At 35.5% G+C, this 115,343-nt stretch carries 106 protein-coding genes, 1 tRNA gene and 2 pseudogenes (1 of these 109 running past the window's edge); 72 read left to right on the forward strand and 37 right to left on the reverse strand.

Features of this window, described 5'->3' with window-relative positions; translation table 11 throughout:
• The first annotated feature begins 291 nt into the window (after positions 1-291).
• Positions 292-1,788 carry a C69 family dipeptidase gene (locus M997_RS07865; protein WP_064719560.1) on the forward strand — a complete coding sequence of 499 codons (1,497 nt, stop codon included), beginning with the start codon at positions 292-294 and terminating at the stop codon, positions 1,786-1,788.
• Positions 1,789-1,882: 94 nt separating this feature from the next.
• On the opposite strand, the gene M997_RS07870 is transcribed toward M997_RS07865, so the two are convergent.
• On the reverse strand, positions 1,883-2,779 hold the full coding sequence (locus M997_RS07870; RefSeq protein ID WP_064719561.1) for an AraC family transcriptional regulator: 897 nt from the start codon (positions 2,777-2,779) through the stop codon (positions 1,883-1,885).
• 361 nt (positions 2,780-3,140) lie between these two features.
• Between M997_RS07870 and M997_RS07875 the strand changes: the two genes are divergently transcribed.
• The 4 genes from M997_RS07875 to lpxL all read left to right on the forward strand — a co-directional run bounded on the left by M997_RS07875 (position 3,141) and on the right by lpxL (position 6,864).
• Complete coding sequence (locus M997_RS07875) at positions 3,141-3,473, forward strand: MliC family protein (protein ID WP_064719562.1); 333 nt, start codon at positions 3,141-3,143, stop codon at positions 3,471-3,473.
• 432 nt (positions 3,474-3,905) lie between these two features.
• Positions 3,906-4,766 carry an alpha/beta fold hydrolase gene (locus tag M997_RS07880; protein ID WP_064719563.1) on the forward strand — a complete coding sequence of 287 codons (861 nt, stop codon included), beginning with the start codon at positions 3,906-3,908 and terminating at the stop codon, positions 4,764-4,766.
• A gap of 453 nt (positions 4,767-5,219) precedes the next feature.
• Positions 5,220-5,432 carry a transcription antiterminator/RNA stability regulator CspE gene (gene cspE / locus M997_RS07885; RefSeq protein WP_064719564.1) on the forward strand — a complete coding sequence of 71 codons (213 nt, stop codon included), beginning with the start codon at positions 5,220-5,222 and terminating at the stop codon, positions 5,430-5,432.
• A gap of 502 nt (positions 5,433-5,934) precedes the next feature.
• Positions 5,935-6,864, forward strand: a complete 930-nt coding sequence (lpxL, locus tag M997_RS07890) for an LpxL/LpxP family Kdo(2)-lipid IV(A) lauroyl/palmitoleoyl acyltransferase (protein ID WP_064719565.1) — start codon at positions 5,935-5,937, stop codon at positions 6,862-6,864.
• Positions 6,865-7,052: 188 nt separating this feature from the next.
• Here the strand turns inward: lpxL and M997_RS07895 are convergent, their stop codons facing one another.
• A complete protein-coding gene (locus M997_RS07895) occupies positions 7,053-7,574 on the reverse strand; it encodes a ClbS/DfsB family four-helix bundle protein (protein ID WP_064719566.1) in 522 nt (173 codons plus the stop codon).
• A gap of 258 nt (positions 7,575-7,832) precedes the next feature.
• On the opposite strand from M997_RS07895, the gene M997_RS07900 reads away from it, so the two are divergent.
• Entirely contained in the window at positions 7,833-8,588 is a 756-nt protein-coding gene (locus M997_RS07900) for a methyltransferase domain-containing protein (RefSeq protein ID WP_064719567.1), read from the forward strand.
• 480 nt (positions 8,589-9,068) lie between these two features.
• Here M997_RS07900 and M997_RS07905 read toward each other — a convergent pair whose 3' ends face one another.
• Together M997_RS07905 and M997_RS07910 are read right to left on the reverse strand one after the other, a co-directional pair.
• Complete coding sequence (locus tag M997_RS07905) at positions 9,069-9,791, reverse strand: hypothetical protein (RefSeq protein WP_064719568.1); 723 nt, start codon at positions 9,789-9,791, stop codon at positions 9,069-9,071.
• A gap of 60 nt (positions 9,792-9,851) precedes the next feature.
• Entirely contained in the window at positions 9,852-10,490 is a 639-nt protein-coding gene (locus M997_RS07910; RefSeq protein ID WP_064719569.1) for an SMI1/KNR4 family protein, read from the reverse strand.
• 670 nt (positions 10,491-11,160) lie between these two features.
• On the opposite strand from M997_RS07910, the gene M997_RS07915 reads away from it, so the two are divergent.
• Positions 11,161-11,481 carry a hypothetical protein gene (locus M997_RS07915; protein WP_064719570.1) on the forward strand — a complete coding sequence of 107 codons (321 nt, stop codon included), beginning with the start codon at positions 11,161-11,163 and terminating at the stop codon, positions 11,479-11,481.
• Between the two features lie 1,387 nt (positions 11,482-12,868).
• Here the strand turns inward: M997_RS07915 and M997_RS07925 are convergent.
• The 3 genes from M997_RS07925 to M997_RS07935 form a co-directional block, all read right to left on the reverse strand.
• Positions 12,869-12,945, reverse strand: a tRNA-Pro gene (locus tag M997_RS07925).
• Between the two features lie 114 nt (positions 12,946-13,059).
• Positions 13,060-14,796 (reverse strand): LPS biosynthesis-modulating metalloenzyme YejM, encoded by a 1,737-nt coding sequence (gene yejM / locus M997_RS07930; protein WP_064719572.1) that lies wholly within the window; start codon positions 14,794-14,796, stop codon positions 13,060-13,062.
• A gap of 26 nt (positions 14,797-14,822) precedes the next feature.
• Positions 14,823-15,050 carry a YejL family protein gene (locus tag M997_RS07935; protein WP_064719573.1) on the reverse strand — a complete coding sequence of 76 codons (228 nt, stop codon included), beginning with the start codon at positions 15,048-15,050 and terminating at the stop codon, positions 14,823-14,825.
• 165 nt (positions 15,051-15,215) lie between these two features.
• On the opposite strand from M997_RS07935, the gene yejK reads away from it, so the two are divergent.
• Positions 15,216-16,220, forward strand: coding sequence for a nucleoid-associated protein YejK (yejK, locus tag M997_RS07940; RefSeq protein WP_064719574.1), 1,005 nt, complete (start codon positions 15,216-15,218; stop codon positions 16,218-16,220).
• Positions 16,221-16,312: 92 nt separating this feature from the next.
• Here yejK and rplY read toward each other — a convergent pair whose 3' ends face one another.
• Entirely contained in the window at positions 16,313-16,597 is a 285-nt protein-coding gene (rplY, locus tag M997_RS07945; protein WP_006537318.1) for a 50S ribosomal protein L25, read from the reverse strand.
• A gap of 142 nt (positions 16,598-16,739) precedes the next feature.
• Positions 16,740-18,497 (reverse strand): DNA repair helicase RadD, encoded by a 1,758-nt coding sequence (gene radD / locus M997_RS07950; protein ID WP_064719575.1) that lies wholly within the window; start codon positions 18,495-18,497, stop codon positions 16,740-16,742.
• A 195-nt stretch (positions 18,498-18,692) separates the two neighbouring features.
• Here radD and rsuA point away from each other — a divergent pair, with 195 nt between their 5' ends.
• From rsuA to M997_RS07965, 3 genes are all read left to right on the forward strand, one after another.
• The gene (rsuA, locus tag M997_RS07955) at positions 18,693-19,397 is read left to right on the forward strand and encodes a 16S rRNA pseudouridine(516) synthase RsuA (RefSeq protein WP_064719576.1); all 705 of its coding nucleotides are present in this window, start codon (positions 18,693-18,695) and stop codon (positions 19,395-19,397) included.
• A 36-nt stretch (positions 19,398-19,433) separates the two neighbouring features.
• Complete coding sequence (locus tag M997_RS07960; protein ID WP_064719577.1) at positions 19,434-20,618, forward strand: Bcr/CflA family multidrug efflux MFS transporter; 1,185 nt, start codon at positions 19,434-19,436, stop codon at positions 20,616-20,618.
• 521 nt (positions 20,619-21,139) lie between these two features.
• A complete protein-coding gene (locus tag M997_RS07965; protein WP_064719578.1) occupies positions 21,140-21,487 on the forward strand; it encodes a YejG family protein in 348 nt (115 codons plus the stop codon).
• Between the two features lie 218 nt (positions 21,488-21,705).
• Here M997_RS07965 and mepS read toward each other — a convergent pair whose 3' ends face one another.
• Entirely contained in the window at positions 21,706-22,314 is a 609-nt protein-coding gene (gene mepS, locus M997_RS07970) for a bifunctional murein DD-endopeptidase/murein LD-carboxypeptidase (protein WP_064719579.1), read from the reverse strand.
• A gap of 360 nt (positions 22,315-22,674) precedes the next feature.
• Positions 22,675-23,397 (reverse strand): phosphatase PAP2 family protein, encoded by a 723-nt coding sequence (locus M997_RS07975; RefSeq protein WP_064719580.1) that lies wholly within the window; start codon positions 23,395-23,397, stop codon positions 22,675-22,677.
• 348 nt (positions 23,398-23,745) lie between these two features.
• Between M997_RS07975 and M997_RS17710 the strand changes: the two genes are divergently transcribed.
• Both M997_RS17710 and M997_RS07985 read left to right on the forward strand, forming a co-directional pair.
• Positions 23,746-23,946, forward strand: a complete 201-nt coding sequence (locus tag M997_RS17710) for a hypothetical protein (protein ID WP_248846336.1) — start codon at positions 23,746-23,748, stop codon at positions 23,944-23,946.
• A 383-nt stretch (positions 23,947-24,329) separates the two neighbouring features.
• Positions 24,330-24,656: a hypothetical protein gene (locus M997_RS07985; RefSeq protein ID WP_064719581.1), complete on the forward strand. Its 327-nt coding sequence runs from the start codon at positions 24,330-24,332 to the stop codon at positions 24,654-24,656.
• A gap of 201 nt (positions 24,657-24,857) precedes the next feature.
• On the opposite strand, the gene yeiP is transcribed toward M997_RS07985, so the two are convergent.
• The 5 genes from yeiP to M997_RS08010 form a co-directional block, all read right to left on the reverse strand.
• A complete protein-coding gene (gene yeiP, locus M997_RS07990) occupies positions 24,858-25,430 on the reverse strand; it encodes an elongation factor P-like protein YeiP (protein WP_064719582.1) in 573 nt (190 codons plus the stop codon).
• Positions 25,431-25,573: 143 nt separating this feature from the next.
• Positions 25,574-26,815, reverse strand: coding sequence for a tryptophan permease (mtr, locus tag M997_RS07995; RefSeq protein ID WP_064719583.1), 1,242 nt, complete (start codon positions 26,813-26,815; stop codon positions 25,574-25,576).
• Between the two features lie 293 nt (positions 26,816-27,108).
• Positions 27,109-27,546 (reverse strand): nucleotide triphosphate diphosphatase NUDT15, encoded by a 438-nt coding sequence (locus M997_RS08000; RefSeq protein WP_064719584.1) that lies wholly within the window; start codon positions 27,544-27,546, stop codon positions 27,109-27,111.
• A 194-nt stretch (positions 27,547-27,740) separates the two neighbouring features.
• Positions 27,741-28,586, reverse strand: coding sequence for a deoxyribonuclease IV (nfo, locus tag M997_RS08005; RefSeq protein ID WP_064719585.1), 846 nt, complete (start codon positions 28,584-28,586; stop codon positions 27,741-27,743).
• A gap of 188 nt (positions 28,587-28,774) precedes the next feature.
• On the reverse strand, positions 28,775-29,863 hold the full coding sequence (locus M997_RS08010) for a YeiH family protein (RefSeq protein ID WP_064719586.1): 1,089 nt from the start codon (positions 29,861-29,863) through the stop codon (positions 28,775-28,777).
• Between the two features lie 184 nt (positions 29,864-30,047).
• On the opposite strand from M997_RS08010, the gene yieE reads away from it, so the two are divergent.
• From yieE to M997_RS08050, 7 genes are all read left to right on the forward strand, one after another.
• On the forward strand, positions 30,048-30,941 hold the full coding sequence (gene yieE / locus M997_RS08015) for a DNA-binding transcriptional regulator YeiE (RefSeq protein ID WP_064719587.1): 894 nt from the start codon (positions 30,048-30,050) through the stop codon (positions 30,939-30,941).
• Positions 30,942-31,059: 118 nt separating this feature from the next.
• The gene (locus M997_RS08020) at positions 31,060-32,547 is read left to right on the forward strand and encodes an amino acid permease (protein ID WP_064719588.1); all 1,488 of its coding nucleotides are present in this window, start codon (positions 31,060-31,062) and stop codon (positions 32,545-32,547) included.
• A gap of 658 nt (positions 32,548-33,205) precedes the next feature.
• Entirely contained in the window at positions 33,206-34,213 is a 1,008-nt protein-coding gene (locus M997_RS08030) for a FecCD family ABC transporter permease (RefSeq protein ID WP_420874840.1), read from the forward strand.
• Positions 34,213-35,001: an ABC transporter ATP-binding protein gene (locus M997_RS08035; protein ID WP_064719591.1), complete on the forward strand. Its 789-nt coding sequence runs from the start codon at positions 34,213-34,215 to the stop codon at positions 34,999-35,001. Before M997_RS08030 ends, M997_RS08035 begins: the two co-directional genes overlap by 1 nt.
• Before the next feature lie 155 nt (positions 35,002-35,156).
• The gene (locus M997_RS08040) at positions 35,157-37,136 is read left to right on the forward strand and encodes a ligand-gated channel protein (RefSeq protein ID WP_064719592.1); all 1,980 of its coding nucleotides are present in this window, start codon (positions 35,157-35,159) and stop codon (positions 37,134-37,136) included.
• A gap of 789 nt (positions 37,137-37,925) precedes the next feature.
• Positions 37,926-38,135: a hypothetical protein gene (locus M997_RS17715; RefSeq protein WP_064719594.1), complete on the forward strand. Its 210-nt coding sequence runs from the start codon at positions 37,926-37,928 to the stop codon at positions 38,133-38,135.
• Positions 38,125-39,504, forward strand: a complete 1,380-nt coding sequence (locus M997_RS08050) for an APC family permease (RefSeq protein ID WP_064719596.1) — start codon at positions 38,125-38,127, stop codon at positions 39,502-39,504. Before M997_RS17715 ends, M997_RS08050 begins: the two co-directional genes overlap by 11 nt.
• Positions 39,505-40,460: 956 nt before the next feature.
• Here the strand turns inward: M997_RS08050 and M997_RS08060 are convergent.
• Positions 40,461-42,110: an alpha-keto acid decarboxylase family protein gene (locus M997_RS08060; protein WP_064719600.1), complete on the reverse strand. Its 1,650-nt coding sequence runs from the start codon at positions 42,108-42,110 to the stop codon at positions 40,461-40,463.
• Positions 42,111-42,257: 147 nt separating this feature from the next.
• Here M997_RS08060 and M997_RS08065 point away from each other — a divergent pair, with 147 nt between their 5' ends.
• Positions 42,258-43,142, forward strand: a complete 885-nt coding sequence (locus M997_RS08065) for a LysR family transcriptional regulator (RefSeq protein ID WP_064719804.1) — start codon at positions 42,258-42,260, stop codon at positions 43,140-43,142.
• 267 nt (positions 43,143-43,409) lie between these two features.
• Positions 43,410-45,164 (forward strand): D-lactate dehydrogenase, encoded by a 1,755-nt coding sequence (gene dld / locus M997_RS08070; protein ID WP_064719601.1) that lies wholly within the window; start codon positions 43,410-43,412, stop codon positions 45,162-45,164.
• Positions 45,165-45,234: 70 nt separating this feature from the next.
• Here dld and sbcB read toward each other — a convergent pair whose 3' ends face one another.
• Positions 45,235-46,665, reverse strand: coding sequence for an exodeoxyribonuclease I (sbcB, locus tag M997_RS08075; RefSeq protein ID WP_064719603.1), 1,431 nt, complete (start codon positions 46,663-46,665; stop codon positions 45,235-45,237).
• 451 nt (positions 46,666-47,116) lie between these two features.
• Between sbcB and M997_RS08080 the strand changes: the two genes are divergently transcribed.
• Both M997_RS08080 and tmaR read left to right on the forward strand, forming a co-directional pair.
• The gene (locus M997_RS08080; RefSeq protein ID WP_064719605.1) at positions 47,117-48,379 is read left to right on the forward strand and encodes an MFS transporter; all 1,263 of its coding nucleotides are present in this window, start codon (positions 47,117-47,119) and stop codon (positions 48,377-48,379) included.
• Between the two features lie 583 nt (positions 48,380-48,962).
• Positions 48,963-49,301 (forward strand): PTS system regulator TmaR, encoded by a 339-nt coding sequence (tmaR, locus tag M997_RS08085; protein ID WP_064719606.1) that lies wholly within the window; start codon positions 48,963-48,965, stop codon positions 49,299-49,301.
• Between the two features lie 181 nt (positions 49,302-49,482).
• Here the strand turns inward: tmaR and rne are convergent, their stop codons facing one another.
• Positions 49,483-53,037: a ribonuclease E gene (gene rne / locus M997_RS08090; RefSeq protein WP_064719607.1), complete on the reverse strand. Its 3,555-nt coding sequence runs from the start codon at positions 53,035-53,037 to the stop codon at positions 49,483-49,485.
• Positions 53,038-53,569: 532 nt separating this feature from the next.
• Between rne and rluC the strand changes: the two genes are divergently transcribed.
• Positions 53,570-54,523, forward strand: a complete 954-nt coding sequence (rluC, locus tag M997_RS08095; RefSeq protein ID WP_064719608.1) for a 23S rRNA pseudouridine(955/2504/2580) synthase RluC — start codon at positions 53,570-53,572, stop codon at positions 54,521-54,523.
• Between the two features lie 89 nt (positions 54,524-54,612).
• Here the strand turns inward: rluC and M997_RS08100 are convergent, their stop codons facing one another.
• Both M997_RS08100 and M997_RS08105 read right to left on the reverse strand, forming a co-directional pair.
• On the reverse strand, positions 54,613-54,936 hold the full coding sequence (locus tag M997_RS08100; protein WP_064719609.1) for a lipoprotein: 324 nt from the start codon (positions 54,934-54,936) through the stop codon (positions 54,613-54,615).
• Positions 54,937-54,983: 47 nt separating this feature from the next.
• On the reverse strand, positions 54,984-55,583 hold the full coding sequence (locus M997_RS08105) for a Maf family protein (RefSeq protein ID WP_064719610.1): 600 nt from the start codon (positions 55,581-55,583) through the stop codon (positions 54,984-54,986).
• Positions 55,584-55,724: 141 nt separating this feature from the next.
• On the opposite strand from M997_RS08105, the gene yceD reads away from it, so the two are divergent.
• The 21 genes from yceD to umoD all read left to right on the forward strand — a co-directional run bounded on the left by yceD (position 55,725) and on the right by umoD (position 73,413).
• A complete protein-coding gene (yceD, locus tag M997_RS08110; protein ID WP_064719611.1) occupies positions 55,725-56,258 on the forward strand; it encodes a 23S rRNA accumulation protein YceD in 534 nt (177 codons plus the stop codon).
• A 5-nt stretch (positions 56,259-56,263) separates the two neighbouring features.
• The gene (gene rpmF / locus M997_RS08115; protein ID WP_064719612.1) at positions 56,264-56,434 is read left to right on the forward strand and encodes a 50S ribosomal protein L32; all 171 of its coding nucleotides are present in this window, start codon (positions 56,264-56,266) and stop codon (positions 56,432-56,434) included.
• A 24-nt stretch (positions 56,435-56,458) separates the two neighbouring features.
• Entirely contained in the window at positions 56,459-57,496 is a 1,038-nt protein-coding gene (plsX, locus tag M997_RS08120; protein ID WP_074379344.1) for a phosphate acyltransferase PlsX, read from the forward strand.
• Positions 57,497-57,500: 4 nt separating this feature from the next.
• Positions 57,501-58,454, forward strand: a complete 954-nt coding sequence (locus M997_RS08125) for a beta-ketoacyl-ACP synthase III (protein WP_064719614.1) — start codon at positions 57,501-57,503, stop codon at positions 58,452-58,454.
• A 19-nt stretch (positions 58,455-58,473) separates the two neighbouring features.
• On the forward strand, positions 58,474-59,406 hold the full coding sequence (gene fabD / locus M997_RS08130) for an ACP S-malonyltransferase (protein ID WP_064719615.1): 933 nt from the start codon (positions 58,474-58,476) through the stop codon (positions 59,404-59,406).
• Between the two features lie 8 nt (positions 59,407-59,414).
• Positions 59,415-60,149, forward strand: a complete 735-nt coding sequence (gene fabG / locus M997_RS08135; protein WP_064719616.1) for a 3-oxoacyl-ACP reductase FabG — start codon at positions 59,415-59,417, stop codon at positions 60,147-60,149.
• Positions 60,150-60,307: 158 nt separating this feature from the next.
• Complete coding sequence (gene acpP / locus M997_RS08140; RefSeq protein ID WP_004247087.1) at positions 60,308-60,544, forward strand: acyl carrier protein; 237 nt, start codon at positions 60,308-60,310, stop codon at positions 60,542-60,544.
• Between the two features lie 74 nt (positions 60,545-60,618).
• On the forward strand, positions 60,619-61,860 hold the full coding sequence (gene fabF / locus M997_RS08145; protein WP_064719617.1) for a beta-ketoacyl-ACP synthase II: 1,242 nt from the start codon (positions 60,619-60,621) through the stop codon (positions 61,858-61,860).
• A 129-nt stretch (positions 61,861-61,989) separates the two neighbouring features.
• Positions 61,990-62,820, forward strand: coding sequence for an aminodeoxychorismate lyase (gene pabC, locus M997_RS08150; protein WP_064719618.1), 831 nt, complete (start codon positions 61,990-61,992; stop codon positions 62,818-62,820).
• 17 nt (positions 62,821-62,837) lie between these two features.
• Complete coding sequence (gene mltG / locus M997_RS08155) at positions 62,838-63,860, forward strand: endolytic transglycosylase MltG (RefSeq protein WP_064719619.1); 1,023 nt, start codon at positions 62,838-62,840, stop codon at positions 63,858-63,860.
• A gap of 2 nt (positions 63,861-63,862) precedes the next feature.
• On the forward strand, positions 63,863-64,510 hold the full coding sequence (gene tmk, locus M997_RS08160) for a dTMP kinase (protein ID WP_064719620.1): 648 nt from the start codon (positions 63,863-63,865) through the stop codon (positions 64,508-64,510).
• Positions 64,507-65,490: a DNA polymerase III subunit delta' gene (holB, locus tag M997_RS08165; RefSeq protein ID WP_064719621.1), complete on the forward strand. Its 984-nt coding sequence runs from the start codon at positions 64,507-64,509 to the stop codon at positions 65,488-65,490. Before tmk ends, holB begins: the two co-directional genes overlap by 4 nt.
• Before the next feature lie 65 nt (positions 65,491-65,555).
• Complete coding sequence (locus tag M997_RS08170; RefSeq protein WP_064719622.1) at positions 65,556-66,341, forward strand: metal-dependent hydrolase; 786 nt, start codon at positions 65,556-65,558, stop codon at positions 66,339-66,341.
• A gap of 42 nt (positions 66,342-66,383) precedes the next feature.
• A complete protein-coding gene (gene hinT / locus M997_RS08175; RefSeq protein ID WP_064719623.1) occupies positions 66,384-66,734 on the forward strand; it encodes a purine nucleoside phosphoramidase in 351 nt (116 codons plus the stop codon).
• 64 nt (positions 66,735-66,798) lie between these two features.
• Entirely contained in the window at positions 66,799-67,200 is a 402-nt protein-coding gene (locus M997_RS08180; RefSeq protein WP_064719624.1) for a YcfL family putative periplasmic lipoprotein, read from the forward strand.
• 17 nt (positions 67,201-67,217) lie between these two features.
• Entirely contained in the window at positions 67,218-67,799 is a 582-nt protein-coding gene (locus tag M997_RS08185; protein WP_064719625.1) for a penicillin-binding protein activator LpoB, read from the forward strand.
• A 95-nt stretch (positions 67,800-67,894) separates the two neighbouring features.
• The gene (locus M997_RS08190; RefSeq protein WP_239994664.1) at positions 67,895-68,677 is read left to right on the forward strand and encodes a phosphotransferase; all 783 of its coding nucleotides are present in this window, start codon (positions 67,895-67,897) and stop codon (positions 68,675-68,677) included.
• Between the two features lie 38 nt (positions 68,678-68,715).
• On the forward strand, positions 68,716-69,735 hold the full coding sequence (nagZ, locus tag M997_RS08195; protein WP_064719626.1) for a beta-N-acetylhexosaminidase: 1,020 nt from the start codon (positions 68,716-68,718) through the stop codon (positions 69,733-69,735).
• The gene (ycfP, locus tag M997_RS08200) at positions 69,732-70,268 is read left to right on the forward strand and encodes an alpha/beta hydrolase YcfP (protein ID WP_064719627.1); all 537 of its coding nucleotides are present in this window, start codon (positions 69,732-69,734) and stop codon (positions 70,266-70,268) included. The genes nagZ and ycfP overlap by 4 nt, the downstream gene beginning before the upstream one ends.
• 454 nt (positions 70,269-70,722) lie before the next feature.
• A complete protein-coding gene (locus M997_RS08205; RefSeq protein ID WP_064719628.1) occupies positions 70,723-72,030 on the forward strand; it encodes an NAD(P)/FAD-dependent oxidoreductase in 1,308 nt (435 codons plus the stop codon).
• An 882-nt stretch (positions 72,031-72,912) separates the two neighbouring features.
• Positions 72,913-73,413, forward strand: a complete 501-nt coding sequence (gene umoD / locus M997_RS08210) for a flagellar biogenesis regulator UmoD (protein WP_064719629.1) — start codon at positions 72,913-72,915, stop codon at positions 73,411-73,413.
• Between the two features lie 193 nt (positions 73,414-73,606).
• Here the strand turns inward: umoD and mfd are convergent, their stop codons facing one another.
• On the reverse strand, positions 73,607-77,050 hold the full coding sequence (gene mfd, locus M997_RS08215; protein ID WP_064719630.1) for a transcription-repair coupling factor: 3,444 nt from the start codon (positions 77,048-77,050) through the stop codon (positions 73,607-73,609).
• Between the two features lie 194 nt (positions 77,051-77,244).
• Here mfd and lolC point away from each other — a divergent pair, with 194 nt between their 5' ends.
• The 6 genes from lolC to M997_RS08245 all read left to right on the forward strand — a co-directional run bounded on the left by lolC (position 77,245) and on the right by M997_RS08245 (position 83,207).
• A complete protein-coding gene (gene lolC / locus M997_RS08220; protein WP_064719631.1) occupies positions 77,245-78,447 on the forward strand; it encodes a lipoprotein-releasing ABC transporter permease subunit LolC in 1,203 nt (400 codons plus the stop codon).
• A gap of 43 nt (positions 78,448-78,490) precedes the next feature.
• Positions 78,491-79,195 (forward strand): lipoprotein-releasing ABC transporter ATP-binding protein LolD, encoded by a 705-nt coding sequence (gene lolD, locus M997_RS08225; RefSeq protein WP_064719805.1) that lies wholly within the window; start codon positions 78,491-78,493, stop codon positions 79,193-79,195.
• A complete protein-coding gene (gene lolE / locus M997_RS08230) occupies positions 79,195-80,442 on the forward strand; it encodes a lipoprotein-releasing ABC transporter permease subunit LolE (RefSeq protein ID WP_064719632.1) in 1,248 nt (415 codons plus the stop codon). Before lolD ends, lolE begins: the two co-directional genes overlap by 1 nt.
• Positions 80,443-80,530: 88 nt before the next feature.
• Positions 80,531-81,379: a Sir2 family NAD+-dependent deacetylase gene (gene cobB / locus M997_RS08235; protein WP_074379345.1), complete on the forward strand. Its 849-nt coding sequence runs from the start codon at positions 80,531-80,533 to the stop codon at positions 81,377-81,379.
• 51 nt (positions 81,380-81,430) lie between these two features.
• On the forward strand, positions 81,431-82,675 hold the full coding sequence (gene pepT, locus M997_RS08240; RefSeq protein WP_064719634.1) for a peptidase T: 1,245 nt from the start codon (positions 81,431-81,433) through the stop codon (positions 82,673-82,675).
• A 223-nt stretch (positions 82,676-82,898) separates the two neighbouring features.
• Positions 82,899-83,207, forward strand: a complete 309-nt coding sequence (locus M997_RS08245; RefSeq protein ID WP_064719635.1) for a hypothetical protein — start codon at positions 82,899-82,901, stop codon at positions 83,205-83,207.
• A gap of 281 nt (positions 83,208-83,488) precedes the next feature.
• Here M997_RS08245 and M997_RS08250 read toward each other — a convergent pair whose 3' ends face one another.
• The 8 genes from M997_RS08250 to rluE all read right to left on the reverse strand — a co-directional run bounded on the left by M997_RS08250 (position 83,489) and on the right by rluE (position 91,456).
• Positions 83,489-84,610: a ribosomal protein uL16 3-hydroxylase gene (locus tag M997_RS08250; RefSeq protein ID WP_064719636.1), complete on the reverse strand. Its 1,122-nt coding sequence runs from the start codon at positions 84,608-84,610 to the stop codon at positions 83,489-83,491.
• 201 nt (positions 84,611-84,811) lie between these two features.
• Positions 84,812-86,275, reverse strand: a complete 1,464-nt coding sequence (phoQ, locus tag M997_RS08255; RefSeq protein ID WP_064719637.1) for a two-component system sensor histidine kinase PhoQ — start codon at positions 86,273-86,275, stop codon at positions 84,812-84,814.
• Position 86,276: 1 nt separating this feature from the next.
• Complete coding sequence (gene phoP / locus M997_RS08260) at positions 86,277-86,951, reverse strand: two-component system response regulator PhoP (protein WP_064719638.1); 675 nt, start codon at positions 86,949-86,951, stop codon at positions 86,277-86,279.
• A 201-nt stretch (positions 86,952-87,152) separates the two neighbouring features.
• Complete coding sequence (gene purB, locus M997_RS08265; protein ID WP_064719639.1) at positions 87,153-88,523, reverse strand: adenylosuccinate lyase; 1,371 nt, start codon at positions 88,521-88,523, stop codon at positions 87,153-87,155.
• A gap of 32 nt (positions 88,524-88,555) precedes the next feature.
• The gene (gene hflD, locus M997_RS08270; RefSeq protein WP_064719640.1) at positions 88,556-89,185 is read right to left on the reverse strand and encodes a high frequency lysogenization protein HflD; all 630 of its coding nucleotides are present in this window, start codon (positions 89,183-89,185) and stop codon (positions 88,556-88,558) included.
• 2 nt (positions 89,186-89,187) lie between these two features.
• Positions 89,188-90,291, reverse strand: coding sequence for a tRNA 2-thiouridine(34) synthase MnmA (gene mnmA / locus M997_RS08275; RefSeq protein ID WP_064719641.1), 1,104 nt, complete (start codon positions 90,289-90,291; stop codon positions 89,188-89,190).
• A 90-nt stretch (positions 90,292-90,381) separates the two neighbouring features.
• Positions 90,382-90,834: an NUDIX hydrolase gene (locus M997_RS08280; RefSeq protein WP_064719642.1), complete on the reverse strand. Its 453-nt coding sequence runs from the start codon at positions 90,832-90,834 to the stop codon at positions 90,382-90,384.
• The gene (gene rluE, locus M997_RS08285) at positions 90,827-91,456 is read right to left on the reverse strand and encodes a 23S rRNA pseudouridine(2457) synthase RluE (RefSeq protein WP_064719643.1); all 630 of its coding nucleotides are present in this window, start codon (positions 91,454-91,456) and stop codon (positions 90,827-90,829) included. Before rluE ends, M997_RS08280 begins: the two co-directional genes overlap by 8 nt.
• A gap of 138 nt (positions 91,457-91,594) precedes the next feature.
• Here rluE and icd point away from each other — a divergent pair, with 138 nt between their 5' ends.
• On the forward strand, positions 91,595-92,848 hold the full coding sequence (gene icd / locus M997_RS08290; protein WP_064719644.1) for an NADP-dependent isocitrate dehydrogenase: 1,254 nt from the start codon (positions 91,595-91,597) through the stop codon (positions 92,846-92,848).
• A gap of 98 nt (positions 92,849-92,946) precedes the next feature.
• Here the strand turns inward: icd and M997_RS08295 are convergent, their stop codons facing one another.
• The 3 genes and pseudogenes from M997_RS08295 to M997_RS08305 all read right to left on the reverse strand — a co-directional run bounded on the left by M997_RS08295 (position 92,947) and on the right by M997_RS08305 (position 94,868).
• Complete coding sequence (locus M997_RS08295; protein ID WP_064719645.1) at positions 92,947-94,080, reverse strand: site-specific integrase; 1,134 nt, start codon at positions 94,078-94,080, stop codon at positions 92,947-92,949.
• Positions 94,055-94,306 carry an excisionase gene (locus M997_RS08300; RefSeq protein WP_017628380.1) on the reverse strand — a complete coding sequence of 84 codons (252 nt, stop codon included), beginning with the start codon at positions 94,304-94,306 and terminating at the stop codon, positions 94,055-94,057. Before M997_RS08300 ends, M997_RS08295 begins: the two co-directional genes overlap by 26 nt.
• A gap of 85 nt (positions 94,307-94,391) precedes the next feature.
• Positions 94,392-94,868: pseudogene (locus tag M997_RS08305) on the reverse strand (HD family hydrolase).
• Between the two features lie 646 nt (positions 94,869-95,514).
• Between M997_RS08305 and M997_RS08310 the strand changes: the two are divergent.
• The 4 genes from M997_RS08310 to M997_RS08320 all read left to right on the forward strand — a co-directional run bounded on the left by M997_RS08310 (position 95,515) and on the right by M997_RS08320 (position 97,810).
• Positions 95,515-96,201 carry an outer membrane protein gene (locus M997_RS08310; RefSeq protein ID WP_064719646.1) on the forward strand — a complete coding sequence of 229 codons (687 nt, stop codon included), beginning with the start codon at positions 95,515-95,517 and terminating at the stop codon, positions 96,199-96,201.
• Positions 96,202-96,808: 607 nt separating this feature from the next.
• A complete protein-coding gene (gene cspE, locus M997_RS08315) occupies positions 96,809-97,021 on the forward strand; it encodes a transcription antiterminator/RNA stability regulator CspE (RefSeq protein ID WP_064719647.1) in 213 nt (70 codons plus the stop codon).
• Positions 97,005-97,169 (forward strand): cold shock small protein YmcF, encoded by a 165-nt coding sequence (ymcF, locus tag M997_RS17720; RefSeq protein ID WP_109406108.1) that lies wholly within the window; start codon positions 97,005-97,007, stop codon positions 97,167-97,169. The genes cspE (M997_RS08315) and ymcF (M997_RS17720) overlap by 17 nt, the downstream gene beginning before the upstream one ends.
• Before the next feature lie 182 nt (positions 97,170-97,351).
• Positions 97,352-97,810: an Hsp20 family protein gene (locus tag M997_RS08320; RefSeq protein ID WP_064719648.1), complete on the forward strand. Its 459-nt coding sequence runs from the start codon at positions 97,352-97,354 to the stop codon at positions 97,808-97,810.
• A gap of 117 nt (positions 97,811-97,927) precedes the next feature.
• Here the strand turns inward: M997_RS08320 and M997_RS08325 are convergent, their stop codons facing one another.
• Positions 97,928-98,410 carry a glutathione peroxidase gene (locus M997_RS08325; protein ID WP_064719649.1) on the reverse strand — a complete coding sequence of 161 codons (483 nt, stop codon included), beginning with the start codon at positions 98,408-98,410 and terminating at the stop codon, positions 97,928-97,930.
• A 1,449-nt stretch (positions 98,411-99,859) separates the two neighbouring features.
• Between M997_RS08325 and M997_RS08330 the strand changes: the two genes are divergently transcribed.
• On the forward strand, positions 99,860-100,195 hold the full coding sequence (locus tag M997_RS08330) for a c-type lysozyme inhibitor (protein WP_064719650.1): 336 nt from the start codon (positions 99,860-99,862) through the stop codon (positions 100,193-100,195).
• Positions 100,196-100,885: 690 nt separating this feature from the next.
• Here the strand turns inward: M997_RS08330 and hiuH are convergent.
• Positions 100,886-101,299 carry a hydroxyisourate hydrolase gene (gene hiuH / locus M997_RS08335; protein WP_064719651.1) on the reverse strand — a complete coding sequence of 138 codons (414 nt, stop codon included), beginning with the start codon at positions 101,297-101,299 and terminating at the stop codon, positions 100,886-100,888.
• Positions 101,300-101,829: 530 nt separating this feature from the next.
• Positions 101,830-102,828, reverse strand: a complete 999-nt coding sequence (locus M997_RS08340) for a hypothetical protein (protein ID WP_064719652.1) — start codon at positions 102,826-102,828, stop codon at positions 101,830-101,832.
• Between the two features lie 491 nt (positions 102,829-103,319).
• On the opposite strand from M997_RS08340, the pseudogene M997_RS17895 reads away from it, so the two are divergent.
• The 9 genes and pseudogenes from M997_RS17895 to M997_RS08380 all read left to right on the forward strand — a co-directional run.
• A pseudogene (locus M997_RS17895) lies at positions 103,320-103,439 on the forward strand (phage holin, lambda family); the annotation flags it as partial.
• Positions 103,432-103,836 carry a hypothetical protein gene (locus tag M997_RS08345; RefSeq protein ID WP_064719653.1) on the forward strand — a complete coding sequence of 135 codons (405 nt, stop codon included), beginning with the start codon at positions 103,432-103,434 and terminating at the stop codon, positions 103,834-103,836. The pseudogene M997_RS17895 and the gene M997_RS08345, both read left to right, overlap by 8 nt.
• A gap of 414 nt (positions 103,837-104,250) precedes the next feature.
• Positions 104,251-104,772, forward strand: coding sequence for a YagU family protein (locus M997_RS08350; protein WP_064719654.1), 522 nt, complete (start codon positions 104,251-104,253; stop codon positions 104,770-104,772).
• A gap of 277 nt (positions 104,773-105,049) precedes the next feature.
• A complete protein-coding gene (locus M997_RS08355) occupies positions 105,050-106,045 on the forward strand; it encodes a YbgA family protein (RefSeq protein ID WP_064719655.1) in 996 nt (331 codons plus the stop codon).
• A gap of 1,268 nt (positions 106,046-107,313) precedes the next feature.
• A complete protein-coding gene (gene cspE, locus M997_RS08365) occupies positions 107,314-107,526 on the forward strand; it encodes a transcription antiterminator/RNA stability regulator CspE (RefSeq protein ID WP_064719657.1) in 213 nt (70 codons plus the stop codon).
• Positions 107,527-107,533: 7 nt separating this feature from the next.
• Positions 107,534-107,674, forward strand: coding sequence for a cold shock small protein YmcF (gene ymcF / locus M997_RS17725; RefSeq protein WP_239994673.1), 141 nt, complete (start codon positions 107,534-107,536; stop codon positions 107,672-107,674).
• A 1,213-nt stretch (positions 107,675-108,887) separates the two neighbouring features.
• Positions 108,888-109,232, forward strand: coding sequence for an immunity protein Imm33 domain-containing protein (locus tag M997_RS08370; RefSeq protein WP_064719658.1), 345 nt, complete (start codon positions 108,888-108,890; stop codon positions 109,230-109,232).
• A 156-nt stretch (positions 109,233-109,388) separates the two neighbouring features.
• Positions 109,389-109,610 (forward strand): HP1242/YdcH family protein, encoded by a 222-nt coding sequence (locus M997_RS08375; protein ID WP_064719659.1) that lies wholly within the window; start codon positions 109,389-109,391, stop codon positions 109,608-109,610.
• Between the two features lie 357 nt (positions 109,611-109,967).
• Entirely contained in the window at positions 109,968-110,504 is a 537-nt protein-coding gene (locus M997_RS08380; RefSeq protein ID WP_064719660.1) for a dihydrofolate reductase family protein, read from the forward strand.
• A gap of 1,074 nt (positions 110,505-111,578) precedes the next feature.
• Here the strand turns inward: M997_RS08380 and M997_RS08385 are convergent.
• A complete protein-coding gene (locus M997_RS08385; protein WP_064719661.1) occupies positions 111,579-112,334 on the reverse strand; it encodes a hypothetical protein in 756 nt (251 codons plus the stop codon).
• Positions 112,335-112,620: 286 nt separating this feature from the next.
• Between M997_RS08385 and M997_RS08390 the strand changes: the two genes are divergently transcribed.
• The 5 genes from M997_RS08390 to M997_RS08410 all read left to right on the forward strand — a co-directional run.
• Positions 112,621-113,241, forward strand: coding sequence for a class I SAM-dependent methyltransferase (locus tag M997_RS08390; RefSeq protein WP_109406107.1), 621 nt, complete (start codon positions 112,621-112,623; stop codon positions 113,239-113,241).
• 71 nt (positions 113,242-113,312) lie between these two features.
• Positions 113,313-113,831, forward strand: a complete 519-nt coding sequence (locus tag M997_RS08395; protein WP_064719662.1) for a GNAT family N-acetyltransferase — start codon at positions 113,313-113,315, stop codon at positions 113,829-113,831.
• Positions 113,832-114,015: 184 nt separating this feature from the next.
• Positions 114,016-114,213, forward strand: coding sequence for a ParD-like family protein (locus M997_RS08400; RefSeq protein ID WP_064719663.1), 198 nt, complete (start codon positions 114,016-114,018; stop codon positions 114,211-114,213).
• A gap of 12 nt (positions 114,214-114,225) precedes the next feature.
• On the forward strand, positions 114,226-115,002 hold the full coding sequence (map, locus tag M997_RS08405) for a type I methionyl aminopeptidase (RefSeq protein WP_064719664.1): 777 nt from the start codon (positions 114,226-114,228) through the stop codon (positions 115,000-115,002).
• A gap of 325 nt (positions 115,003-115,327) precedes the next feature.
• Positions 115,328-115,343: the beginning of an antiterminator Q family protein gene (locus M997_RS08410; protein WP_064719665.1), read on the forward strand. Its footprint extends 326 nt past the window's final position; the window shows 16 of its 342 coding nt (coding positions 1-16); its start codon is at positions 115,328-115,330; the stop codon falls past the right edge of the window.

Raw genomic sequence — 115,343 nt, forward strand, 5'->3', positions numbered from 1 at the left:
TTTATCATTTATCATTTATCATTTATCATTTATTAATTTAATTTAATTTAATTTAAATAATAATCAATGTATTTATATTTTATATGATTATTGCAATTAAATTTACCTGAAAAATACAGTCCAGTAAATTAGTCATTTCTTTGTTTTAATACCTAGTCATTGAGATGTTAATCACGGAAAAAGAACATTAATCATTGCTAATATCCTATGTTCTTTTAATTATCTAGTTTTTTATTTTTAGGATAATTAATTGGTGCATAAATTATAAATAACAAGCAAATGAGGCATGATATGTATTTATTTAAGAAATGTGTTATCGCATTGTCAATTAATATAGCATTAATATCTTCAGGTTTTGCCTGTACAACACTTCTTGCAGGCAGCGAAGCAACAAATGATGGTTCATTAATTATTGCTCGTAGTGCGGATAGTGATGCATTAAAAGCGCAACATTTTATTATTCATCCAGCTAAAGATAATCAAACGGGTATTTACAGCACTAGAGAACATAAGGGTGCAAATGATTTTTCCTATCCATTACCTAAAAGCTCATTACGTTATACCACTGTACCAAACTGGAAAACACAATTACATGGAGCAACGGGTTTTAATGAATTAGGTGTAGGAGTAAGTGGTACTGAATCTATTTTTGCTTCACCTAAAGCGCTGACTTTTGACCCATATGTTGAGGACACTGGGATTACTGAAGATGATATTCCAGATGTTTTACTTTCAAGAGCAAAAACAGCCCGTGAAGCTATTGAATTATTAGGTAATATAATTGAAACCCAAGGTGCAGGTGAAGGTTTTGGTGTTGCTGTTGTTGATAAAAATGAACTTTGGTATTTAGAAACAGGAACGGGGCATCATTGGATAGCGCAACGATTACCAAAAGATCAATATTTTGCTACAGGTAATCAAGGGCGCTTACAATTTTACGATGTAAAAAGTGAAGATATATTAGGCTCTAAAAATTTAGTGGAATTTGCAGTAGATAACGGGCTTTATAATCCAGCAAAAGATAGCGCTTTTAATTTTTCTAAAGCCTATACACGAGATGATGAACGAGATCGTACATATAATGATCCGCGAGTATGGATTATTCAGCAACAATTTAATCCATCTTTAAAACAAGCTGTTGATGATGGAAGAAATTTTGCACCTTTCTTAATACCAGAGAAAAAAATATCTGTTGAAGAGGCTAAGGCTATGCTTCGTAATCATTTTGAAGGGACTAAACATGATCCTTATACAAATGGATTAAATGGAAATGAAACTTGGCGGCCTATTAGTGTATTTAGAACTTATGAAGCTCATGTAATGCAAGTTCGTCCTGAATTTCCTCAAGAAATTGGCGAAGTGACTTATGTTGGTTTGGGTATGGCAGATTTAACTGCATTTGTTCCTTACTATAGTGGATTAAAAGAATATCCGGCTCATTATAGTATTGGAACAGATAAAGCAGATAGTGATTCAGTTTATTGGAAATATCGTAAATTACAAACTTTGGTTATGACTGATTATCCAACACTTGCACCTATAGTTAAAAAAGCTTATCAAGAATGGGAAGAAAAAACAGCGTTAGAACAAAAAGAGATGGAAAATAAATATTTAGCAATGATAAAAACAGATAAAGTTGGTGCAGATAAGATGCTTAATGAATTTAATTTACGAGTGATGTCTGATGCTGAAAAGCTGACAGAAAATCTGACTAATGAATTATTTACTATTCGCACTAAAGATATTCAAAGCGATATATTTTTTGCTAATAAGTCTAAAAAAGACTAATTAAAATGAGTTTATTGAATTAGAAAATAAGAATAAAAAGATCTCAATTGATGATATTGAGATCTTTTTAAGAATGAAAATATTTAATTAATCATTAAATTACAGGTATATAGTAGTTTATTTCTTGTAAATGTTTTTCACTTTGTTCAACTAATTTATCGTAACTCACTGCTTGTTTCAGCATATAGCGTTCAATATCTGGCCCTGGTCTACGTAGTAAATTCATTTTAGGAAGAACTTTGGTATATGCAGTATATATAATATCGTCATAGCCTTTCATTGAACCTAAAATTTCGGCCATTGTAAATGTAATGACTAAATAATTACCCCCAGGTAATTCCATTTTGGTCATAGAGGGGAGATTTATTGAGGGAGGTAGTTGTGCTTGATTTATCGCCGTAGTGTAAATATAAGCTGTATCATCAAGTGAACCCGCAGATGCTCTATGTATTGCATATATTTCTGATGGCACAATTTTAGTTTCACTTAAGAATTTTTCCCAGAATTCTTTTCTAAATTTCTTTTTATCTGAGTTCCATGCAGAAATATTTTTATTATAGTAATGGTTTGTACCAACTAAATTAATAGGGGATAGTGTCATTACTTCGTATTTTGCGGCTAACTCGACGCTTTCTAATGCTGGAAAAAATAGTTCACTAATATTCCAACCGGTTTTTTTTCTATATTCTGATGGTGTAATATTGAATTGTTTTTTAAAAGCACGACAAAAAGTCTGTTGTGAGTCAAACTGATATTTTAATGAAATATCTAACAGACTACTTTTGGTGATACGAAGGGCATAAGCCCCACAAGACAGACGTCGAGCAAGAATATATTTTCCTAAAGATATTCCTGTATATGCTTTAAATAAACGTTGAAAATGCCATTTTGTATAGCCTGACTTATCAGCAATGACATCTAACGATAAACGTGAGTCTAAATTTTGTTCTATCCAAATAATGATATCTTTAACAACATTTTCTTGAAGCATGAGTGTTCCTATCATTTCACTCTATCGATAAATTTCAATAAAATCGAAAAATTTATTAAGCTGCAATGAGTTTATTAGTTAGAGAAAGTAAATGATAACATATCAAATAGCGGCTGTTACTCAATATTAGGTAAAACTGCACCAAAGTAATGTAAAGTTATGTATGAAATTTGAATTAAATAAAAAATAGACTAAGGCTATTTTTATACATGAAATGTAAATGTTAAAAAATATTCCTCATATGTAATAAGATTTATTATATTTGTTTTAATAAAATACGGAGATATCTTATATTTTAATTTAAAATTAAAGTCTAACTTGAATATATAAATGAATTAACCTGTTATATTAGGAGCTGTAAATGCGTAAATTATTTTCTATCTCTGCAATTGTTTTGGTTTCATCATTATTAGCAGCACCAGCGATGGCAGCAAAAACAGATACCTATAATTGTGATGGTCAGAAAATTAAAGTTTCTTTTCCTGATGATCAAATTGCTGTGATGTATTATGGCGATGAACTAATTGTACTGAAAGAGGCTATTTCAGCTAGCGGTGCCCGTTATGTAGGTGAAAATTTTCAAATATGGACTAAAGGAAAAGATGATTTGAATTTAGCGACTATTTCAGAAGATGACGCTGTAAATGGCCGAGTAGCTGAAGATAATGGCCGCACTTGTCAATTAGTAAAATAAGTTCAATAAGTTATTATTCTAATTTCTTATAAGGCGAGCTAATCTCGCCTTTATTTTTATTTAAGAAAAATAAAGTATTATTATTTAAGAAAGTCGATGTTTTTTATAGAAATAAAGTAAATATATGTACCGACAACGTACCGACAATATAGTGTGAGAATATTTTTAGTAAATAAGCTTCAATGCTATACTTAACATTAAAGCTTATTTAGTGTATAAAAAATATAATTACTGAATATTAGATTGATTTTTTAATATACTTGGCATTCTATTTCTAAAAAATAAAATAACGTTTATTACGGTTTAATATGAAATCTTATCCTTAGCTAGTCTAATTAATTTATATTCGGCTCTTATTTGCCGATAAAAATATTGCCATATTAATACTCAATGAGTATTAATTTTTATATGAAAAAATTTTAGGCTATTACGATGACTTTTAAAAACTCAAGAAAACACAATATAACATTACCAAATAATCGAGTACTGAATTGGTATGAATCAGGGCCTGAAAAAGGAATTCCTGTACTATTTTGTACGGGAGCAGGGATGAGCGGTCTACTTGGTGTTGATGTTAATATTTTAAATGAGTTAAACATTCGATTGATTACACCAAGCCGAGCCGGTTTGGGTGACTCAACTTTTGACCCGAATAAAACATTAAAATCTTTTTCTGAAGATATTCTATTTTTGCTAAATCATCATCTTAATATTAATAAATTTAATGTTATTGGCTTTTCTCAAGGTGCAGTTTATGCAATGGCACTTTGTCAGTATGGCAATGTTAATAAGCTTGCTATTGTTGCAGGGCAAGATCAATTTGATTATCCAGCAACAAATAAACAATTGGTACCAGATGTTATTAACATGCAAAAACAAGCTATAGATTGCCCTGATCAGCTTGTTTATTGGATTAAGCAAAATATAACAGAAAGCTGGTTAATGAATTTTATTTTAAATTACAGTGCCGAAATTGATTTAGCTATTTATCAATCACCTGATTTTTTCTCTGCTTATCAGCAATGTATGAAAGAAGCATTTAAGCAGGGAAATGATGGCTATACACAAGATTTATTAAATACATTACAACCTTGGGGATTTACTCCAGAAGAAATAAAGACGTCAACAATATTGTGGTATGGCATGAAAGATACCAGTACAGTACATTCTCCAGACTTTGGTAGAACGCTATGTGAACGCTTTCCTAATGTACAACGGCATGTATACCTTGATGAAGGTGGCTCATTATTATGGACAAAAACTAAGGATATTTTAGCTCAATTTGCTGATTAAAATGTAAAGTCATAATTATTTAAATAAACAGATATCAGCATATTATAATAATAATTTTTATTGTAGGGTGCTGGTATCTATTTTTTATATTAGTAAAATTAAAATAGTATTCAGCTGATCGGTTCTAAAAGTAAAATGTGTATTTATGCTGAATATTTAGACAGTTAAGGTCAAAATGACATTGTTTTTCTTAACAAAGATCGGTAGATAAAAATAAAATAGAAAATCGTTTGCTATAAAACGAATTCTATGACTTAATAGCGACATTGGTTTGGAAGTACAGACCTATTTATGTTAGTCCAGTTTTAAGTAGTTCACCGTTTAGTGTTATCCATGTATATGATACCTCTTCGTTGCGAATTCCTTCTAATTAGTTCTAGTACCCATAAGTAAAAATCGAAATCAAACCGCAAACAAGCCCTATGGCAAACTAAATTAATTAAAGGAAATCCTATGTCTAATACAATGACTGGTACAGTAAAATGGTTTAACGATGATAAAGGTTTTGGTTTTATCACTCCTAAAGACGGCAGCAAAGATGTATTCGTTCACTTCTCTGCAATCCAGAGCGATAGCTTCAAATCACTGAAAGAAGGTCAAGAAGTTTCATTTTCTATCGAAAATGGCGCTAAAGGTCCTGCTGCAGCGAATGTAATCGTTCTGTAAGACGAAGATAATAAAACAGCTTTTTTGTTATCTCTTTATGTCTAGCTTAATAGCTAAATTCATAATTAATGTCATTAACAAAACTGTTTTAAGAACCTCACTCTGGTGAGGTTTTTTTATATCTGCTAATCCTATAATTTCCATATGCCACATATCCATTAGAAACTCTTATTAAAAATAATATAATTAAAGTTATGTAAAACTTTTAAGCTAAATAATAATTATAGGTTTATTATTTAGCTTAAAAACCATCACTGAAATTTAAGGAATATTTAAAAAATAATAAAAATCTCACAATAGGGAAATTAAGTAGGGTGAGAAGAGGCTTTTCAGTGAAAAGAAAGAAAAAAATTACTTTAAAATATAAAAACATCAGATAAATGATAAAAGTATAATTTAAAGAAAAAATAAATTTATTATTAATGATTTATCTTGGATAACTGCTGTCTAATTTAAATACAGCTTAAAGGAAGGTCTTTTAAGCTTCTAAGGGACAAAACCTGTGTACGCTAAAAATTTTTTTTCATTGCATTTACTACACCCGAAATATTTTTTAACTTGGCTTGGCGTCTTTATTCTTTTTTTATTAGTTCAATTACCTTATACATGGCTATTATTTTTAGGAAAACACTTAGGTCAATTATCTCGTTTTTTTGTAAAAAGAAGAGTTTCAATCATTAGAAGAAATTTAGAGTTATGTTTTCCTAATAAAGATAAAACAGAAATTGATAAATTGGTAATGGATAACTTATCTTCTTTGGGGATCGCATTATTTGAAACCGGTATGGCTTGGTTTTGGAGTGATCGCCGCTTAAAGAGTTTATACGATGTAAGTGGAATATCTAATTTTATTGATGCAAACGATAAAAACTTAGGTATTTTATTAATTGGTATACATTCTATGTCATTAGAGCTCGGTGGCCGTATTATGGGGCTTTGTTTCCCTGTTAATGCAATGTATCGACCTCATAATAATAAAGCGATGGAGTTTATTCAAACGAAAGCGAGATGCCGCTCTAATAAAGGAATGATTGACCGACGTAATTTGAAATTTATGGTTATGGAATTAAAAAAAGGCAAAGCGATTTGGTTTGCTCCTGACCAAGATTTTGGCTTAAAAGGTACGACGTTTTCACCATTTTTTTCTGTTGCTAAAGCTTCAACATCAAAAGGTGTTGCGATATTAGCTAAATTATCTGGTGCTCCTTCTTTAACCGTAACGCTTGTCAGAAATCAAGGGAATAATCCTAAACACTACAGCTTGATTATTGGTGCTGAAATTACGAATTACCCTTCGGAAAATATTCAGGATGATACCGATAGAATGAATCGATTGATTGAAGTTGAAATAATGAGAGCTCCCGAACAGTATTTATGGGCACATAGACGATTTAAAACCAGACCCGTAGGCGAAGCAAGTTTTTATAAATAATATAATTTAGAAAAAGTGAAAAAAAAGACCAACATAATTAAATGTTGGTCACAGTAAATACTGGAAGCAATGTGAGCAATGTCGTTGTGATAAAGTTTAGTAAAATACTCAACTATTCACAAGTTAAAGATAATCATTATCATTCGTGTTGTCAACCCTAGGATTATTATGGCTATTAATAGAGATGTCTATTTTGCCAGTTGAATATTCTTTTCTTTTACCCAGTTTCTTAGTCGACTATAGGCATTGGCATAAGGTGAAGATGTATTTAATGAAATCATTCGGCCCATAGTCCACTTACCGTACCATGCATCACCATAAAGAATATCGTTATTTTTTGATGCGATGAGTAATGTGATATTTTTCTTTGCCAGTTCTAATTTTTCAATTAATGAATTTAAATCCTCATCTTGGTAATCCTGGTAAAATTTTTGAGCAAGTAAACCAAGTTGATTCCATTTGTAACCTGTTTCAGGAAAATCAATTGGCTCACCTTTTAAATCATGCTCTAACCACTTAATCACCAATGTATTCCAGCCAATTAAATATGCAACTAAATTACATATGCTTATTTGAGTATCTTTTGTATGGCCTGGCATCGTTTTATCAACTGTTAATTCAAGTGGAATTGAATTGAGATATTTTATTAGCTTCAAGAAACTCTTATCAATAGCGAATAGAAGCGTTTCTTTTGAATTTGGTACAGCCATATTTTAATCTCCAATAAATAGACTATTTAAATAATATAATTATTTGTTGAGGTTAATAATACTTTTTACATCACAAAGAATAAAGAATATATTTAAATAATTATAGATAGTGGATATCAATACTATATTTTTCAATATATTCTTATAATAAAAAATATTATATATAGCTATATTTAAATGATTAAAGCTTGTACTTTCGTATTATTTTCAATAAGCTATAGTCAATTAAATAATAATCTCAGTAAGCTAAGGACTATTATGCAGAGTTATCACTCTTTATCTGCTCAAGTGTATCAAATAGATAAGCCGATAGGATGTAGCTTTGGTGATGTCGAATATTATCAAGAACGCCTTAAAGGAGTAGATGGGCGAATTTTAGAGCCCGCAGTCGGTACAGGACGGATCCTTATTCCTTTATTACTATCTGGTTTTGATGTTGAAGGATTTGATCTTTCCGATGATATGCTGCATTTTTGTACCGAAAATCTAGTTAGGTATGGATTTACCAAAGATCGCGTTAAAAAAGGTGATTTAACTTGTTTTGAAGTTAAATCACTTGTCGACGCTATTATTATTCCTACAGGTACATTTTTATTATTGGATAGTGAAGAAAAAGCGCGTCAGTCACTAGCTCAGTGCTTTAATGCACTCCAGTCAAATGGACGTTTACTTATTGATATCAGTCTTTCTCATCAATTTGTTCAAGGTAAATGCGATAGTCGGCAATTTAAAACGGCTGAAAATGATTTGATTACATTACAGATAATAAATGCAGAGATAGATTATATCAATCAGCTTACAATTTCTCATCATCGTTATGATAAGTGGCGCAATGGAAGTATTATTGACAGTGAATGGGAGGAATTTAAGTTGAAGTGGTTTGGAGTATCTGAATTTAAGCAATTACTTATTTCTGCGGGCTTTAGTGATATAACTATTTCTGCTGATTATCAATATCTACAAAAACCTATTAATAGCACTGAAATAATGACTTTTGAAGCATATAAAAAATAGTGATTATTCTAAAATTAATAAGATTATATTTTCATTTTATTGGTTTTTAGTATCAAATAATTACGTGCTTTCACTTAGGTTTATAAAAGTAGTAAATTAAATTAAAATTATTTTGAATAAAAAAATCCTCGCGTAAAGCGGGGGGAATGATAATATATATCAATGATTAAATACTAAACAAATAATAATATAAAAAACGTATCCATCTGTAACAAATATCGATAAAAAATAATTTAGTAAATAAAATATAGTTATTAATGAATAATGTTAACTTAAAAAACATAACATATTGTTTATATTGAGATTAAATTATAAAAATAACATCAGTTTTTATGTTGAGTGAATTAATATTTTTATAAATACTTTTGGAGTGTGGTATCAAAAAATATTCATTAGTAACCTATTTAATCATGCTATCAATAGGTGATTTTACATAATCACCTATTAATGAAAGGCTCTCACATAGTCAATAACTAATTTTCACCATTGAGTTATATCAATTTTTTTATTTGTTCCTGTTTTATTAATATAAGAATTAATATTATTACGAATGTAAGGATCTTTTTCGATAGGATACATTTCCCATGCTTTTTTTAAATAAGGCAGTAAGTTATCATTTATTTGATTAATTTTTGTTGCCGACTGAATAGCAATTAAGCTAATTCTTTGATTTGTAGAAATAATAGCATCAAAGAAAAATTCAATTTTATCTTTTAAATTAATATCATGTGATGCAGAGTAAATTGCACTTATCGCTAATTCTTGATTTTGATGAATAAAAAAGGGTTGAAAGTCTTCAACTCGGACAGCATTTAAACTTTTAAGAATATAGCCAATATGACTTAATGTATTATTATCATTGGTCTTTTTAAGGAACTGTATAAGATCATCCTTAAATAGTTTAAAATTCTCTTTTTGTGTAAGGTAAATAATAGGGATCACTATTTTTGTTTTTTCACTATAAGGAATTTTTAACTCTTTTTGAATATAAGGAATTGCTTGTTCACACGAATATTCGCTAAATACATTTAATGCTGCTTTGTACAACATTATTTCAGTTGTATTTAATTGTTTTTTTAAAAAATCCAGTGCATTTTTTGAAAGAACAGGAAGTTTTGTGAGTGAGGTTATTGCATCTATTTTTTTGTTAATATTATCTGTATTTTTAGCAATGTTAATTAACGTTTTTTCATCCCCACCCATTTTATGTCCAAACCAGCTGGTATTATAACCCAAAATAACTTCATCTAACCAACGCTCATACTATTCGATAAATGAAGTTTCATAAGAAAATGTGTAAGGTGTATTTGAATTAACCCAATGGGAAGTATATAGAATATGACCTTGATAAGGACCATTTATGACCAATAATAAATCGTATTCACAGCCACAAGTCCCTAAATAAAGGGTGCCTTGATGCACTCTATCACAAATAATATCAAATTCGTCATCACTACAATCTTCAGGTACTTCACATAATGCTGCCCATTCTGCGATATCCATATCAGGATGAAGTAAGCAAGGTTGTGCACAATTTCTTATACCATTTCTATCTATTTCTTCATCAAAAGCAGCAATGCCATAATAAGGGCCAGCACCACCATAAGTACCTGAGCCGCCATTACCAATTTGAGTAATAAAATCAATATAATCTTGAGGAAAACTACAACCTGACTGAGTTTGCAGTTGTTTCACTTTTTCAAAAGAGAGTGGAGGGTTAAGTTTATACTGATGATTATCAGCGCCAAACTCTTTAAACTCATGATCTACTTTAGCAACAAGAACTAATTTTTCACGTACGCGTTCAATAGCATTATTGGGGTGACGATTATTTATTTTTTTCAATAGCTGTTGCGGCGAATTATCCTGATTCATTTTAAAATCAGATGAAATAAAGTCCATATTTTCAAATCCTTATTGATTATGGTGTTATGTTGATAATAGAAAAGAATTACTTTTTTCTGAATTTTACGCAGCTTAGTTTTTAATATTAATTTATCTAGATTTATATCTGTTATTAAAAAATAGCTAAAAAAAGACCAACGCTAGGAGAGTTGGTCAATAAATACTAGAAGCAATGTGAGCAATGTCATTGTGAATAACCAAGTAAAACACTCAGATATTCACGAGTTAAAAAATAATCATTATCATTTATTTTGTCAACCCTGCTATAAATGTGGTTGTTTTTTTATTCATATTTATTGACAAAATAATGTTAATTTTATTGACCCTAATGTAGGTAATTTATCAATAATAACAATAAGATAATTTTGTTTTGTATTCAATTTTAGTGATTTTTCTATTGCATTCATTTTTTATTTTATAATTCCTTAAAATGTGAGAGAGTAGAGAAATTGTTTTCTTAACCATTGTTTGCTCTAGTGAATTTAGATGAAGCTAATATTGATGTTAATAGCTTTACCTCAAGGAGATTAGAGTCGCTACTATCCAGCATTAATAAGCGAGCAGTTCTCATTGTTAACAGAAGAAATAAGAGCGCATGTATTGTATGAAGTTGGTTATTAGCCATTTACAAGCGACAGTATGAGATTAATTCTCTGGCGTAAAGCCAGTGCGTATTAGCGTTTCTGAAAACAAAGCAAATAAAAATAAACAAGTAGTCATCAACTCTAAGCCTAATGCTGGATACTATATTCCTTCATCTAAATTAAAGACCCATCATGCAATTGTTGATTTTGGCGGTAAGCATGAAGCTCTTTATGTCTTTATTATTGACGTTATTGATGTCAATAATGAAGAGAAGATAGTTGAAAAAGAATGTGCAGAATGGTCGAAGTTACACCCTTTAGAAGCCGCATTATTAGAGATTGAAGAAGCAAAGAAAAGATTAGCTAATATTATAAACACTTTCAGGCTCAAGTCGCTGTATTAATAAACTCAAAGCTACACTAGAAGGGTTAGCACTGGCTGACCCTGTTAAAAATTCTCTTGTTTATAAACAGGCCAGTAAATAATTAAAACTAACGAAACAAGAAGTTAAATTTAATGACAAAGAGTTATTAAAAGCAATTTTAAGTAAACCTAATGACTATGCCAACATTGTTATTCAAAAATTAGTTAAAGAGTCTATCAAAGGTCCACTATTATTTGCTGTTACAGCTCTTCTAAGTGCTTTATGCGATTCTATTTTAAAAACTCATACTCAAAGAAGATGCTAAGAAAAAACTGCCCCCTATTCTCGAACCATGCAAAAAAGCGGGAAAAAACTGTTGAGAATAAAGTCGAAGATATAGAGAAAAAATTAGGTATTTATGGTGAGGTAAATGTCAAAGAAAAATCCAGTGGTCGTGAGTTAAAAATAATGCGGGTGGATCAATTGAATATTTAGACTAGAAAGATGCAAAAATTGACCGTGAATAAGTAGATAAAGTCAAACTATATACTGGACGATTTACTAAGTCTGATTCAAATAAGGAAATGATTGACCGGTTGGAAAAATTCTGAAAAAGGAAATTTTAGCCACAGATACTGACAAGCGGTTCTATATTCATGAAATTAGGGAGCTGGAACGTTATTGAGTATTAGGTGTACTAGACGGAGCTGAAGATAAATCAGTTTGGAATAATGCGCATATCGCAACTTTGGAAAACTATAAAATAAATGAAAGAACACAACCTCTGTATACGCCAGAAGCAATTAAAGCCTATGAAGAACAAGAATGGATAGAAAACCAATGATTGATTTAAAAAAAATGATAGAGAATGAAAGTATTAAAGATGTTTTATTGTATTTAGCTCCACTTAAGTCCTTTCCTATATTGATAATATGTTTGTTCGATATAAATTTGAAGTTATTGAAAAAGGAAAGCTATACCCAGCATATGCTAATTTATTAAAAGGGAAAATGTTTATTGAGGATGAAAAAGGACATACACATAAAGGCCCTAACTGGAAAGAACCCCAATTTATTACTCAAAAAAAATACGGTATTAAATAAAAGGATACTTATAAAGTATGTTATATACTTTGCAAGTTACCTAATTGTGCCGGCACACTGGCCTGATTAGGTGTTCTTTATATGCGATACACTCGCAGATAGATCAACGTTAATCTTGTCTTTTTCTTCCTGCGTTAGTTCAGCGAGATTATTCATTTGATAAGCTCTGTTAATGCATTTGAGGTGAATTATAGCATAGAAGTAGGACGAGAATTGAGCTTTAACTAAGGTAAATATGATGGGGGTTTTACACCAGTTTTACACCAAGCAAATTTCAGGCATAAAAAAACCAACCTTAAGTGGTTGGTTTTTCTAAGGAATTTTGGTCGGCATGATAGGATTTGAACCTACGACCCCCGACACCCCATGACGGTGCGCTACCAGGCTGCGCTACATGCCGTTTGAGCTCGTATATTACTGTTTTTCGCTGCTAAAGCAACCCTTTGAGGGTTAAGTGATGTATTTTTGTACACTCATGTCGAATGCTATATTTGATATGAGTACACGAATAATACTATCTCTCAATAAAACGTTTTTGCTCAGCTAGCACTTGTAACAGTAATCCTAAATCTGGTTTTTCCGATGCTATTTCTTTACCTGATTTATCGAATAGGGCGTATCTGCCGTTTTTATCTATTAATAAAGTGTTGTCTTGTAAGAAAACGACAAACGTTTCATCATCACCGGTGAAAATCCAAGGGTGATGACGGCTACTTGCAAACAGATCTTCACCTTGTGAGTAATTCTCTGCGGGGCTAATAACGTGCAGCACATGTTTCATCAAGGTTGTCATAATATCTTGATGACTGGTCATTTTATCAATCTGCTGAGGTGTCATATCAGGCCAATGAACAATCAGTGGTACTTGTGATTGCGCTAAATTAAAAGTGTCTTTATTACTAAGCCATTGGTTGTGTTGTTTTTTATCATCATCTTGATGATAATTTGATGTAACCACCACAACCGTATTATCTAAAACATTATTTTCTTGTAATGTTGTAAATATGCTCTCTAGCTGGCTATTTAATTGCGCTTGCTGAGTTGTCTTGTTGGTGTAGCCATTAATCTGCAAAAACGAGAACCAAGGTGAGGTCTTATTCTCTTTTATTAACCAATTACGCCAATTACTAATGGTTGCGTCGTTATTATCACTAGGTGTTGAAGGAATAGAAAAGTCAGATAATACCGCTTGTTTAAATAGAGGCGTTTGGAATCCATTGGTAGAAAATAGTGCTAATTGATAGTTGCGATAATTCAATGCATCAAACAGTGCAGAGTTTTTTCGGCTACTTAAAACACTGTCTAAATAAGACGGTGATATGCCATAAAATAGACCAAATAATGCTGTATCGTTATCAATACCAGATGAATAATGGCGAGAGAACGAAAGATTATTATTAGCAAATTGTTGCAAACTCGGTAATTGAGCGGCTTCTTCATTCCCTAAGCCATCAATCACAACAATCAGTAAATTATAAGAATAGGCATCTTTATAGTAAACCAATGGTGCCAGTGGGTAAGTAATGCTTTGAGCCGTCGGATTACCTTCACTGATTAAGCGTTGCTCATACTCAGATTGATTGATAAAACCGTGGCGCTCAAGAAATTTTCGGGCTGTCATCGGATATGACAATGGTAAATTAGCGCGTTGCATGGTGATAGGGCGATAGAAATTAGCATCAGCCCAAATAGACATCGAGTGCGATAAAATAAAGCAGGAGATAAATACACCCGCTAAAGGCTTGCCCCATCGTTGTCGATTTAAACTGCGTAGTTTTTGCCAGCTCCAAGTAGCAAATAGCATCTCAACAAGAAAAATAATAGGGATCGCAATAAAGATAAGCTGCCATTCACGCGCCATTTCGCCTTCATTTGGATTGATCACTAAATCCCAGACGAGTTGAGTAAGATGAAGCTGAAATTGTTGGTAAACAGCAATATCAAAGAGAAGAATAGTCAATCCTGCACTGGCTAAAGCACAAGAGACAACTCTAAGAAGCCGTTGTGATACCACCACAAAAGTCAGTGGAAAAAGAATAAGGATATAGATGGCAAAGACGATAAAACTAAAATGCCCCATCCAACTTATAATGGCATAAAGGCGACCTGCAAATGTACCTGGCCAGTCTGAAATAAACAGGTAACGGCTCCCAAGCAATAAGCTTAGAATAATATTGAATAGCGCAAACCAGTGTCCCCAACTAATCATTTGGGATACTTTTTCACGATAGGACTGATGTCTCGTTACCATGTCTATAAATAGTTTTTCTATGTTTATTAGTGAATTTTGCCTTCATCAATTGAAGCACGCAAAGCGTGAACAAAAGAATCTGCAATTAACATTCGTTGAGCAGGGGCAATACTTGTATTGATTAAGTTTGTCACCATGTTCCCCAGCACCATCAAAGAAAGATCTGTAGGAGTATGATGTTTTTCAAGAACGCTGACAAGTTCTGCTAATAATTGCTCGACTTGCTCATCACTATAACGGGATTGTTGTGGCATAAAATCTGAATTCCTACTAAATGAATAAAACGCTATATGTTACCGCAAGGACAGCAATTTTTCTGCTATTTAAAAAAATTAATTTTCTATCGGTTTTTCCTTGCCTGTAATAGATGGGAATGTTTGAATACGCGCACGAAAGGTTTGGGATAAAGGAGGGCGTCCATGAGTCTAGATATTAATCAATTAGTCTTACATCAGCTAATAAAGCGAGACGAGCAGACATTAGAAGTTGTGCTACGTGATTCACTATTAGAAATTCAACCTGTTGTTCAGGAAATGATAGAAGAGTTACATCGCGTTTATAGTGCTAAAACAAAAGCTTATGGCTTATTTAATGAAGAGAGTGAACTTGCTGAAGCTTTACGGTTGCAACGTAAAGGCGAAGAAGACTTTTTAGGCTTTTCACGAGCGGCAACAGTACGATTAAAAGACGAACTTGCTAAATACCCTTTTGCAGAGGGCGGAACCGTTCTATTTTGCCACTATCGCTATTTAGCGGTCGATTACTTATTAATCGCGGTACTTAATAGCTGTAATAGTATGTGGGTGAACGATAGCCTTGATGTTTCATCTACTCGCTATCTTGATATTCCTCATGCAGACATTATTGCTCGTATCGATTTAACTGAATGGGAAACAGCGCCTGACTCATTGCGTTACTTAACTTTCTTAAAAGGTCGAGTAGGACGTAAAGTCTCAGATTTCTTTATGGATTTCTTAGGTGCTCAAGAAGGCTTAAACGCAAAAACTCAAAATAAAGGCTTATTACAAGCCGTTGATGATTTTTGTGAAGCGTCTGAAATGAATAAGCAAGAGCGACAAACTTGCCGCGAACAAGTATACAGCTATTGTAATGAACAATTACAATCAGGTGAAGAAATTGCATTAAATGAATTAGCTCAAGAACTGCCAGCCATTGGCGATCAAAACTTCGCTCAGTTTACTGAAGATAAAGGCTATGAACTCGCAGAAACATTTCCCGCTGATCGCAGTACATTACGCCAGTTAATGAAATATGCAGGTAGCGGCGGTGGAATGACAATTAATTTTGATGCGAAATTATTAGGTGAACGAATTTTTTGGGATCCCGCAACAGATACGTTAACGATTAAAGGCACTCCGCCTAATTTACGTGATCAGTTACAGCGCAGAGCATCAGAAAAGTAATCGAAAAAATCATTGAAAGCTAGAAACAAATAACGCCACAAAAGTGGCGTTATATGCTCGGCGTCCCGAAATAAAGCTCGAAGGGTGGCTAATTAAGCGCGCAGGAAGTCAATATGAGTAATTTTTGGCTTATACTCATGACGTTGCACTGCTTTAACTTTAACTTTAGTTTCTTTGCCATCGATAACCAGGTTAACGAAATCACTGTAGAACTCAGATTTGTGTTCTTGGTTGATAACTTCGTTGTGATCTAAATCGATAGCGATTGGCTCTTCATTTCCGCCATAAACGATAGCAGGAAAACGGTTAGCCACACGCAGGCGGCGGCTCGCACCCTTTCCCTGCTCTTTACGTACAGTTGCATTAATAGTTAACATCTTTTTTCTCTTTAAAAAAGAAATAAAGTACATACTTGTTACAGGCGACCCAGCAACAAGCTCGATATTTGGTTTATCTAAAAATAGATAAAGCGGGCGCATTTTAACGAAAAAGCGGCCTGACAGCAAATATAAATCCATATTAATACAAGGTATCTGCTTTTCGGTAGCGCCCAACGTAGTCAAATATTTTGTTTCGTATCTGCCAAAACTCACCTTTTTTATGAGCAACAATAAAATCAGGGTGACGTAACAAGCTAAATTGTTTGATGATATCGTCAGCATTGTGCCAAATAAAAGGTACCGCAGGGGCGCGTTGATGTTGGCGAAGAAATTTTAATTCAAATACTTTTCGTTGTGCTGGGGTTGTTAAGCGAAAGCGCTCAGAAACGGAGGTGCCATCTTCATCATAGTAATTAATTTTTAACCATTCGCCTTTATTATCGTTTCCATGAGTAAATTGCATCCCACCACAACGCAGCACTAGCGCTCCTTTAAGTTTTAGTGCAGCTTTAAGCATATCATCAGGGTCAACTAAAATTTCATCACAGTGAACACAACGCCGTGCTGCAATGTCATTTTCTTCATTACAGTGTGGGCAGAGTTTAAAACGAAAGCGAAACTGGCATTGTTGTTTTTGGCCATTGTTATCGAACTCCCAACCTTGGCAGCGTCGTCCATAGTGTTCGATAATATCGCCATCACTATCCACTATTCCCCAAAAGGTATTGGCAAACTGACAAATAGGGCAAAATACTTGTACTGGTTTACTATTGGAATTGGGCTTTTTGCTACCAACTTCAGGAAAATAAAGATCATGAGGATTACCCGCATAATCTAAAATAAGACATTCAGTTTTTCCTGCAAATAATCTTAATCCACGGCCTACTATTTGTTGATAAAGACTAACAGATTCGGTAGGGCGTAATATCGCAATTAAATCTACATGTGGTGCATCAAATCCGGTAGTTAATACCGCGACATTGACCATATAACGTAATTGTTGCTGTTTAAAATGTAAAATAAGCGCATCACGTTCTTGAGATGGTGTCTGCGCACTGACTAAAGCAGCTTCATTTTTAGGCAGTAATGAAAGAATTTCTTTTGCATGTTCAACGGTGGCTGCAAAGATCATTACTCCACGGCATTTTTTGCTGTATTCAATAATTTGATCGACAATATGAGGTGTGATCCGTTTTTGTTTTTTTATTTCGCGGTTAAGATCTTTCTCATTAAATATACCATTTTGACTGGTTCTTACTTTGCTAAAATCATATTGCAAAATAGGCATATCTAAACGAACAGGGGGAACTAAAAAGTGATTACTAATCATATAACGTAAAGGTAATTCATAAATGCAATCACGGAAAAAGCAATTTTCATCGCCTCTAATCATGCCATGATAATGATATTGATAAATCCAACCACTAGGTAAACGATAAGGTGTTGCAGTAAGTCCTAATATACGTAATTGAGGATTAACAGATTGCAATTGTTTAATAACTTGCTGATATTGACTATCTTCAGAAAGGCTAATGCGATGACATTCATCAATAATCAATAACGAAAACTTTTCACTAAATCGAGCGAGATTACGCGCGACTGATTGCACACTGCCAAATACAACTTTTCCGCTACTCTCTTTTTGTTGTAATCCAGCAGCATAAATATCTGCCGATAGACCGTAAGCTTCATATTTGCTATGGTTCTGTTCTACTAATTCTTTTACGTGTGCCAAAACTAATACGCGTCCACGGGCTTTTTTTGCCAGTTCAGCAATGACCAAACTTTTTCCTGCCCCAGTTGGTAATACAATCAGAGCGGGTGTTTGGTGTTGACGAAAATAAGAGATTGTCGCGTTAACTGCGTCGAGTTGATAAGGTCTGAGTGTAAAAGCCATAACCGTGTATAAAGAAGTAAAACAGGCATTTAGCCTAGCATTTTTTTATGGCAAGTGCGAATGAATACGCTGTATTTAAACACAGTAATTTTGTGGGTAGTTCATTGGTAAATTAATTAGTTGTTTTATTGTTAATATTCATTTTTAATAGATACCTCATATCAGATGGTATTCTTCCATTTTTCAGAGAAATTCATGCGATTAGATAAATTTTTAGCCCAGCAATTGGGAATTAGCCGTAATTTGGTTGCTCGTGAACTTAGATCAGGGCTAGTAACAATTGATGGTGATGTAGTTAAGTCTGGTTCAACTAAAATTACACCAGAGCAAAACGTAGCCTATAACGGTAAAGCACTGACACAAATTTTAGGCCCACGCTACTTTATGTTGAATAAGCCGGTGGGTTATGTGTGCTCTACGGATGATCCAGTTAATCCAACAATTCTTTATTTTATCGATGAACCACTGGCGCATAAGTTACATGCAGCGGGGCGTTTAGATATTGATACCACAGGGCTTGTTTTATTAACGGATAACGGGCAATGGTCACATCGTATTACTGCACCAAAACATCATTGTGAAAAAACCTATCTTGTTACTCTTGAAGAACCTATTGGGGATAATGTTGCTGAACAATTCCAAAAAGGTGTGCAATTAAATGGTGAAAAAGAGCTGACAAGACCCGCAACACTAGAAATCATTACGCCAACTGAAGTGAAGTTGACGATTAGTGAAGGCAAGTACCATCAAGTCAAACGCATGTTTGCGGCTGTTGGTAATCATGTCTGTGGTTTACATCGCGAGCGTATAGGGGATATCACATTAGACGAAACTTTGGCTGAAGGTGAGTACCGCCTATTAACTGAAGAAGAAATCAGTAGCATCCATATACCTCAGTAATAATTGTTATCCTGCCGTTTTTGGGAGTTTATCTGCGTGCAACAGCAACGTTCGTCATACCTTAGTCTCATTTTAATTCTGGGACTAATTTCCATGCTTACGCCATTGGCTATAGATATGTATCTACCTAGCTTACCGACTATCGCCCAAGATTTTGGTGTGCCTGGTGGTAAAGTTCAGATGACACTCAGTATCTATATTTTTGGTTTTGCGATTGGGCAATTAGTTTATGGCCCAATGGCAGATAGTCTGGGGCGTAAACCGGTTATTTTGGGTGGTGTTATTGTTTTTGCTTTTGCATCAGGTGCTTGTGCATTATCTGAATCTATAGATATGCTGATATGGATGCGTTTTTTACATGGTTTTGCTGCGGCTGCCGCCAGTGTTGTGATTAATGCATTAATGAGAGATATGTTTTCTCGAGATGATTTCTCTAGAAGTATGTCTTTTGTTGCCTTAGTGATGACCATTGCGCCATTACTTGCACCTTTATTGGGCGCTGGAGTAATGAGATGGTTTTCTTGGCATGCTATTTTTTGGAGTATTTCAATTGCGGCAATTATTGCAGCTGTACTGATAACGGTATTTATTCCAGAAACCTTGCCGAAAGAGCGTCGCCAGCGCTTTAGCTTAAGAGTGACATTTAGCCAATTTATTAGTTTATTTAGAGCGCGCCGTGTTTTTTGTTATATTTTGGCATCCGGCTTCTCTTTTGCTGGAATGTTCTCATTTTTAAGTGCTGGGCCTTTTGTTTATATCGAATTACATGGCATCCCCTTCGACCAATTTGGCTTCTATTTTGGTTTTAATATCATCTTTTTAATTATCATGACGGGTATTAATGGGCGATATGTTCGTCGATTTGGCGCTTTAAATATGCTGCGCTTTGGATTAACCATTCAATGTTTGATGGGCGTATTTTTAATGCTGGTAGTTGCGTTGAATTTACATTTCAATTTCTTAGTTGTGGGTGTTGCAATGTATGTTGGAGGAATAGCGATGATAACCTCTAATGCAATGGCTGTTATTCTTGATGATTATCCTCATATGGCTGGTACAGTTTCCTCTTTAGCGGGTACTGTGCGTTTTGGGGTTGGGGCTTTAGTTGGTACCGCAATTGCAATGTTACCGGCTAAAACAGAATGGCCAATGGTCAGTTCAATGGCTTTTTGTGTTCTGTGCGCAATGGGTTTTATTCTGTTAGCTCGCCGTTACAAATAAGAATATCACGCTATAAATTTATATTATTTATAGCGTGAACTCTCCTTTTTAGTGCTGCTCTGCACGAAAAATTACTATTTCCTTCAGATATCCCCTGTGAATCGTTTCAATTTAGTGGCATTTCTTGATTTCAATCAATACTTGATGTTGTGTGTTTGTTAAATTAAGTGAAATTTATTTTAATGACCATCTGTCATTGTTTTGTTGTTATGAATCATAGTGATTAAAATTGATAAATTGTTTTACATGAATACGTAATATTTTATACAATTTTTTTATATAGTTGATAAAATGTTAAATAAATGAAAGAATAATTGAAGGATACATTCTTCAAGGGAATGAGTGTATGAAAACATTAGAACTATAAAATGCGTAATAAGGGATCTTCACTTTTTTTGTAAAATAATTGTAATAATTATGTTTTATAGTTAACAAGGTTTTAATATGAAGTGTGGGCAAGTCAGTTCAAGCTCGTATTGATGATGCATTAAACTAACGTGTTGATGAAACAGGATTGATTTGTGGATAATGTACAACTTTCGGTAGTTCACAAGCTGCCGCTGAGTTATCGGTGGCTAGCTGGTTTTACAGGTACAAGAGTAGAGATACTGCCTGAAAATGATGCGGGAAAGCAAAATACGCTAATTGGTTTAAAATTGTTAAGCCATGATGGTATGACACTGGATGAAGCAATACAGCATTTGCGTCAGTATCTGAATAATCTCCATATTGAAAGCGTTATTATTGAGTGGGATGGCGTACCTTGCCTTTTTCTGGGAAGCGATGATGAATGTGCAGCACTGTGTTGTTTAAAAAATGCAGGTGTTGCGATAGCTGAGCCATTTCCTACTGCATACTCTTATTTATAACGTTTACTCATAGCACGAAGTAAGCTTTTATCGTAACTCTAAGATAATATTATTAATATTATATCAACCGTGCTGGTGAGCTGTTGTTTTGTAATCAAGATACAACTTATTAAGTAACACAAATATCCTCAGCAGTCATAGCGATAAATTACAAACACAAAAAAAGGCTCATTTATTAATGAGCCTTTTTTATTCGATATAAGATATAAGGGAAATAATTATCTTAACGTATTCAATGAGAGGTTCTCAGCTATAGCCGCTTCTTTCTCAATAACTCTTCGCGCTGCATAAAAACGGTTATTCCAGTAAGTATTCGACATTTCTGAAACGATTACACCACTACTTGTTGATGCATGAACAAATTTATCGTTACCAATGTAAATACCAACATGACGCATTGTGCGACCTGTTTTAAATAAAACTAAATCACCAGCTTGTAATTTGGTTCTATTTACTTGGGTACCTGAAAATTGTTGATCTGAAGTTGAACGCGGCAGTTCTACACCAAACTGATCGCGGAATGTTCTTTGAACGAATGCAGAGCAATCAATACCACTTTTAGTATTACCGCCTAAACGATATGCTACGCCTTTCCAGTCTGCATATTGGTCAAGTATCTTAGATTTTATATCGAGATTCTTCACCAATGATTCAAATTCATCTTGAGATGCTTGAGAAATAGAAGTACTAGGTGATGTTTTAAGTGGGGTATTACTTGGATTCGCTAAGCGTGAATTTGCGTTCTGTGAGCTACATGCAGATAACGTAGCTACGACAATGAACGCCGGTATGAGCTTAAGCATTCTCATAAACGGTTTGTTTCTCATTGTGACAGATTTCCCTTACATCCTTATGTGCCGAATTGCACATGAATAATTCACCAAATAACCAGAGAATATAGTGTAATTTAACTCTGGCAACCCCATTGCGCGAAAAACGTGCACTAAAGCACGTAATTATCCGCATTTAATGATAAATAATGCGGAAACACAAAAAGTGTACATAAAGAAAAGTTAAATGGCGAGAGAAAAGGCGCTTAATTTACAAAACATTAGATAATAAAGTGCTAATACTTAAAATAGATTCAATTATGTCATCAAAGTTTCATTTAATTGATATAATTCTGACCAAAATGAATAAGCGCAGATAAACTTGCGCTTATTCTTATTTAATGGTTTTTAATTATTTTAACTAAAATGTTTCTTCTCTTTAAAGGGAAGAACTTTTTCTAACCATTTAATAATGGTGTCTGACAGAGGAGTAATTAATAACCAGCTGGTGGTGAGTAAGGTTAACGAAAGAGAGCCCACTAATATATCAGAAGCCCAATGCGCTCCCGCCATTACGCGTGGTAATGAAAAAACTACCGTAATGAGCAGTGCACATAAAAAAGAACGAAATGAGAGGTAGCGTAATATAAAGCTACAAAAAATAAGCAGCATTAAGCCGTGATCACCAGGGAAGCTATCACCAGAAGCATCTTTGGTTGCTATTCCTGTTACAACACCCACGCGATGTGAATCTTGAAAATGAAGTGTAGGGCTAGGTCTATCTATAGGGATATTTTGACCAATTTGATTTATTAGCACGGCACTGACCACCATAACTAATCCCACAATAATAAGATGACGCTTTCCTGCGTAATTTTGTTTACGAAAAGTATTGTAATAAAGCATTCCCATTGCGAGCAGAATAATAAGATCAAATGATCGCTTATTAACGTAAGCTACAAATTTTGCAAAAAAAGAATCAGGCAAAATATGCTGATTAAAAAAATAAAAAATATGAGTATCTAGTGATAGCCAAAACCCATGTTGGGCAGGAATATACCAAGAACAGAAAATGAGCAAACTACATAAATTAAGAATTAAGATAAGGCTTACTTTTTGGCGGGTGTTAGAAAGTTTCATAAATAATCAAGCTGCTTGTATTACGTATATTTAGTGATCGTGATCACGAAATTTTTGATATTGATTATAGGACTATAGTCAAAGTAAAAAAATATATCTTTGCAAATAGATGCTTTAAAAATTGTTATCTATAAGTTTCATTTCTGTTAGCTGTACTAATATCGCCTTAAGGTAAACTTTGAATATATTTTCTTGATAGTCGTATATTGAGTGTTTTATAATTTTTTTCTAATCTTAAAGTAATGATAAAAGTTAAATAAAAAAAGTAACGAGCCGATATTAGTTAGGTCTTTAATAACATATTGGCTCTTTTGCTTGACGTTATCTATAAACACTGGGAGATTAATCATGAAAAAGATATGTAAGGTAGTTTCATGTTTGTTTTTATTATTAACTGCTGCATCATTTGCTAGTGAAAATAAAGTAATAGGATCGGGTACCATTACATTCGTTGGTACTATTGTTGAAGGTAACTGTGAAATGGAAACAAATAAAAACACTTTTAAAACAAAGTGTTGGAATGGGGTTGAAATGGAGGAATCACGTTAGCATTTAGAACCAAACAAACAATTTAATTCAAAATTGATTAATAACAAAGGAACAATGGCTATAAAATGGATTAAGGATGACTTAGCCATAATGAATATTGTATACAATTAATTTCTTTTGAATTAAATAATAAAAATATTTTTACAATTTAAATATTTTTTTAATATTTTTAAAATTTAATTACAATTATAAATATTTGACTTAAGTTTTATCAACGTTGATTTTCTATTTTTTTTATTTATAAACAATGAAAGCTTATATTTGATAGACATCAAATATTCTTCTTCTGTCTATATAAATGTCATGTTTTATTGCTATGATGAAAATATGTCGGGTAGGTGTGATCCTCATACCTGCTAGTGCAAACAAGAAGTGAGGTCGTTATGAGAAAATATCTGACCGTATTATGCAGTCTTCTCGTTTCCTGTTCGATATCTCTTGCTTGGGCATCATCACTAGAGCAAACCACAGGGCAGATTTATCTGCGAGGTGCTATTGTAGATCCAGCCTGTGAAATGAATTTTACATTCGATAAAGCACAATATCAGTGTTACAAACACAATAAAGTTTTTACCTCAACTCAATCTATTGTTCCTGCATCTTTTGATCATTCACAATCCATTCTTTTGCCTCAAGATATGGGGAAAGCGGAAATCCGTTGGATGGACGATAGTCAAAAGAATGGGATCATTGATGTTCACTACTTTTAATTATATTTTAGCATCATGCTTAACGTTACGTTTTAAGAGCATGGTAAAAGGTGATAAATAGAAGAGTGATTAGTTGAGGTAAATTAGTTGAGGTAAACAAGTCAAATAATCGTCTGCCGCATTGGGTTTCTACGATTATCTGACCCATTTAGCCACACATTAGCAATATTTAGCTAAGTGTAGGAGAGATTTTGCACTTATTTAGTCAGCACGGCCCATATAACGGCGCTCTGCAATATGAATGCGGACTTTATCACCCGTTGATAGATATTCAGGAACCTGAATCACTAGCCCTGTAGGTAATGTCGCTGGTTTGGTACGAGCACTTGCTGAAGCGCCTTTTATTCCAGGCACAGTTTCAACAATTTCCATATCCACAGTTTGTGGCAGTTCTAATGCAAGAACTTGTCCATCCATAGTTAATACCTGCATTCCCGCTAAACCTTCTTCAGGAATAAACAGCAATTCATCTTCTATTTGATCTTTTTTGAAGGTATATGGTGTGTAATCTTCATTATCCATAAAGATATACTCATCACCATCAATATAAGAGAAGCTAACGGCACGACGGGTTAAGTTGATAGTTTCAACCATGTCATCGCCTTTAAAACGCTCTTCTACTTTTTGACCTGTCCGAATATCGGTAAAACGCATTTTGTACAATGTACTTGCGCCACGAGCACTTGGTGCTTGAATATCGACATCTTTAACCAGCAATAATTTGTTGTTATAACTGACTGCCATACCGCGTTTAATTTCATTGGCTTTTGCCATATAAAACCTTCCATTAAATAACATTGACGAGAATGGCGACAAAATTACTCGCAGTGCAGAAACTTGGCAAGTTATTCGCAAACTTTTTTATAGAGAAATTGATAAAAAGCGTAAAGCCAGCAAGTGCTGGCTTTAACGAAGGATTAGCGGTAGATAGGAAGCAGATCAAAACTTGCTAGTATATGCGCAGAAGCATTAATTAATCCGAATAAAATAACAAACACAATCATAAACATACCGCCGGGTGCTTTAAAGCTTTGCGCTTTATGACGTTGGCGACTTGCTTTAACCATTAATGCAGGAATAATTGCCGCCCAAATTGTCGCTGCTAGACCTGCAAATCCAATGGCGTATAAAAATCCATCAGGGAAGATAATGGCTAAAATAGTCGGTGGAATAAACGTAATTAATGCTGATTTTAATCGCCCACTACCATTATCTGAAAATTTAAAAAAGTCTGCTAAGTAATCGAATAAACCTAAAGATACGCCTAAGAATGAACTCGCTAGTGCCATATAAGAGAAGATATCTAATAGGTGCGATACCATTTCATTTGCGGTACTACTGCGCATCTGTGTTAATAAGTTACCAATATTCCCACCATCAGCAATAACCTGTTTAAAATCTTCACGAGGAATATTACCTTGTACTACGAACTGCCATAAAATATAGATAGCTAGTGAGATTAATGTTCCTATTAACAGACTTTTCATTACAGCTTTGCCGTCTTTTTTATAATAGGTCACTAAGCCAGGAATATTTCCGTGATAGCCAAATGATGTCAGTAAATAAGGCAATGCAGCTAAAGCATAAGGTAAATAACTAGGATGATTTTCTGTGGTATTAAATAACACAGGCATTTTGACTTCAGTAAACAAACCACCAATAGCGAGAACAAACGCAATCACCATACCACCAATTAAAATGGTACTTAATCTATCTACTGCACGGGTTGATAACCAAACAAAGAAAGCCACTAATAAGGCAAAAAGTAAGCCAGCAATAGCTTGAGGTACACTTACAATACCTGAGAAATTCTGCACGATAATAGAACTGCCAGCAGAGATATAAGCGTAGGTTAAAATATAAAGTACAAAAGCAATTGATAAGCCGTTAATTGCACTCCAACCTTTTCCTAATAAATCTTTGGTAATGGTATGAAAGCTTGAGCCTAAAGGATAATGAAGATTAACTTCAAGGATCATTAGGCCAGACATAAACAGACAAAACCAAGTATAAATTAGCAGAAAAATAGAGCCAGTAAACCACACACCGGAAGTCACAATTGGAATTGAAAACATGCCAGCACCTACTGCAGTGCCTGCAATAATCATCGCTCCACCAAGTACTGATGGGCGTTTTGTTGTTGAAGTGACTTCTGACATACGATGTCCTTATAATTATTGACTCAATGTACTAGCTTGATAGTGTGGAGGATACACGCTTGTTTAGAGTGTGTAAATAGAAGTCAGCAAGCTTTAATTATTAAAAAAGTGAGTAAAAATAACACAATAGAAACCCTATGCTATATAAATCAATGAATTAACATCAAGGGAATAAGAAATAAAAGAGAAATCAAAGAGTAAAAAAGGAGAGGTTTAATTTAAAAAAAGGGATTACAAACATTATCCTGAACAAAAAACATCCAGAATAATGAAGGAGATAGCTAAAAAATAAATTATTTTTGATAAAATTGATGGTTTTTCCATAAAGCAATGGAATTACGGCTTGCCTCAAAATGAGGTTCTGGCAAGTTATCAGGCGAACACCAGCGAAGTTCTGAGCATTTATCGGGTTCCATCAGCGTTGGTTCACCATTTTTGAATTGTGCTAACATACAAATAGAAACAGTATGTTTTCCTTCTTGCTGATAAGTTTCTAAGTTATTACTGATGCCTATCACTTTAGGTGCATCGATAGTGATACCTATTTCTTCTTCAATTTCACGGATTGCACATTGTTCAAAGGTTTCACCGGGGTCAACATGACCACCAAAAATTGACCAGTAAGGCGCATGTGATCCACAACGTTTTCCTAATAACACTTCACCTTTTTCATTGACGATAATTACACCAACACCGACTACTACATACTTAGCCGTATCTACAGCAGACATTTGATACTCCTTATTTTTTATATTGGTAGAGAAAAGTCATTTTTACGAGGGTATTGTCCTTGGGCTACTTTAAAAGTTCAAGGATAGCATGGGATGTTTTGCTGAATGAAAAACAGGGTTGGTGATAAAATAGCTCCCTTGGTATTTATGATAAAAATGGCCTTAGGAGCAATAATCATTTCGTTTAATGGTGATTAATTAATTTGCTGTGATTTTAGCCATGCAATTTCGTCAGGCCAAATATCAGGATTAATAGTTTCTAAAATAAGTGGGATATGATCAAAACGATCATCTTGCATAATATATGTAAAAGGCACTTTGCCTATATTGCCTTCTCCTAAACTATGGTGGCGGTCTACGCGGCTTGCTAATTCACTTTTTGCATCATTTAAATGCATTGCTTTTAAATACTGAAACCCAACAATTTGGCCAAATTCAGCAAAGGTTTTTTCGCAATTTTCAACAGTACGCAAATCATATCCTGCTGCGAATGTATGACACGTATCAATACATACACCAACCCGAGATTTATCTTCCACGCTATCAATAATAGCGGCGAGATGTTCAAAGCGAAAACCTAAGTTAGTGCCTTGTCCCGCAGTATTTTCGATAACGGCGGTAACGTTTTGTGTTTTATCTAATGTAATATTGATGGATTCCGCGATACGTTTTAGGCATTTATCGATATCGATTTTATTTAAATGGCTTCCGGGATGGAAATTGAGTAGTTCGATACCTAATTGTTCACAACGTTGCATTTCATCTAAAAATGCGTCTCTTGATTTTTCTAGTGCTTCTTCTTCAGGATGACCTAAATTAATCAAATAGCTATCATGAGGTAAGATTTGAGAAGCTGTATAGCCATAAATTTCACAATTATTTTTAAATTTATCAATAACTTCGCTGGCTAATGGCGCTGCTTTCCACTGACGTTGATTTTTAGTAAATAGGGCAAATGCAGTAGCTTTTATTTCATGTGCGCGCAATACTGCTTGATCGACGCCACCAGCGGCACTGACATGTGCGCCAATAAATTTCATGACTCTCTCCTTAGATTTTATTTCACACCACGATAACAAATATAAAAGTGTATAACACCATATTGATATGTTAAATGCAAAAAAGCGCAACTGATTTACAGTTGCGCAAGAGGAAAATAATTTTCAAGGAGGAAAGCTGAGCTTTAAATTTTTTATAAATCGTTATTAATAGCTTGTTGGCGTAAGAACTAAGCCATTAATACCGATTGAATAAAGATATTAATAAAAGCGCCTCCAATAGTCAGCCAGAAAAAGAGAAATAATGCTAACAGCAGCGGTTTAACCCCCGCTTGGCGAATTGCGCTAATATGAGTTGTTAAGCCCAAAGCAACCATTGCCATTGCCAATAAAATGGTATCAATAGTCACAATATAGCTTACTAATACAGCCGGAATTAAATTTAAAGAGTTAAAACCGGCCATTAAGATAAAGAACACAGCAAACCAAGGTATGGTAATTGGGCTTTTTTGTGCAACACCTTCGCTATTTTTATTATTCTTTTTACTTAAGTAAGTAGAAAGAATAATTAAGAAAGGCGCTAACATCATAACGCGGATCATTTTACTGATAACCGCTGCATTTTCTGCATCAGGACTTATTGAGTGGCCAACAGCAACGACCTGAGCAACTTCATGAATAGTTGAACCAGAAAAGATACCAAAAGTTTCTTCATTAAAAGGCAACCAACCTGCAAACGCATTTAAATGGAAAAACCAAGGGTAAAGGAAAATACCAATAGTGCCAAAAATAACTACGGTTGATACAGCAACTGCGACTTGACTTGCTTGTGCTTTAACAACCGGTTCTGTTGCCATAACGGCGGCGGCACCACAAATACTGCTACCAGCACCAATCAAAATGACAGTCTGTTCATCTAAACCAAAGTATTTTTTACCTATCCACATAGCAATAAGGAAGGTTGATGTCAGCATAATGGCGTCAATAATCAGCCCTGTGGCACCCACATCGGCAATTTGCTGAAACGTCAGTCTAAAGCCATAAAGAATAATACCCGCTCGTAATAAATAATGTTTCGCAAACTTAACACCGTCATCGCTATAAGGTTTTGCAACGGGATAAAACGTATTACCAATAATAATACCGAATAAGATAGCTAGTGTTAAAGCGCCTAATCCCATGTTGGAAAACCAAGGAATATCACCCACAAAAATAGCGAGAGCGGTTAGTATTCCTGTTAGTAATAAACCGGGGATCCAACGATAAATTGGCATAAAATATTTTTTAGCTAATGTCATAGATTGAGTTTGCTCAGACATAGAAAAACCTTGCTTATATAAATTTAGCATAAGCATATAACAAATAATCTTATTTATTAAACTCATTATTTTTATAATAATGACCACTAAAACTAATAGATGTATATTTTATCAATTGTTCTTGGTATGTTATTGGTTTGTGGATAGTATGTTATGACAATGACAGCAAAAAGGTGGTATGGATATGCGAATTACGTTGCGGCAACTGGAAGTGTTTACGGAAGTACTCAAGTGCGGTTCTACAACGCAAGCGTCACAACAACTGGCATTATCTCAGTCTGCCGTCAGTGCTTCTTTAACTGATTTAGAGAGCCAATTGGGCGTACAGCTTTTTGATAGAGTTGGAAAACGTTTAGTCACAAATGAACACGGGCGGTTACTTTATCCCAGAGCACTTTCTTTACTCGAGCGAGCCACAGAAGTAGAACAACTGTTTCAGGCAGGAAATGGCGCATTACGTATCGCTGCAAGTACCACTATTGGTAACTATATTTTGCCGCAAATGCTGGGACATTATCATCGTAATTATCCTGATATTCCTTTAGAAATGAGCATCGGAAATACAGAAGAAGTGGTTAAATTGGTGAGTGAGTTTCGAGTTGATTTAGGTCTTATTGAAGGCGCTTGTCAAAGTTCGGAGCTTATTAGCCAAAAATGGTTATTAGATGAGATGGTCATTTTTTGTTCTCCCGATCATGCTTTAGCAAAAAGTAAAAGTGTAACTTTGGCTGATTTACAATCAGCACCTTGGATTTTACGAGAAAACGGATCAGGTACACGAGATGTGCTTAATCATCTTTTATTTGCATCATTACCCGGTTATCGCATTGAAATGGAGTTAGGAAATTCAGAGGCGATAAAGCATGCTGTTATGTATGAAATGGGTATTAGCTGTTTATCACGCCGAGTAATAGAAGAACAGCTTAAAAATGGCACACTAAAAGAGATTAAGGTAGAGGGATTAACGCTGCAACGTACTTTATATCCGGTTTATCATCGTCAAAAACATGTATCGGATGCGCTAAAAAAACTACTTAAATATTGTAATGCAGAACATTTAATCAGCAATTTTTCATAAATTGCTAATAATGGACGCTCGATCATGAAGGTATCTTATAATCATGGCTCCTTACTATTCACGACTGGTAGATTTGCATACAATCCTCATAGGACAGTGAATAGAAAAGTGGAATGATATGTCAGAACAACAAAATGGTGCGGCCAATTCGGGCGCAGTACGTACTTTGCGTCGAGAGTTAAAGGCGCGACATTTAGCGATGATCGCTATTGGTGGTTCAATTGGTACAGGGCTTTTTGTCGCATCAGGTGCGACTGTTGCACAAGCTGGCCCTGGTGGAGCATTACTCTCCTATGCATTAATTGGGCTGATGGTTTATTTTTTGATGACGAGCCTTGGTGAATTGGCTGCATTTATGCCAGTTTCAGGTTCTTTTTCAACTTATGGTTCTAAATATGTTGAAGAAGGTTTTGGTTTCGCATTGGGATGGAACTATTGGTATAACTGGGCGGTAACAATTGCGGTTGACCTTGTTGCTGCGCAATTAGTGATGCTTTATTGGTTCCCTGACATCGATGGCTGGATCTGGAGCGCGCTTTTCCTTGGCGTTATCTTTCTGCTTAACTATATTTCGGTAAAAGGTTTTGGTGAAGCAGAATACTGGTTCTCGTTAATTAAAGTCACTACAGTCATCATCTTTATTATTGTCGGTATTGCGATGATAACCGGAATAATGAAGGGGGCAGAGAACGCGGGTTGGCACAATTGGGAAATTGGTGATGCACCTTTTGCTGGTGGATTTGCGGCGATGATTGGTGTGGCAATGATTGTTGGTTTCTCATTCCAAGGTACTGAGTTAATTGGTATCGCGGCGGGTGAATCTAAGGATCCGGCTAAAAACATTCCCAAAGCAGTGCGTAAAGTGTTTTGGCGTATCTTATTATTTTATATTTTTGCTATTTTAATTATTAGCTTAATCATTCCTTATACAGATCCTAACTTGCTGCGTAATGATGTTGGCGATATTAGTGTAAGTCCATTTACGTTAGTATTCCAAAATGCAGGATTACTTTCTGCTGCGGCAATTATGAATGCAGTTATTCTTACTGCGGTACTTTCTGCTGGTAACTCGGGAATGTACGCCTCAACGCGTATGTTATTTACCCTAGCAAGAGAAGGTAAAGCACCAAAATTCTTTGGTAAATTATCCAAAAATGGTGTGCCACGTAATGCGCTTTATGCCACAACTGTTGTTGCCGGATTATGTTTTTTAAGTTCAATGTATGGTAACCAAACTGTTTATCTATGGTTATTAAATACCTCAGGTATGACAGGCTTTATTGCATGGTTAGGTATTGCGATTAGTCATTACCGTTTCCGTAAAGGTTATGTATCTCAAGGTCGTGATTTAAATGACTTACCCTATCGCTCGGGCTTTTTCCCAATTGGGCCTATCTTTGCTTTTGTATTGTGTTTAATTATTACATTAGGGCAAAATTATCAGGCCTTTTTAGCGGATACCATTGATTGGTATGGTGCAATTGCAACCTATATTGGTATTCCATTATTCTTACTGATTTGGTTCTCTTATAAGATTGTGAAGAAAACACGCTTTATTCGTTATAGCGAAATGGAATTTCCAACACATATTGAGAATAAAAAGTAATCTAATTTAGTTTTATTAAATTAAGTTATAAAACGCCTGATTTGTGATTTAGATCACATAAAATCAGGCGTTTTTTTTATTTTTTAATCAACTAATTGCGCAAATCACATAAAAAATAGATTTAAATTAGTAATCGCATTGATAAGTATTCTTATTTGCTTTATTGTTAGCGAAGAATCTATTTACATAATTTATTCACATAATCATGTGATGATGGTGCTATTGGTTGTAGGCGAAATGTTTAATACAAATCAAGTAACGACAAACGCTATAAGAAATAATCCGATAAATAGTCAATCTATTTCTCTTGATATCGCGAGCCTGTGTTTTTTAACCACCGCTACAACTGCGTTCAATTTACAAATAACTCTTCGTCATATAATAATTTATACAGCAGATATAATTCACCGTATAATATTTTGGCGACTTAGTTTTTTGTTGAATGCATCATCTTGCATAAATAACGTTTTTTTTGCTCTTAAAAAACAATTAACGAGTTGTACGATAGCTTTTTGCTTTTTTAACCCGCAAGTAAAAGCTAAAAAACAGAACAAAAATAATAGGTACAACAAGTAATATGAGCCTTCTTTCAGAGCCGCTAACTGTTGAGGAGCGTGAAAAAAACGCTTCTGAATATGTCAAAGCGCACTATCGCCAAATGATGAATAAGCGTGTGTTATGGCTGGGTGTGATTGTTTTAATCATTTGTGGTTCTGTTGTTATCGACTTTACCATGGGGCCTTCAGGGCTATCGTTAGAAAAACTGCTAACAACACTGTTTCAGCCTAGTTTGGTTGATGCAGGTTCAAGAGTGATTGTGTGGGATATCCGTTTACCTTACGCCTTAATGGCGGTTGTGGTTGGTATGTCTCTTGGGTTAGCAGGTGCAGAAATGCAAACTATTTTAAATAACCCATTAGCGAGCCCATTTACGCTGGGGTTATCTAACGCAGCTTCATTTGGTGCTGCATTGGCTATCGTTTTAGGTATTGGTATTCCGGGTATTCCAGATCAATGGCTTATCTCTGCGAATGCATTTATTTTTGCTTTATTATCAGCGTTACTATTAGACGGTATTACACGTTGGACAAAAGTACCCACCTCTGGCGTAGTGTTGTTTGGTATCGCCATGGTATTTACTTTTAATGCACTGGTTTCAATGATGCAATTTATTGCCACAGAAGACACGTTACAAGGTTTAGTTTTTTGGACAATGGGCAGCTTAGCGCGAGCAACATGGATAAAACTAGGGGTAATGGCAGGGGCTTTTGCCATTATTATGACGATTTCATGGATGAGTTCATGGAAATTAACCGCATTGCGCTTAGGTGAAGATAGAGCGATTAGCTTTGGTATTGATGTTAAACGCTTAAGATTAGGCTCGCTGTTACGCATTAGTATTTTAACGGCGCTTGCGGTTGCATTTGTTGGGCCTATTGCGTTTATTGGCTTAGTTGCACCTCATATTGCTCGTATGATGTTTGGTGAAGATCATCGTTTTTATCTACCAGCAAGCGCATTAGTGGGGGCGTTAGTTTTATCTTTAGCCTCTATTGCGTCTAAAAACCTAATACCAGGTGTAATTATTCCTGTTGGCATTGTGACATCATTAGTGGGTGTACCATTTTTCCTCAGTATGATTTTACGTCATAGAGGAAATATATAATGATTGAAGGATTGCAAATACAAAACTTTAGCGCCGGTTACGCTAAACATATCATTATTAATTCGCTTAATGTTGCGCCATTACCAAAAGGTAAAGTCACGGTATTATTAGGGCCTAATGGCAGTGGGAAATCGACATTATTAAGAGCATTAGCAGGATTAAATAAATCATCAGGCACAGTAAGTTTAGATGGCAATAATCTTGGCACAATGAATTTTGCCGAACGGGCTCAAAACGTGGTTTATTTACCACAAACTTTACCTGCTGGTGTGCATTTACATGTATTAGAATCCATTATTGTTGCCCAACGCGCTTCTGGTGGATTACATAATGAGCATAGCGAAGCTGAAGTAATGAATTTATTACGTCAGTTAGGTATTGAACATTTAGCATTACGCTATTTAGATCAATTATCCGGTGGGCAAAAACAATTAGTCGGACTCGCTCAATCATTAATAAGGCAGCCTTCGTTATTGTTATTGGATGAGCCGTTAAGTGCGCTAGATCTTAATTATCAATATCACGTAATGGATTTAGTGGCAAAAGAAACACATCATCGAAATATTATTACGGTTGTCGTTGTCCACGATATAAATATCGCACTACGTCATGGTGAACATATATTAATGCTAAAACAAGGGCAATTAATTGCTCAGGGTAAACCTGGCGAAGTGATAACGCCAGAAAGCCTTGCTGATGTATATGGTGTTAAAGGCAGATTGGAATATTGTTCACAAGGAGTTCCTCAAATTATTATTGATGGATTAGTGAAGAAAATAGAGAAGTAAAAATAAAGCAGTAAATATAGGGAAGTAATAAATAGGGATATAAAAATAATATTAAAATAACCAAGGGTAATTAATTTTATTCCCCTTATTGTCGAGCAATTGTCGGTATATCCATCTATATAACTTACAGAATATATATTCTTGGAGAGTCGGGAATGGTAGTGTTAAATAAAAATAAAATCGCGCTGAGTGTTATTGCTGCAATTGCAACAAGTTTTGTAATGACTGCATCAGCAGAAAATACAGAAAGACTTCTTGTAACGACGGCTTCTGGTTTTAAACAAACCGTAGAAGATGCACCGGCATCGGTTTCTGTTGTGACACGTGAACAATTAGAAACTAAAGCTTATCGCGATGTTACTGATGCCCTAAAAGATGTACCGGGTGTATTAGTGACAGGCGGTGGTAGTAGCTCAGATATTAGTATTCGTGGTATGGATGCTAAATATACCATGATCTTAGTTGATGGTAAGCGTGTAGCATCGCGTGAAACGCGTCCTAATAGTGATAACGCAGGGATAGAGCAGGGGTGGTTACCGCCATTACCGGCTATCGAACGTATTGAAGTTGTACGTGGGCCAATGTCTTCTTTATATGGTTCTGATGCAATGGGCGGTGTTATCAATATTATCACTCGTAAAGCGCAGAAAGAGTGGAACTTTAGTTTACGTGCTGATACCACATTAACTGAACGTCAAAACTCAGGTAATACTGGGCAAGGTAGCTTCTATGCTGCGGGGCCACTAATTGAAAATCTTTTAGGCTTAAAAGTTCAAGGTCAATATTCACATCGTGGTGAAGATAAATTTGCTGATGGTTATAATCGCCAAATTACAGCAAGTGGTGGTGGTACATTAAGCTGGACACCAGATGAGAAAAATACGATAGATTTTGAATTTAAAAAGGATAATCAACATCGTGATGCTCGTTGGGATTATTCAGCTTCAGAGCGCTCTCGTAAATCTAAAAGCAGTTATTTTAGTAAATATGAGTTAACTCATTACGCATTAACCCATGATGGGATTTATGATTTTGGTACAACGAATACTTATATCCAACGTGATGAGAATAATAATCCAAGTCGCAAAATGGAATACAACGATACGACAATTCGTAATCAAACCGTATTCATGTTGGATACTCATACTTTAAGTGTTGGTGCTCAGTATCGCTTTGAAGAATTAAAAGATAGTAATAATCACTTAGATAACGGTAGTAAATTAGATCGTTATAGTTGGGCGTTATTTGCAGAAGACGAGTGGGCTATCACCAATGACTTCGCATTAACGGGTGGTTTACGTATGGATAAAGACGAAAAATACGGTACGCATTGGACACCACGAGTTTACGGTGTTTGGCATATGGCTGATGAATGGACGTTAAAAGGTGGTGTTTCTACAGGCTATCGTTCACCAGACCTACGTCAAGCGACCAAAACATGGGGACAAGCCACAGGCGGCTCTGGTGGTAATGCAGTCATTTATGGTAATCCAGATCTAAAACCAGAAAAATCAGTGACCGAAGAAATTGGCATTATTTGGGATAACCGTGATAACTTAACAGCCAGTGTTACGGTTTATAATACTGATTTTAAAGATAAAATAACTGAACGCCGTATTTGTGATGACAAAGGTACGTTACCTGTTTGTACCAAAGAGCAGGGATATGGACATCAATATGACTTTATTAGTACGCGTGAAAACGTAGATAAAGCCAATATGCGCGGTGTTGAAGTTACAGGTAACTGGACTATCACACCAGAATGGAATTTAGCGGCTAACTACACCTTTACTGATTCTGAACAAAAGAGTGGAAACTTTAGTGGTAAGCCATTGAATAAGCAGCCTCGTCATATGGCAAATGCAACCTTAAACTGGGAAACCACACCAGAAATGGCAACATGGGCACGTATTAATTTCCGTGGTAAAACATCGGATTATCTATCACGTACCAGCATGGCTTCAGGCACTCCATCCTATGCATTTGTTGATATTGGAACGAGCTACAGCTTAACCAAACAATTAAATGTCATTGGTGGTGTTTATAACGTATTAGATCGTCGTATTAATTATGAAAACTTTAATACAACATTAGAAGGTCGTCGTTATAACATTGGTCTAAACTATAACTTCTAATAGCGTACTTTTAAGATAGTATTTTTTAAATAGTAATATCCTCAGGTTGTGTCATTAAGGCTCCATTTTTATGGAGCCTTTTTTTGTTCTGAATTGATGAAAATTAATACTGGAAAACGTAATAAGAGATAACTATATTTAGTACAATTAAGCAGCAAACTTTTAGTTTTTTTATTGGTAAATAGTGCGGTTTCTACTTATTTATTTAACTATTTAGCATGTTTTTATTCTATTTTTCCTGAAAATTTTAAAATAGGTTATTAAAAAACAACAGATTTCTAAAAAATAATTATTTTTTGGAGAGTAAAATGATTAAATTTACAATTTAATAGCATTAATCTTATTAATGCATTTTAAATATCTCATTTAGATTGTTTTTTAATTTTTCTTATTATTTATTACGATCTATCCTTTATACATCAATTGGTTGTGGTTATATTTTTGAAATTGAGTTAATGATTTAGATATTCAAATTATCTTAATTTTTGTGATGAAAGGATTAATTATGTCAATAAAATGTAACATTAGATGTTGATTAAGTTTAATGTTTAAAAAGATCATAAAAAAAGGTGATTTTTTCATGAAAATCTATTGCTATTTCACTCTGAGGCGTGCAAAATGCGCCCACTAAAAATATGACTGATGCGTTTAAATTGCATCGGTTTTTTTTTGCATTTTTACTTATTACTACACCTAGAGGTCAGACTTTTTTTAGTCTGAATAGATAACATAATTTGATTAGCAGCCAGCCCCTTAGAGAAAGGGTTGTCATGATAGAGGAATGCTAATATGGTACAATTATTCTCTTTCGCAGTCGCGCCTAACGGCACCTGCGGTAATGATGACTACGGAGCATGGCGTCTCCAAAATACATTCACATCCTCAAAAAATTCTTTCTATTCTGTTTATAGGCAGATGCGAAGTCTTCCCAGTAACTGTCGGATGAGTTTATCTAAAACTCAGTCCGAAGTTATGGGAGGTTTCGCTCATGTCAGATAACGTCATCTCCTCTATCGGCACCAATCAAACTGGTGTTAATAACCGAGTTCAGTTACGCAAAACATTGACTCTTATGCAGGTAGTCATGATGGGGCTTGCTTTCTTACAGCCTATGACTATTTTCGATACCTTTGGTATTGTTTCTGGCATTACTAATGGTCATGTTGCGACATCTTATGCTATTGCATTAATTGCTATTTTATTTACAGCAGTAAGCTACGGAAAATTAGTTAAGCGTTTTCCTTCAGCGGGTTCGGCATATACTTATGCACAAAAATCCATGAGTCCATATGTTGGTTTTATGGTGGGTTGGTCTTCTTTATTAGACTATTTATTTATGCCAATGATTAACATCTTACTGGCAAAAATCTATTTGCAGGCAATATTCCCAGGCGTTGATCCGTGGATCTTTGTGTTTGTTTTAGTCGCATTAATGACGTTCTTTAACTTACGCGGTATTAACGTTGTTGCTAACTTAAATACCATTATTGTTATTGTACAAGTTGCAGTGATAGTGGTTTTTGTTGGGTTACTGATCCATGGCGTACATAACGGAGAAGGTGCAGGGGAGTTATGGACTATTCGCCCGTTTGCGTCAGTTGATGCTGAATTAATACCAATGATAACCGGGGCAACAATACTTTGTTTCTCATTCTTAGGTTTTGATGGTATTAGCACATTGTCAGAAGAGACTCCGAATGCAGGTAATGTTATTCCTAAAGCGATTTTCTTAACGGCGCTGATTGGTGGATTAATCTTTATCGTTGTATCTTATTTCTTACAACTTTATTTTCCTGATATTTCGCGTTTTGAAAAACCAGATGAATCACAACCAGAAATAATGTTGTATGTTGCTGGGGCTCTGTTCCAGTCCATTATTTTAGTGTTCTCATGCGTTACTGTACTGGCTTCAGGTATGGCGGCTCATGCAGGGGTTTCACGTTTACTTTATGTCATGGGGCGTGATGGTGTTTTCCCTGAAAAAACCTTTGGTTATGTTCATCCAAAATGGCGTACACCAGCATTTAACGTATTATTAGTCGGTTTCTTAGCGTTAGGCGCGGTATTCTTTGATTTAGTTACCGCAACGGCATTAATTAATTTTGGTGCGCTGGTTGCCTTTACGTTTGTGAATTTATCGGTTATTTCACAATTCTATATTCGTGAACGTCGTAATAAAGGCATTATGGACAATATTAACTTTTTAATATTACCAATTATTGGTGCTGCGACAGTAGGTGTTTTATGGATAAACCTTGAACCTGGTTCTATGGAATTAGGACTCATTTGGGGTGCTATAGGTTTACTCTATATGGTCTGGATCACTCGACGCTTCCGTCGTCCAATGCCACAAATGCCAGAGAAATAATCGTGAATTAAAAACGCGCAAATCAGAGATAAATGGCTTCAGAAATGAGGCCATTTTTTTATCTTCTATTTATTCCTTTATTTTCCCTTTTTTATAAATAACTCATTATTTATTATTTTTATTTGCCATAAGGGGGGACCGTGGTGAACCTCTGTTATTTAAATAAATTAATGACTAAATAAGGTTTTTAGTTAATAACGATATTCATAAATCGAGATCTTCTAATATTCTCGTGCAGATAATGGGCGTTGGGCTGTTAAAGCTAATGATGGAAGAGTACATCTAGTCGAACTTGATGGTGAGGTGGTCATATCATGCAAAAATAGTGGCAAAAATACCGCTCAACGTATCAGAGATGGAAGATGGAGTTGGCCTTGTAATGAAAAAACAAATGAGTTTAAAGAGACATTTTCTGATTATGCGAGGTGGTAGAATGGGTATTCTAAAAATAAATTATATATCGGAAGCGGATGTCACTTTATTTGACGTTCGTTTATCTGAATCAGAAATTGTAATTTATACAGATTGTTTAAACTATGTATGGCTCATTTATTTGATGAACAAATATACGAAAAAAAATCTAAGACAACAGTGTTGAAAGTGATATTTAACACACCATCGTACATGGCTTTATTAATGCCAGTCTGCATTAGCCCAAGGTAAAATGCTGCTGCTCAAGCTGCCGGTACGATGACAGGCAATTAAATTAAATAAAACACGATTAAAAAATTATAAAAATAAATGTTCATTAATATATTTCATATTAAAATTTAAAATAAATTATTTCTAATTTAAACAAACTATATTTATAATAAAGCTATAGTATTATAAATTTATTTATATTTCTTTGTGTTATTTTTTCATGTTAATAAAGCCCAGCTAAAAAATAATAAAACGATAGCTAGGCTTTATAGCCTAATAAATTTGATTTTTTAAGTGTTATTTAATTATTTACTTTAAAATGAATATAATGAATCTTTAGATTCTTTTAGCTTTTGTGCTAAATCAGAAGCTTCATATCTTCCTGTTACTATTTCAATATAAGATGCAGTATTTACAGATCCAGCTGTTTTCAGCGCGTTGTCTAACTGCCCAATGGTGGTTACTTTTTCGCAATACCAATCTTTAGCACCAAAGGCTTTAGGTAATTCATGATAATTCCATTGTGCTAGGTCGTTATAATAAGCTTCAGGATAATTACAAAGTAATCGCTCAATTAAATAGCCATCATTATTAAGTACTAAAATAATTGGCTTTAATCCGAAACGTGCAAATTGACTAATTTCTTGCACTGTTAATTGATGCGAGCCTTCACCTGTTATTAAAATGATACGGCGTTCTGGAACAGCTAATGCAGCACCAAATGCAGCGGGTGTTGCCCAACCAATAGATCCCCATAAAGTTTGATTATGAAACTGAGCGCCTTCTGGTAATAGTGCAAAGCCAAGCCCCATTGAAGAAGTGCCTGTTTCTGCAATAATAATATCATTAGGCTGAAAGAATTTTTCTAAACAAGGGTAAAGATACTGAGCAGTAATTTCACCTTTATCAGATAATACTGGTTCGCCAAGGCCTTCTACTTTTATCAGATTATAATCTTTATAAGGTAAGATTAATTCTAATCTTGATAATACATCTTCCATATAAATAGAGTCATAGATTGTAGAATCTATTTCAACATGTTCAGGCATGATGTTAATGAATTTTTCTGGAGCAATCTTTGCTGTGAAACTACCGGTATTAAAATCTGTCATCATTGCGCCTATACCAAGCACATATTCACTATTTTCTACAAATTCTCTGACTTTGGGAGTCATTAATTTTCCATCATACATACCAACATAATGTGGATTTGACTCGCTTAAAATACTTTTATCCATAAACATAGTCGCATAAGGCAAGCCTGTTTTATTAATAAAAGATTGGACTTTATCTGCAAAACCCAAACGTTTTGATAAAATACCAGGGAGTACACAAATATTATTGCTTTGTATAAGCTTTTCTTTAATTGCATCTACTGCTTTATCTAAGGTTTCTTTATTACTTTTCTGTTTTGTAAGAGATAGATTATCTCTATTTTCTTGTATAGGCATTAAAGCATAATCAGAAGGTAAACCAATATAAACAGGACGTCGTTCTTTTAATGCGCAAGTAATTAACCGTTCGGTTTCTGTGACACAATTTTCAGGCGTCATAATAGTGTGAGCACAAGCTAAACGCTGACCTAATTGATAAAAAACATCAAAATCACCATCGCCTAAAGTATGATGAACTAGGCGTTTACTTTTTTGTACACCGCTTGCAGGCATTCCCACTAGATGAAAAATAGGTAAGTTCTCTGCATAAGAGCCAGCAATAGCATTAATGGCACTTAATTCGCCCACACCAAATGTTGTTGATAATGCTGCCATTCCTTTAATGCGGGCATAACCATCAGCAGCATATGCAGCATTTAATTCATTACAATTTCCAATCCAACGCATTGAATTACCATTACATATTGCATCTTCTATGGGAAATGCATAATCTCCAGCGACACCAAAGATATCTCTTATTCCTAAGTCATATAATCGGCTTAGTAGGTGCTCTATAACGCTATTATTCATATAATCTCCAGATATTCCTAAACAATCGTCTACTATATATTAGTGAAGTTTCTATAATGTGCTTAAGTTTTATCGTGGATCCCTTTTTATAGGAAATGGTTTATTATCATTAAGGCTATAACAAAAAGTAATAGGGAAGTATTAATGATGGATATACGTGCATTGCGCTATTTTGTTGAGGTTGTTCAATTAAATGGTTTTAGCCGAGCAGCAGATTCTTTATTTGTTACACAACCCGAGATTAGTCGTAGTATTAAAAAATTAGAAGAGGAGCTTGGCGTTATTTTATTGGTAAGAGAAGTAAATGGAGTCAAATTAACCGATGATGGTGCTATCTTATTTGAGCATGCTAAACAAATAATTGCACAATTTAATAGTATGAATAAAGCATTACATGATAAGACAGGACCATTGACCGGAATATTAAATGTTGGATTACCTCCGGTTATAGCATCTACTTATTTTGCTGATATTATTATGGCATTTAGTTCTTCTCATCCACAGGTTGAACTTAAGATTTTTGAATTAGGTACAAAGCAGATGGCAGAAGCGATGCGAGAGGGAAGTGTTGAAACCGCGGCCGTTGTTTTACCTTTTAATGATAGTGCTTTTGAATTAACCATATTTTCTGAAGATTGTTTAATGTTATTAATGAGTGATAGTCACCCTTTAGTAATAAAAAAAGAAGTGCATTTTAAAGATCTTATTACTGAGCCTTTTGTCTTTTTTTCAGAAGATTATCGTATTAATGATTTAGTACATAGTGCATGTGGTATTTATAATGCAGAACCTATTATTGCTGGGCGAAGTAATCATTTGGATTTAATTATTGCTATGGTAAAAGCAGGCGTTGGGGTGACTTTATTACCAAGTAGTATGTGTAATAAAAGCTCATTAGAAAATTTGGTCGCGATCCCTGTTATTGAGCCAGTACTTTCTTATCAATTAGCATTAGCAAATAATAAAAACAGTTATCAAAGCCGTAGTTGCCAAGCATGGAATCAGTTAGCGATAGAAAAATTAACAATGTAATAAAGTATTAATAAGAAATTATAAAATAAGAATAGGTTAGATTTATTTTTTTACCCATATAGACCTCACTAAAATTTATGGTTATTTACCGCATAAAAAGAAATTTTTTAATAAAATAAAGATACAAATTTTCTAGGGCTTGCTTATCGTGGTGTAAAAATGGTTATATTGATGACAGGCTTATATTTCATCAGTTTTATCTTGAACAAAAATAGAGGCTGATAAAATAGAAGATTAATCAGACAAGACAGGAATAGGGCAGGGAATATGAATGAGAGTAACAGCTCCGCTAACCAACATTTTATTCGTAAGTTAGAAGGCATCGTCGGGAAAAAACAAGTACTAACACAAGCACATAAAACCGAGCGATATCGCAAAGGCTTTCGTTCAGGGCAGGGTAAGGCATTAGCTGTTGTATTTCCAAGTTCTTTACTAGAACAGTGGCGCGTATTTAAAGCCTGTGTTGAAGCCGATAAGATTATTATTATGCAAGCGGCAAATACTGGGTTAACAGAAGGTTCAACACCTAATGGTGATGATTATGACCGAGACATTGTTATTATCAGCACTTTGCGCCAAGATAAAATTCAAGTGCTCTCAGAACATAACCAAGTTATTGCTTTTCCTGGTAGTACATTATGGCATTTAGAGAAAGTCTTAAAGCCACTTGGCCGTGAGCCTCATTCCGTTATTGGTTCTTCTTGTATTGGTGCTTCTGTTATTGGTGGCATTTGTAATAACTCAGGTGGCGCTTTGGTTCGTCGTGGTCCTGCATATACTGAATTATCGCTTTATGCTCGTGTAAATGAAAAAGGTGAAGCTGAATTAGTTAATCATTTAGGAATAGATTTAGGTGAAACACCTGAAGAGATTTTAACTAATCTTGATAATCGCCATTATCATGCAAAACAAATTCATGCTACAGAAAAACTGGCTTCAGATCATGAATACCATGAGCGAGTGCGTGATGTTGATGCAGATACACCTTCTCGTTTTAATAACGATGAGCGACGCCTATATGATGCCGCAGGAAGCGCAGGAAAACTGTCTGTTTTTGCTGTGCGATTAGATACATTCCCAGCTGATCATCGTACTCAAGTATTCTATATTGGTACTAATAATCCTGATGAGTTAGAAGATATTCGTCGTCATATTTTGAGTAACTTTAAAACACTCCCTGTAGCCGGTGAGTATATGCACAGAAGTTATTATGAAATGGCAGAAGTTTATGGAAAAGACACTTTTCTTGTTATCGATAAATTAGGTACTGATAAAATGCCAACCCTTTTTGCAATTAAAGGGCGATTTGATGCTGTATTAAATAAAGTGCCATTTTTACCTAAAAATATGGTTGATAGAACAATGCAGTTAATGAGTAAATTATGGCCCTCGCATTTACCTGCACGAATGACTGATTTTCGCGATAAATATGAGCATCACTTGATGTTAAGAATGGCAGATGGTGGTATTGATGAGGCATCAACTTATTTAAAAGAATATTTTAAACAAGCTTCTGGCGATTATTTTGAATGCACAGAAGAAGAGGGAAATAAAGCCTTTTTACATCGCTTTGCTGCTGCCGGCGCTGCTGTTCGTTATCATGCGGTTCATGTCAATGAGGTAGAGGATGTTTTACCTTTAGATATTGCATTGCGTCGCAATGATAGAGAGTGGTTTGAAAAATTACCACCAGAAATAGAGAGTAAATTATTGTTTAAACTCTATTGCGGACATTTTATGTGTCATGTTATGCATCAAGATTATATTATTAAAAAAGGTGTTGATGCCAAGGCACTAAAAGCCCAAATGCTAGAATTATTGGATAAACGTGGTGCTGAATATCCCGCAGAGCATAACGTAGGACATATGTATCATGCTAAACCACAATTAAAGGCGTTTTATCAGCATAATGATCCAACCAATAGTATGAATCCGGGAATTGGTAAAACATCAAAATTAAAATATTGGGGTGGTGAGTGTGGTTGTGAGCAAACTCACGCTGATAACGAAATAGAAAAATAATTTAATTTATTTGATAGTCTGAATAACTGAAAAGGCAGGATTACTCTGCCTTTTTCAGTTATTAAATTGGTTAACTTGCAATTTCTTGTGCATATAAATAAAGCGCATGAAGTTGTTTTAATTTCTCTTCATTATCACTATGTTCTTCAGCTAATAACTGAATAGTGTTGAAATAGTCAGTTAATTTTTCAGGTGTTAACATCTCTTTTCTATGTGCTAACCAGCGTTGTTGTTCATTATAATTTAATGTTGAAGGATAATTTCTTGCACGATAACGGAAAAATAGCGGTTCCATTCTTGCATCTTCAAATGTTAAATCTAAAGCAGGTAAATTTTGAGGTGGTGTTGTACGAATAATATCCATTGCACTGCGATCATTATCACTAAAAAAACCATTATATAACTGCGAATCAACATTATCAGAAACCGCAAATGGTGTTTGTTCAGTAAATATCTCAACAACTTTATTGCGTATTTCTGGATGAGAGAATAATAGCGCCTGATTCTTTAAACATTGATCAACGTCTAAACCAATTCTATCTGCATCTTGCGTTCGCAGCGTATTTTGCGGCGCGACGATAGGGCATTTATTTATATGCAGTAATTTTATTGGTACTGGTGGTTCGTCAGTAGATAATTCTTTTCGAGGTGTATATAAACGCTCGCGTAATTGATCTGATGATAAAGTTAATAACGGTGATATATCCGCAGATAAATCGCAAACAATAACAGCATTACGATTATCGGAATGCCAAGCAAGAGGGGCTACCAGACTTAAATTAGAACGAGCCGCACCAAACATGCCTGATACATGAACAATTGGCGTCATGGCTGGAATATCAATTAAAGCTTGTACTTTACGTTTATCTCGTAGGTTGAAAAAGTAATCAAACATACGAGGTTGTGCTTGTTTTAATTTTTTTGCCATAGCAATAGTGGCATAAACATCAGACATTGCGTCATGGGCATTTTCATGGGAAATACCATTTGCTTTAGTTAATAGCTCTAATCTAAAACTTGGAAATCCGTCATCGTTTTCAGGCCAAATAATACCTTCAGGGCGTAATGCATAACAAGCACGTAAAACATCAAGTAAATCCCAACGTGAATTACCTTTTTGCCAGCTATAAGCATAAGGATCGTAAAAATTACGATAGAGAATATTACGAGTAACTTCGTCATCAAAACGCAGATTGTTGTAACCCATAATACAGCTATTAGGTTGGCTAAATGCTTGATGAATTTGGCGTGTAAATTCGGCTTCGTTTACCCCATTTTTTAGTGCTATTTGAGGCGTTATCCCCGTTATCATTACGGCCTCTGGTTGAGGAAGATAATCATCATTAGGTTGGCAATAAATAACGAGAGGATCTTCGATAATATTAAAGTTCATATCGGTTCTTACACCCGCAAATTGAGCTGGGCGATCCATTGCAGGGTGCTTACCAAAAGTTTCGTAATCGTGAATATAGAATGTGGGCGTTTTCGCTGAGTTAGACAAGGTTTCCTACCGTAATTTTATCTGCTTAACACATCATTTTGCATGATGCATAAAGTGTTGAATTAGTTTTAATTGATTTTTTTGCTGGCATATTTAGCCTAACCAAATGATTTTTAGTACATCATTAAGTATAAATGTATGGCTTACTGGCAACGTCAATTTAATATCTTGTCATGGTAAACCATATTCAAAGAAACATGAAATGCCTTGATAGTGTAAGAGAGCGGTTTAAGAAAAATTTCAATAAATAAAGTGGGAGAGATATGATGTTAATCTGTACGTTTAAATACATCATTGTATCGCGTATGATAAAAGTAGATCTAACGCACATTACCTAAATTGTTAACGTTAACTTTTGTGTCTTATATCACATAATGCCAACGATTTTGTTTGTTACCCTCAAAGTTAACGTTAACATTTGATAATGAAATAATTCTATAAGGGCTTAACCATGAACAAAGACGCTAAGAAATACTATGCCATTTTAAGTGCATTGCTATTTTTCTTCTTTTTTACGTGGTCTTCATCATTTTCATTAGTCTCTATCTGGTTAAACCAATATGTTGGATTAAGAGCAACAGATACTGGTTTAATATTCTCTGCAATTTCTCTTATCGCCTTATGTGCTCAACCTCTGTATGGCTTTATTCAGGATAAGTTAGGATTAAGAAAAAATTTATTATTAGTTATTGCGGTATTGCTGATCCTTTCTGGGCCATTTTTCCTTGGGTTTGCCTCTATATTACGTTGGAATATTTTTGTTGGCTCAATTTTAGGTGGTTTATATATAGGTATGACTTTTAATGCGGGGATAGGCGTATTAGAGTCATATACAGAGCGTGTAAGTCGCATTCGTGGTTTTGAGTATGGCAGAGCAAGAATGTGGGGATCTTTAGGTTGGGCCTCTGCAACATTTATTGCAGGTCATAATATTAATATCGATCCTAATTACAATTTTGTAATGGCTTCTATTTCCGGTGTGGTTTTTTTAATTCTTTTAACATTATTAAAAACAGGAAAATCAGACGCATTTAATCAATTAGAACATGGAAAGACCTCGGCAATCACAGTAAAAGATGCGCTAAATTTACTTTCATTGCCACGCTTTTGGGCACTGATATTATTTGTGATTGGTACTTGTGTCTATGGCGTTTATGATCAGCAGTTTCCTGTTTTCTTTTCATCGCAGTTTGCAACCTTACAACAAGGTAATGAGATGTACGGGTATCTGAATTCATTACAGGTATTCTTAGAAGCAGGCGGCATGTTTATTGCTCCATTTGTAGTCAATAAAATTGGTGCAAAAAACGGTTTATTACTTGCAAGTAGTGTTATGGCGGCGCGTATTATTGGTTCAGGGGTAGTCGAAGGACCCGTAATGATTTCATGTATGAAATTACTACATGCAGTTGAGTTACCTATTTTATTAATTTCAATCTTTAAATATAACAGCCAACACTTTGATAAACGTTTATCTTCAACACTTTATTTAGTTGGTTTCCAATGTGTTAGTTCTATTGTTGCAACCTTATTATCCCCATTAGCGGGTTATGGATATGACCATTATGGCTTTGCACCAACTTATATGGTGATGGGATGCATTGTAATTGGTACAACGTTAATGTCCGCTATTTGTTTACGTGCGGATGATAAGACATTACCGGGTGAAACAGCAAAAAAAGAGTTATCATCAAATAAAGCTCAGCCAGTTTAATTAGTATTGTATTTTCTGTTTGAATTTATGCTTGTTCGTTTTCTACGGTTAGCGCATTCTGATAGTAAATGAAATGAAATGAACAGCATCACCCTGTGAGCAATCTGCTAGCAGGGTGTTTTTTTAAGCGTCATTATGAGTAACACCAATCAAAATAATAAAAGAAGAAGCCAACTTAATGATAAATTTTTATTAAAAGCAATGTAACGCTTGGTAAGCAGTAGCCATTCAAACAAGGTGCATCCGACCTTCTATTTTATCAATATTTTCTTTTTGAAATACCAGTCTGAGTCTGATCTCTCAATAGCTGAATTGCTTTATAAAATTGGTATTGAAAAACGGTGGCGTGCGATAGATTTTTTGTGATGATCCTCTGGTGTATTTTTTATTGTGTGAGATAAAGGCATAGGCAGTTTACGGGGTTAATATTATTGACTATATTTAAATGATACCATTGAGCTAATTAGCTGTTTATTAAATGAAATCAATTAATATTGTAAACTTTACTTGTTTATTGACACGATTAAGCGATAATCTTAAACAGAACTATTTATCTTAAATATCAATTGTAAAGGTGCAGGAAATGGATAACGCAAGCAAGCCGTCTTTCCAAAACGTACTGGAGTTTGTGCGTATGTTTCGTCGTAAAAACAAAATCCGTCGTGAGATCACTGACAATGAGAAGAAGATCCGTGATAACCAAAAACGTGTTCTTTTATTAGACAACTTAAGTGAATATATTAAACCAGGTATGTCGATAGAGGATGTGCTAGGTATTATTGCTAATATGCGTAGCGACTATGAAGATCGCGTAGATGACTATATCATCAAAAATGCAGACTTATCCAAAGAACGTCGTGAATTGTCTAAGCAATTAAAAGCGATGGGTGAAATGAAAAATATCCCTAGTATAAAAGACTAATTATATTAGACAGTAAACTTAAGGCCTCTGAATATTCAGGGGCTTTTTTTATGGTATTTATTAATATAAAACGGTTTGATTTTTAAAAGATATATCTTGCAGATATTCTGATTGTGAAATAAAAGAACCCGCGATTAAGCGGGTTCTTTATTAGTCGTAATTCAATAAAATATTTTATTTATTACTCTTCGTTTTTACTTTCTGCTTTAGCCATTGCAGAAGAAGCGTGGTTGGTTGCACTATGTCCACCCGCACCACTACGGCCTTGCTTTTCAAAAGCAGGGCGCGCTTCCCAAGCTTTAACCTCAATTGCTACCGCAGTTTCATTAGAGGCAGCCGCTTTTGTCATTGGCGAGCTTGCATGTAATTGACGCACCAATTGGAGATTGTGCAGAATTTCTACATTAGCAACAGGTGTCACTGGTGCAGCTCCTGCCTTTTCTTCACATTGGTTTTGCTCAGTCACTACTTCATTATGTTCAGTCGTCGTAGGTTCAACTACATTGTTCACAATGGCTTCAGTAACAGGCTCAACAACTGTTTCTACTGCATCTTCAGTGGTTGTGTCTGTGATAGTTTCAACCATCGGCTGAACATCAGCATTATTATCTGTAATAGCGGGTTGGCTTTCTTCACGTTGTGTTACTTCAGTTTCTTTTGCATGTTCAACAGCAGGTTCTTCAGTTTCTGAAGTTTCGGCTTGCTGTGATGCTTCATGCATATAAGCTTCAGTCGTATTTAAGACCGCAGAAATGTTTTCTTTACGAGTAACACTTTCTTGGGTATTAATTTCATCAACAACAGTATTGATAATTGCTGTTGTTTCTGATTTCTCTTCAATACGCGGTTGCGCTTCAACAGCAATAATTTCAGCAACAGCGTCTGTTGCTGGCGCCGTTTCTTGGCTTACTGTGATCGCAAGTGTTGCCTGTGTTTGCTTCGATTGTGCAATTTCAGTCACAATGGAATCAGTTGCTTCTGGTGTGATCGCGATAACAGGTGGCTCAGCATGAGAAACAAAGTTATTTGTTGCATTATTATCAACAAATTGCTCATCACTGATTGGCGTTACAGGATAACGGATCCACACTTTACCAGATGCTAATTCTGGTGATGCAACAGCCATTGTTAACGGAACAGGTGATGAGGTCAGTGTGCGTTCATCACGATAACGACGGCGACGTTGTCCACTAACACGCAAATGACGAGGAGAACGACGAGAGCGACGCGGCATCACATTATCTTGTTGTGTATTGTTGTCGTCTTGTTTCTCTTCATCTTGCTGTTTTGCTGTATCTAATGATGCTTTTGGTGCTTGTGCATCATTGTTGTCTGCTTTACTAGTTGCTATCGCTTTAGGTGATTGCTCTTTCTCAGCAGTCACTGTTTTTGGCGTACTTTGAACAACAGGTGCTTCAGAAATTGCTTTATCTACCACAGGAACTGGTGATGCGGCAACAACAGGAAGCGCAGTGGTACTCTCGGCATCGGTAACACGAATAGATTGAGTTAATTGACGACGAGTACGGCGTTGCATTACAGGACGTCGTACTTCCTCTTTTTTCTCTGCATCATCTTTATTTGCAGCGATTTCATCACTTGTTTCTGTTTGTGCTGCTTGCGCTTTAGCTGCTTCTTGTTGCTGTTGGCGTTTTTCTTCTTGGCGACGACGTTGCTCTGCACGTTGTTCTCGGCGTTGCTGACGGCGCGCTTCGCGTTCTGCAATCTCTTGTTCACTCATCGCTTCAGTTGAAGTATTTGGTGTTTTTTGATTGCGGTTTTTACGGTTTTCTTCGTTATTTGCATTAGTTGCGTTATCGCGATTGCGTTCGTTATCACGATTACGCTCATTATCGCGAGTACGGTCGTTATCACGATCTCGACGATTGTTATTATTGCGACGATTATTGTTATTACGACGTTCACGACGGTTGTCGTTATTATTCTCTCTTTTGTTTTCTTGTGGTTTTTCAGGCTCAACAACAGGCTCTGGTTTGCTAGCAAACAAGTTAGAGAAGAATTTCGTAATACACGCGAAGAAACCTGAGTCTTCGGTTTTTTCTGATTCAGCCGATTTTGCTGGCGCAGAAGGTGCTTTGGTCTTACTAACAACTTCTGTTGTGCTTTCTGGTTGCAAAGCAAATGCAGAAATAGCAGGTTGCTCGGGTGTTTTACGCTCAACCACGACTTCATCTTCAGCTTCACTTAACTGGCTTTCATGGAATGAAGCCAAGTTATAACTAAGAGAAGTGATTTCTTCACCTTTGCGCACACGAATAACAGAGAAATGTGGCGTTTGCATTTGGTCGTTTGGAACAATAACCACTTTTACATTTGATTGACGTAGTTCAATATCTGTTACTGCTTTACGTTTTTCGTTAAGCAAGTAAGAGGCAATTTGAACTGGCACTATCGCATGAACTTCATGGGTATTTTCTTTTAGCGCTTCTTCTTCAATTAGACGAAGTACTGAAAGTGAGAGTGATTCATTATCACGAATAGTTCCTGTGCCTAAGCAACGAGGGCAAACGTGGTGGCTAGATTCACCTAATGAAGGACTTAAGCGCTGACGAGACATCTCTAACAGGCCAAAGCGAGAGATTCGACCAATTTGAATACGAGCGCGATCTTGACGAACGGCTTCACGCATTCTGTTTTCAACTTCACGCTGATGACGAACCGGAGTCATATCGATAAAGTCGATAACGATTAATCCGCCAAGGTCACGTAAACGTAATTGGCGTGCAATTTCATCTGCTGCTTCTAAGTTGGTATTAAACGCTGTCTCTTCGATGTCACCACCGCGAGTTGAACGCGATGAGTTAATATCGATAGCAGTTAATGCCTCGGTGGTATCAATAACTAATGCACCACCAGAAGGTAAGCGTACTTCACGCTGAAATGCAGATTCGATTTGTGATTCGATTTGATAATGACTAAACAGCGGAACCGCGCCGGTGTAATGGCGAATTTTGCTAGCAAAATCACCCCGACCAATCGCTTCGATATGGCTACGAGCCATTTCCACTACTTTTGCGTTATCAATTAAGATCTCACCAATATCTGGACGTAGATAATCGCGGAATGCGCGAACGATTACGTTACTTTCTTGGTGAATGAGGAAAGGTGCAGGACGGTTCTCTGCAGCCTTCTTGATAGCATCCCAATGTCTCAAACGATAGCTTAAGTCTTGTTGTAGCGCTTCTGCTGATTTTCCGACACCAGCAGTACGAACAATAAGACCCATTCCATCTGGAATTTCAAGACTTGATAACGCTTCTTTCAGCTCAGTACGGTCTTCTCCTTCGATACGACGAGAAATACCACCTGCACGTGGGTTATTTGGCATTAATACTAAATAACTACCTGCAAGGCTGATAAACGTGGTTAATGCTGCCCCTTTGTTGCCGCGCTCTTCTTTATCCACTTGTACAATAACTTCTTGGCCTTCTTTTAAGACATCTTTGATGTTAGGACGACCATGAGAGTGATAATTACTAGGAAAATATTCGCGGGCAATTTCTTTGATAGGAAGGAAACCATGACGCTCCGCACCATAATCAACGAAAGCGGCTTCTAAGCTGGGTTCAATTCGAGTGATTTTACCTTTATAGATGTTAGCTTTCTTTTGTTCATGACCGGGGCTTTCGATATCCAGATCGTACAAGCGTTGCCCATCCACAAGGGCAACACGCAACTCTTCCTGTTGAGTCGCGTTAATTAGCATTCTTTTCATATTGTGACTTACTCGTTATTTTCACGTTTTATAATCTGCCACTAACATACGTAATTACACTACTGATAACCGATGACCTCGTGTCTTTTACAAAGGCGCCAACCTCACGGTTGTCGATTGTATAGAGATGCAATATGTCGGTGAGTCTGATTTTCAGTTCTAAAATTCAGCACTCTTTAATTGAAACGTACTGTTCCAACTCAGTAAGCGATGTATTTGTGGCATACTAAATTGTTTGATATTCGACTATGTCTTACGCCATTGCTGCATTTTGAATATCAAACAAACAAAATTTTCATAAATATACCTGATAAACATAATCAGGAGACTCTGCATTATTCCATTGGTGTTAGGGTTATAGCAAGATGACTTTTCCGCTTTGGTGACTTTTTCTGTATAAATATGAGAGATTAGCTAATGTTTCGTCTTTTTCCCATTAATCAGGTTAAAATAGAAGACAGAATTGATGTTATTTTGTGCACCATTAAGTTATTTGTTATTTTTATTTTAAGAGAGTCCAAGAATCGCCACTATGAAATCATTTAATCAAGTTCAGTTCGTCACCATTGATGGCGATGAAGCAGGCCAGCGTATCGACAATTTTTTACTGGCACGCTTAAAAGGTGTACCAAAAAGTATGATTTACCGAATTATTCGTAAAGGCGAGGTTCGGGCAAATAAAGGGCGGATTAAACCTGAATATAAACTCAATGCTGGGGATATTATTCGTATTCCGCCGGTTAGAGTATCTGAAAAAGAAGAAATTGCGGTTTCACCAAAGTTAGGTAAGGTTGCTGCATTAACTGAGTGTATTCTTTATGAAGATGAGCACCTTATGCTTATCAATAAACCTTCAGGCACGGCAGTGCATGGCGGAAGTGGATTAAGTTTTGGTGTTATTGAAGGATTACGTGCATTGCGTCCTGAGGCGAGATTTTTAGAACTTGTGCATCGTCTTGATAGAGATACATCGGGTGTGTTGTTAATCGCGAAAAAACGTTCTGCGTTACGTGCGCTGCATGAGCAATTACGTTTAAAACAGATGCAAAAAGATTATTTGGCGCTAGTGAGAGGTGAATGGCAGTCTCATACTAAAGTTATTCAAGCACCGCTATTAAAAAATATTTTGCAAAGTGGTGAGCGAGTGGTGAAAGTGAGTAGTGAAGGGAAGCCTTCCGAAACCCGTTTTAAAATAGAAGAGCGCTTTGAATTTGCAACTTTAGTAAAAGCGAGTCCAGTTACGGGTAGAACGCATCAAATCCGTGTTCATGCATTACATGCAGGTCATCCTATTGCTTTTGATGACCGCTATGGTGATCGCGAGTTTGATGCTCAATTAGCATCAACAAAGTTAAATCGTCTATTTTTACACGCAAGCTCACTGACTTTTACGCATCCATCTACGGGTGAGCAAATGCGAATTGAAGCGCCAATGGATAACAAATTACGTCAATGTTTATTGATGTTACGTAAAACCAAATCTTAAATTTAGATATTGCGAATAAAATAACATGCGCCCAAAATCTGGGCGCATGTGTCAAATAATATGTTTTAGTTCAATGGGTTAAGCGAGATTTAGCTTTCTAAGTTTGTCATGCATTGTTCAACAATCGCATCAATATTCCACTCTTTAGGCACACCTTTATTCGAGTCTTTTCTCATTTCAGTATCAACACGAATAAATTCTGCAATTCCACGCTCTTTGATAATGTTGGTATAAGTACAACCACAAACTTCTGTGATTTTAGGAATTAATGTTTGATCAGAAATTCCAGATCCTAAAACACAACTATTAACAAAGTTTTTTTGAAATTCTGAGGTGTCTTCTTTTTCATCAGAACAACCAGAAAGGCCGGTGGCGAGAATAAGAGCGGCTAACACAGAGATTAATTTATTCATGATAAGTTTTATCGCTACAAAAATTTAAAAAAATAAGATGATCAAAGTTATTTCTGATTATCTGTAAAAAGTAAGGGGTTTATTCCTTGCGAAAGTAACATTTTATTCAACTGGATAAGAGGCAATCCAATTAAAGAATTAGGGTCGTCACCCACCAATTTATCAAATAGTGTAATCCCTAAACCCTCAGATTTAAAACTCCCAGCGCAATAAAAAGGCATTTCTTTATTTAAATAGCCGATAATTTCATCATCAGTTAAGCAGCGAAAATAAACTTGGAATAATTCGCAATGCGTTTGATGTTGTAACGTCAGACTATTATATAGCGTTAATCCGGTATAAAAAGAGACACATTGACCCGATGCTTGTTTTAATTGCGTAAAGGCATTATCAAAATTAAGTGGCTTACCAGTGATATTTTTATTAAGTACACAGACTTGATCAGAGCCAATAATTAAGTGATGAGGAAATTTTACTTGTAAAGCGCTAGCTTTTTCATAGGATAAGCGGGTGACAAGATCTTGTGCGCACTCTGTGGGCTTAGGTGTTTCGTCAACCTCTGGAGATGCCTGTATAAAGGGTATTCCAAGCTTTTTCAGCAACTGAGCTCGAAAGGGTGAAGTAGACGCAAGAATGAGTGGCAACATATTTTTTTTAAAATCCGTAGCAAAATGATGCCTGACATTCTAAACTATGCGCCGCTGATAAAGCGAATTTTGGTGGAAAGGTGTAGATAACCCGCCTTTTTCTTTGACTATATTCCATTACAAAGATAATATGCGCGCCTTATGCAAAAGGTAAAATTACCCCTGACCATTGATGCGCTGCGAACAGCCCAGAAGAAATTAGACTATAACGGTCATTATTCTCCTGAGCAGGTTAGCCGCGTAGCTGAATCGGTGGTCAGTGTGAACAGTGATATTGATGTGACTTTATCTTTCGATATTGACCATCAACGTTTGGCAGTTATTAAAGGACATTCCGATGTGGATGTGACTTTAGAGTGTCAACGTTGTGGCGGTCATTATCCGTACCATGTTCACTCAACATATTGTTTTAGCCCTGTTGTCAGTGATGAGCGGGCTGAGGCATTACCGGAAGAGTATGAGCCAGTCGACGTAGACGAATTTGGTGAAATAAATTTGCTGGCAATGATTGAAGATGAAATAATCCTCAACTTGCCGGTGGTTCCGGTACATGATTTTGAACACTGTGAAGTGTCCGACGCGGAACAGGTTTTCGGTGAACTCCCTGAGGAATTATCAGAGAAACCGAATCCATTTGCCGTATTAGCCAGTTTAAAGAAAAGTACTAAGGAGTAAGGTCAATGGCCGTACAACAAAACAAACCAACTCGTTCTAAACGTGGTATGCGTCGTTCTCATGACGCGCTGACAGCAACTCAAGTTTCTGTTGACAAAACTACTGGTGAAACTCACCTGCGTCACCATGTAACTGCTGACGGTTACTACCGTGGCCGCAAGGTTATCAACAAGTAATTAGCTTTATAGCTCGTTGATACCTTGACAAATCTAACCATAGCGTTAGATGCGATGGGCGGGGACTTCGGTCCTCGTATCACAGTGCCTGCTTGTTTGCGGGCGCTGGCATCTAATCCTCATTTAAAAATATTGCTGGTAGGTCAACCAGATTCAATATCTCCTTTGCTTGCAAATCAAAATGCCGAGCTAATCTCCCGTTTACAAATTATACCCGCTGAACATATTGTCGCCAATGATGCTAAACCTTCACAAGCCATTAGAGCAAGTAAAGGCACCTCAATGCGAGTGGCACTTGATCTGGTAAAAACAGGAGACGCACAGGCGTGTGTGAGCGCAGGTAATACCGGTGTGTTGATGGGTTTAGCAAAACTTCGTCTTAGTTCTATTGATGGAATTGAACGACCTGCTTTAGTTTCTGTATTACCTAATCAGAAAAAAAGTAAGACAGTTGTTCTTGATTTAGGGGCTAACGTCAACTGTGATAGCAAAATGTTGGTGCAATTTGCAGTGATGGGCGCAGTAATGGCCGAAGAAATAGCAGGAATTGATTCACCAAAAGTTGCGCTTTTGAATGTTGGTGAAGAAGAGAGTAAGGGATTAGATAATATCCGCGAAGCCGCCACTGCACTTAAGGCGACACCTAATATTAACTATATTGGTTATGTTGAAGGTAATGAATTACTGACAGGCAAAACCGATGTTTTGGTGTGTGACGGCTTCGCAGGTAATGTCTCCCTTAAAACGATGGAAGGTGTTATCCGAGTTTTCCTTTCATTGATTAAATCTTCTACTACCGAAAATAAAAAAACGTCGTGGTGGATGAAATTATTGAAGAAGTGGTTACAAAAGCGGCTAATTAAGCGTTTTGGACACATGAACCCCGACCAGTATAACGGTGCTTCTCTGTTAGGATTACGCGGTATCGTCATTAAGAGCCATGGTGGCGCAAATGAAAACGCGTTTACAGCAGCAATAGAACAGGCTGTTCAAGCGGTAGAGCGTCAGATCCCAGAACGGATCGCCTCACGCTTGAAGACAGTATTACCCAAGAGTGATTGACAGAATGTATACAAAAATCTTAGGTACTGGTAGTTTCTTGCCTGTACAAGTGCGGACTAATGCCGATTTAGAAAAAATGGTTGATACCTCTGATGAGTGGATTGTCAGCAGAACAGGTATTCATGAACGTCGAATTGCAACAGAAGAAGAAACCGTTGCAGTCATGGGCGCAGGTGCGGCTGAAAATGCATTAGAAATGGCTGGCATTAATAAACAAGATATCGGATTAATTATTGTTGCAACCACATCCGGTTCTCATGCGTTTCCAAGTGCGGCGTGCCAAATACAAAATGCGTTAGGTATTGCAGATTGTGTCGCATTTGATGTTGCCGCTGCTTGCTCAGGTTTTGTTTATGCATTGAGTATTGCAGATCAATTTATTAAGACTGGCTCTGTAAAACACGCGTTAGTTATTGGTGCTGATAGATTATCACACGCATTAGATCCTAATGATCGTGGCACTATTATTTTATTTGGCGACGCTGCCGGTGCCGTAGTTGTTGGCGCATCACAAGAGCCGGGTATCGTCTCTACACATTTACATTCTGATGGGCGTTTTGGTGAGCTATTAGCACTGCCTTATCAGGATAGAGAAAACCAAGATGCTTCTGCTTATGTCACTATGGCAGGCAATGAAGTATTTAAAGTCGCAGTTCGTGAACTTGCCCACATTGTGGATGAGACACTAGAAAAAAATAATATTGATAAATCTGAACTGGACTGGTTAGTGCCTCATCAGGCAAATTTAAGAATTATTTCAGCAACAGCGAAAAAGCTGGATATGACAATGGATAAAGTTGTGGTGACATTAGATCGCCACGGTAATACGTCAGCAGCATCCGTTCCTACAGCGTTAGATGAAGCTGTAAGAGATAATCGCATTCAACGCGGTCAGTTAATTTTGCTGGAAGCATTTGGTGGCGGTTTTACTTGGGGCTCTGCACTTATCCGTTTTTAATATTATCAGGAAAATAAACATGACTGATTTTGCAATGATCTTCCCTGGACAGGGATCTCAAGCTATCGGAATGCTAGCAGAACTTGCTGAGCAATATCCTGTAGTGACAGAAACATTTGCTCAAGCTTCTGATGTATTGGGTTATTCTCTTTGGGATTTAGTACAGAATGGTCCTGAAGAAGAGTTAAACAAGACATGGAAGACACAGCCTGCATTATTAGCAGCATCGGTTGCAATATGGCGTGTATGGCAAGAAAAACAAGGCAAAATGCCACAACTGATGGCGGGTCACAGTCTTGGTGAATATTCTGCATTAGTGTGTGCTGGTGTTATTGATTTCGCCGCGGCAATTAAACTAGTAGAATTACGCGGTCAATTAATGCAAGAAGCTGTACCCGCAGGTACAGGTGCCATGTATGCCATTATTGGTCTAGACAATGATGCTATTGCAAAAGCATGTGAAGCAGCAGCACAAGGACAAGTCGTTTCGCCAGTTAACTTTAATTCACCAGGCCAAGTGGTTATCGCAGGTAATAAAGAAGCAGTAGAACGTGCGGGTGTTTTATGTAAAGAAGCCGGTGCTAAACGCGCATTGCCTCTCGCAGTGAGTGTGCCTTCGCATTGTGCGTTAATGGCACCAGCGGCAGAGAAACTGGCTATCGCATTGCAAGAAATTGAATTTAAACAACCTGAAATTCAAGTTGTTAATAACGTTGATGTGAAAGCACAAACAGATGCAAATGCTATTCGTGATGCATTAGTTCGCCAGTTATATAACCCAGTGCGCTGGACTGAAACGGTTGAACTTATCGCGGATAAAGGCATCACTCAACTATTAGAAATGGGGCCGGGTAAAGTATTAACCGGTTTAACCAAACGCATTTCTAAAGAAATGAACGCTGTAGCGGTTAATGATATTGCTTCATTAAACGCTGCATTAGGAAATGACTGAGGGAACTCATGGGATTTGACGGAAAAATAGCACTAGTTACTGGCGCAAGCCGTGGTATTGGCCGTGCGATAGCAGAAGATTTAGTTGCACGTGGCGCAACAGTAATTGGTACAGCAACGAGTGAAAACGGTGCGCAGGCTATCTCTGAATATTTAGCCGATAAGGGTAAAGGTTTTGTGTTAAATGTCACAGAAAACGACTCTATCGAAAAATTTTTAGCTGATGTGCGTGCTGAATTTGGCGAAATTGATATTTTAGTCAATAATGCAGGTATTACTCGTGATAACCTGTTGATGCGCATGAAAGACGATGAGTGGCAAGATATCATCGACACAAATCTTTCATCAGTCTTCCGTCTGTCTAAAGCAGTTATGCGTGCTATGATGAAAAAACGTTATGGCCGTATAATTACCATTGGTTCTGTTGTAGGAACTATGGGTAATGCGGGACAGGCAAACTACGCGGCGGCAAAAGCGGGTGTGATTGGTTTTAGTAAATCATTAGCACGCGAAGTTGCTTCCCGAGGCATTACGGTAAATGTTGTTGCTCCAGGTTTTATTGAAACTGATATGACTAAAGCATTAACAGACGACCAAAGAGCGGGTATTTTATCTCAAGTTCCTGCTAACCGTTTAGGTGATGCCAAAGAGATTGCCAGTGCTGTAGCTTTCTTAGCTTCTGATGAAGCAAGCTATATCACAGGTGAAACATTACATGTCAATGGCGGCATGTATATGATCTAATTATGGGGACGTCTTTATATTTGCTTTTTGCGTACAATATAATGCAAAATATAGCGAATAAAGTAGTCCACACAGTCGGGATTGGTTAGCATCTTTTCCTGTATTTATAAACTAAGAAAATCATCGCGCAAGCGAGTTTTGATAGGAAATTTAATAGTATGAGCACTATCGACGAACGCGTTAAGAAAATCATTGTTGAACAACTGGGTGTTAAAGAGGAAGAAGTTGTAAATTCGGCTTCATTTGTTGATGACTTAGGCGCTGATTCTCTTGACACAGTTGAGCTGGTAATGGCTCTGGAAGAAGAATTCGATATCGAAATCCCAGACGAAGAAGCAGAAAAAATTACTACAGTTCAAGCTGCAATTGATTACGTTGAGAACGCAGGTAAATAAGTCTGCTACTCTAGGCGGTCACTCGACCGCCTATATTTTTTTACCCTAACTATTTCCCTCCTTGGAGGATAAGCGTGTCTAAGCGTCGTGTAGTTGTGACCGGAATAGGCATGTTATCTCCTGTCGGTAATAACGCAGAAGCTTCTTGGGAAGCTGTATGTGGCGGACAGAGTGGTATCAGCCTTATCGAAGATTTTGACACCAGTCATCATGCGACCAAATTCGCTGGATTGGTAAAAGATTTCAATCATGAAGATTATAATCTTTCGCGTAAAGATGCGCGTAAGATGGATCTCTTTATTCAGTATGGTATTGCTGCGGGTGTTCAAGCCTTTGCAGATTCAGGTCTTGAAGTAACAGAAGCCAATGCAAGTCGTATCGGAGCTGCGATTGGTTCTGGTATTGGTGGCTTAGGCCTTATCGAAGACAACCATACGTCTATGACGAATGGTGGCCCTCGTAAAATTAGCCCATTCTTTGTGCCTTCAACCATCATTAATATGGTTGCAGGACATTTAAGTATTATTTACGGCTTACGTGGCCCAACTATCTCTATTGCAACTGCATGTACATCGGGTGTTCATAATATTGGACATGCTGCACGTATTATTGCTTATGGCGATGCAGATGTTATGTTGGCGGGTGGTGCTGAAAAAGCAACAACACCATTAGGCCTTGGCGGATTTGGTGCAGTACGCGCATTATCAACCCGTAATGATAATCCACAAGCGGCTAGCCGCCCGTGGGATACTGATCGTGACGGTTTCGTTCTTGGTGATGGAGCAGGTGTTCTGGTGCTAGAAGAATATGAACACGCCAAAAACCGTGGTGCTAAAATTTATGCTGAAATCGTTGGATTTGGTATGAGCAGCGATGCTTACCATATGACTTCACCAGCAGAAAATGGCGCTGGTGCAGCATTAGCAATGGAAAATGCATTAAATGATGCAGGTATTTCCGCTGCTAACGTTGGGTATATCAACGCACACGGTACATCAACTAATGCTGGTGATATTGCTGAAGCACAAGCTGTAGAAGCTGTGTTTGGTAAGGGTACTGATGTATTAGTTAGTTCAACAAAATCCATGACAGGTCACTTATTAGGTGCTGCTGGAGCGGTTGAATCAATCTTTACTATCCTTGCTCTGCGTGATCAAATTGCGCCTCCAACAATTAATCTTGATAATCAAGATGAAAATTGTCGTCTTGATTTTGTTCCACATAAAGCACGTAAAGTTGAGAATATGGAGTATGCTCTGTGTAACTCATTTGGCTTTGGTGGTACAAATGGTTCAGTTCTATTTAAACGCGTATAACCGACGTATTTATCAATAGCTGATCAGACTGAAGGCCCAGATAACTCTGGGTCTTTTATTTTGTCCTTTTGCAGCCAGTTGCTTTATTATGTGCAAATGAATATCAATGAGATAAAGGCAGAATATCCGATGTATTGGGTTAATGGGCAACAACAGAACACTGTCGATGCCAGTGATCGCGCAGTGCAATTTGGTGATGGCTGTTTTACAACACTTCTTGTTGAAAATAATCAACCCATTATGCTATCTGCCCATATTGAAAGGCTAAAACAAGGTTGTGAGGCACTTTTTTTACCGTTTCCAGATTGGAACTGGTTAAAAAACCACATTATAGATATTGCTACTACTATCGAAACATCCAAAGGTGTTATCAAAGTTATTATCAGTCGTGGTATAGGTGGCCGTGGTTATTCATCTAAAGGATTTATAACACCCACGATTATCACTTCAAATTCACTTTATCCTTCTCATTATCTTAATCAGCAACTGTCGGGTGTTTTATTGGGTATGAGTCCTATCTTATTGGGCAAAAACTCAATGTTAGCCGGCATTAAACATCTGAATCGTTTAGAACAAATTTTGATAAAACATCATTTAGAAACTACAAAATTTGACGATGTATTAGTGTGTGATAATGAGGGCTATTTAATTGAAGCCAATGCCTCTAATCTTTTTTGGCGAAAAGGTGATTCAATTTTCACACCAAACCTTACAGCGTCTGGGGTTAATGGCATTATGCGCCAACAAATTTTGCAATTTGCTAAGCAACGTACTTGGGATATTCATGTGGTGAAAGAAAAACCACAAACACTTTTTGATGCAGATGAAGTTTGGTTAACAAATGCATTAATGCCAATCATACCCGTTGCACAGATCGAATTTTCGGATGATAAGCGCTATCAATATCCTAGCCGAGATTATTATGATGTTGTTTTACAATGCTGTTTATCACTTAAATAAATTTTGATGAGTCGTGAATGAAGATAAAAAAGATTATTTGGATTGTTTTTTTTGCCTTATTAATTAGCGCAGGCGCAGCCGCTTTGTATGTAATGCAAAATATCCGAGGATTAGAATCAAATGTTGTTGTGAAGCAAGATGAAACATTGCTTACAGTGCCTGCGGGTACAGGACGTATCGCAATGGAACAGTTATTGATAAAAAATAACTTACTAAAAGAAGATGACTATTTTCAGATCTTGCTAAAAGTAAAACCGGAATTAGCCCAATTTAAAGCAGGAACATATCGACTGACAAAAGGCATGACGTTACGCGATGTTTTATTGTTGATTAAAAGCGGTAAAGAGGCGCAATTTACCATTCGTTTTATTGAAGGAAGTCGACTCAGTGATTGGCAGCCTATTTTTGAACAAGCCACTGAACTTAACGCTATCGCACATACTATGGATAGCGATAAATTACGCGAAGCTATTGGTATTAAACCTGAAATAAGTAATCTAGAAGGGTGGTTTGCACCTGATACATATCATTACACCGCCGGTACGACAGACATCGCAATTTTAAAACGCGCTTATCAACAAATGGAAAAAACATTAGAAGAAGAGTGGATTAAACGCGATAGTGATTTACCGTATAAATCTGCTTATGAAATGCTAATTATGGCGTCGATCATTGAAAAAGAAACCGCAATTGATGCCGAAAGAACTAAAGTGGCTTCTGTTTTTGTAAATCGATTAAAAATAAAAATGCGATTACAAACAGACCCTACAGTGATCTATGGATTGGGTGATAAATATCGCGGAACCATCTATCGTAGTGATTTAAATGGTTATACCCCTTACAATACTTATCAAATTGATGGATTACCACCAACACCTATTGCAATGCCAAGTGTTGCATCAATTAAAGCAGCCGCTCACCCAGCAGATACACGTTATCTCTATTTTGTTGCAGATGGTACAGGTGGGCATAAATTCTCTACCTCATTAAATGAACACAATAAAGCGGTCGCGCAATATCGACGCTTACAACAAAGATAATTATGAATAACAGCAAATTTATCGTGATTGAAGGGTTAGAAGGCGCAGGAAAAACGAGCGCTATTCAAACTGTTGTTGAAACATTAAAACAGCAAGGAATAACCAATCTGGCTTTTACCAGAGAACCCGGTGGTACGCCTCTTGCAGAAAAATTACGCGAGCTTATAAAGCAAGGCATTGAAGGCGAGAAAGTAACAGATAAAGCTGAGTTATTAATGCTTTATGCCGCTAGAGTTCAGCTAATTGAAAATGTGATCAAACCCGCGTTAGCCGATGGGAAATGGGTTATTGGTGATCGCCATGATTTGTCATCACAAGCTTATCAAGGTGGTGGGCGAGGTTTAGATAAAAACTTAATGCTTTCGCTACGTAATACAGTTTTAGGTGATTTTCGCCCTGATTTAACTTTGTATTTAGATCTTGATCCGGTAATTGGTCTTGCAAGAGCAAGGGCAAGAGGTGAATTAGATAGAATAGAAAAAGAATCTATGGACTTTTTCTATCGTACTCGCGAGCGTTATCAATCACTCGCTAAAGAAGATGCATCAATTATAACTATTGATGCCTCACAAACGATAGATAAAGTACAAGCCGATATTCGCCAAACACTTACTACTTGGTTAATTGAGCAGGAAAATAACGCATTATGAATTGGTATCCTTGGTTAAATCAGGCATATCGACAACTCATTAGCATGTATCAAGAGGGGCGTGGGCACCATGCTCTTTTGCTACAGGCATCAGAAGGAATGGGAGCCGAGGCACTCTCTTATGGTTTAAGTCGTTGGTTAATGTGCCAGAATAAACAGGGATTAAAAAGTTGTAATGAGTGCCATAGTTGTCATCTTATGTTGGCTCAAACGCATCCTGACTGGCATATCTTACAATGCGAAAAAGGTAAGGCCTCTATTGGTATTGAAACTGTGAGAAAAATAACCGAAAAGCTAGAGCATCATGCTCAACAAGGTGGATCACGGGTTGTTTGGATCAAAGAAACTCAAGCATTAACTGAAGCTGCGGCTAATGCGCTATTAAAAACATTAGAAGAACCGCCTAAAAATACCTATTTTTTACTTGATTGTCAGCAGCCAGAATCGTTATTAGCCACGTTGCGTAGCCGTTGTTTCCATTATCACTTGGCTGCACCAGCTATTAATCATGCTGGACATTGGTTGCAGCAACAGCTTCCAAATATTCCATATAGCAATATTATTACTGCGATAAATTTATCTCAGGGTGCGCCTGTTTTGGCATTGAGATTACTTAAAGAAGAGTGGCAGGAAAGAGACAATTTTTGCCAAGGATTATTGAATGGTTTACAACAACGTAATCTCTATGCTTTTTTACCACAGCTAAATCAAGATAACGTAGATCGCCGTTTGTATTGGTTGTTGTCGTTACTACTTGATGCATTGAAACTGCAATCAAATGCGCAGACTTATTGTGTTAATCAAGACCAACAGCCGTTGATTATTGCGTTATCTCAATTACCTTCAGATGTTTTATTATCGGTTATTGATGGATGGAAACAATGTCGTTACCAATTAATGTCTATACCATCATTAAACAGAGAGTTATTACTAGCAGAGCAATTGCTAGTTTGGGAAAATCAGTTAGTTACACAGCATTAATTGTGATCTTAGCTGTAATAAAATAAATAGATTAATTAGCACGACTAAATAAATGAGAGTACGTTATGTTTTTAGTTGATTCACACTGCCATCTCGACAGCTTAGATTATGAAAAACTGCATAAAAATATTGATGATGTTGTTGAAAAAGCACAACAACGCGATGTTCAGTATATGTTGGCAGTTGCAACAACACTTTCTGGCTTTAAGAATATGCGCGAACTTATTGGTAAACGCGACAATATTGCATTTTCTTGTGGTATACATCCGCTTAATCTTGATGAAGGGCATGATGTTGAAGAATTAGCGCGTTTGGCTGCTGAACCTGACGTTGTTGCATTAGGTGAAACAGGATTAGATTACTACTATCAACAAGAAAATGCTGAACTACAAAGAGAAATCTTCCGTGAGCATATTCGCATTGGTAGACAAGTGAATAAGCCGGTTATTGTACATACTCGCAGCGCTCGTGAAGATACGTTGGCTATTATGAAGGAAGAGAAAGTACAAGATTGTGGTGGCGTATTACACTGTTTTACCGAAGACAAAGAAACAGCTATCGCGTTGCTTGATTTAGGAATGTATATCTCATTTTCAGGTATTGTTACCTTTAGAAATGCCGAGCAAATAAGAGAAGCTGCACGCATTGTGCCTCTGGATAGGATCTTAATTGAGACAGATTCCCCTTATTTAGCCCCAGTACCACACAGAGGCAAAGAAAATCAACCGGCGTATGTACGTGATGTTGCAGAATATATGGCGGTATTGAAAGGTGTGAGTGTTGAAGAGTTAGCCCAACAGACGACACGTAACTTTGCTAAACTTTTTCATATTCAAAATTTAGCTGACTAATAAATTGGTTTAGAAACTAAAATTAATAATCAGGTGGAAAAAATGGCAGAAGAAACGATTTTCAGTAAAATTATTCGTGGCGAAATTCCCGCCAATATTGTTTTTCAAGATGATACGGTAACCGCATTTCGTGATATTTCACCGCAAGCACCAACACATATTTTAATTATACCGAATAAACTTATTCCTACAGTAAATGATGTTACTGAACAAGATGAGCAAGTTTTAGGGCACCTTATTGTGGTCGCTGCCAAAATTGCTCAGCAAGAAGGCATTGCAGAAGATGGCTACCGCTTAGTAATAAATTGTAATAAACATGGTGGACAAGAAGTGTTTCACATCCACATGCATTTATTAGGTGGAAAACTGCTAGGTCCTTTATTAAGCCAATAACCATTAAATATTATTGAATTAATAGAAAAATTTTCGCGAGTGCGCGCGATAACGGGAAGTTTGCATGATAAAACAAGGTAAATCGTTATTTTCATTACTTGTTATACTGTTTATGACGACATTGGTCACTGGGTGTTTATCATCTAATGCAGATAATAAACTCTACTTTAATCGCCACCAGGCGATAGTGATGGAGCCATCAGTATTAGCCGCAGGTATTGTTGCTGGGCGTCCAGCAATAACGCAACATGCTAATGGTACACGTGCAACAGTGATGCTATCTAATACACAGTCTTACCCAGTTTCTATCCGTTATCGCTTTTATTGGTATAACGAACAAGGACTTGAAGTGTCTCCAGCGGGTCGTGTCAATGATGTGACTATTTTGGGTGATGGTGATACTGAAATTAGCGCCGATATACCAGATAAAACAATTAGCTATGTCAGGGTCTATCTTTTTATTTAGGATAAGGTAACAGCAGTATGAAAAGAATTTTATTTGTTGTGATGTCTGTTTTTTTACTTGCAGGTTGCCCATCGATGTTGCCACAACAGCCACCTGTTCCTGTTGAACCTGTTACGCCAACAGAGCCGGTTGAGCCAACTGCACCAATAGAGCCGCCTATCGAGGTTGTTCCAACACCACCTAAAATTACCAGTATTAATTGGAGTTCAGCTATTCAACCATTAATTAGAGAGATGGCGGTTACGGATGATCTTGTCGCTGGAAAATTATTAGTTGTTGATAATATTAAAAACAATTCCGGTGGAAACATACAAGCTGTTAATGGCACTAATACTATTATCCAATCAGTAAATCAAATTAGTGCTTTACAAACAGTACCTTATGCACAAATGATGTCGGCAAGAAAAGCATTAGGATTATCTGGTGAAGATAGCTTAGGATTACGCAGCGCAGCCATTGGATTAGCTCGTTACCTAAAAGCGGATTACATTTTATTTTCAACCGTTGATGGTAAAAAAGATAATCGGGTGATCAATATGCAGCTAATGTCTGTTTCTACTGGTGAAATACTCTGGAATGGGCGTAATAAGGTTGAGTGATACGCATTACGCCAAATTACTTAATGCACTGCATGCTTTATTCCCGACGATAACATTGAGTAATTGGAAAATTACAGCATTAGCAGGATTAGGCGGTGGGACTTTTCGGCATCCAATATGCTGAGATTGATTGGGTTGCACGATATTATGGAATAGAAAAAACGGCCTTATTTGTTAGAGCCAGAAAGGAGTACGCTATTTTAAAGCAACTTTCTGGCTCTGATTTATCGCCAAAAATTGCGACTCGTTATGGAGAATGGTTTTTTCTTCATTGGCAGCAAGGTGAACATCTTTCATACCAACAGTTGTTTGGCTCTTATTTTCAGCCGTTCGCACAAAAAATTGCTCAGTTACATCAGCAAAAACCTTTTGGTTATCCTCTTGATCTTTGGCATGAATTATCTGTTTATTGGTATGGCATCGATAGAAAACGCTTATCACCAAAATGGTTAGTTTTACAGCGTAATTTTTTACAGCAACCTCGGCACAATCTTATAAAATACGCGCCAGCTCACATGGATTTACATCCTGCTAATATTCTTCTGAGTGATTTAGGTATAAAATTCATTGATTGGGAATATGCAGCCGATATTGATATAGCGGATTCATTGATGACATTTTTTGCTTCTAATCAATTAACCCCGGAGCAACAAAGACAGTTTTTACACTATTATTGTTCATATCATAGTCATCACCTTCAACCCCAAGAGGGAATGCCTTATTCTGTTGAACAACTAAGAAAGAGAATTCTTTCTAGGGAACCATTCATTTTTTATATGATGCTAATGTGGTATGAAGTACGTTGGCAACAAACAAAAGATGAATTATTTTTAATAATGTCAGAACCTTTACGCCGCTATTTTAGTCTGATGAGCTAAAGACATTATATTGTCACAATTACAAAGAGAGGAATGTTATGGGTCCAGTAATGCTTGATGTGGAAGGATATGAACTCGATAGTGAGGAGCGCGAAATATTAAAGCATCCACTGGTCGGTGGATTAATCCTTTTTACCCGCAACTTCCACGATGCTGAACAATTAAATGAATTAGTGCGTCAAGTTCGTGATGCTTCACATGAACGTCTTGTCATTGCCGTTGATCAAGAAGGTGGTCGCGTACAACGTTTTCGTGACGGTTTTACTCGTATTCCAGCTGCTCAATCTTACGCTGCATTAAATGAATGCTATCAAGCAAGTCAGCTAGCACAAGAGGCTGGGTGGCTTATGGCCTCCGAAATGATTGCAATGGATATTGATATTAGCTTTGCTCCAGTGCTTGATTTAGGCCATAGCTGCATCGCTATTGGTGAACGTTCTTTTCATGATTCTCCTGAAGTTGCCATGGCGATGGCTGAGAGTTTTATTAAAGGCATGCGTTCAGCGGGAATGAAATCAACAGGTAAACACTTTCCTGGGCACGGTGGCGTCAGAGCAGATTCTCATAAAGAAACACCTCGTGATGAACGTTCACTTGATGATATTCGCCAGCGTGATATGTCTATCTTTAAAGATTTCATTCAACGCCAATTACTTGATGCCATTATGCCAGCGCATGTTATTTATTCACAAATTGATGAGCGTCCAGCAAGTGGTTCACCTTATTGGTTAAAATCAGTATTACGTGAGCAACTTGGCTTTCAAGGTGTTATCTTCTCTGATGACCTTTCAATGGAAGGTGCAGCTATAATGGGAAGCTATGCACAAAGAGCGCAACGTGCCTTAGATGCGGGCTGCGATATGATTTTAGTCTGTAATAATCGCAAAGGTGCTGTTAGTGTGTTAGATAACCTGTCCTCAGTCAAAGCAGAGCGAATTTCTGCATTGTACCATCATCGAGGTCGCTACACCTTGAGTGAGCTTCAAGCATCTGATCGTTGGAAAAAATCAAATCAGTTGTTGACCCAATTACAGGAGCAATGGCAGGAGCGCGCATGATTATATATTTACATGGTTTTGATTCCAGTAGTCCGGGAAATCATGAGAAAGTTTTACAGCTACAGTTTATTGATCCTGATGTTCGTTTTATTAGCTACAGTACGTTGCATCCTCGTCATGATATGCAACATTTGTTGAAAGAAACGGATAAAGTGATTAAATCGACTAAAGAACCGGTTTTAATTTGCGGAGTCGGATTAGGCGGATATTGGGCTGAACGTATTGGTTTCTTGTGTAATATTCGTCAAGTAATGATAAATCCAAATCTTTTTCCTTACGAAAATATGACGGATAAAATTGACAGACCCGAAGAATATTTAGATATCGCCACAAAATGTATCAAGGATTTCCGTTCTAAAAACAGAGACAATGCCTTAGTAATTTTATCGCGTAATGATGAGATTTTAGATAATCAACGTTCAGCAGATGAATTATCGCCTTATTACTCAGTCATTTGGGATGATAATCAAACGCATAAGTTTAAAAATCTCTCAGAACATCTGTTTAAAATTAAAGCTTTTAATACCAAATGAGGTATTAAAAATTCTTGTTTTAAGATGGATGAAGAGATTTCATCCATTTTTATAACTCTTTGCTTTTACTTCAATATTTTGTTTCTCTTCCATATTATATATTCGTTTGATGTAATATCTCTTTCTCATTCTTTTATCATTTTTTCTTGATATCAATCATTACATTAAAAAAACCACTCCTTATTTAACTGATATACAAAGGCAAAAATTTATTCTAGTCTTCTTTTAGATTACTTTTTGAACACATGAGTTCAGGTATCAATTGGTTTTATCAAAAAAGAGATATGATTATTCAAATATTTTTGATATAAATCAATTTTGGTATGACCATCTTTCCAATTAACTTGTTTGAAAACAAAAATAGTAGACGAAACGATTTAACTGTCGTTATTAAAGTAGATTTCACTAAGCCTACTTAAATAACAATAGTAAATATCTTTATGGAGTGGCGCTTATGTCATTAACAAAAATTGTTATCGTAGGTGGTGGAGCAGGTGGATTAGAGCTTGCAACCAAGTTGGGAGATAAATTAGGCCGTCGTAAAAAAGCCGAAATTACCTTAGTTGATAGAAATAATAGTCATCTATGGAAGCCACTTTTACATGAAGTTGCAACAGGATCATTAGATGATGGTGTTGATGCATTAAGTTATTTGGCTCATGGACATAATCATCACTTTAATTTTCAGTTAGGATCGCTTACAGGGCTTTCTCGGGAAAAAAAAGCGATTACTTTAGCGGCTATTTATGATGAGCACCAAGAATTATTAGTTCCTGAGCGTGAACTTGAATACGATATTTTAGTGATGGCATTGGGAAGTAAATCAAATGATTTTGGTACACCAGGTATTAAAGAAAATTGCATTTTCCTCGATAGCCCGCAACAAGCTCATCGTTTTCATAATGAAATGTTGAATTTATTTTTAAAATATTCAGCAGATGCTAATGCTGAAGCGGAAGGACGCAAAGTTAATATTGCAATAGTGGGCGGTGGTGCAACAGGGGTTGAACTCTCTGCTGAATTACATAATGCCGTTCGTCAACTTAATAGTTATGGCTTGAAAAAATTAGCACCTTCAGCGCTAAATATTACTTTAGTTGAAGCTGGCGAACGCATATTACCTGCATTACCAGTACGTATTTCGAGCGCAGCACATCATGAACTCACCAAATTAGGTGTTAGAGTGATGACTAAAACGATGATAACTAGTGCAGATGAAGATGGTTTGAATACCAAAGAAGGTGAGCATATAGATGCTGACTTAATGGTATGGGCTGCGGGTATTAAAGCACCGGATTTTATGCAAGAAATAGCAGGACTTGAAACAAACAGAATTAATCAATTAGTCGTCAAACCAACATTACAGACAACATTAGACGATGCTATTTTTGCGATAGGTGATTGTGCTTCTTGTCCAAGAAAAGAAGGTGGTTTTGTGCCGCCACGAGCACAGTCAGCGCACCAAATGGCAAGTCGTTGTTATGGTAATATTTTAGCAATGTTAAAAGATAAACCACTAAAAGAGTATGTGTATAAAGATCATGGCTCTTTAGTTTCACTTTCTAAATTTAGTACTGTTGGTAGTTTGATGGGAAATTTGATGAAAGGTGACATGATGATAGAAGGGCGTATTGCTCGTATCGTTTATATTTCACTTTATCGAATGCACCAAATTGCACTGCATGGATATATTAAAACAGGATTAATGATGCTGGTTGGATCTATTAATCGTGTTATTAAACCAAAACTGAAACTGCATTAATTCCATTTCTCCCAATGGGATCTATCTTTTGTTCTATCCTCTAGACAAAAGTTATAGACTAAAACCCTCATATTAGATGAGGGTTTTTTATCTATTTTTCTTTACAGATAAATTTTGAAATGAGATTATCTAATTAAGCCGAAAAATAGTAGCATAAAGTACTAGATGATTTGGCTGTTTATCTTAAAAATAACAAATAACTCTAGAGTACAACCTAACAATGTTAAATATAATTTTATCATTAAGGTTAAATAGTTATAATTTAAAATAGAGTTTTCATTAAATTATTAAGTTGAATTATTTAAGATTTTTCTTAAATAAAAAGCGTCGTTTATTTCATTATTTTTTACGATAAAGTGTTATGGTAATTCGCATGAGTTAATTAAAGTATTAATTATTTATTCATATAATAAAAATACGTTAACTTGTTATTTTTGTTTATTTTTTTGATTAATTAAATTTACTGATTTAGTAAGTGCTTTTTCTATAATACCAATTAAGACAGTTAAGAATAAAGTAAATAGACGACAAATGTTAAGTTGCTGTTATCATAATGCTGTATTGTAGCGTTATAGCTTAGTTACATTTTAGACTCTATTTAAATAAGTCAAATGCTCCCTTAATATTAGAATGAGATCTTAAAAAAATATGGAATATTTATTTAATTAGGTAATTAAAACAAAAATTAGTGGTGTATTTAACATGTCATAAGTACGTAGTTTATTTATTATGTTAACAGCCAAGGATGTTAAATAAACTCTTAAGTAAAACGATATCATTTAAGTTAATACTAACTATATTAATCACTTATAAAAATAGGGCGATTATATAGTGACTTAAGAGCAGTAAAATTAAGGACAAAACAGATAAAAAGGGGAAAAAGTGAGTGTTGATATCAGAAAATACACACTGATAGGACTAATCTTTGTATTAGCTATTCTTTCGTTTATCGTATGGAAGTGGATTTTTCCACAGCCTCAATTCGCTCATGTTGTTTCAGCAACACCAATAAAATCAACCGTGTTTGTTACAGAAGAATATTGTCACCGTATCGGTTTACCTACGCCATTTACACCAGAAAATTTATCAAGATTTCATCCAGCAGAAAAAGAGTGTCGAGTTTTTTACATGATTGAAGCACTCAACGACAAAAATATTGCTCGTTTCCCATATCCACAATTTAAAGAGTGTATTCCTATTTATCGTCAAGAGCGCAGGGTGGTTGGCTATGATGTGCTTTATACCATTGATGGAACACCAGGAAAAGTACGTACTACGTTTAAACCAGGCGAGACTATTCCATTAGATCCACAAGGGCGCTTAATTTTAGAACAAGAACCTTATTGCTCTATGAATGAGAATGTTCCTTGTCGAAAAGAATAATAGATTAAAAATTAATATGTTACGGTAGATATTAATCTTATTACGTCACTCATCTAATAAAAATTAAGATAAAAATATTTAAATCATTGTTGTCATTATTTCAGTTAAAACACCAGTGACATTGAATGCAAATTAAAGGCGTAAATAGTTAAATTTACGCCTTTTTATCAAAGCGTTATCTAGCAGTAGATGATTATCCGATTCGATGCTCAGCAAATGCTTCTAGCATATTATCAATAAAGATAAGACGTTTTTCTCGTTCTGTAAGATCAACAATAAATTTCAATTTTGTTGGTCCATCTAAACGAAAAATTAACGGTTGTTCTTGTAATAAGCTAATGAGATAACTTGGGTCAACATTATTTTTCTTACCAAACTCAATAAATCCACCTTTATCATTAGCCTCAATTCGGGTGATCCCTAAACTCATGGCATTAAGACGAATAGCAGTATTGCGTAATAGATTACGCCCTGCATCTGGTAATGTACCAAACCTATCAATCAGTTCGGCTCTTAAATCATTCAGCTCATTTAAGTCACTAGCACTGGCAATTCGTTTATAGAATGAGAGCCTAACATTAACATCAGGAATATAATCATCTGGCAGCAGAACGGGCATCCTTAATTCAATTTCAGTCTGTTGATTAGTCAGATCTTCTAAGGATGGCTCTCGACCTTCTTTTAATGCATCGACTGCGCTTTCTAATAGCTCCATATACAACGAGAAGCCAATGGTATTCATTTGTCCGCTTTGTTCTTCACCTAAGAGTTCACCGGCACCGCGGATCTCTAAATCATGCGTTGCAAGTGCAAAACCCGCACCAAGATCTTCTAAAGATGCAATAGCTTCTAAGCGTTTATGTGCATCTTTGGTCATCGCCTTAGGATGTGGCGTTAGCAAATAAGCATAAGCTTGGTGATGTGAACGACCAACACGACCACGTAACTGATGTAATTGCGCTAAACCAAAATGATCAGCACGTTCAATAATAATGGTATTGGCACTTGGAATATCTATACCCGTTTCAATAATGGTCGTACATAGTAAAACGTTAAAGCGTTGATGGTGAAAATCATTCATTACTCGCTCAAGGTCTCTTTCACGCATTTGACCATGACCAATCCCAATTCGGGCTTCTGGTACTAATTCAGCAAGTCTATCGCGAGCTTTTTCAATATTTTCAACATCGTTATATAAGTAATAAACCTGACCACCGCGTAAGGTTTCACGCAGTATCGCTTCGCGTACAACTAAATCGTCATATTCGCGTACAAAGGTTTTAACTGATAAACGGCGCGCGGGCGGTGTAGCAATAATAGAAAGATCACGCATTCCACTCATAGCCATATTTAATGTACGAGGGATAGGTGTTGCAGTGAGCGTTAAAATATCAACATTAGCACGCATCGCTTTAATTCGTTCTTTATGGCGTACACCAAAACGATGTTCTTCATCAACAATTAACAGACCCAGATCTTTCCATTGAATACTTGGTTGTAATAGCTTGTGTGTGCCAATTACAATATCTATAGTCCCTTCAGCTAGTTTTTCAGTGATCTGTTGTTGTTCTTTGGCACTACGAAAACGTGAGATCATCTCAATATTAACGGGCCAATTAGCAAAACGATCACGGAAATTATCGAAGTGTTGCTGAGCAAGCAGTGTCGTAGGAACTAAAATAGCAACTTGTTTATTATTGCTAATGGCAAGAAAAGCAGCGCGCATTGCTACTTCAGTTTTACCAAAGCCAACATCACCACAAACTAATCTATCCATTGCAATAGGTTGACACATATCGCTAAGTACAGCATTAATCGCCATTTCTTGGTCTGGCGTGGTTTCAAATGGGAAGCTTTGGCGGAAAGATTGGTATTGTTCTCTATCCATTTTAAAGGCAAAACCCGTTTTAACCGCGCGTTGAGCATATACATCTAATAGTTCAGCAGCGACATCACGTACTTTTTCAGCTGCTTTTTGACGCGCTTTAGTCCACGCCTCGCCGCCCAATTTATGAAGCGGGGCATTTTCATCAGCACCGCCTGAATAGCGGCTAATCAGATGAAGTGAGGAAACAGGAACATAAAGTTTATCGCCACCCGCATAAGTCAGCATTAAATACTCAGCTTTAACGCCACCCGCTTCTAGTGTGGTCATACCTTGATATCGACCCACACCATGTTCAAGATGAACAACAGGCTGTCCTGGACTCAACTCAGCGAGGTTACGAATTAAAGTATCAGTGTTGATTGTACGGCGATTATCTTGACGACGACGATTAACACGTTCACCAAGCATATCGCTTTCGCAAATCATCGCGAGTTGGCGGTGACTATCAATAAAGCCGTGTTCAGCAGCACCAATAATAAAGTAACAGCCTTTTTCTTTAGCATCAGCTAATTCAATAATTTGCTTTGGCGCTATTTTTATACGGGATAACAGCTCTTGTACCGTTTCGCGTCGGCCTTCACTTTCAACAGAAAAAACAATACTGCCGGAGAACTGCTCTTGGAAACGGCGCAAGTTATCGAGAGGGGATTTACTTTGCGCATTAATTGATAAATCAGGTAGTGGCTGATAACCCAGATTTGTTTGCCCAGCCTTTTCAGGTAAGATTTCGCTGCGTAGCTGAATGCGTGGCCACTGCTTTAGCGCTTTATTGAAGTTATCAACATTTAGCCAGATATCATCCGGGGGTAATAGTGGACGCATAGGATCGACGCGCCTACTTTCATAACGCTGATTGATATCTAGCCAAAATTTATCAGCTGAATCTTGGAGGTCTTGCGTAACAATTAAGGTATTTTTAGGAAAATAAGCAAATAAATTTGATAGTGGCTGACTAAAAAATAGCGATTGCCAATATTCAATCCCAGCGGGTAATACATGTTTACTGACTTGCTGATAAATATGTTCCGGATCACGCCTTACATCAAAGCGCTCACGCCACTGACTACGAAATAGCTCAATTGCATTTGCATCAGTAGGGAATTCATGGGCAGGTAACAGATTTATTTGCTCAACTTCAGCTAAAGTACGTTGTGTATCAACATCAAAAGTACGCAAACTATCAATTTCATCATCAAAAAAATCAACGCGAAAGGGTAACTCACTTCCCATCGGAAAAAGATCGAGTAATGCGCCTCGTGTCGCGTATTCACCATGTTCTAAAACTTGTTCTACATGGCGATATCCTGCTTCATCAAGTGTTTTGCGTAAATTATCACGAGAAAGTAGCTCACCTTTGTGCATTATTAATGCATGACCTGCGAGATAATCCGTAGGACAGACTTTTTGCATTAACGTATTGACTGGTAAGATTAAAATTCCCTTGAGAAGTGATGGGATACGGTATAGCGTAGAAAGGCGATTAGAGATAATCTCTTGATGAGGCGAAAAACTGTCGTAGGGCAATGTTTCCCAATCAGAGAGGGTATCTACCGGATAATCACAAAACTGACGGATTTCATCTTGTAACCGTAATGCGTTTTGCATATCCCGAGTGACAAGAACGACTAATCCCGAATGACGTTTAATGATATCTGCGCATTCTAAGGCACAAGCGGCACCTGACAGCTGACCTAGCTGGCGAGTATCCCCTTGTTTTACAGGAAGTTGATAACGATATTCTGAGGACATAAGCGTGTAATGTGAACTCTTGGTTGTAGTTAACTCCCAACACATCTTCAGCGTAATCGCTAAAGCTTAAACTGGCGGGCAGGTTAAGATAAAAGAAAAAACCACAGTTTGGGAATAGAGTGGTTCCATTCAGTAAGACTACCCTTTATTATCCCTGAACACTTCGCATTAGCAACAGGAACAGCACAGATTTCATGTACAATTCTGTCTCATTTTTTATAGGGCTCCGTTATATGCGGGGTCGTGCGGTCGATAAGTTCGGCCGCTTCGTCTCTTGGCTATCAGCTTTAGGGATTATGTTAGGTGTTGCGGCACTAATCACTGTGACTTCTGTAATGAATGGTTTTGAGCGTTCATTACAAGACAGTATATTGGCCTATATTCCACAAGCTATTATCACAACCCCTAATGGACAATTGCCAAAACAAGATAGCACTGCGCAAACTTTATTAAAACGAGAAGGTGTTATAAATGTCGTTCCTTTAGTTGAAGGCGATGTTGTTTTACAAAGTAAAGACAATATCAGTGTTGGCATAATGTTAGGTGTTGAAAAAGCGCAAGATGAACCATTAACACAATATATTCGTTATGGTAATTTTTCGATGCTTAAAGCGGGTGAATATGGCGTTATCCTTGGTAATAATTTAGCTAAACAGCTAAAAGCAAAAGAAGGGGATAAAATCCGTCTCATTGTTCCTAGCGTGAGCCAATTAACGCCAATGGGCAGAGTTCCAAGTCAGCGACTTTTTACTGTCAAAGGTATTTTTCAAAGTGGTGGTGATGCTGATGCTTCACAGGTTCTTGTTAATCAGCAAGATGCTGCACGTTTAATGCGTTATCAACCCGGTAATATTACTGGGTGGCGTCTCTTTTTCTCATCTCCACTGAATATCGAAAAATATAGCGCTCAATCTTTACCTGAAGGATTAAGTTGGAAAGATTGGCGAGAGCGTAAAGGTGAATTTTTCCAAGCTGTTAAAATGGAAAAAAATATGATGGGATTATTATTAAGCTTAATTATTGCGGTGGCAGCTTTTAATATTATTACCTCTCTTTCTTTATTGGTGATGGAAAAACAAGGTGAAGTCGCTATTTTGCAAACAATGGGATTAAAGCGAACTCAGATAATGTCTATCTTTATGCTGCAAGGTGCTGGCGCTGGCATTATGGGAGCTATAGCTGGTGGGTTATTAGGTGCCTTACTGTCTAGTCAGCTTAATATTATTATGCCAGCCGTTGGGCTTATTCCTCATGGTGTTGAATTACCTGCAACATTAGAATGGGGACGCGTATTTATTATTGGTTTTGCTGCCATTGTTATTTCACTTTTATCGACTTTATACCCGTCTTGGCGGGCAGCGACAATTCAGCCAGCAGAGGCGCTACGTTATGAGTAATTCTTCTTTTAAATCAGAATACCCATCAGAAATACAAGCAAAAATTGAGACACAATATTTATTAGATTGTCATGCGCTATGCAAAGAGTACAAAGATGGTTCGATCTCAACGCAAGTTTTAAAATCAGTCTCTTTTTCAATGGGGCAAGGTGATTTTTTAGCTATTGTCGGAAGTTCTGGATCGGGTAAAAGTACGTTATTACATCTATTAGGTGGCTTAGATTCGCCAAGTTCAGGCGAGGTCTTTTTTAAAGCACAATCACTAAATAAGCTCTCATCGTCGCAAAAAGCAGATTTACGTAATACTCAACTTGGTTTTATTTACCAATTTCATCATCTTTTGCCTGATTTTACGGCGCTTGAAAATGTTGCTATGCCTTTAATGATTGGCGGCGCCAGTGTGGCCAATGCAAAACAAAAAGCGATGTCTCTTTTAGACGCTGTTGGCTTAAAAGAGCGAGCACATCATCGTCCATCAGAGCTTTCTGGTGGTGAAAGGCAACGTGTTGCTATTGCGAGAGCTTTGGTGAATGATCCTGCGTTAGTTCTTGCTGATGAGCCAACAGGTAATCTTGACCAAAAGAATGCTGAAGCTATTTTTGAATTATTGCTGAAGTTAAATAAAGAGAAAAAAACGGCATTTTTAGTGGTGACACACGATTTAGCATTAGCTGCACGTTTTCAGCGTCAGCTTGAAATGAAAGATGGTCAATTACAGCAACATGACTCGGTTTCAGGAGTGAAATAATGGCTCAGTTGCCACTTGCTTTAGTGACTGCTCTGCGTTTTTCAAGAGGACGAAAGCGTGCAGGAATGGTCTCTTTAATCTCAATTATATCGACATTAGGAATTATGCTCGGTGTCGCTGTTCTTATTATTGGCTTAAGTGCCATGAATGGTTTTGAGCGCGAGCTAAAAAATCGCATTCTTTCTGTTGTTCCTCATGGGCAAATATATTCAGTTGAACAGCCATTTACGCAGTGGCAATCGGCATTACCGCGTATCGAAAATACCCCGGGCGTTGCTGCTGCTGCACCTTATATTTTGCTTACAGGACTATTAGAAAAAGGCACTGATTTAAAAGCCGTTCAAGTAATGGGAGTATTGCCAGAAAAGCAACCTGATATCAGTCTATTACCCAGTTATGTACAAGATAACGCATGGCAAGATTTTAAAGCCGGAAAACAGCAAGTTATTATTGGACAAGGTGTTGCTGACTCATTAAAAATTACTAAAGGCGATTGGTTAACTGTATTAATTCCTAATAATGACGATCCAACTAAGTTATTACAGCCTAAACGTATTCGTTTACAGGTGAGTGGGATTTTTCGTTTAAGTGGTATGCTCGATCACCAATTAGCCCTTATTCCACTGACTGATGCTCAACAATATATGGATTATGGCAATGGTGTTACAGGGATTGAAATAAAAACGGCCGATCCTTTTACTGCTAATGAAGTTATTCATAATGCAGGATTAAATAGCCAAGAATATGTTTATGCAAAAAGCTGGATAAGTGATTATGGTTATATGTATAGCGATATTCAGATGATCCGCAGCATTATGTATTTATCGATGATCTTAGTAATAGGTGTTGCCTGTTTTAATATTGTTTCTACGCTTATTATGGCCGTTAGAGATAAAAGCAGTGATATTGCTATTTTAAGGACTCTTGGTGCAAGAGATAGTCATATTCGTAATATTTTCCTATGGTATGGTTTATTATCTGGCATGATTGGTTGTGTTGCTGGGGTTATTGTGGGTGTTTTAGTTGCACTTAATCTTACGCCGTTGGTTTCTGCTATTGAATCACTTACAGGGCATAGTGTGCTTTCAGGCGATGTTTATTTTGTTGACTTTTTACCTTCTGAAATTCATGGAATAGATGTTTTTTCTGTATTTCTTACTACGGTTGTCTTAAGTCTAATAGCCAGTTGGTATCCTGCTCGTAGGGCAACTAAACTTGATCCGGCGAGAATTCTAAGTGGACAATAAGTTTAATGGCATAAAAATAAATAGAACACATTAAAATCGTTAATTTAAAACAGCTATATTTTAAAAGTGAGAACCAAGGATTGTTATGATGAAACTTCGTCATCGTCGGTTTAGGAAATATCGTAAGATTAAGTATCTACGCAGACAACATGCTCGTTGTCGTTATTTTCAATTAACCCATAAAACGGAGCATGAAATGAATTTACCCAAAGTCGTCGTATTAACTGGGGCTGGCATTTCAGCTGAATCAGGAATTAAAACATTCCGCTCAGAAGATGGATTGTGGGAAGAGCACCGTGTTGAAGATGTCGCAACGCCAGAAGGTTATCAACGAAATCCCAAGTTAGTTCAGCAGTTTTATAACGAGCGTCGTCGTCAACTGCAACAGCCTTCTATTCAGCCTAATGAAGCTCACTTCGCATTAGCAAAACTAGAGCAGCGCCTTGGTAAGGAAAACTTCTTACTTGTTACACAAAATATTGATAATCTGCATGAAAAAGCAGGTAGTCAGCATGTTTTACATATGCATGGTGAGTTGCTCAAAGTGCGTTGCCCTCAATCTCGTCAAGTTTTTGAATGGAAAGGCGATTTGGAAACGAGTGACTATTGCCATTGTTGCCAATTTCCATCACCTTTGCGCCCACATATTGTGTGGTTTGGTGAGATGCCACTAGGAATGGAAGAGATTTATCAAGCATTAGCTGAGGCAGATATTTTTATTTCTATTGGTACTTCTGGCAATGTGTATCCTGCCGCTGGGTTTGTACATGAGGCAAAACTGACAGGAGCGCATACCGTTGAGCTAAATCTTGAGCCAAGTCTCGTTGAAAGTCAGTTTGAAGAAAAACACTATGGCCCAGCGAGCCAGGTTGTTGATGATTATGTTCATAAATTGTTTGATTTAATTAATGATCCTAAAGCTGATTTGACGCAATAATTATTTTTTAAAGTTCCCTATTATGAATCTTAGAGAGATTTAGGGGGCAAAATGGATAAATTATTAGAACGGTTTTTCGAATACATTAGTTTTGATACTCAATCAAAGCCATCTTCAAAAATATCGCCAAGTAGTGATGGGCAATTAAAGTTAGCAAAAGCGTTGGTGCAAGAGCTAAAAAAATTGGGTTTTTCTGATGTCACACTCAGTGATAAAGGCTGTGTGATGGCGGGATTACCCTCTAACGTTTCATGGCCAGTACCCGTAATTGGTTTTATTTCGCACCTTGATACATCACCTGATTTTTCAGGTAAGCATGTAAAACCACAAGTACTTGAAGATTATCGTGGGGGAGATATTGCCCTTGGTATTGGTGATGAAGTGTTATCGCCAGTTATGTTTCCAATTCTGCACTCAATGATTGGTAAAACATTAATTACTACAGATGGAAAAACATTACTTGGTGCTGATGATAAGGCTGGTATTGCTGAAATCATTACGGCGATGGTACGTTTAAAAGAAACTAATCGACCGCACGGTGATATTCGCATTGCTTTTACGCCAGATGAAGAGATTGGCCGTGGTGCGCACTATGTTGATTTAAAAGAATTTGGTGCAAACTGGGCTTATACCGTCGATGGGGGTGGTGTTGGTGAACTGGAGTTTGAAAACTTCAATGCTGCATCAGTAAGCATCAAAATTGTAGGTAACAATGTGCATCCCGGTAGTGCTAAAGGTGTGATGGTAAATGCGCTTGGTTTAGCTTCACGTATACACCAAGAATTACCAACAGATGAAACACCAGAAAATACGGATGGCTATGATGGTTTTTATCATCTTCAAAGCATGAAAGGCAGTGTAGAAAGAGCGGATATGCACTATATTATCCGTGATTTTAACCGTAATCAGTTTGAAAAACGCAAACAAAATATGATTGCGATAGCAGAGAAAGTTGGTAAAGGTTTACACCCAGATTGCTATATTGAACTGACTATTGATGACAGTTATTACAATATGCACGATAAGGTTGTTCAATTCCCACATATTATTGATATTGCTAAGCAAGCGATGATTGATTGCGATATTGAGCCAGATATTAAGCCTATTCGTGGCGGTACTGATGGTGCACAACTTTCTTATCGCGGTTTGCCTTGTCCTAATATTTTCACTGGTGGCTATAACTTCCACGGTAAACATGAGTTTATTTCTCTTGAGGGAATGGAAGCGGCAGTTAGCGTTATTATGCGAATTGCAGAAATAACGGCGGAAAGAGAAAAGACGAAAGTCATTAGTTAATTTACAACTTTATAAATTTTATATACAACAATAGCCGAATAACGGCTATTGTTGTTTTTGGGCTATTTCTAAATCTAAATTTAATTATTTAATAAATAGTGTAATAAGTCTGATTATTCATTTAACCTTGAATATGAGGTTGTTTATTAAGTAATCTTATTTGATTGAAAGAAAACAATATCGCTTATAGTAGTTGTAAAATGACTAAACAATGGATGTTATAATGAAAACGACAACAGAATTATTATTTGAACCAGTAATAACTGAAAACTTACAACTTCGAGATAATGGAACTAAAACTGTTAATATTGAAGATAATGTATTGACTATAAAATCAGAAAAACAATCACTAATTCTGGTGGTTAGTTACTTTATTATTTCCTTTGCTATTCTATTCTCTTTGTTTATGTTAAATAATAAACACACACTATTATTATTATCTCTTCAAGTATCTTTCTTTATTTTTATACCTCTATTTTTTAAGAGCACTAGAATGTTTTTAAAAGAAGCGATAAATTATTTAATGCGCTAGATTTAAAGCGATAACATAAAAAATAAAAGTGATAATACTCTTTAATAAAAAGGTTTTAATAAATAATTTTAGGTAATAAAAATCACAGAATAAATTATATAAAGATAATAATTTTTTCTATAGTTGATGGTCTTGTTTTAAAACTAGCCACTGAAACTTGAAATAAACATAACTATTAACTTAATAAATGATAGATAATATCTTAATATTAAAAATAGGATAATTAAAACCCAGCTTTAGTTAGCTGGGTTTTAAATGTAATAATTAGTTGCTATTGACAATTAATCATCAAAGTACCAGTAACCCTGATTCACTAAATGTGTTAATAAACGAACAAACTTAGGGTCACCTAGAGCATCACCTAAATGTTCTTTATCCACTTGGGCGTATTGGCACAAAGCATCGGCGGCTTCAATACGATCTGTATTCATTAACTCACCATTTACAAAACAGTTATCACCGACACGTAGTGCGCGAATACCGTTTAAACGATTAAGTTTTTCGCCTTGCAGTAGTAAGTCATGAATTTCTGCATTTTCATAGAGAGGCTCAGGTACTGCCAAATCAAGTTCATGGCGGGATTGAGAAATAAACTCACCAAACCAATGGCGGAATACTTCTGGTTGAGCCAATAAATCTTCCATCATGTCATGCAATTTATTGAGTTCTTGATGCTGAACTAACGCAGGATTTTCACGTGGTGTTAAATCTGGGTCGCTATATCGATAGCTACCTAAATCGTTAGCAAGAACATAGTCAGCAAAACCACTGAACAGCTCACGTGCATTTGGCGCACGGAAACCGACAGAATAGTTGAGTGATTCTTCAATTGCATAACCTTCATGTGGGAATCCAGGTGGAATATAAAGAATATCTCCCGGTTCTAGCTCTTCATCAATAATTGCTTCAAATGGGTCAACTTGAAGTAAGTCTGGGTGAGGACAGTGTTGTTTCATTGGGATTTTTTCCCCAACACGCCAATGACGGCGACCTTGTCCTTGAATAATAAAAACATCATATTGATCAAGATGAGGGCCAACACCACCACCAGGAACTGAATAAGAGATCATGAGATCATCAATACGCCAGTCAGGTAAAACACGGAAAGGTTTCATTAACGCAGCACTAGGAAAATGCCAGTGATCAACCGCTTGAACTAATAAAGACCAATCTTTATCGCCAAGACCATCAAAGTCCTCAAAAGGTCCGTGTTTGACTCCCCATTGTCCGTCGTGACAGCTAACAAGACGGCTATCTACTTCATCTTCCATTGCAAGACCAGCAAGTTCGTCAGGAGATAAAGGATCAACAAAACAAGAAAAGCCGTTTTTTATTAATAAAGGGCGCTTTTGCCAATGGCTTTCTAAAAATGCATGCCAATCTAAATTAAGTTTATAGTCCATTGTGTATGTCCTGAATTCGGGAAGCCTGAAAAACATAATATAATGAATTGAAACTTCCTGCTAAACATTCCTTTGAGCAATGTGAGTAATAACGATTAACATAGTGATAAGTGAACAGATATCATACATAAATGAAATAATAGCAATAAGTAAGGTGTCTGATTGGTTGTTGTGTCATCAGTAGACACTTTTATATATGCACTATTCTCGTTCTAAAGTTAGCTGTTGTTCTTTAAATACAACAGTAATTCGAGCGCCGCCTAATGGACTATCTGCGATAAGAATTTCACCACTATATTGCTCAATAATATCAACTGCGATAGATAAACCTAAACCTTGTCCAGGGCGAAGGGTATCTGCTCGTGTTCCACGCAAAAAAATAGCTGCTCTTTTCTCTGGATTTACACCGGGACCATCATCATCAACAATAATAATGACGCTATTTTCAGTATTGTTAACGTTAATTTCGACAAACTCGAGACAATATTTACATGCATTATCAAGAATATTTCCCATCACTTCCATAAAATCATTTTTTTCGCCTAGCCACATTATTTCTGGTGAAACATTTAAAGAAAGGTCAACACCTTTAGACTGATAGACTTTACTTAAAGCACTGCAAAGGTTGTCGAGTAATCCAGATAATGAATGAAGCTTTCGCGTAGTAATATCATGATCACCATGTATTGATGCACGATGTAGATAATAACCCACTTGTTGAGATATGCGCTCAATTTGAGAGAGCATAATAGGTTCTGCTTGCTCTATCGTCATTTGTTTACCTGAACGTAAAGAGCGCAGTGTTGATTGTAATACTGCCAAGGGTGTTTTTAAGCTATGAGTTAAGTCAGATAAACTAGTGCGATATTTGCTATAGCGATTGCGTTCATTACGTAACAGCACATTAAGGTTACGCACCAGTCCTTTTAATTCAGTAGGCGGATTTTCATCAAGATCACTACGAGAGCCTTTTTCTAACGCACTAATTTGTTCAATAACAGATTTTATCGGCCTTAAACTCCAATGGGCCGCTAGCCAAATTAAAGGTATTACTAATAGAAAGTTGGCAAGGAGAACATACAGAAACCAGTCCCATACTTGACTTGTTTTTTGCATTTTTTGAGGAATAGGATCGATAACGGCAATAGCAAGATAAGGAATATTATTTTCGGCAGGGTAATGATTTATCACTACTGAGTGCGTTAATGAATCATTGCGAGAATATTCATCAAGTCTTTTTAAATAGGCTCGATATTGGGGGAGTTGTTGCAACATTAAACGCGTTGTTTTGACATCTGCTGTTATCTCGAATAAGCCTTCTTCATTACGCCACTTAGGATTAATGCTATTAGGAATTGATTTAGGTAAATCAGGTGGTGTCCATAACACATCACCTTTGCTATCAAAAATAACCACTAGTGATGTATTGTTGTTATTTAAATTAGTAGGAAATTCAATATTCAGCTTACCATTTTCCCATTGAGCGAGGCTGTAGTAGAGATTGCTCTGGCTACGCATTAGCATATAGGTTGTTTTATCAATACTAACAATAGAACCAACAATTGCTACCAACCCATAAGAGAGAGTGAGTGCTAAAATAATGGCACTGGTAGCAAGTAGGAATCGGGTTCGTAATGAAAATGGTGAACGCTGTTTTTTTTGCATATTAAGGTTTCATATCAAAGCGGTAACCTTGTCCGCGTACCGTTACAATGACGTCATCAGCGTATTTTTCGAGTGTTTTTTTACGTAAACGTCCCATAAGCACATCAATAGTATGACTTTCTCGTAATTCAGCATCAGGATAGAGTTGGCGCATTAAGGCATCTTTACTGACAACTTTATTTTGGTTACGCATTAGCGTTTCTAAAATAGTGTATTCAAAAGCGGTTAACTTAATTTGCTCGCCTGAAATCATGAACTCTTTACGCGACAAATCCAACTCAAAAGGCGCTATTACAAGGGTTTGTGAAGCAATGCCCATGTTTCTTCGCATTAATGCCTGAATTCGTGCAACAATCTCCTCAAAATGAAAGGGTTTCGTCACATAATCGTCAGCACCTGCATTTAATGCAGAGACTTTCTCTTGCCAACTTTCTCGTGCCGTTAATACCATAATAGGTAAGGTAATATTGTTTTCTCGCCACCTGCGAATAAGACTAATGCCATCTTCATCAGGAAGACCTAAGTCAACAATTACAACGTCTGGCGCACCTTCTGCGATAAAATAGTCTGCCTCTTTGGCATCTTCTGCTGCATCAACTTGATGTCCTGCATCACGAAATTGCACCGTTAAGTGATGACGGAGTAAAATATTATCTTCAATAATTAGGAGTCGCATTATTTCACCTTGTTTACAGTTATCCCCAACAGCCACTGTAAGACGATTATAGCGTGATAGCTCACTATCTAAATTAAGTATGTGGGAATGTTGTACTCATTTATAATCAAAAATAGGTTATAAAAATAAAATATGAAATAGCATATTTAGCGTATATAGCCATAAAAAAAGGCAGAGATTATCTGCCTTTTTAGTCGCTGATTAGTTGAGCTTATCAACAAGTTGGGTTGCAAAGCCAATATAACTTTCTGGTGTCATTGCTTTTAAGCGTACTTTTTCATTTTCTGGTAAATTTAAACCATCAATAAAAACACTCATATCTTGTGCAGTAATGCGCTTACCACGCGTCAACTCTTTGAGTTTTTCATAAGGTTTTTCAATACCATAACGACGCATTACCGTTTGAATAGGCTCAGCCAATACTTCCCAGTTATGATCTAACTCTTCACGAAGGTGATTTTCATTCACTTCAAGTTTATTTAGGCCTTTCATTGTAGATTGATAGGCGATTAATGCATAACCAATACCAACACCTAAATTACGTAAGACGGTTGAATCTGTTAAATCACGCTGCCAGCGAGAAACTGGTAATTTACTAGAAAGATGTCCCATCATCGCATTAGCAAGCCCTAAGTTTCCTTCTGAGTTTTCAAAGTCGATAGGGTTAACTTTATGTGGCATGGTTGATGAACCAATTTCACCCGCTATTGTTTTTTGTTTGAAATGGTTAAGTGCAACATAGCCCCAAATATCACGGTCAAAATCAATCAAGATGGTATTAAAGCGGCTAATACAATCAAAAAGTTCGGCAATGTAATCATGTGGTTCAATTTGAGTAGTGTATGGGTTCCAGGTAATACCTAATGAGGTAACAAACTCTTCACTAAACTGGTGCCAATTAACTTCAGGGTAAGCTGCTAAATGTGCATTATAGTTACCAACAGCGCCATTGATTTTACCTAAGATCTCAACTTGAGTGAGTTGACGATATTGGCGTTCCATACGATAAGCAACATTAGCAAACTCTTTACCGACAGTAGAAGGCGTTGCAGGTTGCCCATGTGTACGAGAAAGCAGTGGCAGTTCGCGATAATCTTGAGCCATTTTGCTAATAGTATCAATTAGTTCACGCCATGCCGGCAGCAAAATTTCTTGGCGCGCTGTTTCTAGCATAATGGCATGGGAGAGGTTATTAATATCTTCAGAAGTACAAGCGAAGTGAATAAACTCTGAAACCTGATGTAATGCAGGAATTGCTGCTACTTTCTCTTTTAAGAAGTATTCAACCGCTTTTACATCATGGTTAGTTGTTCGTTCGATAGTTTTAATGCGGCTCGCATCTTCTTCATTGAAATTAGCGACAATGGCATCAAGGAAATCGATTGCGTTTTTTTCAAAGGCCGGAACTTCTTTAATGTCGGTGCAAGAAGCCAGCTTTTGCAGCCAGCGAACTTCTACCTGTACACGGAATTTCAGAAGACCGAATTCACTAAAAATAGCACGTAATGACGAGGTTTTACTGCCGTAACGACCGTCAATAGGTGAAATCGCTGTCAGCGAAGATAATTCCATTGTTGGCAACTCCCAGGTTGAATTTTAAAGTATTAACATTGAGCGAGAAAATCATCAGTTTGTCGTAGGATCGTTTTTTGATGAAGTAAAAAATCAAAACGACGGCCACCTACTTGACGCCAAAGTACAGCACTGCGTATACCTGTTAGTAATAATGCTCGGACTTTAGCCTGAATAATTGGGTTACGTAATAACTCAACAGAGCCATGAACTTGAATACGAGGCCCTACTGGACTCACCGCATCCACATAAACGCCTGCAAGTGCATTAAATACACCATCAGACATTGGCTCAAAATAGCTTTTTTGGCGTTCTAATTGCGCAATTTTTTGTGATAATTGGGCGCTGTATTGGCTATTTTTGCTGATAAGGCGTTCAAGATTGATTAAACCTTGCTGATAAGTCATTAGCTCAAGCGTAAGTTTTTCTCTTCTTACTGCTTGATGAATGGCTTTCAATGTTTGGAAGCCTAATTTCAGATGGCTTATTTGATTGCCATAAACATCAAGTGTTGATGTCGGATTGATATTAAAAATGCTGTTGACCATCACCTCAACATCTTTCTCATCACAGCTACCTTGATAAGCAAATTGCTGAACAAGACGGCTTGCCTGGCAGATACCTGCCAGTGCAAGGGTAATATCACGAAAATCTTTAGCCACATCTACTCCTGAATTCGAGTTTCAATAATACCGCCGCCTAAACAGATCTCATCTTGATAAAACACAGCTGATTGACCCGGTGTAACAGCAGCAACAGGATGATCAAAGCGAACTTCAATTTTATCTTCGCCTAATGGCGTTACTGTACATGCAATATCTGGCTGGCGATATCGCGTTTTCACTGTACAGCGGAATGCTTGGGTAACAGGTTCTCTAGAAACCCAATGAAGTTGCTGGGCAACTAAGCCTACAGACATTAATCTTGGATGTTCATGGCCTTGTGCAACGATAAGAATGTTATTTTCAACATCTTTATCGACAACATACCAAGGATCTTCTCCACCATCTTTTGTGCCGCCAATCCCTAAACCTTTACGCTGACCTAAAGTGTGATACATCAAGCCTTGATGTTCACCGATAGTTTCGCCATCGACAGTAATAATAGGGCCTGGTTTTGCTGGTAAATAGCGAGATAGAAAATCAGTAAACTTGCGCTCGCCAATAAAGCAAATTCCTGTTGAGTCTTTTTTCTTCGCAGTGGCGAGTTCTAATTTCTCAGCAATTTTGCGAACTTCAGGCTTTTCCATTTCACCAACAGGGAAAAGGCTTTGTGCGATTTGCTGATGGCTTAATGTATATAAGAAGTAGCTTTGGTCTTTATTATTATCGACGCCACGTAATAACTGGCTTTTGCCATCGACATCACGGCGACGAACATAGTGGCCCGTTGCAATATAATCAGCACCTAGATCTTCAGCAGCATATTCTAAAAACGCTTTGAATTTTATTTCTTTATTACAAAGAATATCTGGATTAGGCGTGCGACCAGCTTTGTATTCGGATAAAAAATGTTCAAAAACATTATCCCAATATTCAGCGGCAAAATTAATAGTGTAAAGTTCTATGCCAAGTTTATCGCAGACGGCTTGCGCATCAGCAAGGTCTGTAGAAGCTGAACAATATTCGGTATCGTCGTCTTCTTCCCAGTTCTTCATAAACAGACCAACGACCTGATATCCCTGTTCCTTTAGAAGATAGGCTGAAACGGATGAATCAACGCCACCGGACATTCCTACGATGACTTTTTTTTGGCTGTTATCTGACATAACTGAATCTCACTGCGGAAAAATAAGCGCCATACTTTACCATATCGCTAACAGGGGTGCACCAAACGAATACGTTTTCTTATTTTGTTTTTAAAGTTTAAAAGGTGCGCCGAAACTATCTAATAAAGTCAGAGGATAATGTTCGCCTTGTTGATAACATAAAAGGCTTTCTCTTACTAAAGGCGAGCGTAACTGTTTGCTATTAATGATTTCATCAAAACTAACCCAATGGCAGCAATTTATATCATTATCATTAGGTTGTGTTTTGTGTAATTCTGTTGTTTCAATCAGAAATAGAAAACGTAAAAAAGGCGTATTATCTGGTGCAATCCATTGATGTAGTTTAAGAAAATATTGAACTGGTAGTGTTAAACCCGTTTCTTCCCATAACTCGCGTTGAACTGCCTGTATTAATGTTTCATTCGCTTCAAGATGACCCGCAGGCTGATTCCATGTGGCTTTTCCGTTGACTGTTTCTTCAACAACCAGAAATTTATCTTGTGCATGAACGATACAAGCAACAGTGACATGTGGTTTAAACAAGATTGATCTCCTTCCATTCACCAGGGAGTAGGCTATCTAGCGTAATATTCCCCATACTAAAACGAATAAGACGTAAAGTTGGGTAACCTATATGTGCTGTCATTCGTCGGACTTGGCGATTTTTCCCTTCAAACAACGTTATTTTTACCCAAGATGTTGGGATGGTTTGACGTTCTCTAATTGGCGGGATCCTTTCCCATAGCCATTTAGGTTGCTCTACTATTTCAATTTGTGCAGGTAATGTTTTGCCATCTTTTAATATTAATCCTTCACGAAATTGTTGTAATTGTGAGGCTGTTGGTATGCCTTCTACTTGAGCATAGTAGACTTTGCCGGTTTTTTTACTTGGTTGAGTCAGTTTTGCTTGTAGCTTTCCATCATTTGTTAAGATGAGTAGACCTTCACTATCTCTATCAAGTCTTCCAGCAGCATAAATATCAGGAATAGGGATAAAATCTTTTAGTGTTTTTCGTCCACTTTCATCAGTGAATTGGACTAGAACATCAAAAGGCTTATTAAAGATAATCACTTTACGCTCACCTCTAGAGCGAGCGGGTTTTCCTCGATGAGTAGAAGAGAAATGTTTTTTTGTTTTAGTCGTATTTTTAAGTTGATTTGGCATAGTTTATTTATGTAAAAAATGGGAGATTGATTATACCTTAAAAGAGAAGCGATTGGCGTTAGCTGAATAATCAAGTAGTATTGACAGGTCTCTTACAAAAAATTAACAAAGCGTGCGCTTATATGAAAGGAGAGGTAAATGGAAAGCAAAGTAGTTGTTCCGGCTAATGGCGCTAAGATTACACTAGATGCTAAAGGTAAGCTTGTTGTTCCAAATAATCCGGTTATTCCTTATATCGAAGGGGATGGTATCGGTATCGATGTAACGCCAGCAATGTTAAAAGTTGTTGATGCGGCGGTTGAGAAAGCTTACGGCAAAGAACGTAAGATCCAGTGGATGGAAGTTTACACTGGTGAAAAATCAACACAGGTTTATGGTAAAGATGTTTGGTTACCAGAAGAAACCTTAGATCTTATCCGTGAATATCGAGTTTCTATTAAAGGCCCTTTAACAACGCCTGTTGGTGGCGGTATTCGTTCATTGAACGTGGCATTACGTCAACAACTTGATCTTTATGTGTGTTTGCGCCCAGTTCGTTACTACAAAGGCACGCCAAGCCCAGTTAAGCAACCTGAACTTACTGATATGATTATCTTCCGTGAAAACTCAGAAGATATTTATGCTGGTATCGAGTGGAAAGCTGGTTCTGCTGAAGCAGATAAAGTAATTAAATTCTTACAAGATGAAATGGGTGTCACTAAGATCCGTTTCCCACAAGAATGCGGTATTGGTATTAAGCCATGTTCAGAAGCTGGAACTAAACGTCTAGTTCGTGCTGCTATTGAATACGCTATCGATAATGATCGTGATTCAGTTACATTGGTACACAAAGGTAATATTATGAAATTTACCGAAGGTGCCTTTAAAGACTGGGGTTATGAGTTAGCGCGTGAAGAGTTTGGCGGTGAGTTATTAGATGGCGGCCCTTGGGTTAAAATCAAAAATCCTAAAACGGGTAAAGCGATCATTGTTAAAGATGTTATCGCGGATGCATTCTTACAACAAATCTTACTACGTCCAGCAGAGTATGATGTTATCGCATGTATGAACCTTAATGGCGACTACATTTCTGATGCATTAGCTGCGCAAGTTGGTGGTATTGGTATTGCTCCAGGTGCAAATATTGGTGATGAGTGTGCTTTATTTGAAGCGACTCACGGTACCGCGCCTAAATATGCAGGCCAAGATAAAGTAAACCCAGGTTCTATTATCCTTTCTGCTGAAATGATGCTACGCCACATGGGTTGGACAGAAGCGGCTGACTTAATCATTAAAGGTATGGAAGGCGCGATTGCCGCTAAGACCGTAACTTATGATTTCGAACGTCAGTTAGAAGGCGCTAAACTGCTGAAATGTAGCGAGTTTGGTGACGCGATTATCAAACATATGTAATTGTTGATTTGATAAATAGTTAACGGGAGCTTATTAGTTCCCGTTTATTTTTTGTACTATAAAATTCTTCCCCAAAACTCCTCCCCAAAACTGTTCAATTAAACAGCAATAATTTGCCATTCTTTGCCTCTATCGTCGTGGTACTTATCGGTCATATTTTGTGTTTTATGCCCCAATAATTTTTGTGTATTAATTCCTTGTTCTCGATAAAGTCGCTCGGATAAAGATCGTTGCTCATGGAAAGTTGGTGCCGTACCTTTTTCCCAAGTTAACCCACACTTATCTCGCGCTTTTTTAAATGTTGTGGTTAACGTATTTGGCGTGACTTGTTCACCGCGTTTCGCTTGTGCGGTGGTATGCCGATAATGCACGAGATATTTACTTACAACAGCATCACGACATTGAGCAACAACCTCCCTTAATGAGAGGTTGATAGCCTCACATTTAAGCGAGAGAGGGATGGCTAACTTACTGCCCGTTTTTTCTTGCTGTATATGTAACATGTCATCCCAAATATCAGAGAATTTCATTTTACAGATATCACCGATCCGCTGACCTGTGGTTAAGGCCAGCAACATGCCACATTGCAAGTAAGGAGGGTGGTTCTTAGCTTGCTGGTAAATAGTGCGCCATTCGTCCAATGTCATGCGTTCTCTTTTCACTCTGTTCCGTGGTTGTTTAGTTGCTTTCGCAGGATTGTAACCAGGAGGAACATAGCCAGCATGTTGAGCTTCTTTAAATACATCAATAAGCACCATGCGAACGACCTGAGCCATTCTTGAATGTCCTAATACTTTGACGGAATCTATTATTTCAGCGATATCTAATGCGGTTATCTCTTTTAATATTTTCGTACCACAATACTGACGGAATAAATTAATAGGTTTCATTTTTTGTCGATAAGAATTAATTTTTAATTCACCGATATCTAATCTTTCTTTTTGAATATCTAAATATTTATCTATCCATATATCGACAGATATTTCAGACTTATTTGTCTTAATTTTTGATAACCGTTCATTAATACTTAATAACTGTCGAGTATGTTGTTCAGCAATAATTGTATTGGCTTGAATGGCGGTTTCTCTCGCTTCTTGCTCGTCGGTGCCTAAGTTATGAAATTTACCGGTGATGGGATGTTTATATTGCCAATAAATTTTGCCGTTACGTTTATCTAACTTTCGATATAGATTAGGGATGATAATTTTATGGGTTCGTGGTCGGGCAGCCATCTGTAATTATCCTCTTAAGTCGTTCCGTTGATTTAGTAGGAATTTGAGGGAGAGACAGATAGCCCACATAACGAGCTTCTCTATCAACCATCCACTTGCGGCCCACTTTCATTGCAGGTGGTGCAATAAGGTTATTCTTTGCGTATTTTTGTAATACCGTCATGCAAGGAGAGGCATCTCCAAATTCCAACCTTGCCCACGCTTCAAGAGTCACCATTCTTGACATATTTTCTCTCCATACTGCCGTATACAGTTTAAATAGACGTTAATTATGCTGGTGGTATTTATTTAAACTTTTTAGAACTGTTTATTTAGTTCCTTTTACTTAATTCATTAAATCTACGTAAAAATAAAACTTTGGCTTGTAGTGGGGTTAATGGATTAACAATAAAATCACTCGTAGGAATACCTTCAAGCATTAGCCAATTGCTACCCACATCAATTTCTAAATCTCGTTTTTCGGTTGCTAACATCATTAAGTCGGCTAAATGCACAGCGTCCGACATAACGGGTGGTAAGTTATATTTTTGACGAATAACAGCATCAATTCTTTTTTCTATCACCTTATATTCAGGCAACAGCTTTTTAAGTGGTGATGGTCGCTCTTTGGCATAAGCCTCATTGGCATCATGAAATAAGGCTTCTAAAGCATGGTCAGGTGCAACTAAATAGCTAATAGATACAGAGTACTGAGTAATAGAATAGAAATTATCAAGCTGTTCATTAAAACGTCATTTATTAGCAAACCCATTGGCAATATCTTGAATATCTATATCTTCAATCCGTATATCGAGATAATAGAAATATTTATTTGTTGCTGTTTATTATTCTCTTCACACAATAAGAAAGGGTACTCGCTAAGTGGATACCTAAGATGAATTATCATGGATAAATACCAGCACCCTAGGAAAAAACAGTGTTAGTGTGATAAAGGTTCATTCTGTGTTACGCCTATTGTCTATGAAAACTTCGCTAATTTAGCCGCGTTTTATTTTTTCTATCGTTTTATAATTGATTTTATTTCACTATCTCACTTATTTAAACCTCTATTTCTAAATTAATCGCGGCTAAGAAAATATTGTAAATATGGGGCATTTATTGAGTTTTAGAGAGTTAAGTCTCTGATTAATTATTTGAAAAATCTTGTATAGTAAGCCTCAATATATAAAAGTAATTTTCTTTATATATCAATTTGATAATAACAATATAAGGTATGTGAAAATTTATTTATGATCATCTGTTGGATGGGCCAAGCAATTATTTATTAATATCATTAATAGCAAGTCAATCTTATCTAAAGAACAATACTTCTACTTAATCAATAATCGACTTAAGTCAAATAAACTGAATATATCATTCAAATAACTAGTATTTACTTATAGTTATATATTGCGATAATTTCTCTCGAAAATACTAACATAAAGGAACTATAACATGAGTAAATTACAACTGTTGGTTGTAGGATTGGTTTTTGGTTGCACGACAGGAAGTGCTTTAGCATCAACCAGTAATGAAGGTTACTATGGTGCAGCAAGGCTCTCTAAAGTATGGCAAAAAGCAGATAGTATGGATACAAGTAGCAGACCAGGCATTGGTCAATTTGTGTCCGGTGATGAGAAAGATGATTTTTATAATGGTTCTTTAGCTGCTGGTTGTCAATTCGGTAATGGCTGGCGTACTGAAGCTGAATATACTTTTAATAAAAAAGCAGAATACACTAGCGGTTCAACGACTTTTCCTACTAGCTTTAATCATCATAAAACAGAGTCTCAACGATTAATGTTAAATGCTTATCGTGACTATGAAATTTACCAGAGGATTTCTATTTATGGAACGGTTGGTATTGGTATAGCAAAAGTAAAATCATCGGGATGGCAAGGGAATACTTCACGCCAATATGCAAGTAATACAGATACAAACTTGGTATATTCTCTTGGTGCTGGTGTTAGTTACGAGCCTATCGATAAACTTAATTTTGACTTAGGCTACCGTTATGTAGATTTAGGTAAAATTGAGAGTGGAATGAATCAGTTTTCTAATGCTCGAGGCTTACAAGACGAGCAAATGAAGGCACACCTTAAATCACAAGAACTTGTATTGGGTGTTAGATATTTGTTCTAATTTTTTATAGTGTTATCTCATTGGTCATGTCATAAAAATAGCTAACTTTTGTTAGCTATTATTGATTGTAGCAGTCAGAGCGATATTTAACTTTAATCATTTTATTTAACGATCAACTTCTATTTTTATCAGTCAATCATCAGACCAAAAGTATTCTGTTGCATATTGACGAGAAAATTATCTTAAATGTTATTTTTGATGTTACCTTTATAAGGATATTTCAACTTTGTTGAAAAGGAGGGCATCTTAATTTAGCCTTGATACACACGTAATTTGTTAAGTTGAATTCCACATGTTTGATTATTTAGAATAACTTGTTTTGAAGATTGATTAGGTTATCTTTTTTCATTTTATACCTCTTTAATTCCAACATAGTAAAAGACTATCTGCAAAATAAAGTTTGCTATCTGAATTTTTCTATGGCTTAATAGCGTCACTGGTTTGGAAGTACAGGCCTATTTATGTTAGTAAGTTTAAAGTTGTTCCCGTTTAGCGTTATCCTCGATACCACTTCATTGCGAATTCCTTATAATTAATTCCCATAAGTAAAAATACCAAACAAACCGCATATGCCTTATGGCAAATTAAATAAATTAAAGGAAATTCTATGTCTAATACAATGTCTGGTACAGTAAAATGGTTCGATGAAGGTAAAGGTTTTGGTTTTATTACTCCAGCTGATGGCAGCAAAGATGTATTCGTACATTTCTCTGCAATCCAAAGTGATAGCTTCAAAACATTAGCTGAAGGCCAACAAGTTTCATTCACCATGGAAAATGGTATGAAAGGTCCTTCTGCTGGCAATGTGGTGGCTCTCTAAAGGCACTATCACTATTCGCCTCTATTTTAAATGCCCTTGTTGTAGCGGTTCACAATATAGAACATCACAATTTGATGTTTCCGTGAACAATCCACACGGCGCAAGATGTATATTTTGCAAAAGTGTGATGACAGCTCAAATAAGTTAAGCATTAAATAGTTGAATATATAAAACCTCGCTTCGGCGGGGTTTTTTGTTATCTACAATCTCATATCGGTCAAAGATAAAAAAATTAAGTTTTAGGGCTTGAAAAATACTTGCTCGTACATATTTATATTTTGGGCAATTAAGATACGCCCATAATTCACTAAATACTGAAGGAGGAGTTATATGCCTAACATTAAACCTTTTTCATTATTCCCAACATTATCTGACAACTTACTTTCAAACCGTTTTGATCAGATAGATCGCCTGTTTAGTCAGTTAACAGGGAGTAAGCCAATTGCATCACCTGTACAGACTTATAACCTAAAACAGATTGATGATAACCATTATGAACTGACAGTGAGTGTACCTGGATATCAAGAAAATGACTTAACGGTTTCATTAAAAGGAAGTCGTTTATTGATTGAAGGGAAAAAAGAAGAAAAATCAGAAGAAGATAATGATAAATGGATCCACCGAGGAATATCCCAAGGGCAATTTACATTGCAATTTGACCTCGGTAAAAATGTTAAAATAGAAAAAGCCGATTTATCAAGTGGGCTTCTGACCATTGCTATTGAATATGAATTACCCGAAGAAGAAAAACGGCAAACAATAGCGATAGAAAATAAAGATAAAAGATAATTGAGTTAGATAATGTGAATAAGATTAAGGCTACGCAAATGTGTAGCCTTAATTGTTTTTGTAAGGGAGCCTAAATTATATTAACCCAGACTTGGCTGGGTTCTAATGACAGAGTACTTAAGTTTCAAGTGCTGCAAGGATTGTGGCTTCCATTTTTTCTGGGGTAGTGGGCGGCGCAAAGCGCTTGAGTGGTTCACCGTTACGTCCGATCAGAAACTTAGTGAAATTCCACTTGATCCGCCCACCCAGCAGGCCAGGCAGCTCATTTTTCAAATAACGAAACACTGGGTGTGCGGTGGTTCCGTTGACTTCTACTTTTTCGAACATTGGGAAACTGACACCGTAGTTAATGTGACAGGTTCGTGCTATTTCGTCGGCGTCGCCAGGTTCTTGTTTACCAAACTGGTTGCAAGGGAAACCAAGCACGACAAAACCCTGAGAGGCGTATTTTTTGTAGAGTGCTTCAAGGCTACTGTATTGTGGTGTAAAGCCACAATGACTGGCTGTATTAACTACTAGAACCACCTTACCAGCGTAGTCGGCCATAGAGACAAGTTGGCCGTCAAGAGTTGTAGCTGTAAGTTGATGAAAGGTTGTCATATCAAAATCCTTAAATCAGAACCCGTCGACATCGACATTGTTACTCAGTACGTTATTATCGGCTCATAGGGCGTGGAAAGTCGTTTTCTTTTCTGATTGCGTGGCGATCTGAAATCATGTGGGGCTTGGCTTGTAAAATCAAACGAAAAAAACAACAAACAGGTGACCTTTAACCTGCCTCTCGTCGATTAAAATACCATGATGTTAGCTGAGTGTGTTTAGTACAAAACTAAACATTTTATCAGCAGCAGGCTGGCATCAACGAAGTGCAAACGTGACTTAACAATGATACATACAAAAAGTCACTATGGTAAGTGTTAGGCTTTCATTTGTACTCCTAGATTTTTCATCGAATTAATTAGAGAAAAATTATAATTAACTGTTATAAGATGGATTTATTCCCTCTCTTATTATGTTGTGTAGCTTAGTAACATTCACTTTGGAACAGAGCAGATCGTCAAATTGGATTTAGTCTTAAGCCATAATTATGTTTGGTCAAATTTGAATGGATATAGCTAAATTACTAGTATGAAAAGATCACCTAACACAATAAAAAAATGCCGACACGCTAGGAGCCATATCGGCATATAAAATAAACGCAAGAAGTAATGTAAGTTACGTCGTACTCATTCGTATCAGACCTGTTAAATTTGATACGCTATTAATAATAATCATTCTCACTAGCAGTTCAACCCTAAATTAAATAAGGTTACTTTGATCGTTTTTTGGCCTACGCTTTGACCGCAGAATCAACATTTACTTATACCGTTCACACAAGCGCTGTGAATCGAGAGCTTTAATTAAAATAATTCGGTGGCATTAAAAAAAATAAATAAATTACAGTTTAGCCTGTACTATTTATCAGAAATGGACAGTGAATAAATATTTCAGCCATTTTAACGGACAATATCCATATGGCTGATGGTGAAATTTAACAGCTGACTCAATTAATTTGTACTATTTATTCTGCAAGTAAAAAATAATATCGAATCGGCTCGCAAAAAATTAATCATGCTTACGACCCATTATTGGTGGTGATTGAACCCTATTGGCGTAAAAACACACAATAAAGTGGTGTTATTTGTTAGAGAAAGAAAAATAGTTTATTCATGATCACTTGCAACAAGCTAATACATAATATCAAGGTGTGGCTCTGTGATTATTTTCAATACATCAGCTGAAGAATATTTACCTAAGGTTTTATCTACAACAATAAATTTATTAATAATAAATGCTCTTTAATTATGCGACCAATATCTTTAGATATAGTTGGTGTTTAATAACAAAATTTAAGGAATCACTTAAAAAAATTACTTATTACTCAATTTATTAGTGATATTTTTTTACAATTAGATAAATCTTATGGAAGCCAATATATGGTTGAGTTAATTATGATAGATTGATTAGTGATGTATTAGAATGTGTATCAAATAGTATGTAGGAGATTATATGAATCTATTATTAAAAAGTGTTACTTTTGCTGTCAGTCTTTTATCCGCTGGTTTTGTTATGGCGGATAATAGCGATGAGATAACGAAAGTATCTTATGCATGTGAAAATAATCAAATAATGGAAGTTATTTATATAAATACAGCAAAGGATGGTTATGCAATCATTAATCAAATGGACGAAATGATCCCAATGAAAATTATGAAAATGGCTTCTGGTGCAAATTATGAGGCGATGAATAAAGATTATACATATAAGCTTTATACTAAAGGTGATAAAGCCGATTTAGTTGGAGACAATGACACGCCTGTATTAAGTAATTGCAAAGCAGGTTAATAGCTCGCGAGTTATTATTGAAAATTATTTGGCATTCTTATAAAGGTCACTCCGGTGGCCTTTTTCGTATCAGAGAAGTCATTATGAATATTTAACAAGGAGTAGAAATTCGTACACTATTGGCACAAATAGAGCAATAAGAGTAACGAGCTGGCGTGATAACTCATATTTCTATTAACTAAAGCATAATACACGGAAATTAAGTGGTGTCTTTCTTTTTTGATAATATTAATTTCATATTTTTCTAAGATATTTAAAAAAATAAATATTTTGAAAATGAAAAATTATTGATATTTCTACTGCTTTTTATTTCAGTTTGCGTAAAAATACCTGAGATTATTAATCTATAACGCGAGAATATGAGGATGAAAGAAGTGAAGAAAGCGGAAAAAGAAGACAATCAGAATACTACTGAGGTACTAAAAACTGATTGATTATATAATCAGGTTGATTTCATCAAGTATTGACGCTGTTTTATTTCAAATATTGCACAAAATATCCATACGGGAATTGCTTATTTTTCTCGTTATAAAATGCCAATTATTTATTAACGTTCACTTATGGAAAAATACGATATGATTAGATTAAGACGCTGAGAGGGAGAATAATAAATAAACCGCTGTAGAATAAAATAATAATAAACGCCAATTGTTATAATTGGCGTTGAATTTAAATATATTATTTTAAAAATTAACTACCTCGATAAGTGGAGTAACCATATTGGCTTAAAAGCAATGGAATATGGTAGTGTTCATTAACATTATCTATATGGAATTCAACGGGAATTTCAGGGAAAAAGCTTTCCTTTCCTTGTGTTTTAAAATAATCTCCAGTTTTAAACACTACTCTATAGTCACCAGCAGAAGGAGGAACCGAGTTATCTGGCCAGATAGCTTTAATTCTACCATCATTGTCAGTTTTTTCTGAGTTCAATAATACCCAATTATTTGACTGTTTTTTTTCTAATGTAACTTCAACATTAGGGGTTGGTTTTCCTGTTTGTTGATTAAGTATATGAACACTGAGTAAGTTACTGGCTGCCATTGAAAGAGTGGGAGCCATCATTAAAGACGACAGTAATAAAAATAGAATATTCTTTTTCATATAAATGTCCTTTCGTGATTTAAGTGGGACTATATTATCTACAATAGCTATTGAGTGACCTTACAATCATATTACAAATTTGTAATCTAGATGATTTAGTAAAAAATAGTGTGGGTTATAGTAATTGATGTATTTAGATTATCTATTAAATAATAATATTAGTGGGTGGGACATTGAAATGTCTCTTTATTTCCTTATAAATTTATGCAGTCATAGTGTTTTTATTTATTTACGTATTTTAATAAATAAAATTTAATAGCATAGAGCTATATTGTTAAATAATATTGGTCTTCTTCCCAGAGATATTTTACAAACACTAGATTATTAGTAATGAAACTGAGGGTTTTAAAAGCGGAGAGCCTCATAATATAGTTAGTATTTTAGCTGATATAAGGCTAATCCATATGGATTGTACTAAAATAATTTATTTGATAAAGAGTTAACACGCATTTATTCGCTACCATTTTTTATTGTCATTTCTAAAATGATTATAAAAATAAATAAAAAGCTAATCAATTTGTTTATATATGTTATTGCTTTAATTTATTAGTTCTTAAAACGGGGTCAATAAACCAGTGAATGGTTGAATTTAATGCTAACAATAGGGCAATGCTGATTGTAGATAACGTTAATATTATTATCATTAATAAATTTAACTCTATACAAAAATAAGCTAAGATTCGTAAAAAAACAAAGCAAATAATAGGATGAATTAAATAAATTCCTAAAGCATTGTTTGATATTTTTGCATATTTATCAGTTGATAAAGAAAAATAAATAATGCTAGATCCTAAAATAATACTTACTATGAAATTTAGAGCGTAACTAATGAATAAAGAGAGGTTTAAGTCAGCTTTAGTAATATTAATAACAAAATCATTAATGTTATTTTGATAAAAATGTAAAACTATAGCTAAGATTGTAATGCATAAAATTGTAAAAATAGATTTTTTTCTAAGTAAGGCGATTTTTTCATCATTAATAAAATAAGCTATTATGAAAAAAGGAAAATATAAAAGAATAGAAAAAAAACTTGAAAGGTTGAGTAAATGTTTTTTTGTTAAATAAGCAACAATCAAAGATATAATTAATATTAAAAATAAAATGATATTGTTAGATTTTATATTTTTTGGTAATACTAAGAAGAAAGCCTGCCATATGGGAATTGCTAAAAAAAACCACACTCCACTTTGAGGCGAGAAAAAATAATATTTTAAATTAAACTCATCTGAATAATAAAGAGGGATCATATCAACTGTTTGAAACGTAAAATAAATTATAATAGAGGGAAGTAAGTTATATCTTAATGTTTCCCATGTTATATTTTTGGTCATAAATGCAACTATGAATACAAACATAGGTATTAAAGTTAGGTCGAAAATACTAATAAGGAGCGAAAACTTATTTTTATCGACTAAATTTAAGTAAAAACTAAAAACAATAAGAGAACTTAATATAAGCTTCAACGAGGGCCAGTATGGTTGGTCATTATTTCTTACACTTGTAGGTGCTTTAATTTCTTTTTTCATACTTATGCCCTATATAAAATTAACTTATTGTATCGTATTGAGTCTCTGATTTAAAATAAATCTTTACAAAAAAGTATGGTAAAAGCCTTATTAAACGAATTTTTCAATAATTGATATTTTCTCTTACAGTATATGAAGGATAACGATAAATCAAAAATAGAAAAAACGGATCTATCAAGTGGGCTTCTAACCATTGCTATTGAATATAAACTGCCTGAAGAAGAAAGCGGTAGATAATAGGATAAAAAATAATTGAATTAGAGAATGTGAATGAAATTAAGACTACACATTAGATGTAGCCTTAATTGTTTTTGTAAGATCTTCTACATTGTGAATTGTGAGGATAAGAAAATCATCTAATACATAATGAAAAAATGTTGATGAGCTAGGAGTTATATCAGCATATAAAATAAACGTAAAAAATAATAATGGAAGAACATATTATTTGACGGTGTTACATGAACCTTGTTGCGTGATTTGTAAAAGATCTTTTAACGTTACTGAGTCTTAATCATAAGTTCGTCTATCTTGCCAGTATTTTTATGGGTTACGTTGGCGTAGATGACTTGAGCAAAATTATCAAAGATAAAGTGGAGATGCAAAATGACTAGACCAGCAAGAGGTGAGCGTAATAACAATCCGGGCAATATCCGTCATGGTTCGCAATGGCAAGGACTCTCGCCTCAGCAAACAGACAAAGACTTTTGCCAATTCATATCACCTGAATATGGTATTAGTGCTATTTACAAATTGCTGCAAACATATCAAAAAAAATACAAGCTTAATACAGTGGCGTCGATTATCAACCGATATGCACCGCCAAATGAGAATAACACGGTTGATTATATTAACCGTGTTGCTAAAGATCTTGGCGTAGGAATTAATGAGCCTATAAATACTTCATCCAAACCAGTTGCTATTGCACTAGCAACTGCAATTGTTAGTGTGGAGCTTGGATATCAACCGTATTCAGAAAAAGTATTTGAAGATGCTTGGGCGCTGTTATAAGTAACTTTATATCATAGTTCCTAATAATTCTTAAACATCTTTAGTTGATAATCTTCCATTATTTATGGCTATAAGATTAAGTAGTGAAATTTAAATGATAATAGCGTTAACTTTTATTTAAGATCTAGAGTAATAAAATATAAATATTATAAACACCATATCGATAAAATTAAGAGGCTTAGTAACCAATGAATAGATATGTGGCTAGAAATAGAGAGTGAATTTAGAGTGTTTACTCTATATTTATTGTCGTAAAAATAAATCAAAAAAGATATTTCACTCTTATTCATTGCTTATGTTTAAAATAAAATCTATTATTTATGATGAAATATAAAATATTTAATTAAAATTATAAACAGATATTCTTATCTCTACTATACTTATAAAATTCAATTTATAGAGTGTGAGTATATAATGATAGATTTATTTAAGTTAACGAAAAAAAGTTCTAGACATATTTGCATCGCAATATATGTTGGTGTTATAGCAGGTATTTTTTCAGCCTTGGTTAAATCTGGTTTTGAAGATTTAATTCCGCCAAGAACACTTGAAACAACACCTCCACCTGTGGTTTTACTCGAAAAACTGGGTTTAAATATAGATACTATGACTTATCATTGGATGGGATATAGTATTAATTGGGCTGGGAATGGTGTTCATATATTATTTTCAATAGTTATAGCAGTAATATATTGTGTTATTGCCGAATATTTACCAAAGGTTAAATTATTGCATGGTATTTGTTTTGGTATTGGCGTTTCTGTTTTTGCTCATGGTTTGGTTGTACCTTTATTAGGATTATCTAGTTGGCTTTGGATCGCCGGTTATCAAGCGCTAATTTCCGAGTTCGTGGGGACAGCGTTTTGGATTTGGTCTATTGAAGCCATTAGACAAAACTTACGTTATTGTTTAACCAAAGAAAAAGATGCTGAATAGATATATACACGAGATAAGAATATTCAATCTTAATCTGTTATGAGCTTCGAATAGAGCAGAAAAGCCTGACTTAGCTATATTAGTTACTTATTTTAAAGATCGCTTAGGCGATCTTTTTTATTTACCTAAATTTCTAATGTGATTTTTCTTGTTTTTAATGTAGTTACGCTCTAAGTTTTTTATAAAAGTAGTAAAGCAAGTATAATCTTACTAAGATAAATTTTAAGATGACCATATAAAGTTTGTTGTGTGAGTGATTTCATATGAGGTCGTAAGAATGATTAATTCAGATACTACGAGTATTAAAAATGATATTTCTGCTAAAAAAATATCTGTAGGAATTAGTGCGTGTTTATTAGGTAGTAGTGTTAGATTTGATGGTGGGCATAAACGTTTTCATCTTGCTGTCGATGAGTTATCCCATTATTTCGAATATCAACAAACTTGCCCAGAATTAGCTATTGGTTTAACTACCCCAAGGCCTGCATTACGGTTAGTTAAATCGAATTCAGGAGAGATTACGTTGAAGTTTAGTAATGGAAGCGAGGGGGATTTGACAGAAAAAATGAATCAATATTCTGTCGAATATTTAAACAAACTTAAGTCGTTGTGTGGGTATATTGTTTGTGCAAAATCTCCAAGTTGTGGGTTAGAGCGTGTTCGTGTATATGATGCAGTCGGAAATGGTAATCGAAAATCAGGCACTGGTATTTTTACCGAAAATATAAAACAAATAATGCCTTGGTTACCAATAGAAGAGGATGGTCGATTGAATGATCCTCATATAAGAGAGAACTTTATTATACGAGTATTTGCACTTAATGAGTTGAATGAATTGAAATTAAATTCATTCAATCGAGGGGCATTAATAGATTTTCATACTCGATATAAGCTGCTGTTATTAGCACATTCACAACCTCTCTATCGAGATTTAGGCCGTTTTGTTGCTACTAATAAAGAATGGGACTCATTTGGTTCTTTCTTTGATGAGTATCGAAATAGGTTTATGAAATTATTACAGCACCAAGCGACACGCCGCAATCATACTAATGTTCTTATGCATATTCAGGGATATTTTAAACGTTACTTAACATCGAACCAAAGACAGGCACTAAGCAACTTAATTTTAGAATATCGTCAAGGAATACAACCTCTATTGGCTCCTTTAACTCTTATAAATCATTATTTATCAGAGTATCCTGACAGCTATTTGGATAAGCAGAAATATTTTAATCCTTATCCTCAATTATTGAGGTTACGTTATGGTTTATAATAAATTTTTTTACAAAAAATAACTCTCTAAAATTGCAAAGTAGTTTGCATGTTTGGTTATTCTGAACAATTTATTTCAAAGATCACTTAGGTGATCTTTTTTCGTTTGTTTTATACCACTAAGAAATATTAATTAACCTAAATCATATAAGGTATAACTTCTGCCATGAAAAGAAATAACCATTGATATATGAAATGGCTGAAAAATAGCCAAATACAATGAAAAATAACTTGTGGATGATAAAAGATAACATACTAATAAATAAAATTTATTATTTTTAGAGATATAAAAATATCTTAAAGAAATTTTTATTTTTTATAAAGATGAAAGTGTAATATCTTTTCATCTCTTGTTAATTGAGTTTAATATTGTATGTTCTTATTAAATCTTTTAACATCGTGAGACTTAATAAAAACAGAATGAAAAATAATTATGAAAAAACTGCAACAACTTATTATAAGAGAACGTGGAGCTGACAATTATTACAGTAGTTTATCTGAAGAGTCGATATATCGTATAGCTCACAATTGCGGTAGAGATGAAATAGCTGATGCGTACATTCTATTGAAAGAGTGTAAATCTGAGCTTGCAACGGTACCTGAGTGGGACGGAGATACACAGGATGATATCTGGCGAACAATGATATTACTTCAGGCAATCTTGGATAAATGCAAGTAGTGGACATTAATTATTAAATAATAGTACACCTGTTGATAGCTCTATTAAATCATCAGAATATTTGGAGATGAGCTAACTACACAATAATAGATATCAGAGTGAAGATAAATTATTATTTTTATATGGCACTAGACGCTATTAAAATTCAGATATAAATTTATATCTCATGTTAAATAAGGCTTTTTTTGTTATTTTTTATTTTAAAAATAATAAAAAGTAGCTTTATTATTGATACCATCATTAATGATAATCGCAGAACTTGTGGAAAAACAGATAAAAGCTAAGGCTGAAAAATGAATAGAACGAGTATGATATCGCTGATGAAGTGAGTATACAGATCAAACTATAGCAAGAATAAAAAAGATTCATTGCAAAATAATATTTGCTATCTGAATTTATCTATGGCTTAATGATGTCACTGGTTTGGAAGTACAGGCCTATTTATGTTAGTAAGTTTAAAGTTGTTCACCATTTAGCGCTATCCTCGATACCTCTTCATTGCGAATTCCTTCTAATTGATGCCCATAAGTAAAAATAAAAAACAAACCGCATATGCCCTATGGCAAATCTAATAAATTAAAGGAAATCCTATGTCTAATACAATGACTGGTTCAGTAAAATGGTTCGATGATGGTAAAGGTTTTGGTTTTATTACTCCAGCAGATGGCAGCAAAGATGTATTCGTACATTTCTCTGCAATCCAAAGTGATAGTTTCAAATCTTTAGCTGAAGGCCAACAAGTTTCATTTACCATCGAGAACGGAATGAAAGGTCCTTCTGCTGGTAATGTGGTAGCACTTTAAAGACACCATAACTATTTATTTCTATTTAAAATGCCCTTGTTGTAGCAGTTCACAATATAGAACATCACAATTTGATGTTTCAGTGAATAATCCACATGGCGCAAAATGCATTTTTTGCAAAAGTGTGATGACAGCGCAAATAAGTTAAGCATTAAATAGTTGAATATATAAAACCTCGCTAATAGCGGGGTTTTTTGTTATCTAGTATAAAGTGAATTCTAATACTTCTTAAGTATAAAATAATTTAAAAAATCTAAATGTTATGCCACTGATAATTGAAAATTATTTTTCTAAGTAATTATAGCGTTAAATAACAAGAATATTACTAAACCAAAAAAATATATATTTAATATTATCTTCAATTTATTTATTGTTATTAGATGAGTAATCATTAGAAATAACCTTATTAAAAAAGTCTATAAAGTTAAGCTATCTATTATGAGATAAAATTAATATTTAATTCCAGTATTTATTTAAATGATTTGAAATAAATAAAGAGAAAATGGAAAGTATTTTTATAAGAATTATTACTATTACAACCTCATATAGTACATCAACTAGACGTTTAATTTAAAATACACTTATTTCAGTAGACAAATAGTTAAAGAGAATATGACTAACGCTGGCTTAGCTGAATTTTTCATAATGAATTATTTTTGAAAAAAATAAAAATCATTATTGTCATTATATTGAATAATAGGATTGTATGATCCTTATATTAGAAGAGTTTATTCTCGGTATATTTTACCAATACAGGTAAGGATGAATTCAAGATACTAGATGTAAATAAAAATGATGTGCTTAATGAAATGTTTGATCAAGAAGTTATTGCAGCAGCATGTATAGACATGGGGTATAACGCCGGAATGAGAGATTTCCTTTATTGTGTTAATAGTAAAAGAGAATGAATTACTATCTTCAAATAAATTATGCGTAACCAAAAACCAATCAATAATAGATGTGTTAGCTTTAAAATATCATTGTAAAATAGAACATTAGTAAAAAAGAAGAAAGCCCAATGTGGCGGCATTGGGCTTAGTGGCTCAAATAGATGGGTATAAAAAAACTATTAGAGACCTCTATAAATGTAGCTAATTTTCATTTATATAGTTAACAATTAATGCTTTTTTATAGCAAAGAAATGTAAATAATCTAAATTTTCGTCTTGTCTGGCCCAAAACGTTGTTTTTTTAAACAATAATAAATTTCAAGGCATATATTTAGCATTTCGCTATAAAAATAACCAGCCACATCAATTTAGGGCTAATAATGTTTGTATTAGTAAGTATTATTTAATCTGTATAACATACCGAGTTAATTTATAATGTTTTACTATCAAGAAGAACTAAAGAGAAAGAATAATGCAATATAATACTCATAAAAAACAACCAAATAATAAGCAAACTGAAATATGTAAAAATTATGGAGTATCACCTTTAGAGCCTGAAGAGAAAGTGGCTATTGCATTGAATACATTAAATGATAGCCCTATTTATGGAATTCGTATTGAGTTACCAGAGAATGGCGATATAAGCTGGTTTTTTTATTGTGGTAAATATTCTAAAGCAGATGATTTTTATCAAGTTATACACACAAAACATTTATATGATAAGTTACCAGAAGTCGTTAACTATCTTTACTTACCGGAGGGAAGCAAATTTATTATTGATAGAAATGGTTATGAAGATATTTGGTTTGATAAATAAAAATAACTAAATGTAAAGATAGCATAAAATATAATGACTAAAATTTTAATTGATATTCGTCTTATTTTTGACATAAAAAAATGACATATTAACGAGTTTAGGTGAAACTGAATAGAAGGTTGGTAATTTATAATTTATTACGAAAGGTAAATGCCTATGTTTCCAGAATACCGTGATTTAATTTCAAAACTCCGCCAAACAAATCCTGATTTTCGTGCACTTTTTGATAGGCATAATCAGCTCGACCACGAAATAGTAAGACTCGAACATTCTGATAGAAGTGGTTATGGCAATGAAGTTGTTGAGTTAAAAAAACAAAAGTTACGACTAAAAGAGGAAATTCATCAAGTCCTCAAAAACCCACCAGAAGATGAATAGCCATTGATTAAAATGAAACTTTTTAATGGTGTATTAAGCCATCATTTAAAATTAGATGGCTTTTTTTGTATCAGATATTTTCCTAATAAAAAATAACAGTTGATAGATAAAAATTCAAATAATATCTACTGTAATTAGATAGGTTCTCAATAGAACCGTCAATATATCAGAGATATATTTATGTAATATTCTTGGGTGATATGTTTATATTCCAAAGTACCAGAATATTAATCTTGTAATTAATAAAATTGTAATTTAAAAAATTAATTTTTCTCGTTGTTTTTCTTCTAATTATCTCACAAAATACTTAAAATAATAAATTATTTTATTGGAAGCTAAAATTATTTGGAAAAAAACATGGATATAGTCGTATATATTGCAACAAGTTTAGATGGATTTATTGCGGATAAGCAAGGAAATATCGATTGGCTTATAAATATTGATAATCCTGAAAATTCAGATTTTGGTTTTTCTGAATTTTTAAGCGATATTGATGCGATAGTAATGGGAAGAACAACGTTTGAAACAATACTTAGTTTTGATATAGAGTGGCCATATATACAACCCGTATTTGTTTTAAGTAATACGATGCAAGAATTACCACTTTCTTTACCTGCTAATGTGACACTGATGGCAGGTACTGCTGGAGAGATTAAAAATACTCTTAATACACTAGGTTATAAGCGAATTTATATTGATGGAGGGAAAACTGTTCAAGGCTTTTTCGCTGAAGATAAAGTCGACGAGCTTATAATAACTAAAATACCTGTAGTATTAGGGGAGGGTATTCCATTATTTATTTCAAACAGTAATAAAATAGAATTTAGTCATTGTAAAACAGAAGTATACTTAAATTCTCTTGTTAAATCATTTTATAGAAAAAAGATAATTTAATATTTAAAAATAAATTTGAAGAATATAGCCTTTGTATTTAGGAATATATAAAAATTATGAAAATAATCATGCTGCTATGATGGTTGTTTTCATATAATAAATTAGATATTGTTATATCAATATTTTAATCTATGAGTAATAAAAATAAGGAAAAATCAGAATTAAAATGAAATGGAAATCTTAGTTATATTTGTTGATATTTATAAAATGGTTATTTTATTTATGAGGGAAACTATGCGCATAGCTATTATAATTTATAGTTTTATCAGGTTGTACTGATAATGTTAACTTCGGTGTTGGAACATCAGGGGAGTATAGAGTAGGTGAACGAGTTTGATCTACATTAGTTTGTGGTAAAAATATAAGAACACCAGCGGAGCAAAGAGCAATAAATTCCATGAACAGCAACGTGCTGTTATGAGAGGGGGAAGGGCTGATTTATGAATTATGGCTTCATATTAATAACTTAATAAGGTCAATATATGATGTTGGCCTTATTACTTAATAAATTTAATTAAGCTTGTTAATAATGAAATCACTCTTTTTCTATATTTTCCTTAGGTGTTCCAATTTAGGTGTTCCAATTAAGTTATAATTTTTTTATATATCCACTATTGGATAATATGTCTTTTTTGATTTATAAAAAGATTGTTTTCTTTCTCCATCTTGCTTATATAGTATGGAAAGGTGGTGTAATAAATACAATAGTTGAGTATCTAAATATATTAATTTCTTTATCAAGGTGTTTAGAAATAGGAAGATGACATAATTGTAGATAATCCGCAACACTAGGCATACCACAATCATAAAAATGATAATCTGGTCTAGATGTCGCCTCATGCCATGAACGGAGTTCCTAATTTAGCATAGCGATCCCTTATTCTCAGGTGAATAAATTTAAATGGAATAGGATAATAAATGTGAGTATATAGGAAAAGTATTAAGAGTATATAATTAAGGAAGAGCGATAAGAGTATCATTTATAAAGTTAATAATCTATATGAAGAACCAATACAAATAGCATGTTAATACTTATTACTACGCTATTTATATTGGGAAAATCAGTTGCTAGTATTATGGAATGCAAGGTTCGGGTGCATAGCTGTTATCATCAAGAAAACGTTTTTGACTATAGATACATTTTTGTATTTCTTCAGTAGTGCTTTCTTTTACTTCAAAAACAGAAACATATATTATACCAATATCTTTTTTATCACCTTCAGTATTAAAATTTACATAGCCTTCATCTGCCAGCCCAAAGCGAAAGACAGCTACTTGTTGATCACTTTTTCTAAAGCCTTCAATAAATAGATCGTCTCCAGGTCTTAATAAATAACCTCTATTTTGATAAGAAGCTGATTTACCACTGATTACATCTAAACCATCAACTGTAACAACAACTTCATAGCTTTTCTGTCTGTTAATATTATTTAAGTAAATAATATACCGTTCATTTTCTTTTCCATATAAAGTGTATTGGTTATTTTTAATTTGATATAAAGGTATTATTTTTTTGTCTTCAGCAAGAATGCTCAAATTAATAGGATCTAAGTTAGCCCATTTTATTTTTTGTGAGTTATTTGATGGTTTTCCACTTTGATAGTGAATAGCTGCTATTTCATAAGGTTGTTGGGATAAACGAATTGCATCTACTTTTTGTACTTCAGATTGAATACTTTCACCCCACTTGGTTGAAAGTGCTCTATTTGTTGTTTGTTCCGACGATATATCAGTACTTATTGGATATTTTTTTTCAATCGTTGTACAACCTGATGTGAAAATAAGCACGCTCATCAATGAGAACGACGCTATAATTTTAAATAACTTCATTGACTTTCCTTAATTGTTAATTTTATTAGCTCAAAAGATAGGTGATGAGATAAAACTCGGATATGAACTAGACATTAAATTAAAGGTTATTAATTCAATTGTCTTTCAGTGTATTCTGAGGATATGCTCATCTTAATCTTAAAAATAAAATTAAGAATAAATTTAATTTAAGTCAGTTTTTTTGTCGGAAAGAGTAAGTATAGCAATACTAAAAAGTGTCGATTGAAAATAATTGAGTGCTTCGTTATTTCATATAATTTTTATTTTCTTTATGATGAGGTTATGCATGAGCGAGAATTGGAATAATAGATATCAAGAGTATGAATTTGTTTATGGATATGAACCCAATGTTTTTATTCAATTTATTGCTGAAAAAATAGAATTTAAAGGCCATTCATTAGCGATTGCTGAAGGAGAAGGGCGTAATGCACTATTTCTCGCACACAAAGCAAATCGAGAAAATCAGCCCTTTTCAATAGAACTGTGGGATTACTCTTCTGTTGGTTTGCAAAAGGCCCAAGATAGAGCACAAAAAGAAAATATTAAGATATTAACCCAATGCTTAGATTTAAATGATGTTATGTGGCAAGAGAGTACTTTCCAAAATATTTTCTGTGTTTTTGGTCATTTTCCATCGGAATTAAGGCAGAAAACATTATTAGGAATAAGAGGATCATTAAAAAATGGAGGGTGGTTTATTGGTGAGGTTTATTCTAAAGAACAGTTAAATTATAGCACTGGTGGCCCTCGTTCTTTTGATATGTTGTATGATATTTATGATTTTTTAAATAACTTTGGTAAAGACCGCTTTTATCATTTCTTCGTTGGTGAAGTTGAACGTCATGAAGGTGAATTTCATACTGGAAAATGTCATGTCATTCAGTTTGCTATTCAAATAAAAAAATAATAAACGAAAGCATAAGATATTTACTATTAAAAAATATAAATCCACATAAAAATAAATAGGTTGGAGATAAGGTGAAAAAGAAAAATTTTACTTTTGAGCATATAACAGCTAATGACTGGCTATTTTTTCATGATTTATATATTTCACAGAATGTAATGAAATATATTTCTGGAGTAATGACTGAAGAACAAATTAAAGAGGCATTTGAATCGCGCCTGCCAATATGGAATATCCATTCCACTCATTGGCTTTGTATGGTAATTCGTAATGAAAAAAAAGCCCCAATGGGATTAATCGGGCTTAAGATAGTTGAGTCTCAAGCCGAAGAACAAGGTATAACTGCGGAGGTCGGGTTTATTATAGAACCACAATATGCGGGGCAAGGATTGGCAACAAAAGCGCTAATGAGCATGTTAGTAGATGAAAGATTTAAGTTAATTACACGATTTATTGCCGTGGTTACTGCGGGTAATTTAGCTTCTGAGCAAGTTTTAAAGAAAAGTGGCTTTACTTTTAAAGATATTACTAAAGAAAATTACTTAATTAATAATGTACTTTATGATGATCATAATTATGAGCTTTTAAGATAATAATCAACTAATTATAGTTTTTTGTGTTGCTTTTTGCTATTTATTTGAACGTCTAAACTGCGGTACTAAGATATAGCTTAAATTATTGCAGATAGTTGCGTGTTGAATAGGAATTGAAAGTAAGATTATTTAACTTTATTATATTAGATATATGTTCCGTTACGATTTGTATATAGAGGTTATGGTGGGTATTGTAAAAATCTCTGATGAATTACATGAGTATTTACGTAAAACAAGTAATGTTATGTCACGCTCTGTTAATGCACAGGCTGAATTTTGGATAAAAATTGGCATCCAAGCAGAATTGAATCCAGAGAAAACATTTCCGATGATCATTAGTGAAATGTTAGAAAAAGAAGTGACAAAACAAGAACAAAGATAGAAAGGGAAAATAATGGATAAGATTACCATCAAAAATAACGATGAAATTGAATTAATGCGAGAATCTGGTCGATTACTGGCCCAAGTTTTTATTATGCTTGATGACTTTATTATGCCGGGTATTTCGACGTTAGAAATTAATGATAAAGTTGAAGATTTCATTATTAATGAACTGGGTTCTAGGCCGGCAAGTAAAGGGCAATATGGCTATGAATATGTGCTAAATACCTCTATTAATGAAGTCGTTTGCCACGGTGTTCCTAAAGCAGATGAGCGTTTAAAGAATAAAGATATTATTAATGTTGATATAACGTTGGAAAAAAATGGTTTTATTGCCGACTCAAGCAAAATGTATATTATGCCAGAGGCATCGCCTATCGCTCGTAAGCTAGTAAAAACAACTTATCAGGCAATGTGGGAAGGTATTAAGCAAGTTAAGCCTGGCGCTACATTGGGGGATATTGGGCATGCAATTCAAAGTTTTGCACAAAGTCATGGATATAGTGTTGTAAGAGAATATTGTGGTCATGGTATTGGACGAGAAATGCACGAGGCTCCACAAGTATTACATTATGGTATTCGTGGGCAGGGCGTAGTATTAAAAGAAGGAATGACTTTTACTATTGAGCCGATGATTAACCAAGGGGGCTCAAAAATTAAAACTAAAAAAGATGGCTGGACGGTCGTTACAAGAGATAAAAAATTGTCAGCACAATCAGAACATACAATTTTAGTTACTTCGACTGGATATGAAGTTTTAACTTTACGTCCTAATGAAACGCTACAGTAATGTATTATATATGAGTCATTCCAGCTATTTAGTTAATAAAAGTTTAAGACTGAAAAATATTTTTTTAGTTTAAATGGCTGGAAGTATTATTTTTTATCTCTTTGATTCATTTACTACTCTTCTATTTTTCTACTTATTTTTATTTCTTTATTTATCCTCATATTCTTAACCTGTAGATATAACTTAAAAATATATACTATTGTAATAAATGTAAATATTAGTATAGTTATTATGACTATACTATTTATCTAGTGATAAATAAATGTATTACCTTAATTACTAGAATGTAATTGATTTTTAATAAATTAAAAAACAAGGATGTAAAATGGAAAAGGTATCAA

The organism is Proteus hauseri ATCC 700826 (assembly GCF_001654965.1).
Taxonomy (GTDB): Bacteria; Pseudomonadota; Gammaproteobacteria; order Enterobacterales; family Enterobacteriaceae; genus Proteus; species Proteus hauseri.

Excerpts from the sequence above, each read along its gene's own strand:
- M997_RS07880 (WP_064719563.1), top strand. The coding sequence starts at position 3,906 with ATGACTTTTAAAAACTCAAGAAAACACAATATAACATTACCAAATAAT.
- holB (WP_064719621.1), top strand. The coding sequence starts at position 64,507 with ATGAATTGGTATCCTTGGTTAAATCAGGCATATCGACAACTCATTAGC.
- lolE (WP_064719632.1), top strand. The coding sequence starts at position 79,195 with ATGGCTCAGTTGCCACTTGCTTTAGTGACTGCTCTGCGTTTTTCAAGA.
- mfd (WP_064719630.1), bottom strand. The coding sequence starts at position 77,050 with ATGTCCTCAGAATATCGTTATCAACTTCCTGTAAAACAAGGGGATACT.
- M997_RS08030 (WP_420874840.1), top strand. The coding sequence starts at position 33,206 with ATGATGAATAAGCGTGTGTTATGGCTGGGTGTGATTGTTTTAATCATT.
- yceD (WP_064719611.1), top strand. The coding sequence starts at position 55,725 with ATGCAAAAGGTAAAATTACCCCTGACCATTGATGCGCTGCGAACAGCC.
- fabD (WP_064719615.1), top strand. The coding sequence starts at position 58,474 with ATGACTGATTTTGCAATGATCTTCCCTGGACAGGGATCTCAAGCTATC.
- M997_RS07900 (WP_064719567.1), top strand. The coding sequence starts at position 7,833 with ATGCAGAGTTATCACTCTTTATCTGCTCAAGTGTATCAAATAGATAAG.
- M997_RS08340 (WP_064719652.1), bottom strand. The coding sequence starts at position 102,828 with ATGAAAAAAGAAATTAAAGCACCTACAAGTGTAAGAAATAATGACCAA.
- M997_RS08295 (WP_064719645.1), bottom strand. The coding sequence starts at position 94,080 with ATGGCTGCCCGACCACGAACCCATAAAATTATCATCCCTAATCTATAT.
- M997_RS07985 (WP_064719581.1), top strand. The coding sequence starts at position 24,330 with ATGAGAAAATATCTGACCGTATTATGCAGTCTTCTCGTTTCCTGTTCG.
- rpmF (WP_064719612.1), top strand. The coding sequence starts at position 56,264 with ATGGCCGTACAACAAAACAAACCAACTCGTTCTAAACGTGGTATGCGT.
- hiuH (WP_064719651.1), bottom strand. The coding sequence starts at position 101,299 with ATGAAAAAGAATATTCTATTTTTATTACTGTCGTCTTTAATGATGGCT.
- M997_RS17710 (WP_248846336.1), top strand. The coding sequence starts at position 23,746 with ATGAAAAAGATATGTAAGGTAGTTTCATGTTTGTTTTTATTATTAACT.
- M997_RS08250 (WP_064719636.1), bottom strand. The coding sequence starts at position 84,610 with ATGGACTATAAACTTAATTTAGATTGGCATGCATTTTTAGAAAGCCAT.
- mtr (WP_064719583.1), bottom strand. The coding sequence starts at position 26,815 with ATGTCAGAAGTCACTTCAACAACAAAACGCCCATCAGTACTTGGTGGA.
- M997_RS08370 (WP_064719658.1), top strand. The coding sequence starts at position 108,888 with ATGCAATATAATACTCATAAAAAACAACCAAATAATAAGCAAACTGAA.
- rluC (WP_064719608.1), top strand. The coding sequence starts at position 53,570 with ATGAAATCATTTAATCAAGTTCAGTTCGTCACCATTGATGGCGATGAA.
- hinT (WP_064719623.1), top strand. The coding sequence starts at position 66,384 with ATGGCAGAAGAAACGATTTTCAGTAAAATTATTCGTGGCGAAATTCCC.
- M997_RS08060 (WP_064719600.1), bottom strand. The coding sequence starts at position 42,110 with ATGAATAATAGCGTTATAGAGCACCTACTAAGCCGATTATATGACTTA.
- M997_RS07895 (WP_064719566.1), bottom strand. The coding sequence starts at position 7,574 with ATGGCTGTACCAAATTCAAAAGAAACGCTTCTATTCGCTATTGATAAG.
- pepT (WP_064719634.1), top strand. The coding sequence starts at position 81,431 with ATGGATAAATTATTAGAACGGTTTTTCGAATACATTAGTTTTGATACT.
- mnmA (WP_064719641.1), bottom strand. The coding sequence starts at position 90,291 with ATGTCAGATAACAGCCAAAAAAAAGTCATCGTAGGAATGTCCGGTGGC.
- M997_RS08385 (WP_064719661.1), bottom strand. The coding sequence starts at position 112,334 with ATGAAGTTATTTAAAATTATAGCGTCGTTCTCATTGATGAGCGTGCTT.
- M997_RS08245 (WP_064719635.1), top strand. The coding sequence starts at position 82,899 with ATGAAAACGACAACAGAATTATTATTTGAACCAGTAATAACTGAAAAC.
- M997_RS08350 (WP_064719654.1), top strand. The coding sequence starts at position 104,251 with ATGATAGATTTATTTAAGTTAACGAAAAAAAGTTCTAGACATATTTGC.
- M997_RS08065 (WP_064719804.1), top strand. The coding sequence starts at position 42,258 with ATGGATATACGTGCATTGCGCTATTTTGTTGAGGTTGTTCAATTAAAT.
- rne (WP_064719607.1), bottom strand. The coding sequence starts at position 53,037 with ATGAAAAGAATGCTAATTAACGCGACTCAACAGGAAGAGTTGCGTGTT.
- cobB (WP_074379345.1), top strand. The coding sequence starts at position 80,531 with ATGAAACTTCGTCATCGTCGGTTTAGGAAATATCGTAAGATTAAGTAT.
- cspE (WP_064719564.1), top strand. The coding sequence starts at position 5,220 with ATGTCTAATACAATGACTGGTACAGTAAAATGGTTTAACGATGATAAA.
- icd (WP_064719644.1), top strand. The coding sequence starts at position 91,595 with ATGGAAAGCAAAGTAGTTGTTCCGGCTAATGGCGCTAAGATTACACTA.
- M997_RS08040 (WP_064719592.1), top strand. The coding sequence starts at position 35,157 with ATGGTAGTGTTAAATAAAAATAAAATCGCGCTGAGTGTTATTGCTGCA.
- M997_RS08100 (WP_064719609.1), bottom strand. The coding sequence starts at position 54,936 with ATGAATAAATTAATCTCTGTGTTAGCCGCTCTTATTCTCGCCACCGGC.
- mltG (WP_064719619.1), top strand. The coding sequence starts at position 62,838 with ATGAAGATAAAAAAGATTATTTGGATTGTTTTTTTTGCCTTATTAATT.
- phoP (WP_064719638.1), bottom strand. The coding sequence starts at position 86,951 with ATGCGACTCCTAATTATTGAAGATAATATTTTACTCCGTCATCACTTA.
- M997_RS08345 (WP_064719653.1), top strand. The coding sequence starts at position 103,432 with ATGACTAGACCAGCAAGAGGTGAGCGTAATAACAATCCGGGCAATATC.
- yeiP (WP_064719582.1), bottom strand. The coding sequence starts at position 25,430 with ATGGCAAAAGCCAATGAAATTAAACGCGGTATGGCAGTCAGTTATAAC.
- phoQ (WP_064719637.1), bottom strand. The coding sequence starts at position 86,275 with ATGCAAAAAAAACAGCGTTCACCATTTTCATTACGAACCCGATTCCTA.
- acpP (WP_004247087.1), top strand. The coding sequence starts at position 60,308 with ATGAGCACTATCGACGAACGCGTTAAGAAAATCATTGTTGAACAACTG.
- nfo (WP_064719585.1), bottom strand. The coding sequence starts at position 28,586 with ATGAAATTTATTGGCGCACATGTCAGTGCCGCTGGTGGCGTCGATCAA.
- ymcF (WP_109406108.1), top strand. The coding sequence starts at position 97,005 with ATGTGGTGGCTCTCTAAAGGCACTATCACTATTCGCCTCTATTTTAAA.
- purB (WP_064719639.1), bottom strand. The coding sequence starts at position 88,523 with ATGGAATTATCTTCGCTGACAGCGATTTCACCTATTGACGGTCGTTAC.
- radD (WP_064719575.1), bottom strand. The coding sequence starts at position 18,497 with ATGGCTTTTACACTCAGACCTTATCAACTCGACGCAGTTAACGCGACA.
- tmaR (WP_064719606.1), top strand. The coding sequence starts at position 48,963 with ATGGATAACGCAAGCAAGCCGTCTTTCCAAAACGTACTGGAGTTTGTG.
- M997_RS08050 (WP_064719596.1), top strand. The coding sequence starts at position 38,125 with ATGTCAGATAACGTCATCTCCTCTATCGGCACCAATCAAACTGGTGTT.
- M997_RS08325 (WP_064719649.1), bottom strand. The coding sequence starts at position 98,410 with ATGACAACCTTTCATCAACTTACAGCTACAACTCTTGACGGCCAACTT.
- ycfP (WP_064719627.1), top strand. The coding sequence starts at position 69,732 with ATGATTATATATTTACATGGTTTTGATTCCAGTAGTCCGGGAAATCAT.
- tmk (WP_064719620.1), top strand. The coding sequence starts at position 63,863 with ATGAATAACAGCAAATTTATCGTGATTGAAGGGTTAGAAGGCGCAGGA.
- M997_RS08080 (WP_064719605.1), top strand. The coding sequence starts at position 47,117 with ATGAACAAAGACGCTAAGAAATACTATGCCATTTTAAGTGCATTGCTA.
- map (WP_064719664.1), top strand. The coding sequence starts at position 114,226 with ATGGATAAGATTACCATCAAAAATAACGATGAAATTGAATTAATGCGA.
- M997_RS08380 (WP_064719660.1), top strand. The coding sequence starts at position 109,968 with ATGGATATAGTCGTATATATTGCAACAAGTTTAGATGGATTTATTGCG.
- M997_RS08010 (WP_064719586.1), bottom strand. The coding sequence starts at position 29,863 with ATGTCTGAGCAAACTCAATCTATGACATTAGCTAAAAAATATTTTATG.
- rsuA (WP_064719576.1), top strand. The coding sequence starts at position 18,693 with ATGCGATTAGATAAATTTTTAGCCCAGCAATTGGGAATTAGCCGTAAT.
- M997_RS08170 (WP_064719622.1), top strand. The coding sequence starts at position 65,556 with ATGTTTTTAGTTGATTCACACTGCCATCTCGACAGCTTAGATTATGAA.
- M997_RS08390 (WP_109406107.1), top strand. The coding sequence starts at position 112,621 with ATGAGCGAGAATTGGAATAATAGATATCAAGAGTATGAATTTGTTTAT.
- lolC (WP_064719631.1), top strand. The coding sequence starts at position 77,245 with ATGTACAATTCTGTCTCATTTTTTATAGGGCTCCGTTATATGCGGGGT.
- M997_RS08020 (WP_064719588.1), top strand. The coding sequence starts at position 31,060 with ATGTCAGAACAACAAAATGGTGCGGCCAATTCGGGCGCAGTACGTACT.
- fabG (WP_064719616.1), top strand. The coding sequence starts at position 59,415 with ATGGGATTTGACGGAAAAATAGCACTAGTTACTGGCGCAAGCCGTGGT.
- M997_RS08375 (WP_064719659.1), top strand. The coding sequence starts at position 109,389 with ATGTTTCCAGAATACCGTGATTTAATTTCAAAACTCCGCCAAACAAAT.
- M997_RS08180 (WP_064719624.1), top strand. The coding sequence starts at position 66,799 with ATGATAAAACAAGGTAAATCGTTATTTTCATTACTTGTTATACTGTTT.
- M997_RS08310 (WP_064719646.1), top strand. The coding sequence starts at position 95,515 with ATGAGTAAATTACAACTGTTGGTTGTAGGATTGGTTTTTGGTTGCACG.
- M997_RS08330 (WP_064719650.1), top strand. The coding sequence starts at position 99,860 with ATGAATCTATTATTAAAAAGTGTTACTTTTGCTGTCAGTCTTTTATCC.
- pabC (WP_064719618.1), top strand. The coding sequence starts at position 61,990 with ATGTATTGGGTTAATGGGCAACAACAGAACACTGTCGATGCCAGTGAT.
- M997_RS08355 (WP_064719655.1), top strand. The coding sequence starts at position 105,050 with ATGATTAATTCAGATACTACGAGTATTAAAAATGATATTTCTGCTAAA.
- M997_RS08000 (WP_064719584.1), bottom strand. The coding sequence starts at position 27,546 with ATGTCTGCTGTAGATACGGCTAAGTATGTAGTAGTCGGTGTTGGTGTA.
- dld (WP_064719601.1), top strand. The coding sequence starts at position 43,410 with ATGAATGAGAGTAACAGCTCCGCTAACCAACATTTTATTCGTAAGTTA.
- M997_RS08320 (WP_064719648.1), top strand. The coding sequence starts at position 97,352 with ATGCCTAACATTAAACCTTTTTCATTATTCCCAACATTATCTGACAAC.
- yejM (WP_064719572.1), bottom strand. The coding sequence starts at position 14,796 with ATGGTAACGAGACATCAGTCCTATCGTGAAAAAGTATCCCAAATGATT.
- M997_RS07935 (WP_064719573.1), bottom strand. The coding sequence starts at position 15,050 with ATGCCACAACAATCCCGTTATAGTGATGAGCAAGTCGAGCAATTATTA.
- M997_RS08185 (WP_064719625.1), top strand. The coding sequence starts at position 67,218 with ATGAAAAGAATTTTATTTGTTGTGATGTCTGTTTTTTTACTTGCAGGT.
- yieE (WP_064719587.1), top strand. The coding sequence starts at position 30,048 with ATGCGAATTACGTTGCGGCAACTGGAAGTGTTTACGGAAGTACTCAAG.
- rluE (WP_064719643.1), bottom strand. The coding sequence starts at position 91,456 with ATGCCAAATCAACTTAAAAATACGACTAAAACAAAAAAACATTTCTCT.
- M997_RS07975 (WP_064719580.1), bottom strand. The coding sequence starts at position 23,397 with ATGAAACTTTCTAACACCCGCCAAAAAGTAAGCCTTATCTTAATTCTT.
- M997_RS07910 (WP_064719569.1), bottom strand. The coding sequence starts at position 10,490 with ATGGACTTTATTTCATCTGATTTTAAAATGAATCAGGATAATTCGCCG.
- M997_RS07865 (WP_064719560.1), top strand. The coding sequence starts at position 292 with ATGTATTTATTTAAGAAATGTGTTATCGCATTGTCAATTAATATAGCA.
- cspE (WP_064719647.1), top strand. The coding sequence starts at position 96,809 with ATGTCTAATACAATGTCTGGTACAGTAAAATGGTTCGATGAAGGTAAA.
- M997_RS08105 (WP_064719610.1), bottom strand. The coding sequence starts at position 55,583 with ATGTTGCCACTCATTCTTGCGTCTACTTCACCCTTTCGAGCTCAGTTG.
- yejK (WP_064719574.1), top strand. The coding sequence starts at position 15,216 with ATGAGTCTAGATATTAATCAATTAGTCTTACATCAGCTAATAAAGCGA.
- rplY (WP_006537318.1), bottom strand. The coding sequence starts at position 16,597 with ATGTTAACTATTAATGCAACTGTACGTAAAGAGCAGGGAAAGGGTGCG.
- mepS (WP_064719579.1), bottom strand. The coding sequence starts at position 22,314 with ATGAGAAACAAACCGTTTATGAGAATGCTTAAGCTCATACCGGCGTTC.
- M997_RS07875 (WP_064719562.1), top strand. The coding sequence starts at position 3,141 with ATGCGTAAATTATTTTCTATCTCTGCAATTGTTTTGGTTTCATCATTA.
- M997_RS07870 (WP_064719561.1), bottom strand. The coding sequence starts at position 2,779 with ATGCTTCAAGAAAATGTTGTTAAAGATATCATTATTTGGATAGAACAA.
- M997_RS08300 (WP_017628380.1), bottom strand. The coding sequence starts at position 94,306 with ATGTCAAGAATGGTGACTCTTGAAGCGTGGGCAAGGTTGGAATTTGGA.
- M997_RS08205 (WP_064719628.1), top strand. The coding sequence starts at position 70,723 with ATGTCATTAACAAAAATTGTTATCGTAGGTGGTGGAGCAGGTGGATTA.
- nagZ (WP_064719626.1), top strand. The coding sequence starts at position 68,716 with ATGGGTCCAGTAATGCTTGATGTGGAAGGATATGAACTCGATAGTGAG.
- M997_RS07905 (WP_064719568.1), bottom strand. The coding sequence starts at position 9,791 with ATGGGTGGGGATGAAAAAACGTTAATTAACATTGCTAAAAATACAGAT.
- M997_RS08035 (WP_064719591.1), top strand. The coding sequence starts at position 34,213 with ATGATTGAAGGATTGCAAATACAAAACTTTAGCGCCGGTTACGCTAAA.
- M997_RS08125 (WP_064719614.1), top strand. The coding sequence starts at position 57,501 with ATGTATACAAAAATCTTAGGTACTGGTAGTTTCTTGCCTGTACAAGTG.
- M997_RS17715 (WP_064719594.1), top strand. The coding sequence starts at position 37,926 with ATGGTACAATTATTCTCTTTCGCAGTCGCGCCTAACGGCACCTGCGGT.
- cspE (WP_064719657.1), top strand. The coding sequence starts at position 107,314 with ATGTCTAATACAATGACTGGTTCAGTAAAATGGTTCGATGATGGTAAA.